The organism is Mycobacterium syngnathidarum, assembly GCF_001942625.1.
GTDB lineage: Bacteria > Actinomycetota > Actinomycetes > Mycobacteriales > Mycobacteriaceae > Mycobacterium > Mycobacterium syngnathidarum.
Genome location: NZ_MLCL01000004.1, coordinates 1 through 114,473, shown reverse-complemented (window position 1 = coordinate 114,473; position 114,473 = coordinate 1). Strand labels below are relative to the sequence as shown.

108 protein-coding genes and 4 pseudogenes (1 of these 112 running past the window's edge) are annotated in these 114,473 nt (G+C 65.0%); 60 read left to right on the top strand and 52 right to left on the bottom strand.

The window, feature by feature from the left end; translation table 11 throughout:
• The 4 genes in view from BKG60_RS02250 to BKG60_RS02235 are tightly spaced (at most 26 nt apart) and all read left to right on the top strand, a layout consistent with a single transcriptional unit that may run on beyond the window.
• Positions 1–809: the 3' portion of an NADPH:quinone oxidoreductase family protein gene (locus BKG60_RS02250; RefSeq protein WP_075909113.1), read on the top strand. 157 nt of this gene lie to the left of the window's left edge; 809 of the gene's 966 nt are visible here — the last part of the coding sequence; its start codon lies beyond the left edge, outside the window; it ends in the stop codon at positions 807–809.
• A gap of 26 nt (positions 810–835) precedes the next feature.
• Positions 836–1,558 (top strand): methyltransferase domain-containing protein, encoded by a 723-nt coding sequence (locus tag BKG60_RS02245; protein WP_075909112.1) that lies wholly within the window; start codon positions 836–838, stop codon positions 1,556–1,558.
• Positions 1,555–2,061, top strand: a complete 507-nt coding sequence (locus tag BKG60_RS02240; RefSeq protein WP_075909111.1) for a DUF456 domain-containing protein — start codon at positions 1,555–1,557, stop codon at positions 2,059–2,061. The genes BKG60_RS02245 and BKG60_RS02240 overlap by 4 nt, the downstream gene beginning before the upstream one ends.
• Positions 2,058–2,585, top strand: coding sequence for a YceI family protein (locus BKG60_RS02235; RefSeq protein WP_120764801.1), 528 nt, complete (start codon positions 2,058–2,060; stop codon positions 2,583–2,585). Before BKG60_RS02240 ends, BKG60_RS02235 begins: the two co-directional genes overlap by 4 nt.
• A gap of 416 nt (positions 2,586–3,001) precedes the next feature.
• Here BKG60_RS02235 and BKG60_RS02225 read toward each other — a convergent pair whose 3' ends face one another.
• Positions 3,002–3,799, bottom strand: coding sequence for a tyrosine-protein phosphatase (locus tag BKG60_RS02225; protein ID WP_075909108.1), 798 nt, complete (start codon positions 3,797–3,799; stop codon positions 3,002–3,004).
• The gene (locus tag BKG60_RS02220; RefSeq protein ID WP_165688695.1) at positions 3,799–5,037 is read right to left on the bottom strand and encodes an acyl-CoA dehydrogenase family protein; all 1,239 of its coding nucleotides are present in this window, start codon (positions 5,035–5,037) and stop codon (positions 3,799–3,801) included. Before BKG60_RS02220 ends, BKG60_RS02225 begins: the two co-directional genes overlap by 1 nt.
• Before the next feature lie 55 nt (positions 5,038–5,092).
• Between BKG60_RS02220 and BKG60_RS02215 the strand changes: the two genes are divergently transcribed.
• Entirely contained in the window at positions 5,093–5,578 is a 486-nt protein-coding gene (locus BKG60_RS02215) for a nuclear transport factor 2 family protein (RefSeq protein WP_075909106.1), read from the top strand.
• Here BKG60_RS02215 and BKG60_RS02210 read toward each other — a convergent pair.
• Together BKG60_RS02210 and BKG60_RS02205 are read right to left on the bottom strand one after the other, a co-directional pair.
• Positions 5,524–6,771, bottom strand: a complete 1,248-nt coding sequence (locus BKG60_RS02210; protein ID WP_239251711.1) for an MFS transporter — start codon at positions 6,769–6,771, stop codon at positions 5,524–5,526. The genes BKG60_RS02215 and BKG60_RS02210 overlap by 55 nt on opposite strands.
• 46 nt (positions 6,772–6,817) lie before the next feature.
• Entirely contained in the window at positions 6,818–7,699 is an 882-nt protein-coding gene (locus BKG60_RS02205; protein WP_075909105.1) for a LysR family transcriptional regulator, read from the bottom strand.
• A gap of 42 nt (positions 7,700–7,741) precedes the next feature.
• On the opposite strand from BKG60_RS02205, the gene BKG60_RS02200 reads away from it, so the two are divergent.
• Both BKG60_RS02200 and BKG60_RS02195 read left to right on the top strand, forming a co-directional pair.
• On the top strand, positions 7,742–8,392 hold the full coding sequence (locus tag BKG60_RS02200) for a response regulator (protein ID WP_075909140.1): 651 nt from the start codon (positions 7,742–7,744) through the stop codon (positions 8,390–8,392).
• A 1-nt stretch (position 8,393) separates the two neighbouring features.
• Positions 8,394–9,560 (top strand): sensor histidine kinase, encoded by a 1,167-nt coding sequence (locus BKG60_RS02195; RefSeq protein WP_075909104.1) that lies wholly within the window; start codon positions 8,394–8,396, stop codon positions 9,558–9,560.
• Between the two features lie 6 nt (positions 9,561–9,566).
• Here the strand turns inward: BKG60_RS02195 and BKG60_RS02190 are convergent, their stop codons facing one another.
• Positions 9,567–11,195, bottom strand: coding sequence for an LCP family protein (locus BKG60_RS02190; RefSeq protein WP_075909139.1), 1,629 nt, complete (start codon positions 11,193–11,195; stop codon positions 9,567–9,569).
• A gap of 92 nt (positions 11,196–11,287) precedes the next feature.
• On the opposite strand from BKG60_RS02190, the gene BKG60_RS02185 reads away from it, so the two are divergent.
• Positions 11,288–12,202, top strand: a complete 915-nt coding sequence (locus tag BKG60_RS02185) for an alpha/beta fold hydrolase (protein ID WP_075909103.1) — start codon at positions 11,288–11,290, stop codon at positions 12,200–12,202.
• Here BKG60_RS02185 and BKG60_RS02180 read toward each other — a convergent pair.
• Positions 12,177–13,316, bottom strand: coding sequence for an acyl-CoA dehydrogenase family protein (locus BKG60_RS02180; protein ID WP_075909102.1), 1,140 nt, complete (start codon positions 13,314–13,316; stop codon positions 12,177–12,179). The two genes, BKG60_RS02185 and BKG60_RS02180, sit on opposite strands and share 26 nt — an antisense overlap.
• 34 nt (positions 13,317–13,350) lie before the next feature.
• On the bottom strand, positions 13,351–14,511 hold the full coding sequence (locus BKG60_RS02175) for an ROK family transcriptional regulator (protein ID WP_075909101.1): 1,161 nt from the start codon (positions 14,509–14,511) through the stop codon (positions 13,351–13,353).
• Between the two features lie 121 nt (positions 14,512–14,632).
• Between BKG60_RS02175 and BKG60_RS02170 the strand changes: the two genes are divergently transcribed.
• The gene (locus BKG60_RS02170; RefSeq protein WP_075909100.1) at positions 14,633–17,476 is read left to right on the top strand and encodes an Ig-like domain-containing protein; all 2,844 of its coding nucleotides are present in this window, start codon (positions 14,633–14,635) and stop codon (positions 17,474–17,476) included.
• Positions 17,477–17,549: 73 nt separating this feature from the next.
• On the opposite strand, the gene BKG60_RS02165 is transcribed toward BKG60_RS02170, so the two are convergent.
• From BKG60_RS02165 to BKG60_RS02150, 4 genes are all read right to left on the bottom strand, one after another.
• A complete protein-coding gene (locus BKG60_RS02165) occupies positions 17,550–17,933 on the bottom strand; it encodes a RidA family protein (protein ID WP_075909099.1) in 384 nt (127 codons plus the stop codon).
• Between the two features lie 78 nt (positions 17,934–18,011).
• Positions 18,012–19,451, bottom strand: coding sequence for a Re/Si-specific NAD(P)(+) transhydrogenase subunit beta (gene pntB / locus BKG60_RS02160; RefSeq protein WP_075909138.1), 1,440 nt, complete (start codon positions 19,449–19,451; stop codon positions 18,012–18,014).
• A 36-nt stretch (positions 19,452–19,487) separates the two neighbouring features.
• Entirely contained in the window at positions 19,488–21,026 is a 1,539-nt protein-coding gene (locus BKG60_RS02155; RefSeq protein ID WP_075909098.1) for a Re/Si-specific NAD(P)(+) transhydrogenase subunit alpha, read from the bottom strand.
• Positions 21,027–21,144: 118 nt separating this feature from the next.
• Positions 21,145–22,158, bottom strand: a complete 1,014-nt coding sequence (locus BKG60_RS02150; RefSeq protein ID WP_075909137.1) for a magnesium transporter CorA family protein — start codon at positions 22,156–22,158, stop codon at positions 21,145–21,147.
• A gap of 121 nt (positions 22,159–22,279) precedes the next feature.
• Here BKG60_RS02150 and BKG60_RS02145 point away from each other — a divergent pair, with 121 nt between their 5' ends.
• Positions 22,280–22,894: a DUF3159 domain-containing protein gene (locus BKG60_RS02145; RefSeq protein WP_075909097.1), complete on the top strand. Its 615-nt coding sequence runs from the start codon at positions 22,280–22,282 to the stop codon at positions 22,892–22,894.
• 86 nt (positions 22,895–22,980) lie between these two features.
• On the opposite strand, the gene BKG60_RS02140 is transcribed toward BKG60_RS02145, so the two are convergent.
• Genes BKG60_RS02140 through BKG60_RS02130 form a run of 3 tightly spaced genes read right to left on the bottom strand, consistent with a single transcriptional unit; the run spans position 22,981 to position 25,501 of the window.
• The gene (locus BKG60_RS02140; protein WP_239251708.1) at positions 22,981–23,964 is read right to left on the bottom strand and encodes a zinc-binding alcohol dehydrogenase family protein; all 984 of its coding nucleotides are present in this window, start codon (positions 23,962–23,964) and stop codon (positions 22,981–22,983) included.
• Positions 23,961–24,638: a haloacid dehalogenase type II gene (locus BKG60_RS02135; protein ID WP_075909096.1), complete on the bottom strand. Its 678-nt coding sequence runs from the start codon at positions 24,636–24,638 to the stop codon at positions 23,961–23,963. The genes BKG60_RS02140 and BKG60_RS02135 overlap by 4 nt, the downstream gene beginning before the upstream one ends.
• Positions 24,638–25,501 (bottom strand): alpha/beta fold hydrolase, encoded by an 864-nt coding sequence (locus BKG60_RS02130; RefSeq protein WP_075909095.1) that lies wholly within the window; start codon positions 25,499–25,501, stop codon positions 24,638–24,640. The genes BKG60_RS02135 and BKG60_RS02130 overlap by 1 nt, the downstream gene beginning before the upstream one ends.
• Before the next feature lie 85 nt (positions 25,502–25,586).
• Between BKG60_RS02130 and BKG60_RS02125 the strand changes: the two genes are divergently transcribed.
• A complete protein-coding gene (locus tag BKG60_RS02125) occupies positions 25,587–26,114 on the top strand; it encodes a CGNR zinc finger domain-containing protein (RefSeq protein ID WP_239251706.1) in 528 nt (175 codons plus the stop codon).
• Here the strand turns inward: BKG60_RS02125 and BKG60_RS31315 are convergent, their stop codons facing one another.
• Positions 26,115–26,225, bottom strand: a complete 111-nt coding sequence (locus BKG60_RS31315; RefSeq protein WP_003883225.1) for a hypothetical protein — start codon at positions 26,223–26,225, stop codon at positions 26,115–26,117.
• A 126-nt stretch (positions 26,226–26,351) separates the two neighbouring features.
• On the opposite strand from BKG60_RS31315, the gene BKG60_RS02120 reads away from it, so the two are divergent.
• The gene (locus tag BKG60_RS02120) at positions 26,352–27,029 is read left to right on the top strand and encodes a TetR/AcrR family transcriptional regulator (protein ID WP_070946463.1); all 678 of its coding nucleotides are present in this window, start codon (positions 26,352–26,354) and stop codon (positions 27,027–27,029) included.
• A gap of 3 nt (positions 27,030–27,032) precedes the next feature.
• Positions 27,033–27,806, top strand: a complete 774-nt coding sequence (locus BKG60_RS02115) for an SDR family oxidoreductase (protein WP_075909094.1) — start codon at positions 27,033–27,035, stop codon at positions 27,804–27,806.
• Here BKG60_RS02115 and BKG60_RS02110 read toward each other — a convergent pair.
• Positions 27,799–28,179, bottom strand: a complete 381-nt coding sequence (locus BKG60_RS02110; RefSeq protein WP_075909093.1) for a DoxX family protein — start codon at positions 28,177–28,179, stop codon at positions 27,799–27,801. The genes BKG60_RS02115 and BKG60_RS02110 overlap by 8 nt on opposite strands.
• Positions 28,180–28,258: 79 nt before the next feature.
• On the opposite strand from BKG60_RS02110, the gene BKG60_RS02105 reads away from it, so the two are divergent.
• On the top strand, positions 28,259–29,155 hold the full coding sequence (locus BKG60_RS02105; RefSeq protein ID WP_075909092.1) for a sigma-70 family RNA polymerase sigma factor: 897 nt from the start codon (positions 28,259–28,261) through the stop codon (positions 29,153–29,155).
• Between the two features lie 9 nt (positions 29,156–29,164).
• Positions 29,165–30,883: an acyl-CoA dehydrogenase gene (locus tag BKG60_RS02100; RefSeq protein ID WP_075909091.1), complete on the top strand. Its 1,719-nt coding sequence runs from the start codon at positions 29,165–29,167 to the stop codon at positions 30,881–30,883.
• Here BKG60_RS02100 and BKG60_RS02095 read toward each other — a convergent pair.
• A complete protein-coding gene (locus BKG60_RS02095; protein ID WP_075909090.1) occupies positions 30,880–31,971 on the bottom strand; it encodes an alcohol dehydrogenase catalytic domain-containing protein in 1,092 nt (363 codons plus the stop codon). The genes BKG60_RS02100 and BKG60_RS02095 overlap by 4 nt on opposite strands.
• 26 nt (positions 31,972–31,997) lie before the next feature.
• Here BKG60_RS02095 and BKG60_RS02090 point away from each other — a divergent pair, with 26 nt between their 5' ends.
• Both BKG60_RS02090 and BKG60_RS02085 read left to right on the top strand, forming a co-directional pair.
• Entirely contained in the window at positions 31,998–32,462 is a 465-nt protein-coding gene (locus tag BKG60_RS02090; RefSeq protein WP_075909089.1) for an acyl-CoA thioesterase, read from the top strand.
• A complete protein-coding gene (locus BKG60_RS02085) occupies positions 32,431–32,871 on the top strand; it encodes an SRPBCC family protein (protein ID WP_070946469.1) in 441 nt (146 codons plus the stop codon). Before BKG60_RS02090 ends, BKG60_RS02085 begins: the two co-directional genes overlap by 32 nt.
• Here BKG60_RS02085 and BKG60_RS02080 read toward each other — a convergent pair.
• Both BKG60_RS02080 and BKG60_RS02075 read right to left on the bottom strand, forming a co-directional pair.
• Positions 32,868–33,170, bottom strand: a complete 303-nt coding sequence (locus tag BKG60_RS02080; RefSeq protein WP_075909088.1) for a hypothetical protein — start codon at positions 33,168–33,170, stop codon at positions 32,868–32,870. The genes BKG60_RS02085 and BKG60_RS02080 overlap by 4 nt on opposite strands.
• A 439-nt stretch (positions 33,171–33,609) precedes the next feature.
• A complete protein-coding gene (locus tag BKG60_RS02075; protein ID WP_075909134.1) occupies positions 33,610–34,302 on the bottom strand; it encodes a GntR family transcriptional regulator in 693 nt (230 codons plus the stop codon).
• Between the two features lie 110 nt (positions 34,303–34,412).
• Here BKG60_RS02075 and fadD5 point away from each other — a divergent pair, with 110 nt between their 5' ends.
• From fadD5 to BKG60_RS02005, 14 genes are all read left to right on the top strand, one after another.
• Positions 34,413–36,017 (top strand): fatty-acid--CoA ligase FadD5, encoded by a 1,605-nt coding sequence (gene fadD5, locus BKG60_RS02070; protein WP_075909087.1) that lies wholly within the window; start codon positions 34,413–34,415, stop codon positions 36,015–36,017.
• 304 nt (positions 36,018–36,321) lie between these two features.
• A complete protein-coding gene (locus BKG60_RS02065; protein WP_165617836.1) occupies positions 36,322–37,059 on the top strand; it encodes an MlaE family ABC transporter permease in 738 nt (245 codons plus the stop codon).
• 1 nt (position 37,060) lies between these two features.
• Positions 37,061–37,930 (top strand): MlaE family ABC transporter permease, encoded by an 870-nt coding sequence (locus BKG60_RS02060; RefSeq protein ID WP_070946473.1) that lies wholly within the window; start codon positions 37,061–37,063, stop codon positions 37,928–37,930.
• 4 nt (positions 37,931–37,934) lie between these two features.
• A complete protein-coding gene (locus tag BKG60_RS02055) occupies positions 37,935–39,155 on the top strand; it encodes an MCE family protein (protein WP_070946474.1) in 1,221 nt (406 codons plus the stop codon).
• The gene (locus BKG60_RS02050) at positions 39,152–40,183 is read left to right on the top strand and encodes an MCE family protein (protein ID WP_070946475.1); all 1,032 of its coding nucleotides are present in this window, start codon (positions 39,152–39,154) and stop codon (positions 40,181–40,183) included. The genes BKG60_RS02055 and BKG60_RS02050 overlap by 4 nt, the downstream gene beginning before the upstream one ends.
• Positions 40,180–41,745: a virulence factor Mce family protein gene (locus BKG60_RS02045; RefSeq protein ID WP_070946511.1), complete on the top strand. Its 1,566-nt coding sequence runs from the start codon at positions 40,180–40,182 to the stop codon at positions 41,743–41,745. Before BKG60_RS02050 ends, BKG60_RS02045 begins: the two co-directional genes overlap by 4 nt.
• A gap of 9 nt (positions 41,746–41,754) precedes the next feature.
• Positions 41,755–43,389: a virulence factor Mce family protein gene (locus tag BKG60_RS02040; protein ID WP_070946476.1), complete on the top strand. Its 1,635-nt coding sequence runs from the start codon at positions 41,755–41,757 to the stop codon at positions 43,387–43,389.
• The gene (locus BKG60_RS02035; protein ID WP_070946477.1) at positions 43,389–44,549 is read left to right on the top strand and encodes a virulence factor Mce family protein; all 1,161 of its coding nucleotides are present in this window, start codon (positions 43,389–43,391) and stop codon (positions 44,547–44,549) included. The genes BKG60_RS02040 and BKG60_RS02035 overlap by 1 nt, the downstream gene beginning before the upstream one ends.
• A 6-nt stretch (positions 44,550–44,555) precedes the next feature.
• Positions 44,556–46,109 carry a virulence factor Mce family protein gene (locus BKG60_RS02030; protein WP_070946512.1) on the top strand — a complete coding sequence of 518 codons (1,554 nt, stop codon included), beginning with the start codon at positions 44,556–44,558 and terminating at the stop codon, positions 46,107–46,109.
• A complete protein-coding gene (locus tag BKG60_RS02025; RefSeq protein WP_070946478.1) occupies positions 46,079–46,735 on the top strand; it encodes a hypothetical protein in 657 nt (218 codons plus the stop codon). The genes BKG60_RS02030 and BKG60_RS02025 overlap by 31 nt, the downstream gene beginning before the upstream one ends.
• On the top strand, positions 46,732–47,709 hold the full coding sequence (locus BKG60_RS02020) for an RDD family protein (RefSeq protein ID WP_070946479.1): 978 nt from the start codon (positions 46,732–46,734) through the stop codon (positions 47,707–47,709). Before BKG60_RS02025 ends, BKG60_RS02020 begins: the two co-directional genes overlap by 4 nt.
• Entirely contained in the window at positions 47,706–48,266 is a 561-nt protein-coding gene (locus tag BKG60_RS02015; RefSeq protein ID WP_070186729.1) for a mammalian cell entry protein, read from the top strand. The genes BKG60_RS02020 and BKG60_RS02015 overlap by 4 nt, the downstream gene beginning before the upstream one ends.
• The gene (locus BKG60_RS02010) at positions 48,233–49,201 is read left to right on the top strand and encodes a mammalian cell entry protein (RefSeq protein ID WP_070946480.1); all 969 of its coding nucleotides are present in this window, start codon (positions 48,233–48,235) and stop codon (positions 49,199–49,201) included. The genes BKG60_RS02015 and BKG60_RS02010 overlap by 34 nt, the downstream gene beginning before the upstream one ends.
• Before the next feature lie 16 nt (positions 49,202–49,217).
• Entirely contained in the window at positions 49,218–49,916 is a 699-nt protein-coding gene (locus BKG60_RS02005) for a YoaK family protein (RefSeq protein ID WP_070946481.1), read from the top strand.
• Here BKG60_RS02005 and BKG60_RS02000 read toward each other — a convergent pair.
• A complete protein-coding gene (locus BKG60_RS02000; RefSeq protein ID WP_070946482.1) occupies positions 49,867–50,613 on the bottom strand; it encodes a hypothetical protein in 747 nt (248 codons plus the stop codon). The genes BKG60_RS02005 and BKG60_RS02000 overlap by 50 nt on opposite strands.
• A 79-nt stretch (positions 50,614–50,692) precedes the next feature.
• Between BKG60_RS02000 and BKG60_RS01995 the strand changes: the two genes are divergently transcribed.
• The 5 genes from BKG60_RS01995 (at position 50,693) to BKG60_RS01970 (ending at position 57,837) form a co-directional block, all read left to right on the top strand.
• A complete protein-coding gene (locus tag BKG60_RS01995; RefSeq protein ID WP_070946483.1) occupies positions 50,693–51,961 on the top strand; it encodes an HNH endonuclease signature motif containing protein in 1,269 nt (422 codons plus the stop codon).
• A gap of 96 nt (positions 51,962–52,057) precedes the next feature.
• Positions 52,058–52,864 carry a fructosamine kinase family protein gene (locus tag BKG60_RS01990; RefSeq protein ID WP_070946484.1) on the top strand — a complete coding sequence of 269 codons (807 nt, stop codon included), beginning with the start codon at positions 52,058–52,060 and terminating at the stop codon, positions 52,862–52,864.
• Between the two features lie 348 nt (positions 52,865–53,212).
• A complete protein-coding gene (locus BKG60_RS01985) occupies positions 53,213–55,399 on the top strand; it encodes an alpha/beta hydrolase family protein (RefSeq protein ID WP_239251704.1) in 2,187 nt (728 codons plus the stop codon).
• A gap of 225 nt (positions 55,400–55,624) precedes the next feature.
• Entirely contained in the window at positions 55,625–56,272 is a 648-nt protein-coding gene (locus tag BKG60_RS01975) for a TetR/AcrR family transcriptional regulator (protein ID WP_070946486.1), read from the top strand.
• Between the two features lie 17 nt (positions 56,273–56,289).
• On the top strand, positions 56,290–57,837 hold the full coding sequence (locus BKG60_RS01970) for a carotenoid oxygenase family protein (protein ID WP_070186704.1): 1,548 nt from the start codon (positions 56,290–56,292) through the stop codon (positions 57,835–57,837).
• 5 nt (positions 57,838–57,842) lie between these two features.
• On the opposite strand, the gene BKG60_RS01965 is transcribed toward BKG60_RS01970, so the two are convergent.
• Positions 57,843–59,981: an acyltransferase family protein gene (locus tag BKG60_RS01965; RefSeq protein ID WP_070946487.1), complete on the bottom strand. Its 2,139-nt coding sequence runs from the start codon at positions 59,979–59,981 to the stop codon at positions 57,843–57,845.
• A gap of 86 nt (positions 59,982–60,067) precedes the next feature.
• Between BKG60_RS01965 and BKG60_RS01960 the strand changes: the two genes are divergently transcribed.
• The 3 genes from BKG60_RS01960 (at position 60,068) to BKG60_RS01950 (ending at position 61,460) form a co-directional block, all read left to right on the top strand.
• Positions 60,068–60,445 (top strand): guanyl-specific ribonuclease, encoded by a 378-nt coding sequence (locus BKG60_RS01960; protein ID WP_070186706.1) that lies wholly within the window; start codon positions 60,068–60,070, stop codon positions 60,443–60,445.
• On the top strand, positions 60,442–60,720 hold the full coding sequence (locus tag BKG60_RS01955; RefSeq protein ID WP_070186707.1) for a barstar family protein: 279 nt from the start codon (positions 60,442–60,444) through the stop codon (positions 60,718–60,720). The genes BKG60_RS01960 and BKG60_RS01955 overlap by 4 nt, the downstream gene beginning before the upstream one ends.
• 206 nt (positions 60,721–60,926) lie before the next feature.
• The gene (locus BKG60_RS01950; RefSeq protein WP_131823125.1) at positions 60,927–61,460 is read left to right on the top strand and encodes an adenylate/guanylate cyclase domain-containing protein; all 534 of its coding nucleotides are present in this window, start codon (positions 60,927–60,929) and stop codon (positions 61,458–61,460) included.
• Positions 61,461–61,465: 5 nt separating this feature from the next.
• On the opposite strand, the gene BKG60_RS01945 is transcribed toward BKG60_RS01950, so the two are convergent.
• The 7 genes from BKG60_RS01945 to BKG60_RS01915 all read right to left on the bottom strand — a co-directional run bounded on the left by BKG60_RS01945 (position 61,466) and on the right by BKG60_RS01915 (position 68,841).
• Positions 61,466–62,554, bottom strand: a complete 1,089-nt coding sequence (locus tag BKG60_RS01945; RefSeq protein WP_110765018.1) for a phosphodiester glycosidase family protein — start codon at positions 62,552–62,554, stop codon at positions 61,466–61,468.
• Positions 62,555–62,608: 54 nt separating this feature from the next.
• Complete coding sequence (locus BKG60_RS01940) at positions 62,609–63,340, bottom strand: TMEM165/GDT1 family protein (RefSeq protein WP_070186709.1); 732 nt, start codon at positions 63,338–63,340, stop codon at positions 62,609–62,611.
• A gap of 304 nt (positions 63,341–63,644) precedes the next feature.
• A complete protein-coding gene (locus BKG60_RS01935; protein ID WP_070946488.1) occupies positions 63,645–66,020 on the bottom strand; it encodes an ATP-binding cassette domain-containing protein in 2,376 nt (791 codons plus the stop codon).
• Positions 66,021–66,023: 3 nt separating this feature from the next.
• Positions 66,024–66,434, bottom strand: a complete 411-nt coding sequence (locus tag BKG60_RS01930; protein ID WP_070186732.1) for a VOC family protein — start codon at positions 66,432–66,434, stop codon at positions 66,024–66,026.
• Positions 66,435–66,439: 5 nt separating this feature from the next.
• Entirely contained in the window at positions 66,440–66,874 is a 435-nt protein-coding gene (locus tag BKG60_RS01925) for a helix-turn-helix transcriptional regulator (protein ID WP_120764799.1), read from the bottom strand.
• A 16-nt stretch (positions 66,875–66,890) separates the two neighbouring features.
• Positions 66,891–68,144: a PQQ-dependent sugar dehydrogenase gene (locus BKG60_RS01920; RefSeq protein WP_070946490.1), complete on the bottom strand. Its 1,254-nt coding sequence runs from the start codon at positions 68,142–68,144 to the stop codon at positions 66,891–66,893.
• Entirely contained in the window at positions 68,122–68,841 is a 720-nt protein-coding gene (locus tag BKG60_RS01915) for a pirin family protein (RefSeq protein ID WP_070186713.1), read from the bottom strand. The genes BKG60_RS01920 and BKG60_RS01915 overlap by 23 nt, the downstream gene beginning before the upstream one ends.
• A 72-nt stretch (positions 68,842–68,913) precedes the next feature.
• Here BKG60_RS01915 and BKG60_RS01910 point away from each other — a divergent pair, with 72 nt between their 5' ends.
• A complete protein-coding gene (locus BKG60_RS01910) occupies positions 68,914–69,690 on the top strand; it encodes an SDR family NAD(P)-dependent oxidoreductase (RefSeq protein ID WP_070186714.1) in 777 nt (258 codons plus the stop codon).
• Between the two features lie 88 nt (positions 69,691–69,778).
• Positions 69,779–70,192 (top strand): YkvA family protein, encoded by a 414-nt coding sequence (locus BKG60_RS01905; RefSeq protein WP_070186715.1) that lies wholly within the window; start codon positions 69,779–69,781, stop codon positions 70,190–70,192.
• A 58-nt stretch (positions 70,193–70,250) separates the two neighbouring features.
• Here BKG60_RS01905 and BKG60_RS01900 read toward each other — a convergent pair whose 3' ends face one another.
• Together BKG60_RS01900 and BKG60_RS01895 are read right to left on the bottom strand one after the other, a co-directional pair.
• The gene (locus BKG60_RS01900) at positions 70,251–71,375 is read right to left on the bottom strand and encodes an NDMA-dependent alcohol dehydrogenase (RefSeq protein WP_070186716.1); all 1,125 of its coding nucleotides are present in this window, start codon (positions 71,373–71,375) and stop codon (positions 70,251–70,253) included.
• A gap of 87 nt (positions 71,376–71,462) precedes the next feature.
• Positions 71,463–72,449: a TerC/Alx family metal homeostasis membrane protein gene (locus BKG60_RS01895; protein ID WP_070186717.1), complete on the bottom strand. Its 987-nt coding sequence runs from the start codon at positions 72,447–72,449 to the stop codon at positions 71,463–71,465.
• A gap of 347 nt (positions 72,450–72,796) precedes the next feature.
• Between BKG60_RS01895 and BKG60_RS01890 the strand changes: the two genes are divergently transcribed.
• Positions 72,797–73,288, top strand: coding sequence for a VOC family protein (locus tag BKG60_RS01890; protein WP_070186733.1), 492 nt, complete (start codon positions 72,797–72,799; stop codon positions 73,286–73,288).
• 154 nt (positions 73,289–73,442) lie between these two features.
• Positions 73,443–74,339 carry a hypothetical protein gene (locus tag BKG60_RS01885; RefSeq protein ID WP_070186718.1) on the top strand — a complete coding sequence of 299 codons (897 nt, stop codon included), beginning with the start codon at positions 73,443–73,445 and terminating at the stop codon, positions 74,337–74,339.
• Between the two features lie 27 nt (positions 74,340–74,366).
• Here the strand turns inward: BKG60_RS01885 and BKG60_RS01880 are convergent, their stop codons facing one another.
• Positions 74,367–75,392, bottom strand: coding sequence for a sigma-70 family RNA polymerase sigma factor (locus tag BKG60_RS01880; protein WP_070186719.1), 1,026 nt, complete (start codon positions 75,390–75,392; stop codon positions 74,367–74,369).
• Between the two features lie 24 nt (positions 75,393–75,416).
• Here BKG60_RS01880 and BKG60_RS01875 point away from each other — a divergent pair, with 24 nt between their 5' ends.
• The 6 genes and pseudogenes from BKG60_RS01875 (at position 75,417) to BKG60_RS01850 (ending at position 80,546) form a co-directional block, all read left to right on the top strand.
• Complete coding sequence (locus tag BKG60_RS01875) at positions 75,417–76,256, top strand: alpha/beta hydrolase (protein WP_070186720.1); 840 nt, start codon at positions 75,417–75,419, stop codon at positions 76,254–76,256.
• Positions 76,253–77,251: an alpha/beta fold hydrolase gene (locus tag BKG60_RS01870; protein WP_070186721.1), complete on the top strand. Its 999-nt coding sequence runs from the start codon at positions 76,253–76,255 to the stop codon at positions 77,249–77,251. Before BKG60_RS01875 ends, BKG60_RS01870 begins: the two co-directional genes overlap by 4 nt.
• A gap of 9 nt (positions 77,252–77,260) precedes the next feature.
• A complete protein-coding gene (locus BKG60_RS01865) occupies positions 77,261–78,004 on the top strand; it encodes a DUF2786 domain-containing protein (RefSeq protein ID WP_070186722.1) in 744 nt (247 codons plus the stop codon).
• Positions 78,001–78,321 (top strand): annotated as a pseudogene (locus BKG60_RS01860) (TIGR04338 family metallohydrolase); the annotation flags it as partial. The gene BKG60_RS01865 and the pseudogene BKG60_RS01860, both read left to right, overlap by 4 nt.
• Before the next feature lie 831 nt (positions 78,322–79,152).
• Positions 79,153–79,473, top strand: a complete 321-nt coding sequence (locus BKG60_RS01855) for a killer suppression protein (RefSeq protein WP_075909086.1) — start codon at positions 79,153–79,155, stop codon at positions 79,471–79,473.
• A 50-nt stretch (positions 79,474–79,523) separates the two neighbouring features.
• On the top strand, positions 79,524–80,546 hold the full coding sequence (locus BKG60_RS01850) for an ImmA/IrrE family metallo-endopeptidase (RefSeq protein WP_239251701.1): 1,023 nt from the start codon (positions 79,524–79,526) through the stop codon (positions 80,544–80,546).
• Here BKG60_RS01850 and BKG60_RS01845 read toward each other — a convergent pair.
• The 12 genes and pseudogenes from BKG60_RS01845 to BKG60_RS01780 all read right to left on the bottom strand — a co-directional run bounded on the left by BKG60_RS01845 (position 80,527) and on the right by BKG60_RS01780 (position 91,638).
• On the bottom strand, positions 80,527–81,465 hold the full coding sequence (locus BKG60_RS01845; protein WP_075909084.1) for an alpha-glutamyl/putrescinyl thymine pyrophosphorylase clade 3 protein: 939 nt from the start codon (positions 81,463–81,465) through the stop codon (positions 80,527–80,529). The genes BKG60_RS01850 and BKG60_RS01845 overlap by 20 nt on opposite strands.
• Positions 81,446–82,234 carry a hypothetical protein gene (locus BKG60_RS01840; protein WP_075909083.1) on the bottom strand — a complete coding sequence of 263 codons (789 nt, stop codon included), beginning with the start codon at positions 82,232–82,234 and terminating at the stop codon, positions 81,446–81,448. The genes BKG60_RS01845 and BKG60_RS01840 overlap by 20 nt, the downstream gene beginning before the upstream one ends.
• Before the next feature lie 14 nt (positions 82,235–82,248).
• Positions 82,249–83,199 (bottom strand): thymidylate synthase, encoded by a 951-nt coding sequence (locus BKG60_RS01835; protein ID WP_075909082.1) that lies wholly within the window; start codon positions 83,197–83,199, stop codon positions 82,249–82,251.
• Positions 83,200–83,273: 74 nt separating this feature from the next.
• Positions 83,274–83,633, bottom strand: a complete 360-nt coding sequence (locus BKG60_RS01830) for a DUF4031 domain-containing protein (RefSeq protein ID WP_075909081.1) — start codon at positions 83,631–83,633, stop codon at positions 83,274–83,276.
• On the bottom strand, positions 83,633–83,956 hold the full coding sequence (locus BKG60_RS01825; protein WP_075909080.1) for a hypothetical protein: 324 nt from the start codon (positions 83,954–83,956) through the stop codon (positions 83,633–83,635). The genes BKG60_RS01830 and BKG60_RS01825 overlap by 1 nt, the downstream gene beginning before the upstream one ends.
• Before the next feature lie 1,817 nt (positions 83,957–85,773).
• On the bottom strand, positions 85,774–86,271 hold the full coding sequence (locus tag BKG60_RS01815) for a hypothetical protein (protein ID WP_242671535.1): 498 nt from the start codon (positions 86,269–86,271) through the stop codon (positions 85,774–85,776).
• 152 nt (positions 86,272–86,423) lie between these two features.
• Positions 86,424–88,064, bottom strand: a complete 1,641-nt coding sequence (locus tag BKG60_RS01810) for an alpha/beta hydrolase (RefSeq protein ID WP_075909078.1) — start codon at positions 88,062–88,064, stop codon at positions 86,424–86,426.
• An 8-nt stretch (positions 88,065–88,072) separates the two neighbouring features.
• Positions 88,073–88,387 (bottom strand): WXG100 family type VII secretion target, encoded by a 315-nt coding sequence (locus tag BKG60_RS01805; protein WP_075909077.1) that lies wholly within the window; start codon positions 88,385–88,387, stop codon positions 88,073–88,075.
• Between the two features lie 199 nt (positions 88,388–88,586).
• A pseudogene (locus tag BKG60_RS31310) lies at positions 88,587–89,239 on the bottom strand (IS3 family transposase); the annotation flags it as partial.
• Between the two features lie 33 nt (positions 89,240–89,272).
• Positions 89,273–89,452, bottom strand: coding sequence for a hypothetical protein (locus tag BKG60_RS01790; RefSeq protein ID WP_075909075.1), 180 nt, complete (start codon positions 89,450–89,452; stop codon positions 89,273–89,275).
• A gap of 162 nt (positions 89,453–89,614) precedes the next feature.
• Positions 89,615–90,937 (bottom strand): amidase, encoded by a 1,323-nt coding sequence (locus tag BKG60_RS01785; RefSeq protein ID WP_239251697.1) that lies wholly within the window; start codon positions 90,935–90,937, stop codon positions 89,615–89,617.
• Positions 90,938–91,281: 344 nt separating this feature from the next.
• Positions 91,282–91,638: a hypothetical protein gene (locus BKG60_RS01780; protein ID WP_075909073.1), complete on the bottom strand. Its 357-nt coding sequence runs from the start codon at positions 91,636–91,638 to the stop codon at positions 91,282–91,284.
• 358 nt (positions 91,639–91,996) lie between these two features.
• Here BKG60_RS01780 and BKG60_RS01775 point away from each other — a divergent pair, with 358 nt between their 5' ends.
• Positions 91,997–93,619 carry a hypothetical protein gene (locus tag BKG60_RS01775; RefSeq protein WP_131827496.1) on the top strand — a complete coding sequence of 541 codons (1,623 nt, stop codon included), beginning with the start codon at positions 91,997–91,999 and terminating at the stop codon, positions 93,617–93,619.
• Positions 93,620–93,782: 163 nt separating this feature from the next.
• On the opposite strand, the pseudogene BKG60_RS01770 reads toward BKG60_RS01775, so the two are convergent.
• Positions 93,783–94,236: pseudogene (locus BKG60_RS01770) on the bottom strand (macro domain-containing protein); the annotation flags it as partial.
• Complete coding sequence (locus BKG60_RS32800; protein WP_075909071.1) at positions 94,127–94,684, bottom strand: DarT ssDNA thymidine ADP-ribosyltransferase family protein; 558 nt, start codon at positions 94,682–94,684, stop codon at positions 94,127–94,129. The pseudogene BKG60_RS01770 and the gene BKG60_RS32800, both read right to left, overlap by 110 nt.
• 208 nt (positions 94,685–94,892) lie before the next feature.
• Between BKG60_RS32800 and BKG60_RS01760 the strand changes: the two genes are divergently transcribed.
• The 4 genes and pseudogenes from BKG60_RS01760 to BKG60_RS32260 form a co-directional block, all read left to right on the top strand.
• A complete protein-coding gene (locus BKG60_RS01760) occupies positions 94,893–95,411 on the top strand; it encodes a GNAT family N-acetyltransferase (protein WP_131827495.1) in 519 nt (172 codons plus the stop codon).
• Positions 95,408–95,776, top strand: coding sequence for a hypothetical protein (locus BKG60_RS01755; RefSeq protein WP_131827494.1), 369 nt, complete (start codon positions 95,408–95,410; stop codon positions 95,774–95,776). Before BKG60_RS01760 ends, BKG60_RS01755 begins: the two co-directional genes overlap by 4 nt.
• 9 nt (positions 95,777–95,785) lie before the next feature.
• Positions 95,786–96,910 (top strand): hypothetical protein, encoded by a 1,125-nt coding sequence (locus tag BKG60_RS31305; RefSeq protein ID WP_075909068.1) that lies wholly within the window; start codon positions 95,786–95,788, stop codon positions 96,908–96,910.
• 48 nt (positions 96,911–96,958) lie between these two features.
• Positions 96,959–97,081 (top strand): annotated as a pseudogene (locus BKG60_RS32260) (winged helix-turn-helix transcriptional regulator); the annotation flags it as partial.
• Between the two features lie 37 nt (positions 97,082–97,118).
• On the opposite strand, the gene BKG60_RS01740 reads toward BKG60_RS32260, so the two are convergent.
• Genes BKG60_RS01740 through BKG60_RS01720 form a run of 5 tightly spaced genes read right to left on the bottom strand, consistent with a single transcriptional unit; the run spans position 97,119 to position 103,602 of the window.
• Positions 97,119–97,607, bottom strand: a complete 489-nt coding sequence (locus tag BKG60_RS01740; protein WP_075909067.1) for a TIGR04338 family metallohydrolase — start codon at positions 97,605–97,607, stop codon at positions 97,119–97,121.
• Positions 97,604–98,110: a hypothetical protein gene (locus BKG60_RS01735; protein ID WP_075909066.1), complete on the bottom strand. Its 507-nt coding sequence runs from the start codon at positions 98,108–98,110 to the stop codon at positions 97,604–97,606. Before BKG60_RS01735 ends, BKG60_RS01740 begins: the two co-directional genes overlap by 4 nt.
• Positions 98,107–100,266: a hypothetical protein gene (locus tag BKG60_RS01730; protein WP_131827493.1), complete on the bottom strand. Its 2,160-nt coding sequence runs from the start codon at positions 100,264–100,266 to the stop codon at positions 98,107–98,109. The genes BKG60_RS01735 and BKG60_RS01730 overlap by 4 nt, the downstream gene beginning before the upstream one ends.
• On the bottom strand, positions 100,263–102,053 hold the full coding sequence (locus BKG60_RS01725) for a site-specific integrase (RefSeq protein WP_120764797.1): 1,791 nt from the start codon (positions 102,051–102,053) through the stop codon (positions 100,263–100,265). The genes BKG60_RS01730 and BKG60_RS01725 overlap by 4 nt, the downstream gene beginning before the upstream one ends.
• Positions 102,004–103,602 (bottom strand): hypothetical protein, encoded by a 1,599-nt coding sequence (locus tag BKG60_RS01720; protein WP_075909063.1) that lies wholly within the window; start codon positions 103,600–103,602, stop codon positions 102,004–102,006. The genes BKG60_RS01725 and BKG60_RS01720 overlap by 50 nt, the downstream gene beginning before the upstream one ends.
• Before the next feature lie 10 nt (positions 103,603–103,612).
• Here BKG60_RS01720 and BKG60_RS31295 point away from each other — a divergent pair, with 10 nt between their 5' ends.
• The 4 genes from BKG60_RS31295 to BKG60_RS01705 are packed head-to-tail and all read left to right on the top strand — an operon-like array spanning position 103,613 to position 108,924.
• Entirely contained in the window at positions 103,613–103,780 is a 168-nt protein-coding gene (locus tag BKG60_RS31295; RefSeq protein ID WP_374243084.1) for a hypothetical protein, read from the top strand.
• Positions 103,781–103,829: 49 nt separating this feature from the next.
• Complete coding sequence (locus BKG60_RS01715) at positions 103,830–107,012, top strand: ATP-binding protein (protein WP_075909062.1); 3,183 nt, start codon at positions 103,830–103,832, stop codon at positions 107,010–107,012.
• Positions 107,013–107,015: 3 nt separating this feature from the next.
• A complete protein-coding gene (locus BKG60_RS01710) occupies positions 107,016–108,251 on the top strand; it encodes a glycosyltransferase (protein ID WP_070186725.1) in 1,236 nt (411 codons plus the stop codon).
• A 16-nt stretch (positions 108,252–108,267) separates the two neighbouring features.
• Complete coding sequence (locus BKG60_RS01705; protein ID WP_075909061.1) at positions 108,268–108,924, top strand: O-methyltransferase; 657 nt, start codon at positions 108,268–108,270, stop codon at positions 108,922–108,924.
• 9 nt (positions 108,925–108,933) lie between these two features.
• Here the strand turns inward: BKG60_RS01705 and yczR are convergent, their stop codons facing one another.
• A complete protein-coding gene (gene yczR, locus BKG60_RS01700; protein ID WP_075909133.1) occupies positions 108,934–110,382 on the bottom strand; it encodes a MocR-like transcription factor YczR in 1,449 nt (482 codons plus the stop codon).
• 60 nt (positions 110,383–110,442) lie between these two features.
• Between yczR and BKG60_RS01695 the strand changes: the two genes are divergently transcribed.
• Both BKG60_RS01695 and BKG60_RS01690 read left to right on the top strand, forming a co-directional pair.
• Positions 110,443–111,306, top strand: coding sequence for an MBL fold metallo-hydrolase (locus BKG60_RS01695; RefSeq protein ID WP_165688692.1), 864 nt, complete (start codon positions 110,443–110,445; stop codon positions 111,304–111,306).
• A gap of 22 nt (positions 111,307–111,328) precedes the next feature.
• Positions 111,329–111,637 carry a YdhR family protein gene (locus tag BKG60_RS01690; RefSeq protein WP_075909060.1) on the top strand — a complete coding sequence of 103 codons (309 nt, stop codon included), beginning with the start codon at positions 111,329–111,331 and terminating at the stop codon, positions 111,635–111,637.
• Between the two features lie 50 nt (positions 111,638–111,687).
• On the opposite strand, the gene BKG60_RS01685 is transcribed toward BKG60_RS01690, so the two are convergent.
• The coding region (locus BKG60_RS01685) for an MMPL/RND family transporter (RefSeq protein WP_075909059.1) at positions 111,688–114,473 on the bottom strand (2,786 nt) is incomplete at its 5' end.

The following is a 114,473-nucleotide window of genomic DNA, read 5'->3' as shown; positions in this document are numbered from 1 at the left end:
GGCTGGAACCGCCGTTCACACCTGGCATGGAGGTGGCCGGGACGGTGCGCTCGGCGCCCGAGGGTTCGGGGTTCACCCCCGGCCAGCGGGTGTCGGCGATGACCATGCTGGGCGGGTACGCCGAGCAGGTGGCTGCCCTGCCCGCCAACGTCATCCCCACCGCCGACGGTCTCGACGACGGCGAGGCGGCATCGCTGCTGGGCAACTACTACACGATGCAGTTCGCGCTGGCCCGCCGTGGCGGGCTGGTCGCCGGCGAGACCGTCCTGGTGCTCGGCTCGGCGGGCGGCATCGGCGCCGCGTCGATCCAATTGGCCAAAGCCATGGGCGCCAAGGTGATTGCGATGGTCCACCGGTCCGGGGCCGAGGAGTTCGTGTCGTCGCTGGGCGCTGACGTGGTGTTGCCGCTGGCCGATGGCTGGCGCGAGGCCGTGATGGAGGCCACCGGCGGTGAGGGTGTCGATCTGGTGGTCGATCCGATCGGCGGCCCGGCCTTCGACGACGCTATCCGGGTGCTGGCCCCCGAGGGTCGGCTGCTGGTCATCGGATTCGCCGCCGGCGGCGGGATCCCGACGGTCAAGGTGAACCGGTTGCTGCTCCGTAACGTCAGCGTGGTCGGTGTCGGATGGGGCGAGTTCGTGCGCCGGAAACCTGCCGCCCAGGCGCAGGTCGGAGCTGAACTGAACAAGCTGGTGGCCGCCGGGCTGCGTCCACCGCCCCCGGTGCGGTTCCCGTTGTCCGAAGGCGCGGCCGCCCTCGATGCGCTGGCCGGCGGCCAGGTGCGCGGAAAGCTGGTCCTGGAGCCCTGAGCGGCGCTGGTGCGTAGCGTAGAGGCGTGGACACCGCATCGACTCAGGCGCTGCGTAAGGCCCTGGAACTACTCATCGATCCCCCGGCCGATCCGGACACCAGCAAGGGGTACCTGGATCTGCTGGGGGACGGCAGCGACGCTCCGAAGAACGCGGGATTCATCCAGAAGGTGTGGGCGTCCCCGGCCGGGTCGATGCTCTACGACAACGCCCAGGCCCTGGGCCGCAAGCTGATGACGGCCTGGCAGGAGCCCACCGAATGGCTGGACATCCCGCCCGGCGGCATCGCGCTCGACGTCGGCAGCGGTCCGGGCAACGTGACGGCAGCGCTGGCGCGCGCGGCCGGGCTGGACGGGTTTGCGTTCGGGGTCGACATCTCAGAGCCCATGCTGGCCCGCGCGGTCGAGGCCGAGGCGGGTCGCCAGGTCGGGTTTCTGCGCGCCGACGCCCAGCGGCTCCCGTTCCGGGACGACGTCTTCGATGCGGTGACCTCGATCGCGGTGCTGCAGTTGATCCCCGACGCCGAGGCCGCGCTGGCGGAGATGGTGCGGGTGCTGCGCCCGGGCCGGCGGATCGCGATCATGGTCCCGACGGTGACCAACCGGGGGCCGGCACGGCTCTTGCCCAAGGGCGGGGCCCGCTTCTTCGCCGAAGATGAACTCGCCGACCGGTTCGAGGGCCTGGGCCTGGAGCGGGTGCGCTCCAAGAGCATCGGCACCATGCAGTGGGTGCGCGGGCAGAAACCGTGAGCGCCCTCGGGATAGTTCTCGTCGCATTGGTGATCGCCGTCGGGCTTCTCGGCATCGTGCTGCCCATCCTGCCCGGCGGCGGGTTTCTCGTGTTCGCCGCGATCGCGGTGTGGGCGATCTGGGAGGCCAGGGCCATCCCGGCGCACGCCACCGTTGCGTGGGTGACGCTCGGGGTCGCCGGCGTGTTTTTCGTGACGGCCGAGGTGATCAAGTACGCCTGGCCGGTACGGCGGATGCGGGCCGCAGAGGTGGGGATCTGGAGCCTGGCGGCCGGCGCGGTGCTCGGCCTGATCGGATTCTTCGTCATCCCGGTGATCGGGCTCGTGATCGGATTCGTGGCCGGCGTGTACCTGGCCGAGTTGGCCGCACGCCGTGACTATCGGCGGGCCTGGACGTCAACGGTGCACGCGCTCAAGGGGGTTGCCCTGTCGGTCGGGGTCGAACTGACCGGAGCGCTGTTGGCAACCATCAGCTGGGTGGTGGGTCTGGTGATCGCCTCGTGACGCAGTGGACCCTGGGCCCGGATTCGGGCGAGCTGGTGCTGCACACCGGCGTGACGGGCAGTGCGTCGCGGATGGGGCATCGGCTCACCATCGCAGTGCGCTCGTGGCACGCGGTCGTGGATGCCGACGGCGAGGTGCCGTCGGCGGTGGAAGTGACGGTCGACCTCGATTCGCTGGAGGTGCTGCGGGGCGAGGGCGGTATGACGCCGTCGACGGGCGCCGAGAAGGCGCTGATCCGGACCAATGCGTTGAAGACGTTGCGGGCGAAGAAGTTTCCGCAGGCTCGGTTCCGGTCCACGTCGATCGAGCGTTCTGGTTCCGCGGTGCGACTCCTCGGCGTTCTCGAACTCGCCGGCCACTCCGGTGAGCAGACCGTCGAGGTCGAGGTTTCCGACGAGTCCGTGCTCGGGACGGCTTCCGTGCGGCACAGCGATTTCGGCCTCAAGCCGTACTCGATGCTGATGGGTGCGATGAAGGTGGCTGACGAGGTTGCGGTCAGTCTGGCTGTGGCCCGGCCGGCCTGACGGTGGCGAGTCACAGCTGTCACGGTTTTGGAAGCGATAGGCGTTGTGCCCGCCTATGAGCGACTTTCAGCGACAATCGCCACATCGGCCACACGCTGATCATCAACCCCTTTGTCGCTGCGCATCTTTGAAACACCTGCACCAGTGGGCGCACAGAGCCCATGCGTCCCGTGCCCGCCTCCTAGCGACTCTGTCGCTGATAGGTGGGCAATCCGAAATCCGTTGCGTACGAGGCTGATGAGGCCCAGGTGGCGCATGGATACATCCACCTTGTGGCAGATGTGGTCAGCGATGCCGATGGGGCGATTGTCGCTGAAAAGTCGCTCGCAGCCGGGCAACTCGACACCGTGGCGCAGCGCCGTGACGGATGTGACTGTTGTTGACCGCCCCAGCGAGCCGACCAGTCCGGCCCGCAGCTAGCCGACCAGGTTGGTCCGCAGTACGCCCAGCTCATCGGCTGACACCCCGGCGGCGTCGAGGAAGCCGGCCACCGAGCCGTACGCCTCGTCGAGTTTCTTCCACGCGGCGGCCAAGTAGTCCTCACGCACACCGAGAACCTCGTCGGTCAACCGCGCCTCGGCGTAGGTGATCATCTCGGGGGCTTCCTGCGACCGTGCCCGCACCGATTCCATGATCCGATTCCGCAGCGCGGGGATGGCACCGTTGCTGGCCAGGAAGTCGGCGATGATGCGGTCCCGATCGACACCCACTGCCTCCAACACGGTGGCAACGGTGAAACCGGTGCGGTCCTTTCCGGCGAAGCAGTGCGCGATCACCGGACGATCCTGCCGGAGAAGGGAAATGACCTCACGGACCGCGCTGTGCGCGCCCGGCAGCGTCGGGAACTCCTCGTACACCTCGGTCATGTACCGGCGGGCCGCAGCGGCGACGTCCCCACCCTCGCCGGATTCGGACATCACCCGCTGGAAGGTGCTCTCGTGCGGTGCGTCGTTCGACGGGTCGTCGGGATGGAACGGCAGCAGATGCACTGCCACTCCGTCGGGCACCTGCCCGGTGCCTTGGCGTTGCACCTCCTGGTGGGATCTCAGATCGGCGACGTCGGTGATGCCGAGCCGACGGAACACAGCCCGCCCGGCATCCGAGAGCTGGCTGAGCTGACTGGAGCGGTATAGCAGCCCCGGCCGGATCGCGGTGATCTCGGCGACGTCGCGAAAGTTCCACGCCCCCGACAGTTCCCCCAGCTCGGTGGTCACTACGCCGTCACCGCCGTATTCGATTGGCGGCACGCCGCCGAAGCGAGTGGGGATTTCTCCCGGCCGAGTTCGGCACGGGCGATGGTGCGCATGTGGACCTCGTCGGGCCCGTCGAACAGCCGCATGGCGCGGTGCCAGCTGTAGAGCCGGGCCAGCGGGAAGTCGTCGCTGACCCCGGCCGCGCCGTGCACCTGGATGGCGCGGTCGATGACGTCGCAGGCGATCTGCGGGGCCACCGACTTGATCTGGGAGACCAGCACGTGGGCGGCCTTGTTGCCTTCCTGGTCGATGGTCCAGGCTGCCTTCTCGCACAACAGCCGGGCCTGGTCGATTTCGTTGCGGGACTTGGCGATCGACTCGCGCACCACGCCCTGCTCGGCCAACGGCTTGCCGAACGCGACGCGCTTCTGCACCCGGTCGACCATCAGCGTCAGGGCCCGCTCGGCCGCGCCGAGGGCGCGCATGCAGTGGTGGATGCGGCCCGGGCCGAGCCGAGCCTGGGCGATCGCGAAACCGCTGCCCTCTTCGTGCAGCAGGTTCTCGGCCGGCACCCGTACGTTGTCGAACACGATCTCGCAGTGCCCGTGCTGGTCCTGCCAGCCGAACACCGGCAAAGAACGGCGGACGGTGACCCCAGCCGTATCAATGGGCACCAGGATCATCGACTGCTGGGCGTGGCTGGCCGCGTCGGGGTTGGTGCGGCCCATCACGATCAGGATCTTGCAGCGCGGATCGGCCGCCCCGGTGATCCACCACTTGCGGCCGTTGATCACGTAGTCGGCCCCGTCGCGCAGCATCGTGGTCTCGATGTTGCGGGCATCCGAGGACGCCACGGCGGGCTCGGTCATCGCGAACGCGCTGCGGATCTCGCCGGCCAGCAGCGGTTCGAGCCACTGCTTGCGCTGGATCTCGTTGGCGAACAGGTGCAGGGTCTCCATGTTCCCGGTGTCCGGCGCCGCACAGTTGAGCACCTCCGGGGCGATCTCCATGCTCCAGCCCGACAGTTCGGCCAATGGCGCGTATTCCAGGTTGGTCAGGCCGGACTCCGAGGGCAGAAACAGGTTCCACAGGCCCAGCTCACGCGCCTTGACCTTGAGTTCCTCGACCACCGGCGGCACGGTGTGGTCCTTGGGACCCTTCTCCTCGCGATAGGCGTGGTACGAGGCCTCTGCGGGGAGAACATGCTCCACCATGAAGTCGGTCAACCGGGAGTGGTAATCAGCCGCTTTGGCCGACAGCGCGAAGTCCATGCCAGCCACGATAGCCACATGGTTAGACAGGTAGAAAGGTGGCATGTCTGGAACGTCACCCGCCATCCCGCCCGAAAGTCGCCCGCCGTTCCCGCCCTTCACTCTGGAAACAGCTCTCCAGAAGGTTCAGGCCGCCGAGGACGCCTGGAACACCCGCGACCCGCAGCGGGTCAGCCTGGCGTACACGCCGGACTCGCAGTGGCGTAACCGCGATCTGCACATCGTCGGGCGCGAACAGATCGTGGAGTTTCTGACCGCGAAATGGGAACGCGAGCTGGATTACGCATTACGGAAGGGGCTCTGGTCTTTCAGCGAGGACCGGATAGCTGTGCGATTCCAGTACGAATGGCACGACGCGCAGGGCCAGTGGTACCGAAGCTACGGCAACGAGTTGTGGCAATTCACGCCCGAGGGACTGATGGCCCGGCGCGAGGCCAGCATCAACGACGTCACCATCGAGGAATCGCAGCGGCGCTACTTCGGTCCGCGCCCGGAATCGGAGTACGGCCGCGACATCGAGCTCTGGTAGGCAGGACTGAGCGTGGTGGCCAGCACCCCGGCCAGCACCGCCAGTCCCATCACGGTGCCGGCCACCGCCGGCCATCCGGCGTGGTCGAATGCCAGCCCACCGACCCAGCCGATCACGCTGGAACCCGCGTAGTAGAAGAGGTTGTAGAGCGAGGACGCCTGCGCCTTACCTGCACCGGAGGCGGCGCCGACCCACCCGGAGGCGATCGCATGCGCGCCGAAGAACCCGGCGGTGGCGATCACCAGCCCGATGAGTATCACGATGACGTTGCCGGCCAGCGTGATCGCAACGCCGGCAATCATGGTCGCGATCGAGCCAAGCAGCACGGACTTGCGTCCGAACCGGGTGGCTTCGGCTCCGGCCCGGGCCGAGGCCCAGGTGCCCGACAGGTAGGCCAGGAACACCAGGCTGACCACTGTCTGCGGCAGCTGAAACGGTGCGGCCATCAGCCGGAAGCCCAGGAAGTTGTACATCGCCACGAACCCGCCCATCAGCAGGAAGCCCTGGCTGTAGAGCACCAGTTGGCGGGGTGACCGCAGATTTTCGGCCAGGCGCCGGGCCAGGTCATGGGTCCGGGCCGGGGTGAAGCCGCGCGCGGGCGGGACGAGCTTGACGAATGCGAACGCCGACAGACCGCACAGCACCGCGACCACCAGCACGCCGACGCGCCATCCGGCGAATTCAGCGATCGGACCGGTGACCAGACGGCCGGCCAGCCCACCGATCGTGGTGCCCGCGACGTAGGTGCCTGCCGCGCGGGCGGCATGTCCGGCCTCGATCTCCTCGGTGAGGTAGGCGATGGCCACGGCGGGCACTCCGCCCAGCATCAGCCCTTCGAGAAACCGCCCCGACAGCAGCAGCGGGGCGGTCGGGGCCATCGGTACGACAAGCCCGAGAACCGTTGCCGCGGTGATCGATATCGTCATCGCCTGGACCCGGCCGATCCGGTCGGCCAAGGCCGACCACGGGATGACGCCCAATGCCAGACCCACCGTGGCCGCCGAAATCGTCAGTGCCGCATGGGCGGCGCCGGTGCCCATGCCGCGGGCGATCAGCGGGAGTACGGCCTGGGGCGAGTACAGCTGCGCGAAGGTGGCGACCCCGGCGCAGAACAACGCGGCCAGCAGGCGCCGGTACTCGCTCGAACCACGTGAATGCCCCGGCCAGTCAACAGAGGTCAGGGAGGCGGACACGCAGACGACGCTAGGACGTCAGCAAAGATGTGTCCAATGCATCGGTTTAGTCAATGTCATGCGCTTTGTGCATGGTGAATTCGGTCAGCCGCGCCGCTGCCGGTGGCAACTGGCGGTCCACGCTCCAGGTCAGGCCGATCTGACGTTTGGCCGAACTCTCCGACAGCGGGATGTACGCGGCACCTGACTCGGCTCGCTCGGGCCGTGGCACCGGCACGACGGCAACCCCGAAGCCCGCTGCCACCAGCCCTTCCATCGTCGGGATCTCCATGGCCTCGAAGACCACCGGCGGTGCGATCCCGGCCTCGCTCCACAGCTCGTCGGTGAGTTGACGCAATCCGAAATCCGGCGCCAGGGCGACGAAGGGCTCGGCACCGGCGTCGGCCAGCCGGATCCGGGACCGCCGGGCGAATCGATGCTCGCGCGGCACCGCCAGACACAATCGCTCCACGTACAGGCCGCGCCAGCGAAAACCCTCCGGGCGTGGTGAGGTGATCGCGAGGTCGGCCTCACCGTTCGCAAGGCGCTCCACGATCTGATGGGCAGCGCCCTGGAACAGCTCGAAGCGCACCAACGGCGCTTCGGCACGGAACCGCCGCAACAGATCCGGCACGAACCAGCCGGCTTGCGAATGCAGGAACGCCAACCGCACCATCCCGGTATCGGGGTCACGCATCTCGGCTATTCGCTCAGTGGCCGAACGAATTTCGGCGATGCCGCGACGGGCGTGCTCCAGCAGGATGTGGCCGTAGGTGTTCAGACGCAGACGTCGGTGCACCCGATCGAACAGCGGTACCCCCACCTGCTCCTCCAACCGGGCCAGCGCACGCGACAGGGTGGGCTGGCTGATGCCGAGTTCGGCTGCGGCGTCGGTGACATGCTCGGTTTCGGCAAGCACCACGAACCACTGCAGCTCGTCCAGATGCATACCGCCGACTCTAAACGCGCTGATCACCGGCCGGGCTGTGCCATGCTGTGTCGCATGGCCGGCAAGGTTCGGGTCGTGGTGGGCGATGACCACCCGATGTTCCGCGAAGGCGTGGTGCGCGCCTTGACCTCCAGCGGCGAGATCGACGTCGTGGCCGAGGCCGACAACGGCGCCGATGCACTGGAATTGATCCGGACCCACCAGCCGCAGGTCGCACTGTTGGACTACCGGATGCCTCGGTTGGACGGGGCTCAGGTGGCCGCCGCGGTGAGTCGCGATGACCTACCCACCCGGGTGCTGCTGGTCTCCGCGCACGACGAGTCGGCGATCGTCTACACCGCTCTGCAGCAGGGAGCGGCCGGGTTCCTGTCGAAGGAGTCCACCCGCAGTGAGCTGGTGAACGCCGTGCTGTCGTGCGCCAAGGGCCGCGACGTGCTCGACCCGAACCTGGCCGCCGGGCTGGCCGGTGAGATCCGTCGTCGCAACGAGCCCGACGTCCCGTTGCTCAGCCCACGCGAACGCGAAGTGCTCGATCTGATCGCCAAAGGCCGTTCCATTCCGGCGATGGCCAAGGAGCTGTTCCTGGCCCCGTCCACGGTGAAGACCCACGTGCAGCGTCTCTACGAGAAGTTGGGTGTGAGCGATCGGGGCGCGGCCGTCGCCGAGGCGATGCGCCGTCGGCTGCTGGACTGACATGGCCGGCGGGCGCATCGTCGAATTCTTCACCACCCAGCCCGTGCGGGTCTCGGCGCTGTTGCGGCTACCGCTGATCGGACTGATCGTGGTGCTGGTCTCGGTGTGGGATGTCGACCACTGGCTGCCCGCCCTGTACGCAGTGATCCTGAGCGGCTACGCCGCGGTGGCGGTGCTATGGCTCGTGGTGGTGTTTCGCGGACCCATGCCGCCGTGGGCCGAATGGGCTTCCACCGCGGTCGACGTGCTGGTCCTGGTCGCCTTGTGCGCCGTGTCCGGCGGGGCCACCGCAGCGTTGCTTCCGGTGTTCTTCCTGCTGCCCATATCCGTTGCGTTCCAGGATCGTCCGTGGCTGACGGCACTGCTGGGCGCCAGCCTCACGGTCGGCTACCTGGCGGTGTGGATCCTGTACTCCAAGCGTGATGACAACGTCGGCCTCCCCGACCTCGTCTACATGCACGTGGGGTTCCTGGCCTGGCTGGCCGTCGCATCGGCCGCGTTGTCGTTCGTGCTGGCGCGGCGTTCGGCTCGGGTGCGGATGCTGATGGAGGTCCGGCGCCAGCTGGTGTCAGAGTCCACCCGGGCCGACGATCTGCGTAATGCCGAACTGGCCGAACACCTCCACGACGGCCCGCTGCAAACCTTGCTGGCCGCACGCCTGGAGCTCGACGAGCTCCGCGAACGCCTCCCGGATCCGGCACTCGACCGGGTGCGTGCCGCCCTTCAGGAGACCGCGGCCGGGTTGCGCTCCACGGTGACCGCCCTGCATCCACAGGTGCTGTCCCAGCTGGGGCTGACCCCGGCGGTGCGGGAACTGTTGCGCCAGTACGAAACCCGTCCCGATATGACGGTGCGCGCGGATCTGGCCGATGTCGGGCATCCCGACGGTCAGGCTCTGCTGTACCGCGCGGCCCGTGAGCTGCTGGCCAACATCAACAAGCATGCCGGCGCGAGCACGATTTCGGTCGGCCTCCACCGGTCGGGTGACCGTGTCGTGCTGACCGTTGCCGACGACGGCAGGGGATTCGACCCGTCGACGGTGGCCCGATCGGTGGCCGCGGGACACATCGGGCTGGCCTCCCTGCAGGTCCGCGTCGACGCGATGGGCGGCTCGATGGCGATTTCATCGGAGCCCGGGTTCGGCACCCAGGTCCTGGTCACGTTGTAGCCGCGGCTATTTCACACAGGGGATGCCGGAGACCTTCATCTGGCTGAGATCGGTGGGCGCCGGGGTGTAGGTTCCGGTCGCGGTGGCGGCCACCGTGGTCACCGGGGTGCTGGGTGTGGTCTGTTCGGTCGTCTCGCTGCTGGAATCCCATGTGGAGTCCGACCCGGACGCAGACTCGGCCCCGGACTCCGACGACGTCGCATCGCTGGACAGGTACTCGTCGCCGGGGAAATCGGTTCCCACGGTCAGCTGCACCGTGCCCTCCACCACCTCGGACGACGCATTCGCGATCACGCCGAGTTCGTCGGCCAGTGATTGCGCAGCGGCCTCGGCGCCGGTCCCGTAGTCGATCGTGGTGGTGGCCGCCAGCGATTCGCCGTCGCCGATCTGCCCCTCGGTGAATCCGTGTGCGCCGAAGGTGATTTCGAGCTGCGCGGCCAGACCGCTGTACGTGGAGGCGTTGACCACGTCGAGCACGGCACCGTGACCGTTGAGTCTGCGGGCCTTGCTGGTCGGACTCGACGAGGAGGTGGTGTCGTCCTGAGAGACGAGGTCGTTCACGATCTTGCGGATCGTCGGCACATCCACGATGTTGATGTCCTCGCCCCAGGAGTTCTGGCTGAACTCCTTGATCGGCAGGGTGTAGAGCGTGGGCGGTTTGTCCGTCAGCGCGGAGGCCCGCCGGGCGAAACTGGCCAGGTCGAATCCGGCGTCCAGCGCGACATTCTGTTTGACCACGTTCAGGAGACTGCGCAGTCCCGTCGGGCTGTTCAGCTTTCCGCTGTGGCCCAGTGCCGATACCAGGGCGGCGATGAACGCCTGCTGACGGCGGGTGCGGTCCAGGTCGGTGAAGTTCTCGTCGTTGATGTCCCGACGCTGACGCACGAAGGCCATCGCTTGGGCGGCGTCGATCTCTTGGACGCCCTGGCGAAAGTCGGCCCCCGAATACGGATCTGCGGTGTCCGCGTTCAGACACACGGTGATCGGTGCCACCGTCTTGGCGATTTCGAAGAATGCGCCCAGGGTGACCTCGACGAAATGGTCGATCGGGATGCCCAGCAGGTTTCGGACGGTGGCGATCTGTGCCTTGCGGCCCGCCTCACGGGCCTGCTGCTCATTCGCCGATGGATCCTCGGAGTCGGCTTCCAGCGATTCCATCTCGCGCTGATAGGCCCAACCGTAGGCCTGCTTCACCTTGCCCTTGCACGGCGAGACGTCACACCCGGCGAGGTCCACGTAGTCGTCACGAGGGATGGAGAACGCGGTGGCCGGGCTACCGTCGCCGGGCAGGTGCACCACGATCAGCACGTTGGCGTTGTAGCCGCCGACGGTCTCGTCACCGGCATGCAGTGCTTGGTAGACGTCCTCGGGCAGCGGGTTGCCATGCTGATCGAGCCGGCTGTCCAGCCCCATGATCAAGATGTTCTCGGTGTCGCCAGACGAGACCGGGCCACCGTCGAGTGCGTTGGACGTCGTGATGCCGTCCAGGGCGCCGCGGTAGGTCACCCATCCCGCACCGGTGCCTGCCAGCACCGATGCCGCAACGAGGCCGACTGCGGCACGGCGGGCGGCCCGCACGCCCCGGCGCGGCAGACGGTGCCGCGGGGCGTCAGCGGTGTGGGCAGGTGTGTTCATCGCACCTGCCATTATGGGGCTGTTAGCTGAGACTCCGCCCACCGGGGAAAATGGCTGGTCAACAGCGGCGTCTCGGCACTAGCGTGCGCAGGATGAAATTGCGCATCGCCGTTGGCGTGCTGGTGGTGGCCGTGGTGGCGTTGCTGGTGAACGAACTGGCGGCCAACAAGGACCACCGCCAGGCCGAGCCGTTCGCGGGTGGGCACGTGCTGGAACTGGACGGCCCGGACCTGAACGTGCGTGAGTACGGGCCACCGGCCGACCGCGCTGTGGTGTTGCTGCACGGGTACTCGGCCTCGGTCGAATGGTGGGATCGGGTGGCCGGACAGCTGGCCCGCGATCACCGCGTCATCGCAATCGATCTGGTCGGCCACGGTGGCTCAGAGGCCCCGGCTGACGGCGCCTCCTATCGCTCGGACGCGCAGGCCGCGGCCGTGCGCAACGCGCTCGTGGCACTCGGTGTGCGTCACGCGGTCCTGATCGGGCATTCGATGGGCGGCGCGGTCTCGGCCGAGCTGGCCCGGCAGTACCCGGACCTGGTGGAGCGCGTGGTGGTGTCCGACACTCCGGGGGCCGACGATCTGGTCGCCATGCCGTTGCTCGGGCAGATGGTGTGCTGGCCGGTGATCGGGCCGGCGTTGGATCTCTTCCGCGGTATCGACGCGATCAGCGAGGGGTCGCTGCAGACCGGGTTCGCCGCGGACTACCCGGTCCCCGACTACGCGCACCGCTCGTTGGAGCGGCTCACCTACACCGGCCTGTGCGACTCGACCGAAGGGCCGCATCCGACCGTGGAAACGCTTGCCGTACTGCACAAGCCGGTGTTGGTGGTCTGGGGGGACGAGGACGTGCTGACCCCGACGGCGCCGAATGTCGAGCGCTACACCGCGGCGGGGTTACCGCCCGTGGTGATCAAAGGCTCGGGGCACACCCCGATGGTCGAGCAGCCCGATCAGTTCCTGGCCGCGGTGACCGACTTCATCAAGACCCCAGCCCCCGTGAGATGACCAGGCGCTGAATCTGATTGGTGCCCTCGAAGATCTGGGTGATCTTGGCTTCGCGCATGAAACGCTCCACCCGGAAGTCGCGGGTGTAACCGACACCGCCGAACACCTGTACCGCATCGGTGGTGACCTTCATGGCAGCGTCGGTGGCGATCAGCTTGGCGACGCTGGCCTGGGTGGAGTAGGGCAGTCCGAGGTCGCGACGGCGGGCGGCGTCCAGATAGGTGGCGCGCGCGCTGACCACGGCGGCGGCCATGTCGGCCAGCAGGAAGCCAAGCCCCTGATGGTCGACGATCTTGCGGCCGAACGTGGTTCGCTCGTTGGCGTAGCGGACAGCCTCGTCCAGGGCGGCTTGGGCGATGCCGACGGCGACGGCGGCGATACCGAGGCGGCCGGAGTCCAACGCGGAGAACGCGATCGAAAGGCCTTGCCCCTCTTGCCCGATCAGCCGGTCGGCGTCCAGGCGCGCATTGTCATAGAACGCCGAGGTGGTGGGCACCGCGTGCAGTCCCATCTTCTCCTCGGGTTTGCCGAAGCTCAGCCCGTCGAGACCGGCGGGGACCAGAAAGCAGGAGATGCCCTTGGAGCCTTCTCCGGTGCGGGCGAACAGGATGTAGAAGTCGGCCTTCCCGCCATGGGTGATCCAGGCTTTGGAACCGTTGAGGACGTAGTCGTCGCCGTCGCGGGTCGCCTTGCAGTTCAGTGCCGCGGCGTCGGAGCCGGCCTGAGGTTCGGACAGGCTGTAGGCGCCGATCTGCTCACCGGAGAGCATGGCGGGTAGCCAGCGTTGTTTCTGCTCCTCGGTGCCGTAGGCCAGCAGCGGGTGCGACGAGAGACTGTGCACGCTGACTGCGACCCCGACCGCGGCCCACCGTGCCGCGATCTCCTCCAGGACCTGCAGGTAGACCTCATACGGCTGGCCGCCGCCACCCCACTCTTCGGGCTGGGGCAGGCTCAGCAGCCCGGCCGCGCCGAGCTGGGCGAAGACGCCGTCAGGGTAGGTCTCGGCCTTCTCGTGTTCATCGACGATGGGGTCGAGCACCTTGTCGGCGATGTCACGGGTGAGCTCGATGAGCTCGCGCGCCTCATCGGAGGGGAGCAGGCGATCCACAGGCATACTTGCACATCCTAGTTTTCCCGGTCGCGGAGTGTCATGGGCTGGGGGTGTGCAGCAGCCCGGCGATGTCGGGGTCGAGTTGCTGCAGGGCGACGATGACCGCAACCCGGTAGTCACGACCGATCTGTGAGCGCACGGTGGTCGTGCGTCCGCGTCGCTCTGGTGGGCGGATCTCTTCGATGCGCGCTTCCAGGGCGGCGATGAGTTGTTCGAACTCGGTGATGAGCCCGGACAGGATGAGGATCTCCGGATCGAGCACCGCTTCGATGAGGATCGCCGTGCGGGCCATCTGGTCGATGACTTCGCTGATGATCTTCTGGGAGTGTGGGTTTCGGGCCGTCTCTTGCGCTACTGCGTCGAGGTCGATCTCCTTGAGTGCCAATCCCTCGGTCTGTGGCGCGGCCGATTGCATGGCGTGCAGTGACATGCCGGCGTTGACGCAGCCGATGCGTCCGCACGCGCATTTCGCGTGGCTGCCGGGCACCGGCATGTGCCCGATCGCGCCGGCAACGCCCGTCGCCCCTGAGTACGGACGTCCGCCGATGATCAGGCCGACGTTGACGTGCCCACCGCAGTTGAGCACCACTGCCGAACGCACCTCCCTGGCCTTGCCGGCGATCGTCTCGGCAAGAGTCATGGCTTGGGTGGTGTCCTGGACGGCGGTCGGGATCCCCAGCGCTTCGGAGATCGGCTTGCCGAGTTCCACCTCGGACCAGTTGAGCGCCTTTGATTCGACGACGAAACCCCTTGTGCTGTCCACAAATCCAGGGATACAGATGCCGACAGCGGCTACCGAACCGTCCTCGGCGCCTTCGATCATCTGCTTGCCGATCCGGGTGATCGAGCGGATCACCGAAGCCGGGGCGCGACCGGCCGTAGGGGTCTCGTCTTCTCGTGAGATGTTGCCGGTGGCGTCGGCCAGTGCGATGCGTGCGCGACGTTCGTCGATCCAGATCCCGAGTACCCGTCGTGCCTGCGGGTTGCAGCCCAGTAGTTTGCGCGGGCGACCGCGGTAACCCGGACCTTCGACGCGGGCATCGAGTTCGATCAGGGTTCCGTCTTGGATCAACTCGCCGACTATGGCGGTGATCGAAGGCCGGCTCAGCCCGAGCCGGTCGGCCAAGTCCGCCCGGGCCAGTGGGCCCTCGGTCCGAAGCAGGTGCACGACGCGCTGGCGATGCAGCAGGTGCAACACCTGCTTTTCCTGCCGCGCCGATTCTGACCGTTTCAGCAGAACCTCCTTGACGGGCTCAACGATATGCTGCTATTAAGTTCGTCACAGAAATTAAATAGGCCTAGGGCATCGGAGCCGCGCCATGACTGTTGTCAATCCGCTCATCAATCCGCAGTTCTCTTCCTCCCCGCCGCCGGTCGCACCGGTGACCCCGACCGGCTCTCGACGCGCCCTTCACGCTACCGGCCGGGTCGGTGCCTACAGCGGCATCGTGGTGACCGGGTGGCTGGTGGCCGCGTTGGCGTCGGGCTACGGGGTGGCCGCGGCGGATACCACCGGGTCGTCCTCGTCGGAGTCGTCGACGTCGAGTTCGGCTGGTGCGTCGTCCGGTGAGTCCTCGACCGGGCCGTCGGTTGGCGGCGCGTCGAACGAGGGCTCTGCGTCGAGCACGGGGGGATCGTCGGTCGGCTCCGGAAGGGATGCGGTCAAGAAGGCGGTCAAGAAGCCGGTTCGGGCGAAGCGGTCGGGTAGGACGTCGTCTACCCGGGAGTTGGCGCCGGGTGTGACGATCAGCAGTAGTGGTGGGGCGCAGCAGGAGCCGGGTAAGCCGGAGGGGCTGACCGGGGCGATCGATGCGCACCTGGATGCGTTGTCGTCGATTCCGGACAAGGTGCGCGAGACCGTGCTCACGCGCGATGACGGTCGGGCGAGGCCGCAGCTGTCACTGCCGACACTCTCACTCCCGGAGATCTCGCTGCCCGACGCTGCGTCGCCCCGCGCATCGCAGGTTGTGGCGGATTCGGAAGCGAAAACCGAGGCCCCGGTCGGGCCGGTCAAGCTCGGTGACACCCTCAAGCGGTCGTTGGCGAAAGCCGAGGAGGTCAGCGACCGGGTGGAGCAGGTCACCGGGACGATCGCCGACAAGGTGACCGAGCAGCTCTCCGCGAAGATCGCCGAATTGGATGTGGTGTCCACCGCCGGCCAGGCCAAGGCGTTCGTCACTTCTGCTACCAGCGATGTGCGCACGACGGCCAGTGCGGTGGCCACTCCCGTGGTACAGGCGCAGAATCCTGCTGAGGGTGTCCTCGGCGTGTTGAACGGGATCGTCACCAAGGTGCTCAACCCGTTCCTGGCGCCGCCGCCGGATTCACCGGAGCCGTTCACGCCGTTCATGTGGGCCGCATTGGCCTGGGTTCGGCGTAACGCCTTCAACCAGGCGCCGGTGGTCAGCAGCCCCACCACCACAGTGCAGGCCGGTCAGACCGTGACCGGCAACATCGGTGTGACCGACGCCGAGGGTGACGAATTGACCTATACCATCACCGAGCAGCCGAAGTACGGGACGGTCACCATCGACCAAGAGACAGGCGAATTCACCTACACGCCCGACGATATCAATTACGAAGCGGCACAAACCGATACGTTCACGGTTTCGGTTACCGACGGCGACAAGATCAACCTCCTGGCGCTGTTCAAGCCGCGGACCGCGCAGAAGGACGTCGATGTCACGGTGCTCAACCCCACCGTCGAGCGGGTGATCCTGGACCTGCCGGACGGCATCACCAACCCGAACACTCCGCGCTTCGCCGAAGACGGACAGTCCCTCTACTTCGCGGCCACCCCGGCCGAGGGTGGTCGCGAGGAGATCTACCAGGTCGGTGTCGACGGCACGGACGTACAGTGCATCACTTGCGGCGTGTCCACGGAAATTACCGGGGGCCTGGGGAGAGTCGTTCCGTTTCAAGACGGTTCGGGACGGCTGATGATCCAAGTCAGGACCAGCCCGAACTCCTACGTCGTCTACGAAGAAACCGCTGACGGCAAAGAGCTCGTTCCGGTCATCACACCGCCGGCCGGGGCGCGGGTACTCGACCCGCAGCGCGAGATGCGCATCTCGCCCGACGGGACGCATGTGCTGTTCAGTCAGATCCAGATGACCCCGCAAGGGCTCATCACAGCCGTGCCCATCGTCGGAAAACTGGAGCGCACGGAGGCCGGCTATGAAATCGCCGATGCCCGTGTGGTTTATCCGGTCGGTGAGGGCAAGCAATGGACCCCTGACGGCAAAGGCGTGATCATTCTCGGTGGACGATACGAGGCCGGCAATGTCGACGACATCGTGGTGGACCTCGAGACGGGCGAGGTGACCCGCCTGACCGGCAACCTCGACTACGACGAGGACATCGACATGTCGCCCAACGAGCAGTGGATCGCGGTCGGCAGCACTCGTGGGTATGACGCGTTGACGCCGATGTCTCGGATCGTGCGGCCGGCGTTCCTGCCGGCGGACATCCAAGGCGCGGTGTACGAGGCGTACCGAGGCACCGGGGACTCGACAAATATCACGAACCAGGAATGGGTCATCGCCATCGAGGACGACCTCAAGGGCGAGTACGGGATTCCGGTGTTCGTCGACGGCGACGGATACACCGCCCGAAGCATGGCGAGCTGGAATGACACCGGCGATGCGGTGGCATTCTGGGAAGCCAGCGAGAACGATGAAACAGACACCCGACTGGTGATCGCCAAACTGAACTACACCACCAGTGTCGGCTTGGCGGACGAGGATCGAACCACCCCCGATCCGACGTGGGCACCCGAACTCAAGACCTACGTCCCGAGCGCGGCCCCGCTGCCTCCCACCGGTACCTATGCCGGCGCCGGCGGTGGCACCGCAGTGGTCAGTGAGACAACCGACCCGACGACCGGTCACATCGTCCGCACCGTCACCTACACCGACTATGTCAACGAGCAGGGGATGATCCTCAACGGCACGGAATCAACAGATACGACTGCCAGCCAGTCGAACATCCGCTACGTGGCCGACATCGCCGTGACGGGTGAGCACACCGGCTATCTCCAGGCTGACGCCACCATCAACAAGCTGCAGCGGACGATGACCGGGTACATCACGTCGGACGTCGACGGCGACGTGCTGAGTGTCAACGATCAGGACCGGATCGACGAGGACCGGGCCAACATGTAATCCGGGAACAACTCGGTAAGCCGACCGCTCCGACCCGCTCACCTGAGGGTGAGTGCGTCGGAGCGGTTGGCGTTCAACGCATCCGGGCGATGATCTGGATCTCCACCAGTGCGCCCGGCATGGCCAGCTCGGTGACCCCGACGGCGGTCCAGGCCGGATAGGGCGCAGCCACGAACTCGTCCTTGACGTCACTGAAAGTCTGCACATGCTGCTGCAGGCCAACGTGATAGCTGGTGATGTCGACGACATCGGCGAAGGCCAGTCCGGTCTCGGAAAGCAACCCGCGCAGGTTCTCGAAGGCCTGCGTGAACTGTTCCCGTGGCTCTTCGACCACGCTCAGGTCGGGACGCATCCCGATCATCCCCGAACAGCGCAAGTGATCGCCGTCGATTACCGCGGGTGCGAAGTGATGAGCGTCGTACAGCGGCTGCATCCACTGTGGGACAACTATCTTCATGAGAACCTCCTTGTGATCAGACGCGAGAGCCCCCTATTCCGAAGAAAAGGGGGCTTCACGTCTGCGTGGCAGAACGGGTTACACGTGCTCCGCCACGGGCAGCGCGGCGAGGATGTCGTTGACGCGGTCGCGGGCGTCACCGAAGAGCATCTGGGTGTTCTCGCGGAAGAACAGCGGGTTCTGCACACCGGCGTAGCCCGAGGCCATCGAACGCTTGAACACGATGACGTGGTCGGCGTTCCACACTGTCAGCACCGGCATGCCGGCGATCGGGCTGCCCGGATCTTCGGCGGCGGCGGGGTTGACGGTGTCGTTGGCGCCGATCACGAGGACGACGGAGGTGCCGTCGAAGTCGTCGTTGATCTCGTCCATCTCGAGCACGATGTCGTAGGGCACCTTGGCCTCGGCCAGCAGCACGTTCATGTGGCCGGGCAGGCGGCCGGCGACGGGGTGGATGCCGAAGCGGACGTTGACGCCGCGCTCACGCAGTTTGCGGGTCAGATCGGCCACGCCGTACTGGGCCTGGGCCACGGCCATGCCGTAACCGGGGGTGATGATCACCGAGTCGGCGTGGGCGAGCAGCTCGGCCGCGCCCTCGGCGTTGATCTCGCGGTGCTCGCCGTAGTCCTTGTCCTCGGTCGGTCCGGCTTCGATACCGAAGCCGCCGGCGATCACGGAGATGAACGACCGGTTCATGGCCTTGCACATGATGTAGGACAGGTAGGCACCGGAGGAGCCGACGAGGGCGCCGGTGATGATCAGCAGGTCGTTGCCGAGCAGGAAGCCGGATGCGGCCGCGGCCCAACCCGAGTAGCTGTTGAGCATCGACACCACGACGGGCATGTCGCCGCCGCCGATCGAGGCCACCAGGTGCCAGCCGAGCAGCAGCGCGAGCACGGTGACGACGATGAGCAGCCACAGGTGCGGCTCGATGACGAACCACACGGTCAGTGCGGCGAAGACGACCAGCGCGCCGACGTTGAGGAAGTTCTTGCCGGGCAGCATGAGCGGCGCGGACTTCATGCGGGCCGAGAGCTTCAGGTTGGCCACGACCGAGCCGGTGAAGGTGACGGCACCGATGAACACACCGATGAACACCTCGGCCGAGTGGATGCCGAGCATCTTCTCGCCGACGAGCTTGACGGCTTCCTCTCCGCCGAGGTTGTTCTCGACGTGCAGGTAACCGTTCCAGCCGACCAGCACGGCCGCCAGACCCACGAAGGAGTGCAGCAGTGCGATCAGCTCGGGCATGCCGGTCATCTCGACGACCTTGGCGCGCCACAGGCCGATCGCGGCGCCGACGATCATCGCACCGATCAGCAGGGCCAGGCCCATCGGCTCGATCTTTCGCTCGACGGCCAGGGCGATGGTGGCGATGAGGGCGACCGCCATGCCGGTGATGCCGAAAGTATTTCCGGCCCGCGAGGTTTCGTGTTTGGACAGTCCGGCCAGAGCCAGGATGAACAGCAGGGCCGCGACAACGTAGGCGGCCGTGGCAACGTTTTCTAGGGTGAACATGGAATCCATTCCAAAGTCTTTGTGGGCACGCAGGTTCTAGCTGCGGGAGAACATCGCGAGCATGCGACGCGTCACCGCGAAGCCGCCGAATACGTTGATGCTGGCCAGCAGGATGGCGCAGGTAGCGATCGCGGTCACCAGCGCGTTGCCGTGGCCGATCTGCAGCAGGGCGCCCACCACGATGATTCCGGAAATCGCGTTGGTCACCGACATCAGCGGGGTGTGCAGCGCGTGGTGCACATTGCCGATCACGTAGTAGCCGATCACGATCGCCAGCGCGAACACCGTCAGGTGGACCTGCAGCGCTGCCGGCGAGATCGCGATCAGGGCGAAGATCGCGGCCGCCGCGGCGAACGTGATGCCCAGCCGGCGTCCGGTTGACATCGGCTGTTTCTCTTCCTTGGCTGCCGGCGCGGCCGCCGCAGCGGGCTGGGCGGCCGGGGCGGCCGACACCTGAACCGGCGGCGGGGGCCAGGTGGTCTCGCCGTCGCGCACGACGGTCATCGAGCGCTGCACGACGTCGTCCCAATCGAGAACGACCTTGCCGTCCTTCTCCGGGGTGAGCAGCTTGAGCAGGTTCACCAGGTTGGTGCCGTACAGCTGGGAGGCCTGCGCGGGCAGGCGGCCGGCGAGGTCGGTGTAGCCGATGATCGTGACGCCGTTGTCGGTGACGATCGCCTGGTCCTTGACGGTGCCCTCGACGTTGCCGCCGTTGGCCGCGGCCATGTCGACGATGACGCTGCCGGACTTCATGGAGGCGACCATCTCGGCGGTGATGATGCGCGGCGCGGGCCGACCCGGGATCAGCGCGGTCGTGACGATGATGTCGACGTCCTTGCACTGCTCGGCGTACAGCTGCGCCTCGCGGGCCTTGTAGTCGTCGTCCATCTCTTTGGCATAGCCGGTCTTGGAAGCTTCAGCCGCCTCAGCCGTCTGGTCGGCGACGGACAGGTACTCGCCACCGAGGGAGGCGACCTGATCGGCCACCTCGGGGCGGGGGTCGGTGGCCCGCACGATCGCACCCAGGCTGCCGGCAGCGCCGATGGCGGCCAGGCCGGCCACACCGGCACCGACCACGAGCACCTTGGCCGGGGGCACCTTGCCCGCTGCGGTGACCTGACCGGTGAAGAACCGGCCGAAGCTGTGGGCGGCCTCGACCACGGCGCGGTAGCCGGCGATGTTGGCCATCGAGGACAGCACGTCGAGGGACTGGGCGCGCGAGATGCGCGGCACCGCGTCCATAGCGAGCACCGTGATGGGCCGGGTGGACAGCTTCTCGACGAGTTCGGGCTTGAGCGCGGGTGAGATCAAGCTCACTAGCGTCGCTCCGTCGCGCAGCTTGCCGATCTCGGCATCATCGGGCGCATTGACCTTGAGTACGACGTCGGCGTCCCACGGCGTGCCGATCTCGGCACCGGCCTCTACGTAGGCGGAGTCGGAGAAGCTCGAGGCAGCACCGGCGCCGCTTTCTACGACTACCGCGTACCCGAGCTTGATGATCTGCCCGACTGTTTGCGGTGTGGCGGCGACGCGTGTTTCCCCAGGTAGGGACTCACGCGGGATCCCGATGAGCATCGACTCCGCTCCGTTTCTTTCTGGTAGGCCTCTTAGTTCAGCCTGGAAGAGTGTCGCATTTGTGTTCAGATAACGCCCATGCCCCTTTTGGGGGATGTGATCAACGGCCCAGCTCGGGTTACAGCCAGTCCCGGCGTTTGAACATCACATACAACAGGATCACGAGCACAACAATCAAAATGCTGCTGGCGATGAAGCCCACGACGGTGTTGATCCCGGGGTACATGACGTTCTGGCCGTAGAAGCCCGTGATCGCGGTCGGCACCGCGATGATCGCGGCCCAGCCGCTGAGTTTCTTCATCACCGTGTTGAGCCGCGCGTCCTGCAGGGACAGGTTGGTCTCGAACACCGTGGTGATCATGTCGCGCAGGGATTCGGTCCACTCCGAGGCACGCAGCACATGGTCGTACAGGTCGGCGTACAGCGGGTCGAGGGCAGACGAGGTGGACGAGTCGAGCCTGCGGTGCTGGATGGTACTGACGACCTCACGCATCGGCAGTACCACCCGGCGCAGCTCGACCAGGTCCTTGCGCAGCTGAAAGGTGCGCCGCTGCAGTCCGCGCCGCGGGGCGCTGTCGGCGAACAACTCGTCCTCGAGGGATTCGATGGCGTCGTCGAGTGCCTCGACGGCCTCGAAGTGCCCGTCCACCACGACGTCGAGCAGACCGTGCACCAGCGCGCCGACGCCGTACCGCTGGCCACCCAGGTCATCGAAGCGTCGGGATACCTCGTCGATGTCGAACTCGGTGGCCGCACCGTTGACGCTGGGCAACCGCACGGTGATCAGGCCCCGCGGCAGGACGAAGGCCGAGATGCGGTGTTTCACCAGCAGCGAGGTGTCGGGCGGTGCGTCCTCGCCGGGCACACAGGTGTCGACCGCGTACACGGTAAAGAACGTATGTGTTTGGTACACCGAGGTTTTGGTGCGTTCCTTGGGTGCGACGGCATCTTCGACGGCCCACATGTTGAGCCCGAGTTCTCCGGCCAACTCGCGAAGCGCCTCGTGGTCGGGATCGTAGATGTCGGCCCACACCAAGGTGTTCTCGTCGGTCAGACAGTCCGAAATGCTCGCGAACGTGAAGCCGTCAGCCGGCTTGCCCGAGCGCCACACCCGTCCCTGCACTTGTCTCACGAAGATCCATCCAAGCACCGCGGGATCGTTGTGGTGGTCATTCCCTCCGGCCGGGCTGGTCTGCTGAGCTGGGTACTCTCGGTAGGGTCCTGCCGGATCTTGAACGCGAGGCCCACATCCCATGAAGGATTCCCCACTCGATGGATTGATGGCGCGCGTCGGCGGTGTGAGCGGGATGGTCTATTCGGCATTGCCGGTGACCGTGTACGCGACCGTCTCGGCCCTGTCGGGGCGGGTGCCCGCAATCATCGCCGCGTTGGTCACCGCCGCGGCCGTGCTCGCCTGGCAGCTACTGCGCCGCGAATCGGTCCGGCCCGCGCTGTGGGGGTTCGTCGGGGTGGCGGCCTGTGCGTTGCTGGCCCTCGCAACCGGTCAAGCCAAGGACTTCTTTCTCCCGGGTATCTGGATGTCCCTGGCCTCGGCCGTCGCGATGACCGTCTCGATCCTCGTCAGACGTCCTCTTGTCGGCGTCATCTGGGCTTGGGCCACCGGTCGTGACGGCGCCTGGCGCCAGGTGCCTGGGGTGCGGCTGGTCTTCAACGTCGTCACCGCGGTCTTGGCGACCGTGTCCTGGTCGCGGTTCCTGGTGCAGAACTATCTCTACGACACGGGTCAGGACGGACTGCTCGCGGTGGCGCGGCTGGCGATGGGCTGGCCATTGTTCGTCGTCACCACCACGCTGGTCCTGCTCAGTGCCCGCTACGCGATCCGGGCGCTGCCAAGCTCGGCGGCCTGAACCCCGGCCATGCAACGAAAGTGACGCCGTGGTCGTAAACCGGCACGGGCAACCACCATGGCGTCACTTTCGGCGGAGCTGAGTGTTCAGACGACCACCACCATCTTTCCGCCCGCGGTGCCTGACTCCATGACCTCATGCGCTTCGCGGATCTGATCGAAAGTGAACACCCGCGACGGCGCGGCCTCCAACGTGCCGTCGGCGACCTGGCGGGCGATGTCGCCCAACGGCACATCTGACAGCGGGAACCCGGGTGAGCCGAACACGAAGCTGCCGAAGAACGTCAGATTGACACCGCTGGCCATCTGCAGCAGCGGGTTGAAGTCGGGGATCGGGTCGAGGCCGCCCAACCAGCCTGCCAGGCAGGCGGTTCCGCCGCGCCGCAGCATGTCGAGCGAGTCGAGGATCGTGCTGTTGCCGACGAGGTCGAGCACCGCGTCGACGTTTCCGGACTCGGCGAGGTCCGTGCTGAGACCGGCTCTTTCCTTTTCGGCGCGGGCGACGCCGAGTCCCTCGAGTAGCGCGAAACGCTCGCGATTGCGCGTGGTGGCGATGACGTGTGCGCCCGCATTGACGGCGAGCTTGACAGCCGCCTGGCCGAACGACGATGTGGCGCCGCGGATCACCAGGGTTTGGCCGGGTTGCAGGTCGAGGTTGCGGAACAGGCAGGTCCACGCCGTCGCATAGGTTTCGGGTAGAGCGGCCAGCTGGTCCCACGGCAAGTCGGCGTCGATGAGCGCGACGTTCGCGGCACGTACCCGGGTGTACTCGGCGTAGCTGCCGTTTATGGTCCTGCCCAACCCACCCATGAGCGCGGCGACCTTGGCGCCGACCGGGAACTCGCCGCCCGGGCACGAGTCGACGATGCCGACGCACTCGATGCCGCTGACCTCGGCCGCCTCGGCCCATTCCCCGCGCCGCATGTGCATCTCGGCATGATTGATACCGAAGGCCTTGATCTGGATGACGACCTCTCCGGCGCTGGGTTCGGGCTTGGGGATGTCCGTGTAGACCAGGTGATTCAGCCCACCGAACCCGTCAAGAACGATCGCGCGCATCTGTGTGGTCATGAGAGTTTCTCCAGTATGTCGTTGAGCTGTAACAGATCTGATGCGACGACAGTGGGCGCGGGCACGTCGGGTGCTCGCAACACAGCGTTGCCGGGGCGGGTGATGAGTGCTCCGCTGAATCCGGCGGCCTGGGCGCCCAGCGTGTCCCACATGTGGGCGGCCACCATCATGCAGTCGGACGGCGCCACACCCAGCTGGTCGGCCACGCCGGTGTACAGCGACGGAGCCGGCTTGAAGGCGCGCTGGGTGCCGACTGTGAACTGGTGCTCGAAATAGCCCGCCAGCCCCGCGTGATCCAAGGGCGTGAGGTTGTCGCTGTGTGGTGAATTTGTCAGGGTCACAAGGCGATAGCCGTTGTCACGGAGACGCTGCAGTCCATCGGCGGCATCGGTGTGGGCCGGCATGGTGCGCATGCCGTCGGCGAGTGTGACGAGATCGTCCTCGGTGAGATCCACCCGGCGGGTATCGGCCGTCATCCGCAGCACAGCCTGGCCGAGTGTGAAGAAATCGGTGTATCGCCCCGACACCGTGATGGCCATGGAGTACATCACGAGTTGGTTGAACCATTCGCGCAGGACCTGCGAGTCGCCGAACATCCGCTCGAAATGTGGTTGCAGGGACTCGATGTCGATGAGGGTCTCGTTGACGTCGAACACCAGCACGCCGGGTCTCATCAGCTGACCCGTCGCTGGAGGAAGCTGTCGATCAGGTTCGCGACCTCGTCGCCGTGAGTCTCCAACAGGAAGTGTCCGCCGTCGAGCAGGTGGATCTCGGCGTCGACGGCGTCCTTGCCAAAGGCGCGTGCCCCGTCGGGCCCGAAGATCGGATCTCCGGCACCCCACACGGCCAGCACGGGGACCCCGCTGGTGCGCAGGTATTCGTGCAGCGTGGGATACAGCGGGGCGTTGGTGGCGTAGTCGCGGAACAGCTTGAGCTGCACCAGATCATTGCCCGGCCGGGCGACCATCGCCGCGTCGTGCACCCAGGTGTCGGGGTTGACCAGGCTCTCGTCGGAAACTCCGGTCAGGTACTGCCACTTGATGCCGTCGATGCTCAACGCGGTCCGCACGCCCGCCTCGGTCTCGGGGGTCTGCTCGCGCTGGTAGGCCCACACTCCGTTCCAGAAGCTCTCGACGAAACCTTCGTCATAGCCGTTGCCGTTCTGCGTGACGATCGCGGTGATGGCCTCGGGATGCCGCAGGGCCAGCCGCCAGCCGATCGGGGCGCCGTAGTCCTGAACGTAGATCGCGTAGCGCGACACCGCGAGGTGGTTCAGCAGGCCGTCGGTGAGGTCGGCCAGGGCGTCGAAGGTGTAGTCGAATTCGTCGGCGGCCGGTGCGTCGGAGTGGCCGTACCCCAGGTGGTCGGGCGCGATGACGTGGTAGTGCTCGGCCAGTCGGGGGATCAGGTCGCGGAACATGAATGAGCTCGTCGGAAACCCGTGTAGCAGCACGATCGCCGGTGCGTCAGGTGCGCCGGCCTCGCGGTAGAACAGTCGCTGCCCTTCGACGGTGGCGAAGCGGTGGTGAACGATCATGGCTAACTCCTTAAACTGATTTAAGCGGTTAGTGACATCTAACGCCCGGGCGCATAACCTGTCAATAGGTATTTGGAGGTTAGATATGGCGCTGATGGAGGTGGGCCGGCACGACGAGGTCTTGCTGCTCGATCTGCTCAACACCACGCCTGTGGTCGACGGAAGACAGCGCGACGTGCTGGCGGATCCGCGGCAGGCGCGGGCATGGCTGTTGAAGCACGAGGTGGCCGAAGCCGAACTGGCCGAACTGGTCGGCGCCCGGAATGTGCTTCAGGCCGTGGTGCGCGGAACCGAGACGGCGACAGTGCTCGAGCCGTTTCTCGAGGAGGCGGTACTGCGGGCACACGCCACGCAGCACGGTTTGAACTGGGAACTCGATGCCGATGGCGCGCGGCGCGGAGCCCTGCGGGCCATCTTGGCGTGGGATGCGTTGCGGGCCACAAGCCCTGGGCGACTACGCGCGTGTGCGAACGCGGACTGCCGGCTGTTCTTGATGGATCGCAGCAAGCCGAACACCGCACGTTGGTGTTCGATGGCTACCTGCGGAAACCGCATGAAGGCGCGCCGGCATCACCAGCGCGCAAGGACTGCGAAGACTGACGAACAGTCCTGATCACACCGGGGGATAAGCGGGCGGCGGGTAGACGCCGCGCAGACCCCAGGCCAGCCACGGAAAGAAGAAGTCGCTCTCGTCGCTGAGGTCGTAGTCAGGATTCGGATCCATGCCCGGAGTCTAGACGCAGTAGGCAAGGCCGGAACAGGGCCGCGAACGGAATTGCCTACACTGTTCAACCATCTAGTTGATTGATTTCCTGGGCAAGGTCCGGGCGATGCTGATAGTGAGTGTGCTATGTCATCCGATGCAGAGGGCGGCCGGGGGCGCGGAGGCGCGGCCGCCAACGGGACGTCCCGCCGCGATGAGCTGCTGACTGTCGCGGCCAAACTGTTCGCCGCCCGCGGCTATCACGGCACCCGCATGGACGACGTCGCCGAGGCTGTCGGGCTCAACAAGGCCACCGTCTATCACTACTACTCGAGCAAGTCGCTGATCCTCTACGACATCTACAAGAGCACCGCGGACTTCACCGTCGAGGCCCTGCATGACGACCCCACGGCCTCGGCCCGCGAAACCATCTACAACTTCACCCGGCGGCTGCTCGTCGGCATCGCCAACGACCTGGAGCGCGCGGCCGTGTACTTCCAGGAAGGCCCCTACATCGCGGAGTGGTTCACCGAAGAGCAGGTGGCCTACATCCGGCACGCCGAGACCCAGGTCTACGAGCACGTCCGCGACGTGATCGACCGAGGCATCGCCAGCGGTGAGTTCTACGACTGCGATTCGCATGTCCTGGCCCTCGGCTACATCGGGATGACGCTGGGCTCCTACCGCTGGTTGCGACCGCACGGCAGGCGGACCGCCCAGGAGATCGCCGTCGAGTTCAGCACCGCGCTGCTGCGCGGCCTGATCCGCGACGAAGTGGTCCGCAACGAATCCCCGCTCGGTGTCGAGATCGACCAGAAGGCCTAAACCATGACTGATCTGTTCCGATTGGACGGCAAGGTCGCCGTCGTCACCGGCGGCGGCCGCGGCATCGGCCTGATGATGGCCCGGGGCCTGCTGCAGGCCGGGGCCTCGGTGTATCTCTCCAGCCGCAAGGAGGCCGAGCTCAACGCGGCGGTGGAAGCGCTGAGCTCATTGGGCCGGGTGTCGGCGGTGCCTGCCGATCTCGGGACCGCCGAAGGTGTCGCCGCCCTCACCGCGGCCGTCACGGGACGTGAGGATGCGATCCACGCTCTGTTCAACAACGCGGGTGCGGCGTGGGGTGCGCCGTACGACGACTTCCCCGAATCCGGATTCGACAAGGTCTATGACGTCAACGTCAAAGGCGTGTTCCTGCTGACCCGCGCGCTCACCCCGCTGCTGAATGCCGCTGCCACCGAGGATGATCCGGCCCGCGTGATCAACACCGGCAGCATCGACGGCATCGTCGCGCCCGAGAAGGGTCGCGACAACTTCTCCTATAGCGCCAGCAAGGCCGCCGTGCACATGCTGACCAAACACCTTGCCGGCGAGCTCGCCCCGAAGATCCTCGTCAATGCCATCGCCCCGGGATTGTTCGAATCGCGGATGACCAAGGAGCTGCTGCGGGCCGGCGTGGATGAAGTAGGTGGCCATCTGCCCCTCGGTCGCATCGGCCGGCCCGACGACGTCGCCGGCATCTCGGTGTTCCTGGCCAGCCGGGCCAGCGCCTACATCACCGGCGCGGTCATCCCGGTCGACGGCGGTGTGAGCACCATCAGGTGACGGGCAGGGTGAACCAGCCCCAGGCCAGGAAGATGAACACGCCGAGGTAGACGATGTCGCCGGCCATGTAGAGCCACTCGCTGCGACGGAATCTGGTCGTGGCCGCACCGGCCATGAACAGTGCCAGGCCGCACGCGGCCACCGGGGTCAGCACCGGCGCGATCCCCGAGGCCACGGGGAGAATCAGACCGATGGCACCGACCAGTTTGATGGCCCCGATCGCCTTGAGGTGGCCGTCGCCGAAGTCGTCGACCCAATACTGGGTCTTGCCCATCGACCGGTACTTCTGCCGCGACGCCAGCAGCAGGCTGGTCCCGCCGGCGGCGTAGGCCGCCGCCGCGACGATCGTGATGATCCAGAGGGTGGTGTTCATTCCTCGCTCCGTTCGTGGTTACGTCGGTCTGTGCCGACTCGTCACCTCTATGACGGATCCGCGCGATGAGAGGTAACAGATGACGCCCGAGGCATCACTGGCAGCGACATTCGAGCAACAACGCCCGCGGCTGCTCGCGGTAGCCCACCGCGTCCTGGGCTCCCGGGCCGACGCCGAGGATGCCGTTCAGGAGGCGTGGCTAAGGCTGTCCCGTCAGGACGCGGAGTCGGTGGAGAACGCCGCCGGCTGGCTGACGACGGTGGTGGGACGCATCTGCATCGACATGCTCCGTGCGCGCAGCAGTCGCGCCGAGGTGGCTCCCGCCGTCGACCTTCCCGAACTCGTCGTCACCGAGGACTTGGACACCCGGGAGGACTCCCCGGAGGACGCGGCGGTGCTCGCGGACTCGGTCGGCCTGGCGATGCTCGTGGTGCTGGGATCGCTGCGCCCTGATGAACGCCTCGCGTTCGTCCTGCACGACATGTTCGCCGTGCCGTTCGCCGAGATCGGCCAGATCCTCGACAGGTCGGGCGACGCCGTCAAGATGATGGCCAGCCGTGCGCGCCGGAAGGTGCAGGACGTGCCGCCGCCCACCGGGGACCGGCGCCGCAAGCAGGAGCAGCGTGAGGTCGTCGACGCCTTCCTGGCCGCTGCCCGCGACGGCGACTTCGATGCACTGCTGCGTGTGCTCGATCCCGACATCACCTGGCAGCGCTACACGGCCACCGGTGTGACCGTCGGCACCGGGACGGACGGCATCGTCAGAGCGGTCCGGCGCGGCCACGGAACCCGCGTCGTGGCCCGGCGCGTGTCCGTCAACGGAGAACCGGGAATCTTGGCGTGGGGGCCCACCGGCCGCCCGCTCGGCCTGATGGCGTGCACCGTCGACAACGGCCGACTGGTCGGGATCGTGTCGATCGTCGATCCGCGACGGCTGGCCCGGATGTCGCTGCCCGAGCCACCTGCCGCGGATTAACCTGGCCGCATGAAGTCGACGATCCTCTCCCGCCGAGACCTGGATTTTCTGCTCTACGAGTGGCTGGACGTCGAAAAGCTCACCACGCTGGACCGGTTCACCGAGCACTCCCGCGAAACCTTCGACGGGGTACTGGATCTGTGCGAGCAACTCGCGACCCGCTACTTCGCGCCGCACAACAAACTGAGCGACGCCGAGGAGCCGACCTTTGACGGGCAGGCCGTCACGCTGATCCCCGAGGTGAAGCAGGCATGGGACGCGTTTGCCGCGGCCGATCTGATCGCGATGGGGATGGACGCCGAACTCGGCGGTGCACAATTGCCGGCCACCGTGGCCCAAGCCGCGTTCGCGTGGATCTCCGCGGCGAACGTGTCCACCTCGGGTTACCTGATGCTGACCATCGCCAATGCCAACCTGCTGGCCCGTTTCGGCTCGGCCGAGCAGATCGAGACGTTCGTCAAACCCATGCTCGCGGGCCGGTTTTCGGGCACGATGGCGCTGTCGGAGGCCCAGGCCGGATCGTCGCTGGCCGACATCACCACGCGTGCCGAACCGCAGTCTGACGGCAGCTATCGGTTGTTCGGTTCGAAGATGTGGATTTCGGGCGCCGAGCACGAGATGACCGAGAACATCGTCAACCTCGTGTTGGCCAAGGTTCCCGGAGCGCCGGCCGGCACCAAGGGCATTTCGTTGTTCATCGTCCCGAAGTTCCTGGCCGACGGAACCCGCAACGGCGTGGCCATCTCCGGGCTCAATCACAAGATGGGCCAACGCGGCATCACCAACACCGTGCTGAATTTCGACGGCGCGGTCGGCTACCTCGTCGGAGAGCCACACCGCGGCATCGTCTACATGTTCCACATGATGAACGAGGCCCGCCTGGGCGTCGGGATGGGTGCTGTCGCCCTCGGCTACACCGGCTACCTCAAGTCGCTGGAGTATGCGCGCGAGCGCCCGCAGGGCCGGCCGCTGGGTGTCAAGGACCCGTCGACCCCGCAGGTGCCGATCGTCGAGCATGCCGACGTCAAGCGAATGCTGTTGGCGCAGAAGGCGTATGTCGAAGGTGGGCTGGCGCTTGCGCTCTACTGCGCCAAGTTGGTCGACACCGGGTCCGCCGAGGACACCGCCGTGCTCGACATCCTCACCCCGGTGGCCAAGAGCTGGCCGTCGCAATGGTGCGTCGAAGCCAACAGCCTGGCGATCCAGGTGCACGGCGGCTATGGCTACACCCGCGAGTACGACGTCGAGCAGCATTACCGCGACAACCGGCTCAACCCGATCCATGAGGGCACGCACGGTATCCAGAGCCTGGACCTGCTGGGCCGCAAGGTGACCCAGAACGGTGGGGCCGGCCTGGCCGCGTTGGGGGAGCGGGTGGCGGCGACGGTCTCCGCGGCTTCGGGTGCGGCTCCTGAATTGGCCGCGCAGCTGGATGCCGCCTGGCAGCGGCTGGTCGCGGTTACCGGTGCGATGTTCGCTTCCGGCGACGTCGAGGCCGCGATGGCCAACAGCGCGGTGTACCTCGAGGCATTCGGGCACATTGTCGTGGCCTGGATCTGGCTCGAGCAAGTCTTGGCCGCATCGGGGCTCGAGGGCGAGTTCTATGACGGCAAGCGCCAGGCCGCACGGTACTTCTTCCGTTACGAGCTGCCCAAGACCGCACCGCAATTGGATCTGCTCGAGAGCCTGGACCGCACGACGCTCGAGATGCGTGATGGCTGGTTCTAGTCGAACTCGATGATCTGGCGTACCGCGCGCCCGTCAGCCAGTTCGTCCATGCCGGTGTTGATCTGGTCCAGCGCGATGGTGGAGGACACCAGCTGTTCGACGGGTAACCGGCCGGCCCGCCAGAGCTCGACGAACTGCGGGATATCGCGTGCCGGCACGGCCGAACCGAGGTAGCTGCCGATCAGCGACCTTCCCTCGGCCACGAATCCCAACGGCGACACCGAGATTCGGGCGTCGGGGCGGGGCAGGCCCACCGTGATCGTGCGTCCGCCGGGCCCCGTGAGCGCGATGGAGGTTTCGAGTGCGGCGGGGTGGCCGGCGGCTTCGACGACGACGTCGGCCTTGAGGCCATCGGCTTGCTCCGGGGTGTATGTATCGTGCACACCGAGCTCGCGTGCCTTGGCGAGTTTGTCCGGGAGTTGGTCGATGCCGATGACGCGCACGTCGTCGTGGGCCAATGCGGTCAGGGCCGCGGCCATCCCGACACCGCCGAGACCGACGACGGCGACCGTCTGGCCGGGCCGCGGCGTCCCGACATTGAGCACGGCACCGCCGCCGGTGAGCACTGCGCAGCCCAACAAGGACGCCACGACGGCTGGAACGTCGTCGGGCACCGGAACCACCGAGCGGCGGTCGACGACGGCGTGCGTGGCGAAACCGGATACCCCGAGGTGATGGAACACCGGCCGGCCGTCGCGGGTGAGCCGGATGTCGCCGTTCATCAATGTGCCGGCACCGTTGGCCGCCGATCCGGGACCGCACGGCGTCAGGCCGTCGGTGGCACACGCGGGGCACTGCCCGCAGCGCGGCAGGAACGTCATCACCACCCGCTGGCCCGCCGGCAGATCACTGGCCCCGGCTTCGACGATTCCCGCGGCCTCATGGCCCAGCAGCATCGGCACGGGGCGTACCCGGTTGCCGTCGACCACCGACAGATCGGAGTGACACAGCCCGGCGGCCTCGATGCGCACCAGCAGTTCGCCCGGGCCCGGTTCGGCGAGATCGAGGTCGCACACCCGGATGGGTTGCGATGCGGCGTACGGGCGGGACTGACCGATGTGCTCGAGGACGGCTCCGCGGATCTTCATGGTGACCAGCCTGTCAGACTTCGGGAATGACCGACGGAGCTGAAGTGACCCGCGCAGACTTTCCGCTGCACTGGCCGGTCCTGACCCGATGGACCGACAACGACATGTTCGGCCACCTCAACAATGCGGTGTACTACGAGCTGTTCGACACCGCGATCAACGCCTGGATCAACACCAACTGTGACGTCGATCCGATCTCGGCGCCGTGGCTCGGTGTGGTCGCCGAGTCCGGCTGCCGATACTTTGCGGAGTTGAAGTTCCCCGATCCGTTGGTGGTCGGCTTGTCGGTCGCTCGATTGGGCAACAGCAGTGTCACCTACCGGCTCGGATTGTTCGGGCCCGATGGCCCGGTGGCGGCGGTCGGTCATTGGGTGCACGTGTACGTGGACCGGACCACCCGCCGGCCGGTACCGATTCCCGACGTGATCCGCGACCTGCTGCAGTCGATATGCTCGCCGGATGCCACTCGTGAGCAAGACCGTCGAGGTTGATGCCCCTGCCGAGAAGATCATGGCGATCGTCGGTGATTTCGAGGCCTACCCGCAGTGGAACCCCGAGATCAAGGGCTGCTGGATTCTGGCCCGCTACGACGACGGCCGGCCCAGCCAGTTGCGCCTGGACGTCGAGATCCAGGGTCAGTCGGGCACCTTCATCAACGCGGTCTACTACCCCGCGGAGAACCAGATCTTCACCGTGTTGCAGCAGGGCGACCACTTCACCAAGCAGGAGCAGAGGTTCTCGGTCGTGCCGCTCGGGCCGGACAACACGCTGCTCCAAGTCGATCTCGAGGTCGAGGTCAAGCTGCCGGTCCCGGCCATGATGGTCAAGAAGCTCATCGGCGACACCCTGGACCACCTGGCCAACGCCCTCGTCAACCGGGTGCAGCAGCTGTCCGCCTAGGCCGCGCGGTCGGCGGCTGCCGCCCGCAGTTCCAGTACACGATTGCGGATGCGGTACTCGGTGGCCCGTGGCATCTCGGCCGGTCGGTATCGGCCATGCCTGACCCGATAGACCCGGCCGTGGTTCATCTCCCACCGCAAGGCGTCGGAGATCGCCTTGGACGGGCGCCCGCGGGTCGTGAATCCCTGGTCCTCGAGCGCGTCGACCAGATCGGCCACCGATTGCGGGCCGTTCTGCAGCAGCTGCATCGTCAGCACGTAGCGGAGGTTGGTGCCGCGCAGGAGGAGTTTGTCCGCCATGGCGTCACAGTGCCAAGAGGGTCTGACATTCACACTGGTCACAGGATTCGTCGGGATATCCGATGTGCCCGCCTACTAGCGACAATCCAGCGACAATCGCCACTGGGGCACCATGGGTCACGCCAACCCCATTGTCGCTGAACGTTTTTGCCCGTCCAGTACCAGTGGACTCGTCAGCCTCACGCGTCTCGTGCCCGACTGTTAGCGACTCTGTCGCTGATAGGTGGGCAACCCGAACTCTGTTACAAATGAGGCCTAATCAGCCCCAAGTGGCGGGAGGGTAGATCGCATCTGTGGCAGACGATGCTGGCGATGTCTATGAGGCGATAGTCGCTGGATTGTCGCTGATAGCCGGGCAGGTCGGACATCCATTTCGCGCCGCGACACGCCAGTAGGAGAGTGCCGACACGCGGAAGCCCCGATCCCGGGCCAAACTGCGTCAGTCCCATATCCCGATGTCGTTCAGGCGGGCGATGAGCCGCTGGGCGGCGTCGGTGAACTGATTTGCGTTGAGCTCCACGGCGGCCGCGGTGTCCCGCCGGCGCAGCGCGTCGATCAGCAACCGGTGATTCTCCACGGCCTCGGTGCCCCACTTCGGATCGGTCGAGTAGATCAGGGCAGGCAGGTACCGCGCGACGTGCAGCAGGAACCAGGCCAGCTTGATCCGGCCGCTGGCGTGGTTGAACGCCCGGTGGAAGGCGAACTCGGCTGACGAGATCGCCACCGGGTCGTGGCCCTCGACGGCTACCGCGAGTTCGGCGTTGAGTTGCTCCAGCTCATCGATTTGAGCCGAGGTGATGCGGGTGGTGGCGGTCGCGGCCAGCTTCCGCGCGATGGTGGCCTGCAGCCAGAAGATGTCCTCGACGTCGGCGCGAGTCAGAGGCACCACGACGTGTCCGCGGTTGGGCTCCAACTGCACCATGCCTTCGCCCCGCAGCGTGCGCAGTGCCTCCCGCACCGGGGTGATGCTGACTCCGAGTGCCGCCGCGGTCTCGTCGAGCCGGATGAACGTCCCCGGACGCAGCACCCCGGTCATGATCTCGGCCCGCAACTGGGCGGCAACCTCGTCGGAGAGTTGCTCGCGCCGTCCGCCGCGACGACGTTGCACGGCCGTCCTGGCAGGTGCATTCACGCGAATCCGGTCGCCTTTCTGGTGGGCTTGTCGCCGGGGCCCCGAGGCCATAGTGTGACCGGGGCAACCCCATGTTTGATCAAATATAAAATTCGTGCAACCCGATACCCATGGAGTACAGATCGTTGACTGCCGAGCCGTTCCCCACTGAGCAGCCGTACCTGGCCCGCCGTCAGAACTGGCCCAACCTGCTGACGCGGCACGCCATGATGCAGCCCGAGAAAACCGCTTTCCGGTTCTTGGCACACACAATCACGTGGCGCGAGCTGGACCACCGCGTGACCAAACTGGCCGGCGCGCTCAGCCGGCGCGGCATCGGATCCGGCGATCGCGTGCTGATCCTGATGCTCAACCGGCCGGAGTTCATCGAGGCGATGCTCGCGGCCAACAAGCTCGGTGCCATCGCGGTGCCGGTCAACTTCCGGATGACCCCGCCGGAGATCGCCTTCCTGGTGAGCGACTGCGAGGCCCGCGTCGTCGTCACCGAGCCCGTGCTGGCCGGTGTGGCCACCGCGGTGCGCGATCTCGACGCCACGTTGTCGACGGTCATCGTGGCCGAGGCGGCGACCGAAGATGGCGTCCTGGGTTACGAGGACCTGATCGCCGAGGACGGTCCGCCCGTCGAACCGGCAGACATCCCCGGCGATGCCCCCGCGCTGATCATGTACACCTCCGGCACCACCGGCCGGCCCAAGGGCGCGGTGCTGACCCACAACAACCTCGTCGGTCAGAGCATGACGAATCTGTTCACCACCGGCGTCGACATCAACAACGACGTCGGATTCATCGGTGTCCCTCTGTTCCACATCGCCGGCGTCGCCGGAAACGTGAACACGGGTCTGACGCTCGGTTTGCCCACGGTGATCTACCCGCTGGGGGCCTTCGACCCGGGCGCCCTGCTCGATGTCCTGGCGGAGGAAAAGGTCACCGCGATCTTCCTGGTTCCCGCGCAGTGGCAGGCGGTTTGTGCTGAGCAGAAAGCGAATCCGCGCGATCTTTGCCTGCGGGCGCTGTCGTGGGGCGCCGCTCCGGCCTCGGACACCTTGCTCCGGGCCATGGCCGAGACCTTCCCGGGCAGCCAGATCACCGCCGCATTCGGCCAGACCGAGATGTCCCCGGTCACCTGCATGTTGTTGGCGGACGACGCAATTCGCAAACTCGGTTCGGTCGGTCAGGTCATCCCGACCGTCTCGGCCCGCATCGTGGACGAGAACATGAACGACGTTCCGGTCGGCGAGGTCGGTGAGATCGTCTACCGCGCCCCAACTTTGATGGCCGGCTACTGGAACAACCCCAAGGCCACCGCGGAGGCGTTCGCCGGCGGCTGGTTCCACTCCGGAGATCTCGTGCGCCAGGACGAGGAGGGCTACATCTGGGTGGTCGACCGCAAGAAGGACATGATCATCTCCGGCGGCGAGAACATTTACTGCGCCGAGGTGGAGAACGTCCTCGCCGGGCATCCCTCCATCACCGAAGTCGCCGTGATCGGCCGCCACGACGAGAAGTGGGGCGAGGTCCCGGTTGCCGTGGTCGCTCTGAGCAGAGGCGAGGGCTTGAATCTCGGGGACCTCGACGGCTTCCTCACCGAACGCCTGGCGCGCTACAAGCATCCGAAGGCGCTCGAAATCGTCGATGCCCTGCCCCGCAACCCCTCGGGCAAGGTGCTCAAGACCGAACTCAGGGAGCGCTTCGGCTCTCCGATCAACGCCCAGTAGGGTTGACGGCTGCGAAAGTAACTCGGAGTCAACGGTTTCTGCAGGTCACTTTCTAAGTTTGCTGTCCTTGCACGCCCTTGTTAACGGTTGATGGCACAATCCACCCGATGCGGTGCACGCCCCGGTTTCTATCGGGTACAGTCCGGTGGTCTCAATTACTACTCACGAGTAGGGAGAGACGGATCACACAAGCTGACAGGCGACGAGGAGGGGGCGTGCGACACGTCCAGGGGGCGCACCGGTGACGGCGCCTGCCGACGGGCTCGTCGGCTACGTACGTGGTCAATTGGAGAAGCCGCTGGCTATGGTCGGTGGCTTCTTCAAGATGACTGTGCTCACCGGAAAGGCGTTTCTCACACGGCCTTTCCAGTGGAAAGAGTTCGTGCTGCAGAGCTGGTTCCTGATCCGGGTGGCTTTCTTGCCCACGCTCGCGGTGTCGATCCCGCTGACCGTGCTCATCATCTTCACGCTCAACATCCTGTTGGCGGAGTTCGGCGCGGCTGACGTCTCAGGTGCCGGTGCCGCACTTGGTGCCGTCACCCAGCTCGGCCCGCTGGTCACGGTGCTCGTCGTGGCCGGCGCCGGGTCGACGGCGATTTGCGCAGACCTCGGCGCCCGGACCGTGCGAGAAGAGATCGACGCGCTCGAGGTGCTGGGCATCGACCCGATCGAGCGGCTGGTCGTTCCCCGCGTGGTCGCCTCCACGTTCGTGGCCTTCATGCTCAACGGCGCGGTGATCACCATCGGTCTGGTCGGCGGCTTCTTCTTCGGTGTCTACATCCAGAACGTCTCGGCCGGCGCCTACGTATCCACGCTGACCCTGCTGACCGGGTTTCCCGAGGTGATGATCTCGGTCGTCAAGGCCACGCTGTTCGGCCTGATCGCCGGACTCGTCGGCTGCTACCGCGGCCTGACGGTGGCCGGTGGCTCCAAGGGCGTCGGCACCGCGGTGAACGAGACCCTGGTGCTGTGCGTGGTGGCATTGTTCGCAGTCAACGTCGTGCTCACCACCATCGGTGTGCGGTTCGGAACAGGGCATTGACATGAGTACCGCTACAGTTCTTCGGTCCCGGTTCCCCCGGGCGTTCTCGCGCACCTCGGACATCGCAGGCACACCGGCCCGGTTCCTCGACAGCATGGGCCACGTCGCGTGGTTCGTCGTCCAGGCCATCGGCTCGATCCCGCACGCGTTCCGGCATTACCGCCGTGAAGCGCTGCGGCTGGTCGCCGAGATCGGGATGGGTACCGGCGCCATGGCCGTCATCGGCGGCACCGTGGCGATCATCGGTTTCGTCACGCTGTCGGCCGGCTCGCTGATCGCCATCCAGGGCTTCGCGTCCCTGGGCAATATCGGCGTCGAGGCCTTCACCGGCTTCTTCGCCGCCCTGGCAAACATCCGCGTGGTTGCCCCGGTCGTCACCGGGCAGGCGCTGGCCGCCACGGTCGGTGCCGGCGCCACCGCCGAACTCGGCGCCATGCGCATCAGCGAAGAGGTCGATGCGCTGGAAGTCATGGGCATCCGCTCGATTTCGTACCTGGTGTCCACCCGGATCATCGCCGGGTCGATCGTCATCATCCCGCTCTACGCGATGGCGATCCTGCTCTCCTTCCTGTCTGCGCAGTTCGTCACGACGATCTTTTACTCGCAGTCAGTCGGTACGTATGAGCACTACTTCCATACGTTCCTGCGTGTCGACGACGTGATGTGGTCTTTCCTGGAGGTCATCATCATGTCGATCGTGGTCATGTTGAACCACTGCTACTTCGGCTATTACGCCAGTGGCGGTGCTGTCGGTGTGGGTGAGGCAGTAGGGAGGTCGATGCGAACCTCGTTGATCGCAATCGTGTTGGTGGTCCTGTTGGCTTCGTTGGCGCTCTACGGCACCGACCCCAACTTCAACCTCACGGTGTAGCGGCATGACGGCGCCCCATGCTCCCATGAACAAGCCCAAGATCCCGCCGTACAAGCTGGCCGGACTGGTGCTCGCGCTCGTCACCGCAGTGGTGGTCGGGCTGACCTGGATGCAGTTCCGTGGGTCCTTCGAGGACAAGACGCAGCTGACGGTGTTGTCCGGGCGGGCTGGTCTGTCGATGGATCCGGGTTCGAAGGTCACTTTCAACGGTGTGCCGATCGGCCGGCTGGCGTCCATCGACGTGGTCAATGTCGATGACGACCTCGAGGCCAAGCTGACCCTGGACGTCAAGCCTCAGTACCTGAAGCTGATCCCGGAGAACGTGACCGCCGAGCTGCGGGCCACCACGGTGTTCGGCAACAAGTACATCTCGTTCCTGTCGCCGCCCAACCCGTCGTCGCAGCGGTTGACGCCGGGCACGCCGATCCGCGCCCAAGGGGTGACCACGGAGTTCAACACCTTGTTCGAGACGATCACCGCGATCTCTGAGCAGATCGATCCGATCAAGTTGAACCAGACGTTGACGGCCACCGCGCAGGCCCTCGACGGGTTGGGTGACAAGTTCGGTCAGTCGATCGTGCACGGCAACGAGATCCTGGGGGATCTGAACCAGCGGATGCCCCAGATCCGGCGTGACACTGCGGGTCTGGCCGATTTGGGTGAGGTGTATGCCGATGCCGCCCCGGATCTGTTCGACGGGCTGACCAACGCGGTGACCACCGCGCGCACGCTCAACGAGCAGCGCGGCAACCTCGATCAGGCCTTGGTGGCGGCCGTCGGCTTCGGCAACACCGGCGGTGACATCTTCGAGCGTGGTGGGCCGTACCTGGTGCGCGGCGCTCAAGACCTCCTGCCGACCTCGGCTCTGCTCGACAAGTACAGCCCGGCGCTGTACTGCACGATCCGCAATTACCACGATGCCGGCCCGAAGCTCGCGGGTGCTCTTGGCGGTAACGGCTATTCACTGCAGACGCACTCATTGGTGATCGGCGTGGGCAACCCGTACGTCTATCCCGACAACCTGCCGCGGGTCAACGCCAAGGGCGGCCCCGAGGGCCGGCCCGGCTGCTGGCAGCCGGTCACCAAGGACCTGTGGCCCATGCCGTACCTGGTGATGGATACCGGTGCATCGATCGCCCCGTACAACCACCTCGAGCTGGGTCAACCGCTCGTGGCTGAGTATGTGTGGGGCCGCCAAGTGGGGGAGAACACGATCAACCCATGAGCATCAAGGGCACGATTCTCAAGCTCGGCATCTTCTCACTGGTGCTGCTCACCTTCACTGCGATCATCTTCGTGGTCTTCGGTCAGATCCGGTTCAACCGGACCTCTGAGTACTCGGCGATCTTCAACAACGTCAGCGGCCTGCGCACCGGGCAGTTCGTCCGTGCCTCCGGTGTCGAAGTCGGCAAGGTCTCGGGCGTCAAACTGATCAACGGCGGCCAGCAGGCCGAGGTCACGTTCAACGTCGAGAAGTCGCTGCCGTTGTTCGACAAGACCACGGCCTCGATCCGCTACCAGGACCTGATCGGCAACCGCTACCTCGAGCTCAAGCGGGGTGAGAGCAACACCAGGATCGCGCCGGGCAGCACCATTCCGCTGGAACGCACCGAACCCGCTCTCGACCTCGACGCCCTCGTCGGCGGTTTCCGGCCGCTGTTCCAGTCGCTGAGTCCGGAGAAGGTCAACACCATCTCCAAGTCGATCATCACGATCTTCCAGGGCCAGGGCGGCACCATCAACGACATCCTGGATCAGACGGCGCAGCTCACCCAGAGCATCGCCGATCGGGATCAGGCCATCGGTGACGTGATCAAGAACCTCAACATCGTCCTGGACACCACCGTCGCGCATCAGCAGCAGTTCGACGACACCCTCAAGAACTTCGAGACGGTGATCACGAGCCTGCGGAACCGCGCCGATCCGATCGGCTCCTCGGTGGCCGACATCAGCAACGCGGCCGGCTCGCTGGCCGACCTGCTGTCCGACAACCGTCCGCTGCTCAAGGACACCGTCGGCCGTCTCGAGGTCATCCAGCAGCCGCTGATCGACCAGAAGCAGCAGCTCAACGACATCCTGGTTCAGTTCCCCCAGGCGTTGAAGATCATCGGCCGTGCCGGTGGCATCTACGGTGACTTCTTCAACTTCTATGCCTGCGACCTCTCGCTGAAGCTCAACGGGTTGCAGCCGGGCGGTCCCGTCCGAACCGTCAGACTCAGTTCACAGCCGTCGGGTAGGTGCACGCCGAGATGAGGACACTGCAAGGTTCCGACCGATTCCGCAAAGGCCTGATGGGCGTTGCGGTGGTGGCGCTGGTGATCGGCGTCGGTTCGACGCTGACGAGTGTGCCTATGCTGTTCGCGGTCCCCACGTACTACGGGCAGTTCTCCGATACCGGAGGCTTGAGCCTGGGTGACAAGGTGCGCATCGCCGGTATGGATGTCGGCACGGTCAAGAGCATGGACATCAACGGCGATAAGGTCGAGATCGGCTACACCCTGGGTGGCAAGACGATCGGCACCGAGAGCCGCGCGGCGATCCGTACCGACACCATCCTGGGCCGGAAGAACATCGAGATCCAGCCGCGCGGTAGCCAGACACTGCCCCCGCGCGGGATGCTGCCGCTGGGCCAGACGACGACGCCGTACCAGATCTACGACGCGTTCCTCGATGTCACGCGCAATGCGTCGGGGTGGGACACCAAGTCCGTCAAGGAATCGCTGAACGTGTTGTCGGAGACGATCGATCAGACCTCGCCGCACCTGAGTGCGGCGCTGGACGGCGTGGCCAAGTTCTCCGAGACCATCGGCAAGCGCGACGAGGACGTCAAGAAGCTGCTGGCCAACGCCAACAAGATCGCCACGGTGCTCGGTGACCGCAGTACGCAGGTCAATCAGCTGCTGGTGAACGCACAGACCCTGCTGGCCGCAGTCAACGAGCGCGGCCAGGCCGTGAGCATGCTGCTGGAGCGGGTGTCCTCGGTGTCGCATCAGGTCGAGGGTCTGATCAACGACAACCCCAACCTGAACCATGTGCTCGAGCAGTTGCGCACGGTCAGCGACCTGCTCGTCGAACGCAAGCAGGACCTGGCCGACGTCCTCACGGTCGCAGGCAAGTTCATCACCTCACTGGCCGAGGCGCTGGCCTCGGGTCCGTACTTCAAGGTGATGCTGGTCAACCTGATCCCGCCGCAGATCCTGCAGCCGTTCGTCGATGCCGCATTCAAGAAGCGCGGTATCGACCCCGAGGAGTTCTGGCGCAACGCCGGGCTGCCGTCGGCCCGCTTCCCCGATCCCAACGGCAAGCGTTTCGAAAATGGCGCGCCACCGCCGGCCCCGACGCCGCTGGAAGGCACCCCGGAGCATCCGGGGCCTGCCGTGCCACCCGGATCGCCGTGCTCGTACACGCCGACGGCGGCTGGGATCCCGTCCCCGGGCAACCCGATGCCGTGCGCGGCGGCCACCCAGGGTCCGTTCGGTGGCCCGCACTACGGCCCGCCGGATCTGGCCACGTCGGCACCGAACCCTGACGGCATCGCGCATTCACCGGGTGTGCCCAGCGCGGCCATCCCCGGCCAGATGCCGCCGGATCAGCCCGGTGCCCCAGTCGAACTGGCGCCCGGTCCGCCGGGAGCCCGCACCGTTCCGATCGCCCCGTTGCCGGTGGCGCCCGGACCGCTGCCGGGTTACGCACCGCACCCGGGACCGGTGAACGCTCCTCCGGCACCGCCGGGACCGGGGCCGGAAGCCGGCCCGGCGGGTACACCGCCGCTGCCGGGTAATCCGCCGTTCCTTCCGCCCGGGTCGCAGGGATAGGCCGCACATATGTCAACTGTTTTCAATGTTCGAAACATCAAGTTGCCCAAGGCTTCCCGGGCAGCTGTCATCGTCGCTGCGCTGGCGGTGGCAGCCGCCCTGGTGCTGGGTTACTTCGGTATGAACCTGTACAAGAAGATGACCAACACCTCGGTCACCGCGTATTTCCCCGCGGTGCTCGCGCTGTATCCCGGTGACAAGGTCCTCATCATGGGCGTCAAGGTCGGTGCGATCGACAGCATCGAGACCGACGGCGACAAGATGAAGGTCGTCTTCCACGTCAACAACAAGTACAAGGTGCCCGAGAACGTCACGGCGTCTGTGCTGAACCCCAGCCTGGTGGCCTCGCGCGTGATCCAGCTGTCCCCGCCCTACACGGGCGGGCCGCAGTTGAAGGACAACGCGGTGATCCCGATCGAGAACACCCAGATCCCGGTCGAGTACGACGATTTGCGCAACCAGATCACCCGTCTTCTCGACGAGTTGGGTCCGACCGCCGCACAGCCCAAAGGCCCGTTCGGTGACATCATCGACTCCTTTGCCGATGGTTTCCAGGGCAAGGGCGACCAGCTCAACCGCACCCTCAACGGGCTGTCGGAGGCGCTGACCACGCTCAACCAGGGGCGCGGCGACTTCTTCCAGGTGGTCAAGAGCCTGGCGTTGTTCGTCAATGCCCTGCACAAGAGCGACCAGCAGTTCGTCGCGCTCAACAACGACCTGGCGCAGTTCACCAACTCGTTCACCAACACCGACCAGGAGCTGGCGACGGCCCTGCAGGATCTCAACCGGGTGCTCAAGACCACCCGTGAGTTCCTGGACGAGAACGGCGGGGTGCTCGCTCACGACGTGAACAACCTGTCGGAGGCGACGACGGCGATCCTGCAACCGGAACCGCGCGCGGGTCTGGAGAAGGGGCTGCACTCCTACCCGAACCTGGCCGCCAACGTGCTCAACATCGTCTCGCCCAATCAGGGTGGCATCGTGAGCCTGCCGGTTCTGCCGGGCCTGACCAACTTCTCCAACCCGCTGCAGTTCATCTGCAGTTCGATTCAGGCGGGTAGTCGGTTGGGCTACCAGGATTCGGCCGAGTTGTGCGCGCAGTACCTGGCGCCGATCCTCGACGCGATCAAGTTCAACTTCCTGCCGTTCGGCCAGAACCTGGCCAACACCGCGATGACGCTGCCCAAGCAGATCTCCTACTCGGAGTCCCGCCTGCAGCCACCCGGCGGGTACAAGGACACCACGGTGCCCGGTATCTGGTCGCGGGACACCTTGTTCTCGCACGGCAACCACGAGCCGGGTTGGACCGTGGCGCCGGGCATGCAGGGTGTGCAGGTGCAGCCGGCCACTCAGCAGATGCTGACCCCGGAGTCGTTGTCCGAGTTGATGGGTGGCCCGGACATCGTGGCGCCGCCGGCCCCGCCGGCGTTCGGGGCTCCTCCGGGAGGCAACCTGCCCGGTCCGCCGAACTCGTACGACGAGAGCAACCCGCTGCCGCCGCCGTGGTACCCGCAGCCCGGACCGCCGCCGGCGCCTGCGCCGGGTGTGATCCCGGGTGACCCGATGTCGGGTCCCGCACCGGCCGCTCCGGCTCCGGCTCCTGCCGGACCGGCGTTGCCTGCCGAGGTCGGAGGACAGGGCTGATGAGCCGTTGGAAGACACGTAACTGGGGCCGCGTCGGACGACGTGTCGCGGTGTTGTCGGCGTCCGCGCTGATCCTCACCTCGTGTGGACAGTGGCGCGGTGTGGCCAACGTGCCGCTGCCGGGTGGGCCCGGCACCGAGTCCGGCCGCACCACGCTGTATGTGCAGATGCCGGAGACGTTGGCGCTCAACGCCAACAGCCGGGTGCGGGTGCGCGACGTGTTCGTCGGCAGGGTCCGCAAGATCGAGCTGATCAACTGGACCCCGACGCTGACCGTCGATATTGAGCCCGGCGTCGTGCTGCCCAAGAACACCCTGGCCAAGATCGGTCAGACCAGCTTGCTGGGTTCGCAGCATGTCGAGCTCAACCCGCCGGCCGATCCGTCGGAGGAGAAGCTGCACAGCGGGGACACCATCCCGTTGTCGCAGTCCTCGGCGTATCCGACGATCGAGCGGACGCTGGCCGGCATCTCGGGCATCCTGACCGGCGGTGGTATCCCCAACATCGAGACCATCCAGACCGAGGTGTTCAACATCCTCAATGGTCGCGCCGATCAGATCCGCGACTTTTTGGGCCGTCTCGACACCTTCACCGATGAGCTCAATCAGCAGCGCAACGACATCACCCGGGCGATTGACTCGACCAACCGGCTGTTGAACATCGTTGCGGCCCGCAACGACACCTTGGACCGGGTTCTCACCGAGTTCCCGCCGCTGATCCAGCATTTCGCCGATACGCGCGATTTGTTCGCCGATGCGGTGACTTCGCTGGGCCGGTTGTCCAAGGCTGCCGACGACACGTTGTCCAACAGCAACGCGAATCTGCACACCAACCTGCAGAACTTGCAGCGGCCGCTCAAGCAGCTGGCCCGCTCGGCCCCGTACCTGGTGGAGGCGCTCAAGCTGATCCTCACGGTGCCGTTCAACATCGAGAACATCCCGAAGGCCGTGCGCGGCGACTACATCAACGTGTCGCTGACGATCGACCTGACGTTGAGCTCGGTGGACAACGCGTTCCTGTCCGGCACCGGTCTCTCGGGCATGCTCCGGGCCCTGGAGCAGGCGTGGGGCCGCGATCCGGCGACGATGATCCCGGACGTCCGGTTCACGCCGAACCCGCACGATGCACCTGGTGGCCCGCTTGTGGAAAGGGGGGAGTGAGACATGTTGCTGACCCGCTTCATCAAGATGCAGCTCGTTCTGTTCTCGGTGCTGACGTTGATCGCCCTCGTCGTGCTGGCGCTGTTCTACCTGCGGCTGCCGACGTGGGCCGGGATCGGGATGTACAACCTGAACGCCAAGCTCCCGAATTCGGGCGGTCTGTACGCCACGGCCAACGTCACCTATCGCGGTACGACGATCGGCAAGGTCACCTCCGTCGAACCCACCGAACAGGGCGCCAGGGTCGAGATGGACATCTACGACCGGTACCGGATCCCGTTGGACGCCAGCGCGAACGTGCACTCGGTTTCTGCGGTCGGTGAGCAGTTCATCGATCTGGTCTCCGACGGCGGCAGCGGAGGTAAGTACTTCCGCGACGGCGACACGATCGAGAAGGGCACGGTGCCCGCCGAGGTGGGGCCCTCCCTGGACGCGGCCCAGCGTGGCCTGGCGGCGTTGCCCAAGGAGAAGATCTCGGTCCTGCTCGACGAGACGGCCCAGGCCGTCGGTGGCCTCGGCCCGTCACTGCAGCGCCTGGTCGACTCCACCCAGGCGATCGCCAGTGACTTCAAGGACAACCTGGGTCCGGTCAACGACATCGTCGAGAACTCCGGGCCGATCATCGACAGCCAGGTGAATTCCGGTGACGCGATCTCGCGGTGGGCCAAGAACCTGAACACGCTGGCGGCTCAGAGCGCCCAGAACGACGCGGCGTTGCGCGGTGGCCTCCAGCAGGCGGCACCGACGGCAGATCAGCTGAACTCGGTGTTCAGTGGCGTTCAGGAGTCCTTGCCGCAGACACTGGCGAACCTGGAAATCGTCATCGACATGCTCAAGCGCTACAACAAGAACGTCGAGCAGGTGTTGGTGGCGTTGCCCCAGGGTGGCGCCGTGGCACAGACCGCGACGATCTTCGCGCCCAAGGGCCTGCTGCACTTCGGCCTCGGCATCAACATGCCGCCGCCGTGCCTGACGGGGTTCCTGCCAGCCTCGCAGTGGCGGTCGCCTGCGGATACCTCGATGGCGCCGCTGCCGGAGGGCTTGTACTGCAAGATCCCCAAGGACGCGTCGAACGCGGTGCGCGGTGCGCGTAACTACCCGTGTGCCGATGTGCCCGGCAAGCGGGCCGCCTCGCCGGCCGAATGCCGCAGCGATGAGCCTTACCAGCCATTGGGTACCAACCCGTGGTACGGCGACCCGAACCAGATCCGCAATTGCCCGGCCCCGGCTGCGCGCTGCGATCAGCCCGTCGATCCGGGCCGGGTCATTCCCGCGCCGTCGGTGAATAATGGGATGAACCCGTTGCCGGCAAGTCAGCTTCCACCACCGGAATCGACGGCGATGCGCAGCGACCCGCTGACCGCGCCTCGGGGTGGCAATGTGAGTTGTAGTGGACAGCAGCCGAACCCCTGCATCTACACTCCGGCAGCAGGTTCGACCGCTACCTATAGCCCGTCCAGCGGCGAGGTGGTCGGTCCCGGCGGTGTGAAGTACTCCGTCACCAACTCGAATAAACCAGGAGATGACGGATGGAAGGAGATGCTGGCGCCAGCCAGCTGAACCTCGCCGACCAGCAGGACCCCCATACCCCTGACCCTCAAGCGGAGACCGTCTCCGAGATCTCTGACCGGGACGCCTCCGGCACGGAGACCGCGGAGGCTTCTCAGGAGTCCGTGTCACGGCCTTCGCGGCTGGGGCGTGGCTGGATGGCGGCGATCCTCGCCGGCCTGCTGGTCCTTGCGGCCGCCGTCGGTGTCGGCGGCTACCTGGCATTGCGAGCGCATCAGGACAGCGAACGCATCGCCGGCGACGAGGCCGAGGCCTTGGCCGCGGCCAAGGACTGTGTGACCGCGACTCAGGCGCCCGACACCCAGGCGATGATCGCGGCCCAGACCAAGATCATCGAATGCTCGACCGGCGACTTCGGTGCGCAGGCCGGCCTCTACAGCGGCATGCTGCTGGATGCTTACCAGGCCGCCAACGTGCAGGTGAAGGTCTCGGATCTGCGAGCCGCGGTGGAAAAGCACAACGATGACGGGTCGATGGACCTGCTGGTTGCGGTGCGCGTGTTGGTGACCAACAGCGAGAAGTCCGATGAGGAGCAGGGTTATCGGCTGCGGGTGAAGATGGCCCGCGCCGAGGACGGCAACTACAAGGTCGCGCGGCTCGACCAGGTCACGTCGTGACCGCTGTGCTGGACAACGCCGACCGGGCCTCTACCGCGGGGACCGGGTCGGACCAGGCGCGGCTGGCGTCGTGGCCGGCCCGAGCCGGGGCATTCGCCATCGACGTGCTGGCTCCCGCCGGATTGATCGTGACGGCGACATTGGTCGCGCAGGGCACCTCCCTGGGTAAATGGCTGTGGTGGGCGGTGTACGCGGGCGGGCTGGTCCTGCTGGTCGCCGTTTCATGTGTGAATCGCATTCTGTTGCCGACGTTGACGGGCTGGAGTCCGGGCCGGTCGGTGTTCGGCATCCGGGTGGTGTCGCCGGCCGGTGACGCGGGGCTGGGGCGGCTACTGCTGCGTGATCTGGCCCATCTGCTGGACACCGCGGCACTGTTCCTGGGGTGGCTGTGGCCGCTGTGGGATTCACGCAGGCGGACCTTTGCGGACCTGTTGACCAGTACCGAGGTGCGTTGCGTCGATCGGCCTGAGTCCGATGTCCGTCGTCGCGCCGGTGCGCTGTTGCTGACGCTCGCGCTGCTCAGCGGAATCGCGGCCGGGCTGGGGTACCTGCTGGTGTATCGGCAGGATCGGGCAGTTGACCAGGCCCGCGCGCAGATCACCGAGCAGGGGCCCCGGATCGTCGAGCAACTGCTGAGTTACGGGGTGGATTCCGTCGACGCTGATTTCGCCAAGGCGCAATCGCTGACCACTGACAACTACCGGCCGCAGCTGGTGGCCCAGCAGGACGCGGTCCGCAAGGCCGGACCGACCACCAACGACTACTCGGCCGTGAGCAGCGCGGTACTGCCGGGCTTGACCGCTGACGCAGCCACGATGCTGGTGGCGCTGCAGGGGCAGCGCGGCACCAATCCGCAGGAGCTCAAGTTCATCACCGCCACGGTGCGGGTGGACTTCCGGAAGTCGGATGACCATTGGCTCGTCGACAACCTCACCGTGCTCAAACGGCCGGTGCTGAACGGGGGCGGACAGTGAGCCCGCGTCGGCGGATCGAGCCTGACGAGCGGGACTACTTCGCCGTCGAGCCCAAGGAGCCCAAGGAACCGATCCGGTGGGGCCTGCCGATCGTCGGGATGATCTCCGCCCTGATCATTGCCGTGGCCCTCGTGGGCAGCACGCTGATCCTGATCCGGCACGAATCGGATCGTCGCGCCGAAATCAAGACCGCCGGAGCGCTCGACTACGTGCGTGAGTTCATGACGGCCTACACGACGTTGGATCCGTTCCACGCCAACGACTATGCCGACCGCATTGCCTCGCAGGCCACGGGCGATTTCCGAAAGATGTTCCAGGAGAAGCAGAACGAGATCGTAGTTCAGGTGGCACGGGCTGAACCGACCGAAGGAGCGGTACTCGATGCCGGCATCCAGCGGTGGAACGACAACGGTAGTGCCGACGTTCTGGTCGCCACAAAGGTCAGCACCCGAACCCCAGACGGTAAGTCTGTGGTCGAAAGCGGCAGCCGTTGGATTGCGACGACGATCTGGGAAGGACAGCAGTGGAAGATCAGCCAGCTGATTCAGGTGATCTGACCACCGGCGAGCCTGAGAAGCCCCGCCGCAGACTGCGTTTCGGGCGGCGTCGCCGTGCCGAGGCGGCTGACGTAGCGGTTGAGGCGTCCACGTCAGATGATGTCGAGACGCCGGCCGATGCGGGATCCGACGAAGCCGACGGATCCGAGGCCACGCCGGAGCGTCGGACCCCGACGGGCAAAGCGGGTCGCAAGGCGGTCGTTGAGCCCGAACCGGCCGTTGAGTCCGAGGCTTCGGCCGATGTCGAGTCGGAAGTGACGGCGGAACCGGAGCCCGAAACCGAGGCCGACGCTGACGTGACGGATGCCGAGTCCGAACCGGTCGTCGAGGCCGAGACTGAGCCGGCCGAGGACGCGCCGGATGAGGACACGTCGGCTGAAGACACGTCGGCCGAGGACGTGGTGCTCGTTCCGCACCGCGAGGCCGGTAAGCGGCTGACGTATTTCGCCGCCGGTGCGGCGGCGGTGTTCGTCGCGGCGGCCGCATTCGGGGGCGCAATGCTGCAGCCGTACCTGGCCGACCGGGCGTTGGTGGCGACCAAACTGCAAGTGGCCCGGACTTCGGCCGACGCGATCACCACACTGTGGACCTACAACCCGGACAACATCGAAACCCTGCCGGATCGCGCCGAGAAGTATTTGTCCGGAGACTTCGCGGACCAATACCGGAAGTTGATCGATTCGCTTGTCCCGACCAACAAGCAAGCGCAGGTCACCAACAACACCGAGGTGATGGGCACTGCGGTGGAGACCATCAGTCGTGATGAGGCCACCGCCATCGTCTACACCAACACGGTGTCGACGAGTCCGGTGACCAAGAACGTTCCCTCACTGCGCTATATGTCATATCGGTTGGTATTGCATCGCACCGACGGGGATTGGCGGATCACTCAGATGCCGGCATTGACCCAATTGGACTTGTCGCCGCAGCTGTAGAGGCGAGGATGTAGCTATGGCTATCGCCTCGCCGGTGACGCAGCGGTCGACAGTTGTGGCGTTGCTGCTGTTGACGTGCGCCACCGGGATCGTCGATGCCGTCAGTGTGTTGGTGCTCGGCCATGTGTTCGTCGCCAACATGACCGGAAACGTGATCTTCCTGGGCTTCTGGTTTGTGCCGCACTCGGGTGTTGACGTGACCGGTGCCCTGGTGGCGTTCATCGGGTTCGTGCTGGGCACCGTGGTGGGCGGCCGGCTCCGCCGGCATCTCGGCAGACATGTCCGGAATTGGCTGGCCACTGCGTTGGGGGTGGAAGTTGTTCTGCTGACGGTGCTTTCGATCTCGTGTGGAACGGGTGTGCTGGCCTATGACGCCAACCGGAAACTGATTCTCATCGTTCTGGCGTTGACCTTCGGGATCCAGAACGCGACGGCGCGTCAGTTCGGCATTCAGGAGTTGAGCACCACGGTGCTGACCCAGACCATCGTCGGTCTCGGTTTCGACAGCCGGTTGGCCGGCGGTACCGGGGACCGCGAGAAGTTGCGCTACGGAGTGGTGGCCACGATGTGTGGCGGCGCGATACTCGGGGCGACGGTGTCGCAGTTCACCGTTGCGCCGGTGATTGCCCTGGCGGCCGTGGTGGTGGCGGCCAGTGCGCTCATCTTCAAGTTCGGGCCGGGCTCGGAGCCGGCGTCTGCCGAGAGTGCTCGCTGATCCAGGCCGCGCCCTCGTCGGCCGCGTGAACCAGGGCGCTGAATTCGCCGAAGTAGTCGGCCACCGCGCCGACACCGGGAAGCATGCCGAGGTAGCGGTAAAGCTTTTGTGGGCGTGGCCTTTTCGTCAATTCGTCACCCACGGCACGCAGGGTGCCGGCGAACTCCCAGAGCTTTGCGGGTAGGGACGGCGACGCGGCGGCGATGTCGTCAGCCGACGCTGCGGACAGTTGACGGTCACACAGGACAGCGCCGAGCAGCTGCACCTGATCGTCGTAATCGACACCGTCCTCGCGGGCCACGGCGCACAACACGAGGGCCTGATTGGTGAAGCCCAGGACATCCTGAACACCGAGCCTGTCGGCGATGACCCCGAAGGCGCCGGGGAAGGCGACGAAAATGGTGGTAACCGCCCCTGCGCGGTGCACCCACCACTTCACGTGGCCGTGTTGATCCATCTCGGCCCAGGCCTTGGTGCCCGGCAGCTCGGCGAAGTTGAGCAAAGCCGCGGCGACGTCGAGGGACTTGCCGACGGGACCCTTGCCCGGGTCCTCTCGATGGGTGCGTCGCCTCAGCCCGAGCGGATCGAATCGAGTGAACACATCGATAACCGGGTTGATCACGGCCACCGCATGATCGAGGGCACCCGCGACGTCAGCGTCCGACAGGCGAGTAAAAGGCAACAGGCTTATCCCCACCCCAGCTATCTTGCCGGATGGCCGCGGTTGTCGTCGTTCCGGTCCGAAAAATGTCGGACCTCTCTGCTTTGATGAGGTTATGCCTTCAGCCGCAGCTTCTTTCGATGCTGAGGTGAGCCCTGCGCAGCGGTTGGAGGTGTTGTTCGACGAGTTGTCGGAGCTGTGCGGCCAGCGCAACGCCATCGACGGGCGCATCGTGGACATCGTCGCCGAACTGGATCGTGGTGACTTGTGCGGAATGACCGGCGCCCGTTCGGTTGCGGCGTTGGTGGCCTGGAAGACCGGTGTCACCCCGCGTAACGCCGAGACCGTGGTGGCGGTGGCACGGCGGGTTGACGAATTCCCCCGCTGCACCCAAGACCTGCGAGAAGGCCGGCTCTCGCTGGATCAGGTGGGGGTGATCGCCGAACGCGCCGCCGACGGTTCCGACGCGCATTATGCCGAGTTGGCCGCAGTCGCCACCGTGACCCAACTGCGCACCGCGATCAAGCTCGAGCCGCGCCCGGAACCTGATCCGAAACCCGAACCGCAGCGGGAGATCACCAAGATCCCCGGCCCCACCGACGAATACACCACCTGGCGGATCCGGCTACCGCGGTTGGAGGCAGCCAAGTTCGAGGCTGCGCTCCAATCCCATCACGATGCGCTGGTGGCCGACTGGAAACGTGACCACGACATCGACTCAAATACCGGTGAGCCGACCTCGGCTCAGGCACCGCCGTTTCCCAACAGTGTGGATGCGTTCATCAGCCTGATCCAGGCCGGCTGGGATACCGATGTAGCCGCCCGCCCACACGGTCAGCACACCACCGTCGCGGTCCATCTGAACCTCACCGACCGCATCGCCGCCCTGCATCTGGGTCCGGTGCTGACCGATGACGAACGTCAATACTTGTTGTGTGACGCCACGTGTGAGGTGTGGTTCGAACGCCGGGGCCAACCCATCGGTGTCGGCCGCGCGACCCGCACTGTCAGTCGACGGTTGCGTCGGGCGTTGGAGCATCGTGATCGCTGCTGTGTGGTGCCCGGCTGCGGCGCCACCCGCGGCCTGCACGCCCACCACATCGTGCATTGGGAAGACGGCGGCCGCACCGACCTGGACAACCTGGTGCTGGTCTGCCCCTATCACCACCGGGCACACCACCAGGGCGGCATCACCATCACCGGGCCCGCGCGCCGACTCGTCGTCACCGACCCCACCGGAAAACGGTTGGACGCCGGATCGCTGGCCCGCCCACCGACCACACCCTCACCCCAGGTGCCACCGTGCCCGGGACCCACCGGTGAACGCGCCGACTGGTGGTGGTACCCACCCTTCCAACCCGAACCCCCACCACAAGCCGCATAGGTCAGGGCAATACGTCGTGGGTCAGGCATAGCCGTCCACCCATGTGCCGGTGTCATCCGCGCGGATGATCAGAGTGACGCCGGTAGCCTGGCTGATATGCCCAATGCCGCGGACCGGGCCGATGTCTTTGTCAAACGTCATGCGTCGGCGCCGGCAGGGTTCTTCGCTGCGGAGGCGGCCGGACTGAACTGGCTGGCGGTGCGGGGTGGCGTTCCCTGTGTTCCGGTAATCGATTACGACGCAACCTCATTGACTCTGCAGCGGCTGTACTCGGTGGCGCCCACCACGCGGGCGGCACGTGACTTCGGTGCGCAGCTGGCGCGCACCCACGACGCGGGTGCGCCAGCCCATGGGTCGGGGCCGGACGGTTACGACGGGGGAGGATTCTTCGGGCCGATGTCACAGCCGTTGCCAATGTCATTGGCCGGCAATGATTCTTGGGGCGCTTTCTACGCCGACGCCCGGTTGGTCCCGATGACGGAGCTCGCCGCGCCCATGCTGAGCGTCGAGACCCGGGACGCCATCGCGGCGGTTGCCGACCTTTGCCGCACAGGCGTGTTCGACGATGATGACCGGCCGGCCAGGCTGCACGGTGACCTCTGGAGCGGCAACGTGATGTGGACCGCCGACGGCGCGGTGCTCATCGACCCGGCCGCACACGGTGGCCATCGCGAGACGGATCTGGCGATGCTGGCGCTTTTCGGCTTCCCGTTCCTCGATGAGGTGTTGGCGTCGTATCAGTCTGTCCGGCCGTTGCGAGACGGATGGCGCGATCGGGTCGACCTGCATCAGCTCTATCCGCTGCTGGCTCACGTCGTACTGTTCGCCGGCGGCTACGTGGACCAGGTCGACGCCGCGGCCCGGCGAGCCCTCCTGTCCTACAGCAAACGACGGATCGAGTAGATCGAACGGCTGACAGGCTACGGTCGGAACCGACCGGCGCAGGTTGGGGCCATTTCGTCGGCGATCGGAATCAGTTGACAGTCCGCCGGATGCCCGGCAACGGCAAGATCCGCACGCGTGGCGCGTAGCAACATCACACCCAGCAATCGGCAACAGGAGTCACAATAGCCTGTCGCACGCGTCAATATACCTCTGACCAGTGCAGCAGGGATCGATTCCCTCGCAACTAGTTTGCGACAGATTGCATAGGCGAATATCGAATTCTTTTCAGCAATGCCGTGACGGAGGTCACATTAGTGCTACGTTGCCTGAGATCAACCTGAGAAAGTTGCCGAAAGGACTGGTCGGATGGCAGTCAAACACCGTAGGCAGCGGCGGCGCGTCAAGAGGGTGGCGACCCTCGGTGCGGCAACCGCAACAGTCACTGCGCTTACGGTGGGTGTTGCTCCGCCAACGGCTCAGGCCGCCGCGGTCCAGCGGGACGTACGGCTGCAATCCGGTGTCCAGATCTTCCCGCCGCCCGACCAGATCCCTGACCTCACGGGCGGCCTCGGAACCCAGGTGTACAACCAGTTCCAAACCGTCAGCGCGCAGCTTCAAACGGCGTTCGTCAACACCTTCAACTTGGCTGCTCTCCTGCAGGCAGCGGGTATCGATCCGACGGCTGCCATCGAGGGCCCGCTCAACGACGCGCTGGGAGGGGCGCTTGGCGGCGCCCTCTCAGGATTGCCGGTAGGCGACCTGGCCGAACTTCTCGGAATCGACCTCGAGGATCCGCTCTCGTCGGCTGGGGTCAACCTGATCACGTCCGGCGGTCTCTTCACCCTGCTGAAATTGCTCGGTGTCGACCTCGGGTGGACACCGTCGTTCCCCAACTCGGTCGCCGACGAGATCAACAACACCCCGTACCTCGACATCAGCCTCGAGGCGATCTTCGACGCGCTTGGCCTTCCCACATCTGGCGCAGAGTTCAAACTGTTGGAAGCCACTTTCAAGGCAATCACCGGCATTGATCTGCCGCCCCTCACCGCCGACGTGGTAGATCTCCGCGTGCCCGTCGTTGCGGGCTGGGGTTTCGGGGCCTTCGCGGCCGGAGCGGCGTATCAGCAGGTGGTCGATGATCTGCCGAATCAGCCTGGTGGAGCGGCGTATACGGGCACGGATCCGCTGCTCGGGAGCTTCACGATCCTGCCGATGATCCTGATCGACAACCCGGGTCGGGCCAACGGCGGCATCCTGGCCCGCGCGTATCCGTTGTTCGGGCTGTTGGGGATCGACACGGTGACACCGGATACGCAGGTGCAAAGCAGTACCGACGGACAAGGTCTGCTCAACGATATACAGCTGTTCGGACTCACCCTCGGCGGCGCCAACCTGATCCCGATCAAGATCGACGCAACGGCGGAGTATCTGCCGCTGTCGGACTTCGCCGCCTGGCCCAACCCGTTCACGATGGCGAACAATGTTGCGGCAGGACTGTTCCCGACTTATATCCTGCGCAACCAGTCGCTGGATTCGCTCACCACGGTGCTCGTCGATCAGGTCGTCCAGCAGCTCGGCGACGACATCACCGACTATTTGGCGAACCCAGGCGATGACCCCACCAAGGGGCCCAAGCTCAACATCTACGTGACGATCCCGGCGCAGAGCCTGCCGCTGCTGGAGCCGACGTATCTGGCGTATGACGTCGTCAACTTGCTGACCGGGGCGAATCTCAACAACCCGATCGGCACGGCGCTGAGCCCGGTGCTCACCAGCCTGGTCAACCTCGGCTACACGGATGTGTATTACAACCCGGAAACCGGTGTGTATGACCGCACACTCGACGAGGCAGATATCCCAACGGCTTTCGGAACTCTTCCCGCGGATGTCGATTGGGGACAGGTTCCGGGCCATCTGGTGAACAACCTGCTGACCGGCATTCAGAAGGCGATCGACGACGGCCTGGTGAGCCAGACCCCGGTTTCCAATCCGATCAAGACCCTGCTTGGCTTGCTGGGCGTGGGCAATCCCTTGGACAGCCTCTCCCCGGATGTGCTCGACACACTCAGCGACACCGGCACGCAGAGCCTTGCGACGACGAGCTTCGAGCCGAAGCCCCTCACGCAGAGCAATGTCGGTACGGACACCGTGGATCTGAAAACCGCGGTGGACGAGCCTGTCGTGGGCAACGCCCAGGAGAACCTCGATGACGGCGTCAAGAAGCTTGCCGCGGCAGGCGAGGATGCACGGCAGGAAGTCGAGAAGACGGTCAAGGACGCCGGCGACCGGGCTAAGGCCCAGGCGCAGAAGGCACGTGAGCGGACGGCCACGGCGGTCAAGGACACCCAGGATCGGCTGAACAAGCTCGCCGAGAATGGCCGTAAGCAGATCAGGTCGGCGGCCGAGGGCGTTCAGAAAGGTGCTGAGAAGGCAGCCAACGACGTGAAAGCCAACGCCGGGAAGGCAGGCGATTCACTGAAGGCCGCCACGAAGTCCGAGAAGAAGCCTGACAAGAAGGCCGAGAAGAAGGCCGAGAAGAAAGACGCTGCCTGACGCCTGATCCGCCTGATGCACCGACTCCACGGTGTACAGGTGGGGATCGTAGCTGGTCGCGAGATCAGCGCACCGGCCCATGTGTTCGCGCGCCTTCGCATCGGTGAGCATGGCGTGGAAGTCCTCGGCGCTGCGCCACTGCAAGTCTCAGAAGGAACTCACCTCGTTGCTGCTGCAGTGCGCGCAGAACCTTGAGGCGGGCGCAGCGGAAACTACGATTGACCGGTGACTTCGGAAAGGCGTGGGCGCGGTCGGCCCGCCGGGCCTGGCGTCGACGTCGCGCAACGCCGCTCAGATCTGCTCGATGCTGCCGAACGCGCGATCCGCGTCCACGGACCCGATGTGGGGATCGCGGAGGTGGCCAAAGAGGCAGGCTTCGTGCGTTCGGCCGTCTATGCGGTGTTCCCGAACCGGGCGGCCATCCTGTCTGCACTCGGTGAGCGTCAGGCGCACCGCCTGCTCAGCGAGATCACCCGGCGCGCAGCGGGTTCGACCGATCTGCGGCAGCGTATGTCGCTGTTCTTCGACGTGATCTGCGGCTGGATGCAGGACGATCCGAACCTGTACCGCGCCTTGAGTGTGCATGCCGCCGGCGGCCATGAGATGGCCGGGATCTTCGATGAACTCGCCGCCGCGGTCGAGGCGATGCTGACGGTCTCGATGGCTGCCGGCGGTGCCGACACGGCGGCCGCCGCGCCGTGGGCGCGGGCCATCGTCGGGTCGGCCATGGTCAGCGCGCAATGGTGGTTGCGGGAGTCGTCGATGCCCCGGGAGGAGCTCGTCGAGCACCTGACGAAACTGTGTTGGGACGGTGGCTCGGCGCTGCCGTTCAGTCCTTTCGATGTTTCGGCTATTGACAGTGGCGGCCCATAAAAGACACCATGTCTTTTATGGCTGCTCACGCCTCACCCCAGGTTGACGGTCCCTCTCGATACTGGGAGGACGTCCCCGACGAATGCGACTTGAAGCTGACGGAGATCACCGGCACGATCCCGCAGGGATTGACCGGCACGCTCTATCGAAACGGATCCGGCCGCTGGAACGTCGGCGCGTCACAGGTGGACAGCCTGTTCGACGCCGACGGCATGGTGGTCGCGTTCGCCATCGACGGCGACGGCGTGCGGTTCAAAAATCGCTTCGTCCGTACCAACCACTACCTGACCACTACCGCGGCCGGCCGGATGGTGAAGCGTGGATTTGCCTATCAGCGTCCAGGCGGCATGCGGGCCAACGCATTTCGGCTGCCCGCCAACACCGCCAACACCAACGTGATGATCGGCGACGATCAACTACTCGCGCTCTGGGAGGGCGGGCGTCCGCACGGCATGGACCTCGACACGCTCAACACCATCGGCATGTGCAGCCTTGACGGGGTGCTGAAAGGGCCGATCGGGGCCTACTCGGCGCACTACACCTATGACGCGATGACGGACACGCGGGTCAACTTCGGGTTCGAACCATACTTCCCGCGTCTGGACTTGCGACACATCCGCAGCGCCCCGAACCGGGCCGAAAAGATCAGGCGGCTGCGAGAACTCGCAGGCGAGGCGATTCCCCGGGTGCGCCTGCGCTTGTACGAGACGGACAGCAGCGGCGTCACCCGATATCTACGGGCCGTGCCGCTGCCGGGCATGGGACTGCTCCACGACATGGCGCTCACCTCGCGTTACGCCGTCTTCATGATGTCGCCGCTGCGGATCAATCCTTGGGCCCTGCTCGGTCGCCAATCCTATTGGGATGCCATCAAGTTCAAGCAGAATGAGCCCTCCTATTTCATCCTCGCCCCGCGCGACGGCGGAAGGGTTCGGATCATCGAGACCGACCCGTTCTACATGTGGCACTACGCCAACGCTTACGAGGACGGGGCCGACGTGGTGGTCGAGCTACCGAGGTTCGCGCCCGAAACCTTCGGTGGGATGCAGGCCTGGGGAGCGGACAGCCGCAGCGACATGGCGCGGCTGTACCAAGCTGTTCCGGCGGACGACGTGCCGGACACCGTGCGGCTCACCCGCTTCCGCATCACACCCGACGACCGGGTCCTGGCCGAACCGCTGGCCCAATTGGGTTGCGAATTCCCGCAGATCGACCAACGCCGCTCCACTCAACCGCATTCGGTGACCTATGTGACGGTGCCCAGCGATGGGCAGGGCGGCGGCGAGGGGATCGGCCGTTTCAACCACAGTGACGGCACGGTGCAAACCTATTGCCCGCCCGGCCACAAACTGGTCGAGCCGATCTTCGTTCCGCGTCCGGGAAGCTCTGCGGAGGACGACGGGTGGGTGCTGACCGTGGGATACGACGAGGCACAACACCGCAGCCGGCTGATGGTGTTCGACGCACCGCACATCGACGCCGGACCGGTCGCCGAAGCATGGCTCCCGTTCCACCTGCCGATGAGCTACCACGGGGCGTTCACCGAGCGGGTGGCCAGGTTCTAGGCCAACTAGTTGGGGGCCAACGCGCTTTCGGTCAGGTGCGCGATCACCGGCGACAACAGTTGCGCATACTCGGCGGTGATGTGGTTGTCGTCGCGGAAGACCATGGTGTTGCCGACGATCACCGGACAGCGGGTGTCGGTGCAGAAATACTGGTCCAGCCGTGCGTACTGTCCGCCACCGGCCTGCACCGCCGCAGCCTCCGCGGCAATACCGTTGTCGTTCACGGCGATCGAGCGGTTGGGCGCGCAGGCCGAAGCGTCGTCCATGTGTGCCGACAGGCAGGTCGGAACCGTCGTGTGGGGATCGGGCACTGGCCCGAGCACCAGTACCCGCGCGCCGGTTCCGCGCAGCTGCGACACCAGTCGCGTCAACCCGTCCAGCCAGGCCGGGTCGTAGCTGACGAAGCCGAAATCGGCTCCGTAGCGACGCACCATGTCCAGCACGATCAGGGCCGGGCGGTCGTTGGAGATCCGGTTCAGCACGTCGGCCCGCCACTGCTTGCATTCGGTGAACTCGCGTTCGAGGTAGGGGCTCATGATCGGCAGCTTCATCGGCGGGCAGGTGACTTTGGCGTAGGTCTTTAGCTGCCAATGCTGCTGCTGCGCCGCGGTTTCCAGGGCTGGCTGCCACATGCCGGCATGGGAATCGCCGAGCAGCGCGACCTCGGTGGCCGATGTGGTGTCGCCGGTTGTGCAGTCCGGTATGGCGACGTCCTTCCAGGACAGGACACAGCCGTTGACGAACACCGCGGGTTTGGGGATATCGCCAAGCGGCGGTGACAAATTCGACGGCACCACGCGCAGACCTTCCGACGCGGTGACGGCCGCCTGGACCTGCTGCTCTGGCGTCGGTGCCGTCGCCGCAGCAGCGGGAGGTGGCCCGACGACGGCGACCGGGACCGCGGCCGGCCCGGATCCCGTCGGCACCGGGCGCATCGCCAACAACGCCAGACCCGCGCAGACCGCCACCCCGGTCGCCGTCGCACCGACGGCCAGGCTGCGCCACGATGAGCCCCGCAGCGCGGTGGCGAACCGGGCCGGGTTCTCGATCAGATGGAGGGTCAGGATCGCCAGGCCCAGCGACATCACCATCATCGCCAGCCGGCCCGCCAATCCCAGTCCGTGGCCGAACATCGCGGGCGCCAACAGCAGAACCGGCCAGTGCCACAGGTACCACGAGTACGACAACCGGCCGATGCCGCGCATCACCGGCTTGGAGAGCAGGCGTCCGACACCCAGATCGGGTATCGCACAACCGGCCCCGATCACCAGAGCGGTGCCCATCACCGGAAGCAGTGCCGCGGAGCCGGGATAGGGCGTGGCGGTGCCGAGCTGCGTGCAGGTGGCCAGGATCAGTGCCAGACCACCCCAGCCGACCAACGCCGCGCAGACCGGTGGCAGGCTGCGCCAGTGCGTCGCGGTCAACGCGACCAGCCCGCCGGCGGCCAACTCCCAGGCACGGGTCGGCAGGGAGAAGAACGCCCAGGGCGGCATCGATTGGGTCCACGACAGCGATACGGCCAGCGAGGCGCCGCCCACCGCCGCCAGCACGCACGCGTACGGGACGGCCGAACGGGTGCTGCGGCCGCCGCGGGTCAGCAGCCACATGATGCCCAGGATCAGTGCCGGCCATAGCAGATAGAACTGCTCCTCCACCCCGAGAGACCAATAGTGCTGCAGCGGTGACGCCGCCGTCTCGGCCGCCAGATAGTCGGTACCCTCCGCCGCGAAGCGGTAGTTCCCGACGTACAGGGCGCTGGCGATGGCGTCGGCCAACACCGACCGGGCCTGCAGCGGTGGGAGCAGGAGGGTGGCTGCCGTCGATGTGACGACCAGCACCAGTGCGGCGGCCGGAAGCAACCGTCGGGCCCGTCCGGCATAGAACTGCGCCAACCGAACTGTCCCGGTACCCGAGGCCTCGCGCCACAACAGCCCGGTGATCAGGAATCCCGACACGACGAAGAACACGTCGACGCCGATGAAGCCGCCACCGAAACCGGGCACCCCGGCGTGGAACAGCACCACGGCGAGCACCGCGACCGCCCTCAGGCCCTCGATGTCAGGGCGAAACTGCTTGTTCGACAGGGGTTTTCGCCCGCTCGCGGCGCTGCCGCGGCGGGCTGTGGGCTCCGCGAGGTTCGTCACTCTGTTCACTCGAGTAACGATGGTCGCATGACTGGTGCCGTTGACCCTGGATTTGCGGGGCCTTTGGTGAGCCTGTTGCTAGCCTCATGCCGATGGGACGATCACGCATTGCGGCGCTGGCAGTGCTGTGCGGGCTGCTTTCGAGTTGCTGCGCTCCGACTGAAACCGACGGCACGTGCGATCTGAACGGCCTTCCGCCCGAGGCGGACAAGACGGTTGAGCTGATCCAATCCGGTGGGCCATTTCCCTATCCGCGCAACGACGGCGTCGTCTTCGGAAACTACGAAGGCCGGCTGCCCGAACACGAGCGCGGCTACTACCACGAGTACACCGTCCCGACACCCGGTAACAAACACCGCGGCAAGCGGCGCATCGTCACCGGCGGAGCACCGCAGCACGATCCGCCCGAGTACTACTACACCGGCGATCACTACGAATCGTTCTGCCTGATCGGAGGCATGTGAAAACGTATCGGATCGACGGGGACAAGGTGTCCTCCAAGGCGGACTTCTTCACCGAGATCGGCCGCGCCGTCAACGGCGACGACGGCTACTTCGGTTCGAATCTGGATGCCCTGGCCGATTGCCTGCGCGGCGGATTCGGCACTCCGGACAACCGCAAGTTCCGGTTCGTCATGACGTCGTACCGGAACATCAAAGAGGCGCTCGGACAAGATACTTGGGCCACGGTGTTGTCGATCTTCGCCACCGAGGGCGTCGACCTGTGGCTGGAGAATTGACCGTCGGCGCGTTCAGCAAACCTGGACTGTGACGGCTTACGCGCGTCCGACGGGGGCGAAAGCGCGTCGGCCGGGAACTGGCAACGAGGTTCTGCGGCAACGGCGTTGACCGTCGACGCGCGGCCCGCAAAAAGTGGTTACGCTGGCGTTCTGCGCGCCGTCAGGTGCGGGAGACTTGGCGAACAAGAGGCGGGAGCGACGCGCGCGTGACCGAATTACCGGCGACTGAGACGACATGGCTGATGGCCCGCACCGAGGATTCGGCACGCCTGTGGCAAACCGACTCGCGGGGAATGGCCGCCGCATTGCCGTACTTTCGTGCCACGGTGTCCCACTTCGTCGCACTCAGCGGCGGCACTTTATCGGCGAGCCAAGGCTCCGGCGACGGCTTTACAGCTGCCTTCGGCCGCGCGACTGACGCGGTGTCCTGCGCGCTGTATCTGCAACTGACGCCGTTGGATCCGTTCGAGCTGTGTATCGGTGTGCACCGCGGTGCGGCCGGCACCGAGCGGCTGCGCAACATCGCCCATGGTGGGCAGACCTTGATATCGGGCACGACGGCGTCAGCGGTCGCCGCTGATCTTCCGTCCGGCACCACACTGAAATACCTTGGCGATCAACGCATGGGTGATGCTGAGCCTCCCGAGCGCCTGATGCAGCTGTGTTATCCGGGGCTACGCAGATACCTGCGGCCCCTACACATGCCGAATGCTGTTCTCGCCGAGATTCTGGTGAACTGACCGGCTCAGTTGAAGGCGAGCCAGCTGGGCAGCGCACGCTCACGGGAGTCGCACAGCACCTGACGGGTATCGCAGTTGCCGCGCGGTGATCCGGCGCCGCTCCACATGCCGCCGGTGTCGCGACGCAACACGATCGCCGACGAGCCGCCGCCGTCGAGCAGCACCGCGTTGTCGGCGCCCAGGCCGCGGAACAAGTCCTGGATGTTGTCCGGGGTGTAGCTGCCACCCTGGAAGACGTAGAGCTGATCAGCGGCCCGGTTGTAGCCGACGGCGGTGCGCGCCGCGCTGGGGCCGTTGTCGTTGAGCTGACCGGTATCGCCGGGGGCGAGCAGGCCGATGCCGGCCACCGCGACGAACCGGGCGTTCTGGTCGAGCAGTCGCTGGATCACCGGGGTGGCCGAGTCGTAATCATCGGGCCCCTTGGGCATCACGACGTACGGCGCGCCGCCCATCGGAAGGATCATCGTCGCCAACGCCGACCAGTGCTCGTTCCCGCCGGACAGGCCCTGCTTGCCGGCGTAGGCCAGGGTGCCGGTGACGGCGGTGTTGGCCCGGCCCTGCCCGCGGGTGTTGTCGACGTAGGCACCCAGCGGTGACGAGCACTTGGTGTCGCGCCACGAACCGGCCTTCTGCGCGCGCACATCGAAGAAATTGGCATTGACCGCGATGGTCGGCTGCCCGAGCACCTGCCACGCGGAGAGTGGCGCATAGGTCTCCGACGCCTGCCACAGCCCTTCGCCGGTACGGGCGCCCGGGGTGCGCTCACAGCGGGATTGATACCCCTGATGGCTGTCGACCAGCAGGCGGGGATTGAGCCGGCTCGAGGCGTTCCTTATCGCCATCAGGTGGCCGCCGTTGTTGAGCGTGTAGGCACGTCCGTCCGCGGCCAGGAACGGGGCGGCGAACTGGCCGCCGAAGTTGTAGACGAGGTAGGCGCCCTTGGTGTTGGCGATCGCCCCTAGCAGCAGCGCCCGGGGATCCTCGGCCCGCGCGGCGGGGGAGCCGGTGGTGGCCAGCGCCGCGCAGACGGCAACGGCGGACGCAGCAGCGACCGCACGTTGCAGGAGTTTTGCCAGGCCTGGCACGAAGTACACAATAACCACACAGGAAACTCTGTCAACATGCGTAACAGCCTGGTCACGGTTGGATCAAGACGCGATCGCACCTGGCTGATCGGTGTTAGCTGGCTCGCCGACCTCAGGCTTACGCATCACCGCCGGCCGCAAACGTGCGGGTAGCGCCTGCAGGCCCGCCGCGCACAGCGCGGTAACGGCAATCGCCCCTGCGGTGGTGGTCCATGCCGGGGCCGCCGGGAACGCGGCCTCCAGCAGCATCGCCAGACCGAAGATGACGAACAGCGCCGCGGCGCCCAGCTGGATCACCCGCTCGGGCAGGTGCTTGCCCGCGATGGCCCCGACGGCGATGGCCAGGGCGTCGGCAGCCACCATGCCGATGGTCGAACCGATCCAGACCCCGACCCAGTCGTTGTCGGCGGCCAGCGTGATGGTGGCGAGCATGGTCTTGTCGCCGAGCTCGGCGAGCAGGAACGCCGAGGTGACCGTGAAGAATGCCGGGGCGGTGGAGCGTTGGGCCTTGGTTGCCTCATCGTCGGACAACTTGTCGCCCCGCAGGGTCCACAACCCGAAGAACACGAACGCCACCCCGGCGAGGATGCCCAGCAGGTGCGTCGGCAGTGCCGCTCCCAGATAGTGGCCGACGGCGACGGAGATCAGGTGAACCGCGGTGGTGGCCGCGGTGATGCCGACCAGCACCACCCACCAGCGATAGCGCAGCGCAAAGGTCATGGCCATCAACTGGGACTTGTCGCCGAGCTCGGCGACGAAGATGACAGCGAAGCTCAAGAGCAGAGCAGCGAGCACTCAACAACTCCTCGGTCGTTGGCTGCCGTTGGGGGCTGAAACAGATTGCCTCCGGCCGGCAAACCAATGGTCTACGGCCGAAGGTCTCGCCCACCGGTCAGTGACCGGTTCGGATAACCGGGCCGTCAACACGACGCTGTGCGGCCAGTATGTCGAATATCCGATTGGGGGCTACTCCCCTTCGCTGTTGTCCACCATACGCACCCCGCGCGCGACGATGCAAACCGTCCCGCGCGAAAGTGCTTATTCGACAATAAGTTTGGGAATCGACACCGGAAAGTTCGGGTGCCCTGACAAGCTGGGTTCAGGTACCCACATATTCGGCGAGGTGCTGGCCGGTCAGCGTGGAGCGCTCGGCGACCAGGTCTGCCGGAGTGCCCTCGAAGACGACGCGGCCGCCGTCGTGCCCCGCGCCCGGCCCCAGGTCGATGATCCAGTCGGCATGCGCCATGACCGCCTGATGGTGCTCGATCACGATCACCGACTTCCCCGAATCGACCAACCGGTCCAGCAGGCCGAGCAGCTGCTCGACATCGGCCAGGTGCAGGCCGGTGGTGGGCTCGTCGAGCACCAGCGCATCGGCCTTCTCGGCCCCGGTGTCTCCGAGTGCGGCGGCGAGCTTGAGGCGTTGGCGCTCACCGCCGGACAACGTGGTCAGCGGCTGCCCCAGCGTGAGGTAGCCCAGGCCCACATCGGCCATTCGGGAAAGAATCTTCTGTGCGGCAGGCACTTTGGCATCACCTTCACCGAAATAGCGTTCGGCTTCGGTTACCGGCATGGCCAGCACCTCGGCGATGTTTCGGCCACCGAGCGTGTATTGCAGCACCGAGGCGCCGAACCGCTTGCCCTCGCACTCCTCACACGTGGTCTCGACGGTCGCCATCACGCCGAGGTCGGTGTAGATCACCCCGGCGCCGTTGCAGGCCGGGCAGGCACCCTCCGAATTCGAGCTGAACAGTGCGGGTTTGACGCCGTTGGCCTTCGCGAAGGCCTTACGGATCGGATCGAGCAGACCGGTGTAGGTTGCCGGGTTGCTGCGGCGCGACCCGCGGATCGGGCTTTGATCGACCACCACCACGCCGTCCCGCCCCGCCACCGAGCCACCGATCAACGAGCTCTTGCCCGAGCCCGCGACACCGGTGATCACCACCAGTGCGCCCATCGGGATGTCGACGTCGACGTCGCACAGGTTGTGCGTATTGGCGCCGCGGATCTCCATGGCGCCGTCGGCTTTTCGTACCTCGCTCTTCAGGGCTGCGCGATACCCCAGGTGGCGTCCGGTGACCGTGTCGCTGGCGCGCAGGCCGGCCACGTCGCCCTCGAAAACCACTTCGCCGCCGGCTGATCCCGCACCCGGGCCCAGATCGACGACATGATCGGCGATCGAGATCGTCTCGGGCTTGTGTTCGACCACCAGCACGGTGTTGCCCTTGTCCCGCAGCGCCAGCAGCAGGTTGTTCATCCGGGCGATGTCGTGCGGGTGCAGGCCGATCGTCGGCTCGTCGAACACGTAGGTGACATCGGTCAGAGACGAGCCCAGGTGGCGGATCATCTTGACGCGCTGGGCCTCTCCACCGGACAGGGTGCCGGCGGGACGGTCCAGGGACAGGTAACCCAAACCGATCTCGACGAACGAGTCCAGCGTGTGCTGCAGAGCCGTCAGCAGCGGGGTCACCGACTTGGCGGCGGATTTCTTCGCGATGCCACCCAGCCAGGCCGCCAGATCGGTGATCTGCATCGCGCACGCGTCGGCGATGTTGACGCCCTCGATCTTCGACGACCGCGCGGTCTCCGACAGCCGGGTGCCGTCACAGTCCGGGCACGTGGTGAACGTGACGGCTCGCTCCACGAACGCCCGGATATGCGGTTGCATTGCCTCGACGTCCTTGGACAGGAACGACTTCTGGATCTGTGGGATCAGCCCGAGGTAGGTCAGGTTGACCCCATCCACCTTGAGCTTGGTCGCCTCCTTGTACAGCAGCGCGTCGAGTTCCTTCTTGGTGAACTTGCTGATCGGCTTGTCCGGATCGAAGAAGCCGCAGCCCCGGAAGATGCGGCCGTACCAGCCGTCCATGCTGAAGCCCGGGATGGTCAACGCACCCTCGTTCAGCGACTTGGTGTCGTCGTACAGCGCGGTCAGATCGATGTCGTTGACCGCGCCGCGGCCCTCACAGCGCGGACACATCCCGCCGACGATGTTGAACTCACGACGTTCCTTGACCGACCGCCCGCCCTTCTCCAGCGTCACCGCCCCAGCGCCGCTGATCGAGGCCACGTTGAACGAAAAGGCTTGCGGCGAACCGATATGGGGCTTTCCGATCCGGCTGAACAAGATGCGCAGCATCGCTCCGGTGTCGGTGGCGGTGCCGACCGTGGAACGCGGGTCGGCCCCCATCCGTTGCTGATCGACGATGATCGCGGTGGTCAGCCCGTCGAGCACGTCGACTTCGGGCCGGGCCAGGTTCGGCATGAAGCCCTGCACGAAGGCGCTGTAGGTCTCGTTGATCAACCGCTGGGATTCGGCGGCGATCGTGTCGAACACCAATGAGCTCTTGCCCGACCCCGAGACACCCGTGAACACCGTCAATCGGCGTTTGGGCAACTCGATGTCGACGTCTTTGAGATTGTTCTCCCGGGCGCCGGTGACCCGGATCAGATCGTGGCTGTCAGCGGGGTGCATCGGCTAGCGCGACTCCTGGATACGGACCATGTTGCCGGCAGGATCGCGAAGCGCGCAGTCACGCACACCGTATGGCTGCTCGGTGGGCTCCTGGACCACCTCGACATCGCCGGCCTGAACTCTCTCGAATGTACTGTCGAGGTCTTTGGTGGCGAGCAGCAGCGTCCCGAAGGTGCCTTTGGCCATCATCTCGGCGATCGTGCGGCGCTCTTCATCGGTGAGGCCCGGGGTCGCCGACGGTGGGTAGAGGACGACGGAAGTGTCGGGCTGGTTCGGTGGACCGACCGTGATCCACCGCATCTTGTCCTTACCGACGTCGAGGCGGACCTCGAAGCCGAGGACGTCGCGATAGAACGCAAGCGATTCTTCCGGATCGTCGAGGGGCAGCATGCTGGAGTGAATGGTGAGTTCCATGGTTTTCACGCTAAGTGCAGGCGGGTGGCGGGCGCTTCTCGATTCCTGATCGGTTTGGTGACCTGTTTTTCCATGCACGATGGCAGCCCGCCGGTCACCGCGGACGTCTGCTCGCGGTAGCGGCTGGGCGGGATGCCGACGAGCTCGGTGAACCGGGTGCTGAACGTGCCGAGCGAGGAGCAGCCGACGGCGAAGCAGACTTCGGTGACAGACATGTCGCCACGCCGCAGCAGGGCCATCGCCCGCTCGATGCGACGGGTCATCAGATACGAATACGGCGACTCGCCATAGGCGATCTTGAACTGCCGGGACAGGTGCCCGGCGGACATGTTCACCCCGCGGGCGAGCGCTTCGACGTTCAACGGCTGCGCGTACTCACGGTCGATGCGGTCCCGGACGCGTCGCAGCAGCTTGAGATCGCCCAGCTGTTGGTCGGTCACATCGGCGATGGTACGGCTACGGCGCCAGCCGATACACCGCGCCGGCGTAGTCGTCGGTGATGTACACCGCGCCGTCCGGGCCGGTTACCGCTGCCACCGGGCGGCCCCAGCGGCTGCCGTCGTCGGCCTGGAAACCGCCCGCCAGGGTCTGCTGCGGGCCCAATGTGCCGTCTTCCCAACCGAAGAACGACACCTCCGGCGCCTGCGGCGACCGCCGGTTCCACGACCCGTGCACCCCGACCAAGGCGCCGGGGCCGTAGCCGGGGAGCTCGGCAAAACTCATCCCCAGCGGGGCCGAATGTGCGCCCAGCGTCTGCTCGACGGGCGCCAGCGCCGCACAGTCCATCTGGGCGCCGTCGGCGTTGGTCTGCATGTCCCGGATGAACCCGGCCGGTGGCGGGCCGTCGGGATTGCAATACGGCCAACCCAATTCGCGTCCCGGAGTCAGTTTCGCCACCGATTCCGGCGGATGGTCGTCCACATAGGCCTGCCGCACCCGGCCCTGCGGATCGGCCACGTTGTCCCGGTTGTTCACCGCGGTCCACAGCGAGCCATCCGGGGCGAGTGCCAGACCTGTGCCGTTGCGCACCCCCGTGGCGAACGGGGCCGCCGGGCCGCCGCCGGGCGGCACCCGCATGATGGTGGCCCGCGGCGGGGTGGCGTCGCGGTCCTCGGCTGAGATGTTGCCCGTCGAGCCGATCGAAAAGTACACCGCGCCATCAGATCCCACGACCACACTCTTGAGCGCATGGGCATAAGCGCCATGCAGGTCGGGGCTCTTGGCGTCGGGTAGGCCGCCGGCGACTGTACGGCGGTTGAGTGCCTGCCCGTCGACGTAGTCGTAGGCGTCGATCTGGTTGCTCTCGGCCACGTACAGCGTCGGGCCCGCGAAGAACAGGCCGTGCGGCTGCTCCAGGCCGTCCAGCAGTGTGCGCTGGTCGGGGCGCACGGTCAGTACCTGCCCGGTGGCCGGCACCGATATCAACAGCGCACCATCCGGGGCGAACGCCGCCATCCTGGCCTTGGGCACCCGCGCGATCACCTCGATGGTCCAGCCGGCGGGAATCAGGGCGTGACGAGGCTCGTCGAGCGGCGCCTGGGCGAATCGATCGGGCACCTGTAGGAGCACCGATGCCAGGCCTGCAGCTGGCCGTTGCGAACTGGACGGCGATGGCGTCGGCGGCGGCCCCGCTTCGGGCGGCGTCCCGCACGCGGCCAGCGAGGCCGCGGTGGCGAGTGCGATCGCGCTACGCGCCGCCCAGACCCGCATTCATCTCCCAGACCAGGATTTCGGCTTCGGTGTCGGCCGTGACCCGTCCGCCCGACTCGGTGAGCCGGGCGGCGTCACCCTCGGCGAGCGGCCCGCAGCCCTCCAAGGTGACCGACCCCCGCGCGACGAAAAGGTGGACGTAGCGGGCCGAGGGCAACTCGACCGAACCGCCGGACCGCAGGCGGGCGCCGTACAGCGTGGCGTTGCGATTGTGCAGCGTGACCGCAGCGTCGCGGGCACCGGAGGCGATCGGCATCAACGTGTCGGCCAGCTCGATCTCCTGCTGCTGATAGCTCGGTGTCACCCCGGCGGTATCGGGCAGCACCCACATCTGCACGAAATGCACGGGCTCGCTGTCGGATCCGTTCTTCTCGGAATGCTCTACACCTGTGCCCGCCGACATCCGTTGCGCCAGCCCGGGATAGATCACCCCGGAGTTGCCCATCGAATCCGCGTGCGCCAGCTGACCGGACAGCACCCAGGTGACGATCTCCATGTCCCGGTGCGGGTGGGTGTCAAAACCGGCAGCCGGCGCGACGATGTCGTCGTTGTTCACCAACAACAGCCCGTGGTGGGTGTTCGCCGGGTCGTAGTAATCGGCGAAGGAGAACGAGTGCCGCGATTGCAGCCAATCGGTGGTGCTCGCACCACGGTCGTCCGCGCGTCGGATATCGACCCTGGACGTCCCGGAAGCCATGGCGCCAGCCTACCGAGGGCCATAGCTGACCAACCGGTGGATCGGTTAAGCGCGGGGCTTAGTGTGTGGGGCGTGGAACTCAACGGAGCAAGCGCCATCGTCACCGGTGGCGCATCAGGTATCGGCGCGGCGACTGCCCGCCAGTTGGCCGCCAAGGGAGCCCGCGTTGTCGTGGCTGACCTGCAGGCGGATAAGGGCGAGGCCCTCGCCAAGGAGATCGGCGGCGCCTTCGTCAGCGTCGACGTCACCAACACCGAGCAGATCGAGGCTGCGGTCAACAAGGCCGGCGAGCTCGGCCCGCTGCGCGCACTGGTGAACTCGGCCGGCATCGGCTGGGCCCAGCGCACCATCGGCAAGGACGGCGAGTTCGCGTCGGCGCACAATCTGGATGCCTACAAGAAGGTGCTGGCGATCAACCTGGTCGGCACGTTCGACTGCATCCGGCTGGCCGCCACCGCGATGAGCCGCAACGAGTTCACCGACACCGGCGAGCGTGGCGCCATCGTCAACATGACCAGCGTCGCGGCTTTCGACGGCCAGATCGGCCAGGCGGCCTACTCGTCGTCCAAGGGTGGTGTCGTCGGCCTGACCCTGCCGGTGGCGCGCGATCTGTCCGCAGCGGGCATTCGCGTCAACACCGTGGCCCCCGGGCTGATCGACACCCCGATCTACGGTGAGGGCGAAGCCTCCGAGGCGTTCAAGGCCAAGCTGGGCGAGTCGGTGCTGTTCCCGCACCGCCTGGGCAAGCCCGACGAGCTGGCCTCGATGGTCGTCGAGCTGCTGACCAACTCGTACATGAACGCCGAGGTCGTCCGCGTCGACGGCGGCATCCGGATGCCACCCAAGTAACCCCTCGCGTCACTCGCGAGCACACATCGAACTGCCCCTTTTCCATGCGAAAAGGGGCAGTTCTGTGTCTGTTCGGCAGAATTCTTCTGTGGCCGACAACTGGTGGATCAGTGCGCTGATCGGCCTCGGGGCAGCACTGTTGCTGAGCTGGCTGATTCTCGTCGTCGCGCTGCTGGTCATGCGGCCCCGCGGAAACCTGCTCACCGAAGCGCTGCGGATACTTCCCGACCTGCTGCGGCTGATCCCGCGGCTGGCCGCGGACAAGTCGCTGCCCCGTGGCGTGCGCGTTCGGCTGGCCCTGCTGGTCGTCTATCTGGCGCTGCCCATCGATGTGATCCCCGATTTCATACCGGTGCTCGGCTATGCCGACGACGCCATCATCGTCACCCTGGTGCTGCGCAGCGTGGTGCGGCATGCCGGTTTGGCGGCCGTGCGGGCGCACTGGCCCGGGACCGACGACGGGTTCGACGTTTTGGTGCGGTTGACGGGCCTCACCCGCTGAACAACGCAAAACCCCCTTTCGACGCTGAAAGGGGGTTTTGGGTCTGGTGCGGCGGTGCTTACCAGTCCGACTCGTCGAACTTGATGACACCGCGAATGTTGTTGCCGTCCAACATGTCCTGGTAACCCTGGTTGATGTCTTCGAGCTTGTAGGTCCGGGTGACCATGTCGTCGATGTTGAGCAGCCCCGACTTGTAGAGCGCCACCAGTCGCGGCGTCTCCACATGTGAGCTGCCGCCGCCGAAGATGTTGCCCTTCAACGTCTTCTGCAGCATGGTGAACAAGAACAGGTTGAGCTTGACGTCGGCGTCCATCATCGAGCCCATGCCGGTCACCACGCAGGTACCGGTCTTGGCGGTGAGGATCATCGCCTCTTCGATATACTCGCCCTTCATCTCACCCACGGCGATGATGACCTTGTCCGCCATCAGGCCCCACGTCGTTTCCATCACCGGCGCGATGGCCTCGGCCATTGACGGGTAGACGTGCGTGGCGCCGAACTTGATGGCCTGCTCGCGCTTCCACTCGTTGGGGTCGATGGCGATGACGTGCTTGGCGCCGGAGATCACCGCACCCTGCAGTGCGCTCATGCCGATACCGCCGACGCCGACGACGATGACCGTCTCACCGGGCTTGACGTCGGCGACGTTGGTGGCCGAACCGAAGCCCGTCGGCACCGCACAGCCCATGATGGCCGCGGTCTCGAACGGGATGTCCTTGTCGATCTTGACGACGGAGTCCTTGTGCACGGTCATGTACGGCGCGAAGGTGCCGAGCAGGTTCATCGGCGACACCTCGTGGCCGCCGGCGTGGATGCGGTTGGTGCCGTCGGCGATGGCCTTGCCGCCGAGCAGGACCGCGCCGCGATCGCACAGCGAGCGGAAGCCCTTCAGACAGGGCGGGCACTCACCACAGGCGGGGATGAACGCGAGGATGACGTGGTCGCCCTCCTCGATGCCGGTGACGTTCTTGCCGACCTTCGTGACGACGCCGGCGCCCTCATGGCCGCCGAGCGCCGGCAGCGCCATCGGGGTGGCACCGGTGGTCAGGTGGTAGTCCGAGTGGCACATGCCCGCGGCATGCATCCGGATCTGTACTTCGTCGGCGACGGGGTCGCCGAGGTCGATCTCGTCGACCTTGAATGGCGAGTTGAGTTCCCACAGCAGGGCGCCTTTGGTCTTCATGGGAGGCGATAATAGAACACGTTCTAGAACTCGTCAGTAACCAGTCTCTGACCTGGGCGGTTCCCAGGCTATTATTCGTCGCCGGACTCATCGGTGGGCGTGGGCCGGCTTGCGGCTGCGGTTGCGGTTGCGGCGGACGCTCGCGCCCACTGTCACGGCCAGGACGAACAGGATGACCGCAAGCGAGAGCAGGGTCGGAATTTGCGGCACTGCCGGCCACACCCCATGAGCCCAGTGCAGTCCGAGCTTCACCCCGATGAAGCCGAGCACAGCCGCCAATCCGTAGTCGAGGTAGGCCAGCCGGTCCAATGCCCCGTGCAGCAGGAAGTACAGCGCCCGGAGCCCGAGGAGCGCAAACGCGTTCGTGACGAACACCAGGTACGGGTCACCGGTGATCCCGTACACCGCCGGGACGGAGTCCACTGCGAACACCACGTCGGTTGTCAGCACTGCCACCACCACGACCGCGAACGGCGTGATCGCCCGGCGACCGCCGATCCGGCCGAACACCCGTGGACCCTCGTACCGTTCGGTGACCGGCACGATCCGTCGTAGCGCGCGGACGCTACGTAGCCGCGCGATGTCGATCTCGCGGCTTTGCCCGCCGCGCGCGGCGCACAACAGCTTCACCGCGGCGAACACCAGGATCATCCCGAAGAGCAGGAACACCTCGTCGAACGCCGCTATAGCCGCAGCGCCAAGGACGATGAACACCGTTCGCAGCAACAGAGCGCCGGCGATCCCGTAAAGCAGGACTCGCTGCTGAAGCTCGGCAGGCACAGCGAACGCGCCGAGCAGCACTATGAACACGAACAGGTTGTCGACGCTGAGCGACTTCTCAACGAGGTACCCGGTCAGGTAGTCGAGACCGCTGCCGCCACCATGGGCGCCCCACACGTAGAGGGTGAACGCGAACGGGAGCGCAACATAGAACGTCGACCACCCGACCGCCTCGCGGACGGTGACCGCGTGTGGCCGTCGGGTCAGGGCGAAGTCCACCGCAAGCAGGGCGATGACCGCCCCTACCGTGACGAGCCATAGGGCCGGAGAGCCAATCGAATCGATGCTGCGCACCGATCATCCGTGCGAGTGGTGCCGGTGGTGGAGCCAGCCGTGATGGTGCTTCCACCGCACGACGTCCCTACCGATGAAAAAGACCAAAGCACCGCCCCATGCGATGACCCCGACAACAGCGATCAGTTCGAGAATGTCGATGTTCACGACGCACCTCCGCCGAGTTCGTCCGACGAAGGTCTTCCCCGGCGTTTGCCCTGCGGGCCGGGCGTTCGCAGCCGAGATGACGACCCGCAATGTCAGGGGTACTCCCCTTCCGTGTTCTCCAGGTTAACCGCCCTGCGCGGTCCCGAAAACCCATGCCGATACGTGCGATGAATTGGGCACCGAAAGCCGGTCATCACACCATGACCGAAATCAAAGCCAGCATCGTCCCCAACCTCTGGTTCGACCGGGAGGCCGAACAAGCTGCCCAGCACTACATCGCCGCGTTCGGCGGCAACGGCCGCGTCCTCAACACCATCTCCTCACATCCCGATTCACCGTCTCCGCAAGATGTGCCCGTGGTGGTCGAGTTCGAGCTGGCCGGACAGCGCCTGGTCGGCATCAACGGTGGCCCGCAGTTCACCTTCAACGAAGCCATCTCCCTGGAAGTGCGCGTCAGCGGCCAAGAGCAGCTCGACCAGGTCTGGGCTGCGCTGGTCGAGGGCGGCGAGGAATTGCCGTGTGGCTGGCTCAAAGACAAATACGGTTTGGCCTGGCAGATCACCCCGACCGAGTACTACGACCTGCTGGGCAAGGGCGACCCCGAGGCTGACTCCCGGTTGATGTCGGCGGTGCTCAAGACGGTCGGCAAGTTCAACATTGCCGAGCTGCAGGCGGCCTACAAGGGTTCCTAGCCTGCGACTGGCCACTTATGCGACGCCAGTGGCCGGACAACGTGCCATAACTGGCCACTCGGTGCTGTCCACAGCGTGGGATCCATTCACAGTCGGCCGAACCTGCTGCCTCACGTATGGGTTTCGCGTCGTGGGCTGCCGACACCGTGGCCCCATGGGCAGACCTTTCCTGGGAACCGAGGCCTTGGCGTCGGGTTCGGTGACCAGACGAACCCTGGCAAGCCGGTACGACGCGGTGTATCGCAACGTCTACCTCGCCAAAGACGCTGAGCTGACGGCACAAACCCGCGCTTTGGCGGCCTGGCTGTGGTCCGGGCGAAACGCCACGATGGCCGGTCTCTCGGCAGCTGCGCTCTACGGCACCCAGTGGATTGCCGCGGCGGAGCCGGCCGAACTGTATCGCCGCAACGGCAAGCCAGTCGACGGCATCCTGATTCACCGGGACAAGCTCCTTGATGGTGAGACGCGCAGTCGCGGCGGCGTGCTCGTGACCACTCCTGCGCGTACCGCGTTCGACCTGGGCCGCCGCGTCGGCCGGAATGCCGCGGTGATCCGGGCGGACGCGCTTGCACAAGCGACCGGCGTGCGCCCTGCCGACGTTGAATCGCTTATCGACCGGCACCCCGGCGTCCGTGGGCTAAAGCAGCTGCGCGACGTAGTACGACTGATGGACGGTGGTGCCGAATCACCTCCAGAAACCGAGACTCGGCTCATTTTGGTCGACGCTGGACTTCCCAAGCCCACTACCCAGATCGTGGTGCGCGGCGACTTCGGCCGCAGAAAGTACGCACGAATCGACATGGGCTACGAGGAGTTCAAGGTAGGGGTCGAGTACGAAGGTGCGCAGCACTGGACGGATCCTCAGGTCCGGGCCAACGACATCGACCGCTACGCCGAACTGGCGGCACAAGGCTGGTTGATCGTTCGGGTCGGCGCGGACCTGCTGTACCGCCGCCCGCACGTGATCGTCGCTCGAGCGTGTGCGGCGCTGCGGGTTCGCGGTGCTCAGTGGCCAGTTATCGCACAGAATCTGAGTGACTGCGTGGCTTAAGTGGCCACTCGATGGCTATGGAGACACCTAGAGGGCCACCGGCAGCCCGAACTTCTCGAACAGCTCCAACTCCATGAACGCCACCACATGTGAGATGCCGCCGGGGCGCACCTCGAGGACGTGTAGCTGGAACGCCTCGTGCACGCCTGTCTCGCGGTTGAGCATGTACATCGCCGCGGCGGGCTGGCCGTTGGCGCTCGTCGCGATGAACCGCATGTCCCCGGGCTCCTCGGCCGGGCACTTGTACCGGGCCAGGTCGCCGACGGCCTGTGGCCCGCGGTACCAGCTGTCGAACGGCGGCATCTCCCAGATCGCCTCGGCGGTGAACAGCTCGACCAGTTTGTCGATGTCGTAGGCCTCGAACGCCGCCATGTAGTTGCGCAGCAGGTTCTGCGCGTGCGGGGAGTCCGGCGCGGCGATCTCGTCGTCCTGGCTGGGGCCCACCGCGTCGAGCTGGGCGCGGGCTCGTTGCAGCAGGCTGTTGACGGCGGCCGTGGACGCCCCGATCGCCTCGCCCACCTCCGCGGCCTTCCACTGCAACACCTCACGCATCACCAGCACCGCGCGCTGACGAGCCGACAGATGCTGCAGCGCCGCCACGAATGCCAGCCGCACCGAATCGCGGGTCCCGACGATCGTGCTCGGATCGGCCGGGTCCGCGGCAGAATCCGGCAGGGGCTGCAGCCAGGGGATCTCGTGGTGTTCGGCGATCTCGTCGGTGGGCGACGAACTCGGATTGCCCAGGCCCGACGGCAGCGGGCGGCGCTGCCGGCCTTCCAGCGCCGTCAGGCACGTATTCGTGGCGATGCGATACAGCCAGGTGCGCACCGAGGACTTGCCCTGAAAGCCCTCGTAGGACTTCCAGGCGCGCAGGTAGGTCTCCTGCACCAGATCCTCGGCGTCATGCAGCGAGCCGGTCATCCGGTAGCAGTGGGCCAGTAGTTCACGGCGATAGCGCTGAGCCTCGGCCAAGAATGCATCGGCCGGGCTGTCGTCATCGAGGCGGTGGGCGAGGACCGTCACATTCGCGAGCTTACGCAGCACCTCCGACAACTTCGATCGAATACGCTCGCCAAGGTGACCAGCACGCGCAGTGAACAGACTTTCGACGGCGTCGGCGGGGTCCGCATCGTCTACGACGTATGGACGCCCGACGTCGCGCCGAGGGGCGTCGTCGTCCTCTCCCACGGTCTCGGTGAGCACGCCGGGCGGTATCACCACGTCGCGCAGCGGTTCGGGCAGGCGGGGCTGGTGGTCTATGCCCTCGACCACCGCGGTCACGGCCGCTCCGGAGGCAAGCGGGTGTACCTGCGGGACATGTCGGAGTACGTCGGCGACTTCCACACCCTGGTCGGTATCGCCGCCACCGAGTACCCGAGCCTGCCGCGTCTGGTGCTGGGACACAGCATGGGTGGCGGCATCGTGTTCAGCTACGGCGTCGAGTACCCCGACGAATACACCGCGATGGTGCTGTCCGGCCCCGCGGTGGCCGCACAGGCCGCGGTGTCGTCGGCCCTGGCGGTCGTGGCCAAGGCGCTGGGCAAGATCGCCCCCGGGCTGCCGGTGGAGAATCTCGACGTCGACGCGGTATCCCGCGATCCGGAGGTGGTGGCCGCGTACAAGGCCGACCCGTTGGTGTGGCACGGCAAGGTCCCCGCGGGCATCGCCCGGGCGCTGATCATCGTGGGCGAGACCATGCCGCAGCGCGCCTCGGCGCTGACCGCGCCACTGCTGGTGGTGCACGGTGAGAAGGATCGCCTGGTGTCCGCCGAGGGCAGCCGCCATCTCGTGGAATGTGTGGGGTCGCCAGACGTGCACCTCAAGGTGTACCCGGGCCTGTTCCATGAGGTGTTCAACGAGCCGGAGAAGGAGCTTGTCCTCGACGACGTGACGACCTGGATCGAGACGCATCTGTGAGAAAGCTTGTGGCGGTGGCGCTTTCGGTGTTGCTGGTGGCCGGCTGCGGGTCGGAACCGTCGAAGGAGTCCGCGGGCGGCGATCAGCCGTCGTGGACCGACACCGATGTCACGTTCGACGCCGACGGGCTCACGATCCACGGGAGCTATCGGCACCGGGACGTGGCCGGCCCGGCCGCACTGCTGATCTCGGAGAGCGGACCCACCGACCGCAACGGCGACAACAAGGTCGTCGGACCGATCGGCAACATGCGTCAGCTCGCAGAAACGTTGTCGGACAAGGGCGTTGCCAGCCTGCGCTACGACAAGATCGGTACCGGCGCGACCAAACTCGGACCCTACGAGAAGAAACCCGCCGAGGTGGTCAGCGGCGTTTACACCAGCGGGGCGGCCGCCGCGCTGCGGTTCCTGGCCGGCCGGCCGGACACCGATGCCGCCAAGCTGTCGATCTACGCGGTGGGCGAGGGCGCCATCCACGCCATGACCCTGGCCGGTGCCGGCGATCCGAAAGTGCATTCGCTGGCGCTGTTGCAACCGCTGTCGGGTCGCTACCTGGACATCATCACCAACCGCGTGCGCGCCGGAGCCGCCCCCGAGGTGCTCACCGCCTGGCTCGGTGCCGTGGACGAGATCCGTACCAAGGGCACCGTGCCCGCCGACCTCCCCGAGGGCCTGAGCGCGATCGTCAACAAGGACAACCTCAACGCCATCGTCGAAGCCGACAAGATCGATCCCGTGCGGCTCGCTGCCGCGTTGCCCGACGGTATGCCGGTGCTGCTCACCTGCTCGGACTCCGACTCCCAGGCCAGCTGCGAGATCGAGCGTCCGCTGATCGACGCGCTGCGGCACACCGCGCTCACGGTCGTCGAGCTCAAAGGTGTCAACCATGTCCTGCGCGACGATCCGACGGACAGCATCGCCAACTACGGCAAGCCCGGATCGCTGTCGCCGCAGGTGGTGGCTGCGATCGACAAGTTTGTCGGTGCCGATGGCTAGGTTTGTCGCGTGAGCGACGACAAGATGCTGGCACGGATCGCAGCACTGTTGCGTCAGGCTGAGGGCACCGACAACACCCACGAGGCCGAAGCGTTCATGGCGGCGGCGCAGCGGCTGGCCACGGCGACGTCCATCGACCTGGCACTGGCCCGGTCCCACTCGGCCGAACGCACGAAGGCGCAGATGCCGGTGCAGCGCACCGTCACCATCGGGGAGGCAGGCACCAAGGGCCTGCGCACCTATGTACAGCTGTTCGTGGTGATCGGCATGGCCAACGATGTGAAGTGCGATGTCGCGTCCAATTCGACGTTCGTCTACGCCTACGGGTTCGCCGAGGACATCGACGCCACCCACGCGCTCTACACCAGCCTGGTGTTACAGATGGTGAAGGCCTCCGAGAGCTACATCGCCTCCGGCGCGCACCGTCCAACACCGACCATCACGGCACGGCTCAACTTCCAGTTGGCGTTCGGAGCCCGCATCGGGCAACGGCTGTCAGAAGCCAAGGAAGAGGCCCAGCAGGAGGCCGACCGCGATGATCGTCCTGGTACGGCAATCGCATTGCGGGACAAAGATATCGAGCTGCGCAGCTTCTACCGGCAGGCGTCGCAGGCGCGCGGCACCTGGCGGGCCACCAGTGCGTCGGCCGGATACTCCTCGGCGGCCCGCCGAGCCGGTGACCGCGCAGGCAAGCGAGCGCGCCTGGGGCCGCAGCAGGAAATCTCGGGCGCGCGCGGCGCACTGGAGCAGTGAGTACCCGCGACAGCCAGCGGGCCAAGGTGTACGCCGCGGAGCAGTTTGTGCGCACGATGTTCGACCGTGCAGCCCAACACAGTTCGCGCGCCATCGACTTCTTCGGCACCTCACTCACATTGCCTCCGGAGGCGAAATTCGGGTCGGTGGACTCGGTACAGCGCTACGTCGACGACGTCCTGGCCCGGGTCGGGGCTGAGCCGGTTGCCGTGCGACCCCGTCGGGGAGCCACGGCGGCGCACTACGAGCAGGTCGACGGCAAGGCCGTCATCGCCGTCCCCGAACGCGACGCCTGGGCGCTGCGAGAGTTGGTGGTATTCTTTGGACACTTCACAGCTGTTTACAGGATACCGGTCTGATCAAGATCGTGTCGCCCAGCAGTCGGCGGGATTCTTGTGATTGCTCGTTGTGTACAGCGTCAAGGTCGCCAATATTGTTGCCTGGCAATGAGGATGGCTAGTGACTGCGAAGGGCACTAGATATTGCTCGCTTAAACGCTCTCGCCGACTGTCGAGGTGGTCCGTCCCTTGGGCGAGGTAACCGCGAGGCCGACGCATGACGGGCCTCAAACCGTGCAGCGGCGAAGCAAGCGGGGACCTTGACGATCTTGCTTGACGTATGCGCATCGCAGTGTGATCCCCAGATTCACTCGGCGAATCGCGAAGCGCTGTCCCTTTTACAGCGCGCTTCGAGGCTGGTCGCGAGTTAGTCGGGTCGGCCTCAAAATTTGAGCCGGTGGTCATATCCGCAGTGGCGATGCTGCAATGAATCCGTTTGTATCACCGCCGCAATTTGCGGGCGGCTTCCTTTTCGCTCAATAGTCGGGCGGACGCGGGTCCTGGGATAGCGAGGTGTGCCGCGGCGGCATACACGATGCGAGCGAGATGGCATTCGAATTGCGGTGGATGCGGATTAGAAGCGGGCCATCGCTGCATACGCTGAACAGATATGCCGGATGGCATATCTGTTACTCTTCACCGTTTGTCTGACTTTCACGAGGGCTGAGAGAAGAAACGTATGCCGCGGCGCTGGGGGGCCCGAATTCTTACTGTCATGGCCATCGACACCGCCGGTCGAGTTCGGTCGGCCGTGATTGCAGCAGCTTTGTGCGTGGCGCCGTCGCAGGACGTGGCTGGTTCGGTGCCGTCGTGATCATCGTCTCGTTCGCGACGCCGGAACTGCGGGTGCTATGCGAGGACCCGGAAGTGGCGAAGGCCAAACTCGGTGACGACGTCGCACGACTACTGCACGCTCGCCTGGCCGACCTACGTTCTGCCGATGGACTTTTCGATTTGCCGACGGGCAATCCGCGTGTAGATGGCGGTATTTATCTCCTCAATTTGGGCACGTCTGCCACAATGCGGTGGGAGCCGTACGGCAAGTCGGCCCAACCCGCCGAAAACGGCGTCCTAGACTGGAAGTGCGTAAATCGAGTCAAACTCGTGCAGATAGACAGGGGAGTCCGATGAACGCGACTGGGCTGTCGCCGCGATGGGCGTCTCCGCCTGGGGAGACGATCGTGCAGGCCGCCGCCGACCGTGGCATTAGTGATAGCGAACTCGCGACCAGACTCGGTCTGGCTACCCAACAGCTGGCCGAGTTGCTTGTCGGGTCGCTGCCGATCACTCTGGGCCTTGCCGAGACTCTGTCGGCGACAGTGGGGGCGAGCAGGGAGTTCTGGATCACGCGTGACGCCCAGTACCACGATGATCTTCGACGGGTCGAGGCCGACCAGTGGGCTCAACGATTTCCGATCTCACAGATGGTGGAGTTCGGGTGGATATCTCAGCCCGCTGACTGGCACGAGCAGATTGACGCGTGTCTGCAGTACTTTCAGGTGGACGAACCAGCAGGCTGGGAGTCCCGTTACGGGCAGGCGGTGCACACCGCGCACTATCGTAGGTCATCGACTTATGACGTTGATGCCGCAGCTACTTCGGCTTGGTTTCGAGCCTGCGAAGCTCAAGCCGAGGATCAGTCCACGTCCGGCGTGTTCGACGCGGATCGGTTCACTAGTACGGTCGCTGATCTCGTTGGGTTGACAAGGATTAAGGATCCCGCGCGGTTCATTCCGCAACTTACCGCGCGGTGCGCCGACGCAGGTGTGGTCGTGGTGGTGGTCCGGCCTCCGAAGGGTTGTCCCGTCAGCGGGGTCGCACGCACCTACCGTGGCCGCCCTCTGATCCAGCTGTCTGCGCGGCATCTTTCTGATGACCACTTCTGGTTCAGTTTTTTTCACGAAGCCGGTCACATCGTCCTGCATCCGGGTGAGGGAATGCATATCGACAGTTTCGACGACGGATTGAACGACGACGTCGAAGACGAGGCCAACGCATTCGCCGAACGCCAGTTGTTTCCCGCGGGAGTCGACGTTCAGGGCCGACCTACGGCACGGTCGATCGCGCGGATTGCTCAGGCCAACGGGGTTTCCACCGGTGTCGTTGTTGGGCAACTGCAGCACCGCGGCACTATCAGGCAAAACCAGTTCAACACGCTCAAACGGCGGTATGCGTGGGATGGTCCTAACCTCGGAATGAAATGAACCGGCCAGGACTCTTCTGCCAGTTGCACAGCCCGTCTTCGAGGATGTCAAAGGTGACTCCCAGATGGTCACCGAGATCGCACAAGTAGCCCTCTAACTCGGCTGCCGACGTCTTCACTCCCGCCGAACCCGAAACAAGCAGTCGAGCGGCGTTAAGCGGCCCGGTGGAGTTCTGCAAGCAGAGCTTGTCCGGGCACAGGTCGACGATCCCCAGCTTGCCCAGCATCGTGAGGTAGTCAAAACGCGCGGTGCGGCCGAAACGGGCAACTTCAGCCATCGACGTGTAGGCAGCGGCGAATGATTCCTGCGCAGATCCCGAGGCGCAGAGATCGTCGAAATGGGCGCGATGGGAAGGGCCAACCCACTCGACGTAGGATTCGATGGTCTCACCGGTGCCTGCCGGTGTGTTGCCAGCGAGGCTCTCGTACTTGCGGTGATTGCCGAACGGCCCTCCCGTGCTGCGTAGTGCGGCACGGTTGCTGTCGAGCCAGGCCCGCACGGCGGCAGGCTCCGCCGAGACCGTCTCCCATGTCCATGGCTGACCTGCGTCGAGGCGGCGATAGAAATTGGCTGACAACGCCCACCTGTTGTGGCGATGAAAACCGAAGTGGGTGGCCAGAAAAACTAGCCAGCATGCTTCGTCGAAGTCTCCGTCGCGGACGCAGCGCACGGCGGCGTAGTGCGGGTTGAACGCCGACACCGGTTCTCCGAGCACCTTGGGGTGGGGATCGGAGGCGCCTACGCGCAAGGCGAAGCGCCGCCGCCGGTCGCTGTCGACGAGCTGGGCGATGAATGTGTCCTTGGCCGCGGGTGAGGCGATGCCTGGCAGGGGCCGCACGGTTGCGGCGTAGTCGTCGAGGGCTTCTCGAAGGCGCTGGGCCAACGCCTGGTCGAGCGGGCTAACGGCTGGACGCGGCAACGCTGTCTCCCAACCGAACTCCGATGCGGTCGATGACCTCAGAGGTCACACCGAAACTGCTCTGCAGATTGTGGTTGTAGCCATACACCGAGACCTCTCGCCCCAGATCGATACCGCCCAAAGTGCTTATGGTTCCGGTGAACAGATAACCGTTGACACCGCCGTTCTTTCGCGGCAACGTCCAGCTGTCGATCGGCTCGGCGATGAGCGCCACGCTGGCGAACGACTCGAATTCCGTCACCACTGAACGCCCGTTGAGGATCAGCGTCGTCACGGAACTATCGCGAATAATCTGCGCGAGAACGGACTTTCCGTTGTTGATCAGATTCTGACGCGTGCGCGTATCGACAGCGGCCCACTTGTTCCGGGTAGCGAGGGCGACCAGGTCCAAGTGGCAGGCGCTGCCGTCGTAGTAGGAGAACTGCCCTGCACGCAGCGTGCGGTCGAGCACATCAAACCAGCGGCGGTAGGGGTTGGTTTTGAAGTAGCGCGTGCAGGAGCGGCGGATCTCACTCAAGTGCTGTCCGGTGGCTTGTGACCATCGTGGCAGTCCCAGCGAGGCCAGGGTGCTCAATCTGCGCCGGGGGCCGCACAGTTCGCGTCCTGCCGCGTCGACGAACTCTCGGTTGCTGGGATTGATGCCGACGGTCGCAACCTTGGCTTGGTCCACGTCGCCGAAGAACGGGACAGGGCTTGCCCAGTCTAGGACGCAGTCGGAGGGCGTGAGCGTAGAGGCTTGGTCGATCAGACGAACCAGCGGCGAATACATGGGTGGCAGTGGCCTTAATCTCGTCGGATGAACTCGCTGAAAAAGGATGCAGCAATGGACTCTTTGACAGCGGCGACCTCGTCGGGTGTATCCCGGCCGCGAGCCGACTCGAGAGCCAACATGCGAGCGAGATCAGCCCAGTACGGGTCGGACGGGAGAGCCACGTCGGCGAACGGCGCACCGCTGCGGATCTGCTGCTCGGCGGCGAGGAACTCCGGGACGTGCTGGGTGAGACTCTGCGCCGGCATGGCCGGCATGGGGGTGTCGGTGCTTTGCCACCCCTCGGCGAGGAAACAGTCGATCTTCTCGTCGTCGTAGTCGTAGATGTGCAGACTGCCGACACTATGGATGTAGCGTCCGATCCCGACACCGAGTTCACCGGCCATCAATTCCTGCAGCATGGTGAACGCGAACACGTCCAGCGGTAACCCGATGTAGGCGTCGTTCGATCTCATCGTGACCATCAGGTGCAATCGAGCGTCCCGTACAAAGAACTGCAGGGTGTTCGTGCACGGCACGTCCTTGTACCGCCCCGGGCCCGTCAGGTCGTTTGCATCGAAGAGCTGAATAACCGCGCGACGAGACGAATCCGATCTGGCGAGCAAATTCAGCACTGTACGGAACTGGCCATTCTCCCCCGTGCCGAACATTCGCGGACCATAGGCGCCATGGATGGTGCCGTCGTCTTCCAGCTCTTCGCGATGCTTGGGCACCCAGTGCAGGATCATTTCCGGGTCGGTCGTGCCGCTCAGGTACCAAGCCAACTGGGCGATTCCGGTTCGTGAAAGGCGTCGGGTTTCGGTCCGGCTCAGCCGGCAGCGGGGCTCGGTTAACTCCAAAGAGACCCCGATCAGCTCGCGGGTTGGTGCGCGCGTCGGCGAAACAGGTTGTCCCTGTTCGCGGATCGCGGTGTAGGTCTGTCGGAGCAGGTCGTCGACAGTCCTCTCCGTGAAAGCCAATGCCATTGCGTCACTATCCCAGCCGGCCGTTGGCGCCGACGGGCGGCTTGCGGCGTGTCGCATCTGCGCCACTACGACGGTCATCGCATGCTTGCCGTCCCGAGCCGTGTGTCGGGCCGTTGAGATGAAAGTTCCAGTGGCAACGCGAGTTGGACCGAAGGGGGCTGAAGCGCACGTTTGCGGCGCAACAACGCCACCGCCTCGGTGCTCCTGTAGCCGATGGCGACCGCGCCAAGTTCCATCGCCCGATCTCGCGTGAAATCGGTGACGTCGTAGTGGGATTTCCACGTACCGGGGAACTGCGCGGTGCGGCGTGACAGACCCAACCTGGCGGCGAATTCGTGCAGTTCTTCTTCAGTGTCTGCGGTCAGATGTGACCATCGCGCGTCGAGCCGACCGATCGTGGCCAGCATGCGCATGTCGTCGACGTAGACAGTCATCAGCGCACACCGTTCTCGCCATTGCGGCTTGGGTCTGATGGTTCCTCGTCAATGAGTGCCAAGGCGGCCTGGAGATGGCCGAACGACTTCGTCACTGCTTTCTTATGGGCAATCAACTCAGCGCGAGCACGTCCGAGATGGTCGAGGCTCTTGCTGTCGCGGCCAAGGCCTGCTTGCAGTTCCGCATGTGCTTGCAGGAGAAGCGAGGCAGCCTTCTTGATCGCCGCGTGTCCAGCGGCGTCCCGCTGATCGTCGGTGGTCGCGACGTCGATCATCAACGCATCGGAGTAAACGAACCACCGCAGCCGACGGTTCTTTGCCACTGCGCCTCCGGCTAGTTCGCCGCGCACGATCCTCGCCCGCACTGTCCGCACGTCTATCCCAAGCAGGCGTGCGGCGGCGGGAGCGGATGTTGTGGGCCGACCTGCCTGCGGGGTGTTGAGTGTGGCTTCTCGCTTCAGAGCACTCACTCCTATGAGCGAAATTAATACAAATAGTCGTGATTTGATGGGTCGTGGAATGCTAATTATAGCACTTATTAAGTGCATAATTGCGGTGTTCTTTGGCCCTCTTCCGACGGCAATCGGTGCTGCCAACACCGGAAGGTTCTAAGGGCGAGGTCGGTGCCCGCATGTGAGGGCGCCACTGGTCACTTCTTGCGGGGGACACAGTGGCGGAAATGTGTAGCGGGGATGGGCCCGCTGACTCTGGTAGCTACCGATGTTGACCTGCGCCCTGGCGCTGCGCGATGGCAGGGTGCAGTGAGCAGGTCGCATGCGGCAGGGTCGGCACGCTCCACCGGAGGAGGTCGTCCAGGCCACATTCGGTGGTTCTTGACCGGTTTAATCGATCGTCGCGGCTCCGGTCGCGTTCCCCGTGAGGCTCGTCCGATGGTGCATGTTCAGTTATTTATGTAAGTCCGGCGTGTCGTTCGGCCGCGGAGATAGATATGTAGAGCTGGGTTGGGGTGGTCGGGGCCCGCGATGCCAGGAGATTCCGCTTGTCGGTTTCTGCTGTACGGCCGGTTCGAATCTGGCCGTCCTCAATATGCACCCAGCCGGACACATCAAGCCAATGAAGGTGCTGGCGGAGGTCTGTCCCGTTGCGAAATGCCCTGCGGCCGTTGGGAAGTCTGACACGGTCAGCGAGTTCCTCGATGGTGGGGCTGCGATGGTTGTTGGCCTGGAACGTACTGATGGACTGGGCCATTGCTCGACCGATATCGGTCGAGCGACACTTGTGCGTGCGATTAGAGCGCGATGCGAAGAACATAGGGCCGGCGCATAGCGACCTGGGTCTAGGTGTGAAGACCACCCATCCACGACGTGCGGCGCGGTGCATGAGCCGCTCCCGCTCTCGACGTTGGTCTTGAATGTGCAGCGCATTCAGCAGTTCCCTGATGTCCGGTATGGCGAATACTTCGCCCCATAACGGGGCTGGATGGCCGGCGCACCATTCGGCATGAGCAGCCGCTGCGACCATGCGGCCGAACCGATCTACTTGTGCCGGTCGAGGTTTCTTCGTGGCGGCAGCGATATGGGGTTCGGGCGTGATCATGGGAACGTGGCCTCCCGGGTGCAGAAGGTGCCTCTGGCCGCGCAATTCGGATTCAGCCGCGTCCGACACCGCCAATTTAGCGCCCGGGACTAAGTTGTAGGCGCGCATCCCGCGTTTCGGACCAACGCAATACCGATTCGCCAGGCAGCCTGCCGGCCCATAGTTGTCCCTAGTTGCGAAGATCCCTTATCGACCTTGAGTGCCTGGAATGGCGGTGTAGGTGCCAACCTTTGTCCGGCGGCGAGAGACCACCGGTGGGGGTCGTGCATGGTTCCGCTGACTGCGCTACCCGAGGTCGCCGACACATTCCGGGACTCCCTGGACGACTGCGGGCGATTCAACCACCCCGATGTTGCTCCCGACCACTGGCTATCCAGCGGGTTTCGTATCACCGCCGCTCCAGCCACCGTGCCAGCGACGCGGTTGATTCCCCCTGTGTCACTGCGCCGGTTCCGCGGAGCAGCCGCCACCAGGCCCGCTCACAGTTCAGGTAGTCTTCCGCAACGGCTGGCAGGCGAGGCCTGGGCAGATCCTCCGCGTACTCGTTCATATCTGGATTGGACAAACACGCGTGATTGACGGGTCAGTGCGCTGTCAGGACTGCGGGGAAGCTGATATCGTCGCGCGCCAGTGTCCCGGGGAAGCATGGTGATGAGCCCGCGAGCGTGGGGGGATAGCCGTCCCGGGCTGCGATCACTATCTGCATGCGGTATCCGTCTGGGCCGTAGCCGAATTGGTTGGGCTTACGAAAGCCGTCTCGTTCCATGACGTACCACCCCCAACCTCGCCAGATGTCGCCGATCCGTCGGATGAAGGTGGCGGGGTCCTCCCCAGATGCAACCTTGAGGTCCCCGGATGTGTGATAGCGGGTGGGGGCGTTCTTCGGGTCGGCAGGCTCATCTTCACACCAGCTGTTGTGGCCGGCGCTGCCGTATCTGGTGGCGTCGAGGGTCGTTCCGTCTGGTAACTCGCGCAATGTACGCACCAGGTAGCCCTTCAAGGTGTCTTGGGCTTGCTGCTGATCTTGAGGTACAACATCTTTCGGATTCCACCCAGGCGGTGGTGGGGGTGCAGATGTCATGGGTGGACCTCCAATATCGGTAACACCACTGGGAATTGCTGGGGCATCGTGTCCATCGGTGCCGCAACTGGCAACCAGAATAGCCAGCGCGAGCATGGCTGCGGACCAGGCAAGTCGAAACGATCGTGTGCCGCGTTCGGCACGTTCACAACTCATGGCACCACCTTCGGCGGGGGCATTCCCGCAATGATGGCGCCCATGTTAGCGAGAGCGGGGTTTCCCTCGTCCCAGTAGCTGCTATGTGCGGCGATAGAGGGGATGCGCAGGATGGGTGGCCCGGTGGTGGGGCCAGGGGCAGCTTCCAGTGTTGTAGCGCCGAAGTCGTCGGTCGTCGGATTGGGGCCCAGGGTCCATCCGGTAGCCAGGTTGATGGGATCGAACCGAGCGCGGGTGGCGTACACGTTGGCGTCGGGGTCAAGGCTGAGGTCGCTGGCATGGTCGACGAGCATCCCGGGGCTGCCGACCGCGATCACGTTGTCGACAGCCAAGTGATGGCCGTCGGAGCCGGCGGCGCCCACCAGCGTCGAGCCGTAGCTGTGTCCAATGACGGTGTCGATTGCTGGTGGGCCGATGTGGGATGCGTGCATGCCGTCGACAAACGTGTCGAGCGCGCCGGCCCCGCCTCGGGCCGGGTCGCTTGATCCGGCCTCAAACACGTTCATTGGTCGGTCATAACCCATCCATGTGGTTACCGACACGTCTTTGGCGGTCAGGGCTGGGTCCGCGTCGAGTGCTGCGCGGAACATGTCCATCGACTTGCCGTCGCTACCGCTAATCGCCGCGAGGTCTTGGCCTGTACCCGGTACGAACACCGCATTGCGTTGTGCCGTGTCAGGGTTTCCGATCGAGATAGCTGCATGGCCTTGGTCGTCGATGTATCCGAGCAGGCGCGGGACGCCATCGTTCGAATCGATCTTTGACTCGACCGCGTTGTAGCCGTCGAGACTGCGGTGCGCGGCATTCCATTGGTCCTTCCACGCCCGATAGTCCGGCGGATTCGGATTCGGGGTTTTCGGCTTTCCTCCGGCTGCCCAGTCTGGGTGTTCACGGGCAAGGCGGTCGATTTCGGCCTGTTTGACCGCGGTGAGTTCCGCCAGGTGCCGCTCGTTGAAGCGATTTTTGTCGACGAACGGCATCCCTGGGTGGTTACCGACGAAGTGGTCGCGCTGATAGAGCCATTCCTTCTCTTCGTCGGTCAGCTTGTTCCACAGGTCGGTGAATTGATTTGGGTCTTCGGGCAGTGGCTTAGATAGCGCGTCGTGTATTTCAGGCCGGCTGTCGCCTGGCATCGGATCTTCTGCGCCGGTCGCGGTTTTGATCGCGCTCGCTAGGTCGGCGTCCACCGCTTCACCCGCCGCGAGCGCAGCGGCGATCCGTTCTTGCAAGTCGGTGACTTTGGCTGCGACCTGTTTGGCGTATTCCTCGGTCATGTAGCTGGTGTCGGGCGAAATCACCTGGTTGGTGGACGGGTTGATTTCTACAGGGGGCGTAGCTGCTGCATCGTTGAGGATGCCTTTGATCGTGTTGGCTACCGATTCGGCTTCCTCGGCGGCGTGGTCCATCACAGCCGCGCCTTTACCGAGGTTCTCGGCTGTCGCGTCGTGCTGGCCGGCGACCGCCTCCATCGCTGCCTTGGCCGCGTCTGCACCCTCACCCTGCCAGGACGAAAACTTCGTCAGGGATCGGTAAAAGTTGGCTGAGTTGGAATGGTTGGTGGCGGCCTCACGGGTAGCGCCGGTGAGGTCCTGGATCTCGCGAGGCCACTCCAGCAACTCTTGCAAGGTCAGTGACACAACTGGCCCTACAGCCGTGACGCGGCGTCAGTGATGTTCCCAGAGCCGTCGTTGTCCGTAGTGGTGTAACGGGCCGCAGCCTGGCGATGGCTTTCAGCGTTGGTGGCGAAGTGTTTCCCGAACCGAGTCGCGTCGTCCTCCCAGGCGGCAAGCATGCCAGGTAACGCAGTGGCTGCAAGGCCGGAACTCAACGCGACACCGCCAGCTCGTGCATGCGCTGACTGGTGCGCTGTCTGGAATTCGCCGGCATGTCCTTCGATTCGGCTGGCCAACATGTGCAGCTCAGCTGGATCGACTTTCAACGGCTCGTGCGCACTCGGCATCGTTCCCCCTCAAAACAACGCAGTGTCGACGGCAAACTATACCCGCGGCCATCCAGCTCCCGTTGCGGCAAAAAGCGACACAGACACGTAGGCGAGAGCAAGGCACAGCGCCCTCTTCGCTTGTTTGCCGCCACATACGCCGTTACTGCCGGACACCAAGACGCGCCGGTCGCGCAAATACCGGCGTCTCCACCGCCCCACTCAACACGCGCTGCACGAGGTCGTCATGCACTTGTGGCCCGGACCGACGGTTCAGTCCACGTTTCTTGGCGAAGATCGACCAGATCCGTTCCTGGGAAAACAGCCGAGCGACGCGGTTCTCGCCGGCGGTGATCCCGCGTCCAGGGAGCTCGTCGGCGATGAACCGGTACCCGAAGGCCGGGTCGTCGGCGTGGATGTCGCGGGCGGCGTTGATCAGGTGTGCATCGTCCCAATAACGCTGCGACACAGGTCCTTTGCGCCATTTGTAGAACACCTGGGTAGTGAATCCCAGGACCCGGCAGGTCACCGTGACGGGAACTCCGTCTGTGGCAAGGTCGAGGACCAGCGGGTACATCATTTTGGGTTGGCGTCCCGGGACAGATAGTCGACTGCGCGGCGCATCACCTCGGCCTCCTGCTCGAGGAGTTTGATCCGCTTGTGTGCTCCGCGCAGCTGCGCGGCCACATCATCAGAGGCTGCCGCAGACGCGGGCCGGTCGACACGGTCTTGGCGGTCGGCGATCTTGAGCCAGCGATGCAGGCAGGCCTCCGAGATGCCGAAGTCTTTCGCGATCTGGCGCAGCGGCGCTTCACCCTTGCGGGCCACGGCGATGACGTCGGCGCGGAACTCGGCAGGAAACGGTTTCGGCACGAGATCCTTCCAGCAAGGACGAATCCTCACAGATCAGGAGTCAACCAAACCGGGGGCAGTCCCAAGCGCCTCTTTGTCGACTCGCTCAGCGCCGAAGTAGAAGTTGGTGAAATCAGACACAACATTCGTGTCCAGCATGACGCGCTTAATACGCGGAACATCCACCTGCCCTGGATGATTGCCCAGAACGGCGTAGTTGCCCACCAGAATCACAGCTCCCCCTTGTGAACTCGGAAATTCCCCGCTCATCGTGGCACGGAGTGCCCGTTGCTGGCTAACACATTTAGGCGGGAGACAAACCTCTCGTTGGCGCCGTCACGGCAGCAGCCCAACTGCTCGTGCAGAATCTCAAGGACAGCGTTGCCCCCCGGGGGCTCAGTCGGTGGGGTGGCGCTGGTGCCAGTCGGTGGCGTGTTGATAGGCGTTGCCTGCACGCACCAGGATTGCTTCGTCCAGGTGGCGGGCGACGAGCTGGAACGTGAGCGGTAGACCGTCGTGGGTGAATCCGCCTGGCAACGTGATGGTGGGGTTACCCGACATGTTGAACGGTTCGGTGAAGCGCCACATTAAGGCGGTGCCTTGCGGAGTGGACCACAGCTGGTTGATCCGCTCGATGGTGAGGTTGTCGGGCGGTTGTGACGGGGTCAGCAGTACGTCGATGTCGGTGAACAATGCAGCGAGACCTCCAGTGAAAGCGAGGCGTGCCCGCTGGGCTTCCATGACATCCATGCCGGTCGCGGCGCGGCCGACGTCCAACAGCCCGGCCAGCGGTCCGTACTCGTCGCGCCGGGACGGATACGTCGCTTCATGCGCGATGGCTGCTTCGGCGGCGCATGAGGCTAACCCGCTGGTGATCACAAGTTTTGGGTTCGGTACGTGGACTTCTTTGACGTCGGCACCGAGGGTTTCGAACACTGTACGCGCGGCCCGGACCATCTCGATGGTTTGTGGATCGGCTCCGGTTTCGTTGTAGGCCGGGTCGATCCCTACACGCAGATTCTCCAGCCGTGCATCGAGATTGGCCAAATAGTCGGGCACGGGTGCGATCAAGCTCGTGGGATCGTTGGGATCGTGGCCGGCGATCACGGCCAGGATCGCGCCGGCGTCGGCGGCGCTGCGGGTGATCGGGCCGACGTGGTCGAGGCTTTCGGCCAAGGGGAAGACGCCGTAGCGGCTGACTCGTCCCCAGGTGGGTTTGAGTCCGGTCACGCCGTTGGCTGCGGCAGGGTAGCGGATTGATCCGGTGGTGTCGGTGCCCAGGGAGCCGAAGCACAGGCCCGCGGCGGTGGCCACCGCGGAGCCGCTCGATGACGATCCGGCCCAGTGCGCCGGGTTCCAGGGGTTGACCGGTGGTGTCACGGTGGGGTGATAGTCGCCGGACGCGCCTTCGGTCAGCGCCAGCTTGCCCACCAGAATTGCTCCGGCATCTCGAAGGCGCCGAACTACGGTGGCGTCGTAGTCGGGGCGGTACTGGGCATAGATCGACATTCCCGCGGTCGTTGGAATCCCCTTGGTGCGGCACAGGTCTTTGACCGCGATCGGGATGCCGTGCAACGGGCCCCGGTAATTCCTGCTGGCGATCTCGCGTTCGGCTTGTTTAGCCTGCTCGACGGCAAGTTGTTCGGTCACGGTGGTATAGGCGTGCAGGGTCGGTTGTAGGTGGTTGATCCTGTCCAATAGAGCGCGGTTCAGCTCCACCGGGGAAACCTGGCCAGATTTGAGCGCCGTCGCGGTGTCGAGCAGTGAAACGTAATGCGGTTCAACCGGCCGTACAGGCACTGCGGCAGGGGCCTCGGTGTCGGCGGCTGGCGTTGCGCACGCCGCGCCTGCTGCGGCGGAGGCCGATATAACCAGGGCGGCGGTGAAAAACCGGCGCCGATCAATTCCTAAGTCCAGCAGTGAATCCCCCACACTGACCAGTCAAACCCGGCCATGTCCCTAGCTAACGGAACAACACGCGTTCTTGCAGACCGATTGTCTCGGCATCTCGGAACATGAGATCTGATGTTGGCCGGGCTTGGACTGCGGTCTGCGGGTCGCAGTCAGGACTTCGAGGGCGACCGGTTCGGTGAAATGTCCGCTGGGTCGAGCGAGAGCAAGGTCCTGCGGATCGCGTCCTCGAAGGCAGCCTGTCGGTCACCGAGCCGGTATCCGTAGACCTGTCGATTCACCTGATGGACGGCTGAATTGGCCAACAGTTGCTTGTGGGTTTGGGAGGTGCCGGCCGCCGGTGGCGGGCTGTCTTGGTAATGGGGCGGCAGAAATCGGCGCTGGATGTCTGGGATGGCTTGCTGCCATGGTGTGCTCGGCAGGGCGAGGTTGCTGTCGTTGGCGATGACCAAGCCGCCCTCGTCGTCGACCATCTCGTCGAGGGTAGTGAGAACCTGTTCGTGGTCCATCCAGTGAAACGAGCGGCCTATGGTGATCGGTTCATGTCGAACAGTTTGTGCCCGTATAGGAAAAGTTCGATACGGTCCCATATATCTCTATACCTGGCGCCAACCGGGCCGACTATTGATCCCGAACCCGTCCATTGCTGCCCGGGGGTGCCCCGGCGAGAAATTCGGCGATCACCGGGCTGGCCAGCGGCCGCCGTGCGCCAGATCGCGGGGAGACCCAGCACACGCTTCCAGAGGAACGCGTGTAAGGGGGGTGCGGCGTCTGTATTCGCGAACTGCGACGCTGTGTCGGTCAGGCCGTTGAACGTGAAAACCGGGTTCCTGCGAACAGGGGACCCGGTTTTCAAAACCCGCTCATATGTCGGGGGTTGCCTCAAGGCCGGCGCCAACGATTCTACAAGATAGCTTTCTTACCCCAGGTGGTCTGTCGCCCCGGTCGCGTCTGGGCCGCAGCAAACGGTTCCGTCGCGATACGGTTGGATTCGTGTTTGTCCAAGAAGACCAGTGGCGCTCGTTGTCTCGTTGGTATGACTCGTATCTGACTGCTGACAGGGTCACGCGGTACTTGACGGAGAGTGGCGAATCGTTGGCCGCTGATTTCTTCGGTACCAACTCTGATGCTGTCGCGAAACGCTGGAGCCTGGAAGAGGTCTACAGGTTTCTAGCGGGCCGCGGCGGCGACGAGCGGATCCCTCGGTTGTTCCCGCTGACGGCCCAACGCGGCCCAGCACGCCTACTGCACACCAGTCATATCGAGATTCCTGAGATCGCGGCTGATCTCGTAGTGCACACCTGGGATCCGCGCGATGACCGCGGCGTGGTGGCGATTGGCTATCCCGTGCGGGATTCACCAGGGGCGCAGATCAAAGACACTGCGGACCTATTGCTAGGCATGACCGGAGCGAGTGCAGTCGCCGTGCTGACCGGTCACGCCGCGCCGATTCGGGTTGGCAATGACGTAAGCCAACCAGGGCTGTGGGTTGCCGATGGACGGCTCACGCATGCAGTGGATTCCGTGGGAATTTCCACCGAGCGATTCGGATGGTGTGACCTCAACAACCTGCTGCAAACCTCGTTGCCGTACTGGCCGTGTGGGCTTCGAGACCGAGACGCGATGCTTGCCTGGCGGCCAGGCGATGGCCCCCGTGAGGTCACCTTCGGTTTCCACGACTGCTATCCACGAACCCTGGCCAAGGCCATACCCGACTCGTCACCGATTGTTCAAGACATCGTCGATCGCGTCGTGCATCGCGCGGAGTCGTTTCTTATCGAGATATCCGACGCCGACAGGGACCGCTACGGTGTAGGCGGACTCAACTTCGCCGCGGTGCCGGCGTACCCGGGTGGCGATAGCTACGTCAGCGACGGTGAAGCAACGTTGCTCTTGCATCAACGGGCGCCCGATCCACAGTTGGTGACCAGCCTGCTGGTCGAAGCCATCCCGGCCGTCGCGGTAGCCCATGGCACCAAGGTTGTCGACCCGGCAGGGCCTTTGGCCGAAGCCTGGCTTGCCCGTCTCAAGCCAGCGCCCACTCCTCCTGAGCTGGGCTTCTGGCTGCTTTACCGCCCGCTTAAGGGCTGGGAAGGGCCTGGGGAATTTCTGGTCCACCCTGGCTTGCCCGACTGCTGGATCGCCCGCCGCGACGGCACGGTGGCGCACACCGTCGGCACCAGGGTGCCGGCCACCGGCACCCTGGTCCACGCATACGTGACAGACACCGGCGGCTTCTTCCGAGACTCCAGCGGAGCGATATGGCCAGTCCCTGCCCCGATATCGCCGGGCGATGATCCGCAAGTAGCACTGGCGCGCACGTTGACGATCTTGTCGGCCGACGCCGGAGCCGACGTCAACGACAGCGCCCACGTCGTCAACCCATCCATCCTCGACCGCGTGTGCGCAGGATTTCCTGTCGACTACACAGCGGCCACAGATGATCCCGGCCAGAGTGCATCCGACGCGATGCGGGGGACCGCTCGATAGCGCTGCCTGTTGGCGTCAGTTTCGCCGAGCAACGGCTCCCGCTTGGTCGACAACACGATCTTCTCGTCCATGGCCGCATATACGTTGTCGTCGGCGTCGAGGTGACGGACCTTTGGCGTGAACAGCGTCAGTCCTCACAAGGAGGTAGTCCCCTCGTCGAGCCGGCCGCCGGCCAGGTCATGCGAATTTTGGTCGCCGCGGCGTTCCGGCGGCCGACGGGCCGGCGCGTACAGGACCGCGTTGACATCAGGGATCTGGGAGAAGGCCTTGACGAGGCGGGGTTCGACGTCGGACCAGTCGAGGCCGCCGTTGCCCGCGCCTAGGGGCGGGACGGCGATCGACGTGATGTTCAGGTCGCGGATGACACGGATGAGGTCGATCAGTCCGTCGTCGATGTAGGACAGTTGTGACGGTGATCGCCAGTGTTTTTTGGTCGGGAAATTGATGATGTATTTCGGTCCTTCGAGCTGGCCAGTCTCGTAGACGAACATCTTCCCGATCGCGACTTCACCGCGCTTGCATACCTTCTGGTATGCGGCGAACATGTCTGGGTAGCGGCGCTTGTACTGCAGCGCGATGCCCTTGCCCATCACACCGACACAGTTGACGGTGTTGATCAGCGCTTCTGTGTCGGCCTGGAGCAGATCGCCTTTGCCGTAACTGATCATTGTTGCTGTCACCTCTTGCTCGGTTAGTAGTACATCTGCCGGTTGGACGACATGGTCGCGTGAGCCACCGACAAGGGCGAGCAGTGCTTGCGCTGTGGTCATCGTTGCTTCGGTTGAGGTGCGCACATGGCTGATGAAGTTCAATCGGCAGCGGCGCGTGGATCAGGATCTCCGCCGTCGGACGTCCTTTATGGTTTGCATCATCGGCCGCGTTGTACCAATCCCGTTGGCACAGCAGATCGAAGTCGACGAAGCTGGCCGGCTCAGCGATGTCGTTGCCGGAGTGGGTGAACGTGGCGACTGCGTTGCCGTCGCTGGTGTACCACGTCAGACGCGCGTCCGACTCGGCATGGGCGGTCGGGCCTCGCGAGTACGCCGCAGAACAACGGCGCAACACGCTGAATCCTGAGGAAATCAGACCTAGACGTCAGTGAATTGCAGCCCAACCCAGTTTCACGACATGAGCGCAATCGGACCGGTGCTGCCAGTCGCCATCCCTCCGGCGAACACGCTGTACAAAGCAGTTTCCCGCCGACTGTCACCTGGATGACTACCATGGCGAAAGAAGTCGATGGCCGTCACCGGCCGCACTAGCAAGGGAGGCAATGGTGGTGCTTGTTTTCCCACCTGCGAAGCTTCCGGCCCTCTCAGGGCGGCCAAAGCCGCGTGATCTCATCCTCAGCGATCTACCGCGAGTGCAATCGCTCCTCGCAGTGCTGCCGGAGCTATATCCGCAGGGCGACACCTGGTTGGAGCGCCGTCTAGATGACGTGTTGGCTGGCCGTGCTCGATGCACACTCGTCGAGGTCGACAATGTGGTTGCGGGAGTGGCGATCGAAACACCGAAGGCCTTCGATCGGCTCAAGCTCAGTACCTTCCTCATCGCCGACGAGTACCGAAACGGTGGTGTCGGCGGATCTCTTATTCGGTTCCTTTACGGCCGCTGGGTGCGTGATGCGGTGGGCCAGGTGCATGTCACGGTCGCGGAACGCCATCACGATCAGGTGCGACGCGCCTTCGCGCCTGTTGGCTTCCTGACGGTGGCGTATGAGGCAGATCGGTATGGCCCAGGCCGTAATGAGTACGTCATGACCTGTCTGCCGACGGAGGACAGCCTGCGTTGACCGCTGTTATGGCGATCCGCAGCGAGCATGCGGCTCGGATCTATCGAGGGGACAAGCATTTTGAGTTTCGGCGTCAACGGCCTCGGTTCAGTCCCGGACTGAAGATATTCATCTATGAGCCGATCCCAGTGCGGGCTGTGACCGGGCTTTTTCACGTCGCCGACCTCATCGAGATCGACAACAATCTGAATGCGCTGGAAGAAGACGACTGCGCGCGGGTAGCTGTCGAGTCGTATCTGCGCGGCGCACGCCGGCCCACCGCGATCAGGGTTGTCGGGCCCAGGCGCCTAGATCAGCCGGTGTCGCTGGAGTCTCTTGGAGTGAAAGCCGCGCCCCAATCCTACGTTTTCATCGGTTCCCGATAGGGCGGCGCTGTGGGTTACTTCGCTGTGTTGAAACCAGCAGATGCCGACGAAGCTGCTTGCTTCAGCATCACTCGATGCCATATCAATCTCTGGGTACTTCGGTCATTCGTTCCCGGTCGACGGCTGTTGTATTTCGATCTGGGCCTGCAGATCTCGGCGACTGGCACCCAGCCAGTCAAAGCTGTTGAGCTGCTGTTGCCCTTCCAGGTCGAGGACGGTTTCAATGGCGACCAGTTCCGGCGGTGCATGGACCTCTACGACACGTTGTTCCACCCGGAGACCGCAGAGTTGGTCTTCGGTGAACCGGTCACCATTTCTGGGACAGCGCCGAACCAGATACTGGCCCTCGCTTCGGGAGACGAGTTCCATCCCCGCCACATTGACACGGCGAAGGTGGCGGCCATTTCAGATGAGCTGCCCCGATCGTCCTGCTACCTGGTGCCATTGACATCTCCGCTCGCAGGCGGCTCGATGGCCTACGTCCGGTTCCGGTTCCGTGTGTTTGCGAACAGGCCATTGCTCACCCCGAGAAGTGTTTTTGGTGGGGTGATCCTGGACTTCCGGATAGCTGACGTGCGTGAAAGCCGAAACCGCACAAAAGAAGCGTCCCTTCGCCCCAGAATGGTGCCCATCAACGCGGTCAACTTTTTCGCGATGCTGCCCGACCAGTACCAGTTGCGCACGGCGAGCTCCCAACCCCGCAATATGCGGATCCTGGAGACTCGGGCGTGGAGCACGTATCTCAAGCGCGTCGCGTACATGCATCCGTCAAACACCCAGCTGGTGTACTACTGGCGCAGCGATGCCGGTGCAGTAGTCTCCTCAGACAATCCGTTTCGGGTCTTCGCCACATACGATCGCCATCTCAACAAGGCGAAAATTGCGTTCTGGTCTGTGGTCAGCTTGCTGCTCGTTGCCGGCTTGGTGCAGTCCGGCTGGATTCCGGGTATCACCGCTGACACCATCCGTTCGGCACTCAAGCCGCTATTGACGTTCTTTGGCCTGCTGACGATGGCCGGCGTCATTACCGCAGCGCGAGTGCTTTTCGGCATCGCCATGAACCGTTTCGCCAAGCTCCGTTTGGCCGGTCGGTGGGTGGAACGGTTGTTGCTCGGGCGACGTCTAGGCCCCTGAGCGGATTGGGCCTACACAGCAGCGAGGACTGCGGCCTGCTCCCGCGTTGACGGTCCGGCACGGCATTTCGCACTCGTCCGTCGAATTGCCGGAGTCAGCCAGAAGATGCTGACTCAGACGTTGCGAAACCTGGAGCGTAACGGTTTGCTCACCCGAACCGTGACAACGACTCCGTCAGGGTGGTGCCGTCGAAGAGGCTGTACTCGGTCTACCGGCCGCCAATTCCCGAAGAGTGGTACCCAGCTCGAAGAAGCAGTGCCGCGGGTTCCCCCAATACATTGCTGACTAGGAAGAGCATCGCTTCTCGGAATTCCATTCCATGCCATCGGGTTCCGCTCGGCGTAGCTGGAAGCCCTTCGCTCACTGACAGATGGTGAGCCAACTCGTGCAATACGGTGCTCTCGCGACTAAAAGCTCTGTTCTGCATCGGAATTGCTACCGTCGCGGTCGAAGGCTCGTAGTGAGCCTTGTTTTGCCCGCGGCGTTCTCTGACGCGGACCGGGCCAGCGTTGGGGTACGCCTCATGGATGGCATCGAAGGCCAGCACCGCGTCTACGTACCTTTGCACCGACGGTATGTCGGCGAATCGCTTCTGCAGGGGAATGTATATCTGAGAACCGTGGAAGTTCACTAGGCCGCCCCTGTCGAGCACTGCGGACCATTGGTTTTCGGCCCCGTATACCGCTGATGCGCTCACTTTCGGCGCCTGACGCCCAGGGGAGAGACGTTGGGGCCTCGCTCCGGTACGGAGTTTTCCATGGCTGTATCGGAGATGATGGCGTCGAGTCGCGCGCTGGCTGTGGTGTAGAGCATCTGTAGGGCGGCAACCGTTCGTGCGAGATCGCGGGCTGCACCCTCCCAATGAGTGGCACGCGTCTGAAGGTCGCGGTTCCGTGCTTTCAGTTCGTCGACCTGCTCTTCGAGGGCTACCTCGTTCGGGGGTCGAAGGTCTCGGGTCTCCTGCTGCCGTTCCGCGACGCAATCGAGGAACAGGTCTTTGAGGTCGATATGCCTGTGTGTGAGGGCCGACCGGGTCACGCCCGCCTCCCTACGAAGGGTGTCAATCACGAGACGGTCGTCGGGCGCTACAACGCGGGGTTTCCCTGTGATGAGGAGTCGGCGCATAGCGGCGACGATTTTCTTCCGCTCGGCATCGTTTTCGGCCGCGACCAAGGGGATCATCTCGCGATGGAGCGTCATCTCCGGCGACCAGCCTTCCTATTGCGTGCCGGGGGAATCCCCGAATCGGTGATCTGTTCCTCGTAGGCGTTGATGAGATGGTCAGCCCGAATTACTTCTTCGGTACTGGCGCCTTGCTTCGAAGCTTCCAGTTCCCGCTGGCGCTGCTGTAGCCCTCGGACCGAATCCATGGTCAGTGCCTTGTTTGGGCAGGCGATCTTGCAGCCCGCAACATCGGGTTCCTCCCCCTCCTTGGTGCAGGCCGACCACGGTAGATGGAAGATGCAGTAGGCATACGTGCCCCCAGCCAGCGGTACCTCGTAAACGGATTGTCCGACCGACTTTGTGATCCGCGTCCATTCCTTGCTGAGCACTGGGGTCATCAGGTTGGCGGGATCGACCAGTTCCAATTCCGCTGCTGCCAGGTCCGCCACCTCGAGAGCGCGTTGTGCCGCGGGGCCACCGATGACTCCTTGGCGCGACTCGACAACCAAATGTGCAAGCGCCTGTCCCGTGCGCTTGGAGGTTCGGCGTCCCAGCTTTGATTGGGTGGCGAGTCCGCCATAGCCTTCGGTGACTCGGGTGTCGTAGGGGCCGCGGATGCGGTGTCCTGCTTGATGAGCGCCGGCAAGAACGCCGCCGATCTCTTGCTGGGTGAGGACTTCGGAGGTGCGGCGAAGCACCGTCAGAGTCATGAAGTCTTCGGCGTCATCAGGGAAGAAGTACTCTTCGGGAAGTGCTAGTTCTGTTGCAAGGCAGCGCATTCGCGTTGCGAACTTCCGTAGGTTTTCGGCTGCCCATTCTGTTGTGGGTGATCGAGCCGCACCGTCTGTGGTGGATGTCCGGGCCGGTACGAAGAGACGTCCGTGCCGGCCGTTGAGCCGCTCAAGGACGCTGACGGCAGTTGCGCCGAGCTCTGTGATTGCCCATGTGCGTACGATGCCGTCTGCTCGTTGAGTTCCGTCTACCCCGTGCTGGCCCTTGAATGTCCTCCCGTGCAACAGATGTCGCACCTGACCGTCGGGGGCTTCGATGCGTTCAGTTACGGGCTTGCTTATCCCGTCATCTTGGCGTGTTTCCAACTCGAGGCTGAGCAACTCATCCGATCTCATTGATGAGTTCAGACCAACCAGAAACATGCAGGCGCTTTGTAGATCGCTCTGATGGGCGGTCAGGCGGTAGTAGTCCAGGCCTGTGGGCTGCCAGCACTTGCCGTGAATTCTTCCGTTGACTGGGGTCGGAACAGGGCATGAACGGGACTCACTGACCGCGATCTCAGGGCAACGTTTTAGCAGTCTGCGTAGCCCGCTGCGTTGAAAGCGGATAGGCCAATTCAGCATGAAGCTCATGTAGCCCACCGCGATTCCTGTACCACTGCTGTCGGTGCAAGGGAGAGAGTCCCCATGGTGCTTCCTCCACGCAACTGCGATCTCTTTGGCCTGCTGTGCATCCATAGGGGTGTCTTGCACCGTGGCAGGCACGTAGGCACTTATTGCGTCGCGTGCCGACAGGATGTCGTCGGCGAACTGCTCGGCGAACGCCACACTCCACAGAAGCATCGGTGTGAGGACGTTGTCCGGCATAGGTGGCGTTGCGTTGTCGGACGGGCCGCTGCGGTTGATGAATACTTTGTCGTCAACCCATGACGGTGCCGTAAGTCTCTCGCTTGCGGGGAGATTCGCTGTGAGGTCGTGCAGAAGTCGAATGCTCCCGTAGTACATCGTTGCGGTGCGTGGATCACGCTTTCCTTCAAAGCTGCCGACGTACGCGTCCATGGTCTCGCTGACAATCCCGCCAAGCGATTGGACCTCGGGCGTCTCTTTTGTGACGTAGGTCAGAAGTGCTCGGATGTGGTACATGAAGTGCATGATGGCGCCGGCGGTGACCCATCTTTTGGTATTTGTGCCGCCCCGTTGAACTGCGCGCTCGGGCTTCCCCTCGTTAATGAGGAGCCACACGGCCTTCTTGAGGGGGTGCCTGAACTGGCGAGGGATCGACTCGAAGTGGCAGATGGGAGCCTGGCGCTGCCGCGGCGGCGTCATTGCCGCCAGGTTCCACACGTTCTCGTTGAAGGTTGGGATTGGTGCGTCCTCGCGGAGGATGCGCTTGGCATTTGTGATAACCGGAGCGCCGTCGTTCCAGGATGCAGGTGAGCGAACAGCGAAAGGTTGCGTCATGACTCGCCGCCGTTACTAATGACCGTTGTCCAGACTTGTGACCTCAACTCAGGACTGATTCTCGCGCGCTCCGCAGCGATGGTCTCTGGGTCTACGTCGGTCAGAATCGCCCTGAGTTGCTGCCATGGAATGAGGTACTGCCTGCGCCAGCGCTCTCGGTCGTCATCGTCTCGTCGCTTAGTGTCCAGCAGATCAAACAACGTGATGAGCGGGGGAAGATTGCTCGTGACTATGTACGCGTTCTTGCAGCCCAAGCAGGAGAGCCACGATTTAGAGCAGTAGGTGCCGGTCTCAGGGTTGTGAAGGATGTCCTGACAGCGTGTGCCCTTGGCGGTCGGTGTGGTGTCGAGCCCCTCTGCCGCAGCTTCTTCTTCGGTTAAGAGGCGCACCGCGAGGTCGCGCACCGCATCGAGGGCTTTCTGCTGCGCGGCACGGTGAATATCCTCAAGCTCCTGAATTTTCTTGGGGTCCTTGAGGATATAGGCATCAATCCAGGTGAGATATCGATTGTCTACAGGGCGCTGCGCCACCCGCGTTAGGTAAGTCCGGTGAAGTCGTCTCAGGTCTAGGTGCAGCCCGGTCGGCATCCAGTCGACAGACTTGGGAACGTGAGTGACACTGTTGACAAGGACGCCGTTTTTCCTCATGAACAGGATGAGGCTTTCGCTGGATGGCTCCTTCGCAGACTGGTGTGCACGCGCGTAATTGTCCAGTAGCGCTTCCGGATTGATATGAGCAGAATGCCGCGCCGCCGCAGTGCAGTCCATCACCAGTTGCAGGAGCACGCCCAGGGGAGACGTGGCGACGACATTCTCCGCCATCAACGACTTGCCGCCGCTTCGGCGGCGCTTGTCCCGCTCGGATGTGAAGATCGTGAGGCTCTCTGAGCCAGCTGACGCGGCGGCGCTGGGTGTCCGTCGGCGTGCGGTTGTCGATGAGTTCTCTCCCGTCGCGGCAACGATTGCGCCATAAGCTGCTAGCCCTTCGTTCGTCGTGAGGAAGAGCAAAGACCGTGCTTCTTCCATCCGAACGTTTGAGTACCGATCGAGGAGGCCGAGCGCGCGACCATCGCCCCTATGTAAACGCTTGTGAGGTGCGCGAAGAAGGGCCTGGAGTGCATCCCAACGTGGGTGTTGTTCTGGCGGAACAGAGTCCCTTCGCCGTTGTGCCAGAGCCCAATTGGGCTTGATCCGGCGCCATGCAACGCGTAGGGACCGAGTTGCGTTGGATCGAATTTGCTGAAGCTCGCTCACGGTGTAGTGATCGAGGAGGGCCGCCTCCTTGGTTTCCATATACCGCTGGGAGAGTGCCTGCCCAACTTCGTAGGACAGTCCGTCATGCTGCACGAGTAAGGTACGCACCGCAGTTAGTCGAGCGTTCCTGGTTTTGGACGCCTTGTCCTGGTAGGTGTCACGGATCCATGCGACGAAGTCGAACCAATCATCGGCAGTCAGTGAGTCGAGGTCGTCAATTCCGTGTTCGGATGCCCACCTGAGGAACACACGACTGCGCGAGGAGCTGGCGCGTGCACTTTCGATGGCACGCCATGAGCCGGCTGGCCCGTTGGCGCTGGCTATGCAGGAAACCCATTGCTTGCGAAGCCTTTCGGAGCCAGCTTCGGCTCCGAAGTCCAGAGGCATGTGTTTGGTGCCGTTCTCGTCCCAGATCGTGACGCTCAGTCCGTCTGCGCTCACTCGGTTCTTGCGTTGTCGGTCAGGTAACGACGCGAAGCGCCCCTTAGTCATCAAGACCTGCCCGATGGTCCAAGCTTGGTAGGACGCTTTCATGGCGGGAATGGAGTGCCTCGTAGACGGACTTGAACGTCGCTTCGCGGAAGATGTTGATGCCGCGCAGTTCCTTCACTGCGAGTAGGTACGCGTCCATCGTCGTTTGTAGGTCGCGATGGCCAAGTTGCCATTGAACAGCGGTGTAGGCGTCTTCGTACCTGCTTGGGCTGTACGAGGCAGGCGGTGATCCCAGTTCCTCATCAATGACCTTGTGCCATGCGATGAGCCAATTCAAGGCGAACGAGTACCGCAGGGTCTTCGCCGTGGGGTAGGGGACGATGCCCATGAAACCCGCTGCCTTACAGGCACGTTCCCATTTCGTCGTTGCGCGTTGAATTACCTTGATCATGTTGCGCTGATCGGCAGGCAGTCCGCTCTCGGTGAGCCACAGCATGGCCGGTTCCCACCCGTCCTCTGTTTGCGCTAGCAGCCACCGTCGAACAGATCCGAGCAGTTCGTCATGACTCACCCAGTTGTTGCGGCCGTCGATCTGGATCTCGAGTTTCCCTCGTTTGACCCGATGGTCCGTGATCCTGTGCCACCTCACGTCGCTGTAGCTTCCGTGCCGTCTGCCTAACGCTACGGCTCTACGTCGGTCCTGCTGGATGTATCGCGTTAGTAGCCCGTGGACCAGCCAAGGCATGACAATCGTGCGGGATCGTCCCGTCTTCGTGATGGAATTGGGTAAGCGCATCTCGGCGAATGCGCTGGTGCTCTTCTGTGGTAACTCCAAGGTCAGAAGGAGGCTCGTTTCGCCTTCGCGTGTGCCGCAGAAATACAGCGTCTCAACGAATGTTGCGTTGCGTTGCGTGTTGCGGCCTCGAAATGATGGGTCTTCCCCCGCGCCGATGAGCTTGTTGTCATGGCTGGTGGATACCGCGTACCCCCTGAACGCCACTCTGGACCAGAGGCGAAAAGTCTCGGGCTCGATCCAATCGACGCGGCGGATGCGAGCGTTTTTACTCCTCCATCCGCCTGCCTTGACTCTGGCCGTGTTCGAATCCTTGAATTTGAGACTCGGTCCGAACTCTTCGATCGGGTTCTCGACCGTGTATTGCTTCCTTACCGCCCACTGAAAGAACAGGGAGAGCGCCGCGACTTCCTTGTTCCATGTCGCCCCGCTGATGGACTTCTCATTCCGGACGGGATCGGTGCGCCACTCCTTCCACTCGCCGAGGTCGTTTGCGTCCATCTCGTGCAGGGCCTTTGGGATGGAACGGCTTGCGAGCCATCGGATGATTGGGGGGTACACGGTCGCGTAGGTGGTGCGCGTACCTTGCTTAAGCCGTGGCCAACGGGAGGTCCGTAGGAACTCGGTGAATACGCGTTCTGTCCGGTATTCCTCGGGGTCGGCGTGTAGTCGCGCAGTGTCGATGATGACTGGGGTGCCGGGTTTGATTCCTGCTTTGGCTTCCAGATCTTCGAGCGAGTCGAACCATGCCAGTTCTGGGAGAAACTTTGGTGGGCCGGACGACCCGCCGCCGGAGAGCACCGTCAGCCATCTGCCACCCATAACGCTCCGTTCATCGGAGGTAAACTGCTCGAACATAACACCTCGTATGTCCACAGAAACCGGTCTCCACGAACTCGCCCACCACCTGACCCATGCGGACCCGGCCCACGGACCGGACTTCGTCGTCACCCACATCGACCTGTGCACGGCGATCATGGGGCCGGAGGTCGGCCTGGTCTTGCGGATGGTGTACGCGAAAGAGGGTGTGGTGTGAGCGCGAGTACGCGATCATTGCCATATTGACGGTCTAGAAGGATTGGCGAATGGCCGGCCCCGTCGGTGAGACGGCCGGGCGATGCCGGTCGTGTGGCAGTCACCTGCGGACACGGTCGCGTTTCTGCGACATGTGCGGAGCCGCTGTCGCCTCGCAGGCGACACCCAGCGAACACAAGCAGGTCACCGTCCTGTTCGCCGATGTCGTCGGCTCGATGAAACTCGCTGCGGCCGTTGACACCGAGCGGCTCCGCGAAATCATGAACGAGTTGTTCAATCGCGCTGCGGCGGTGGTGCAGCGCTACGGCGGAACCGTGGACAAGTTCACCGGCGACGGGTTGATGGCCCTGTTCGGGGCGCCCGCCGCACTGGAGGATCACGCGCTGCGGGCATGCATCGCGGCGCTGGAGATCCAGTCGGGCGCCAAAGCCCTGGCAGCCGAGGTGTTGCGCCGCGATGGCGTTGCGCTGCGGCTGCGTGTCGGCCTGAACTCCGGCGAGGTCGTTGCCGGCGACATCGGCTCGGGCGGATATACCGCCGTCGGCCACCCTGTCGGTCTCGCGCAGCGCATGGAGTCGGCGGCCCCGGCCGGAGGGGTGATGTGCTCGCTGTCCACCGCGCGATTGGTGGAGGACACCGCGCGGCTCGGCACTCTCGAACAGCTGACCGTCAAAGGCTTCGACCAGCCGGTGCCCGCGTGCCAGCTGTTCGCCGTGGAAACCGGCAACGAAACCGGCAATGCGGTACTCGGCCGCAACGATGGTGTCCTGCTGGGTCGTGAAGCGGAGCTGAATCGGTTACAGGAGGTCTTCGACTCAGGACGTGGCCGGATCGTCGATGTGATCGGTGAGCCCGGCTTGGGCAAGAGCCGGCTGGTCAGCGTGTTCGTTTCGGGCGCGCAACGTCAGGGAGCCCGGGTGGTGGTGACACGTGGCGAGGCGCACGCCTCGGTGGTGGCCTTCCGCATGCTCTCACTGTTGCTGCGTTCGATGTTCCAGGTGGACGGGTTGAGTCCGGCCGCTGCGCGGAAGCGGACCATCGCGCAGTTCGCCGGCCGCCTGCCGGCGCAGTCGCCGAACGCGCGAATGCTGTTCGAGGCCATGGGAATCGGTGATGACGCCGGGCCCGGTACCCGCGTGGCCAACGAGGACCGGCGGCGCAGGCTGGTGAAGCTCATGTCCACCGCCGTCCGGGTATGCGACGTCCCGATCGTCTTCGTGCTCGAGGACGTGCACTGGATCGACGTGCCCAGCGACGACGTGCTGGCCGATTTCGCGGCGGAGATCAGCGATGTCGGCGCGGCGACCGTCGTCGCCACCTATCGGCCCGAATACCACGGGGCGCTCTCCCGAGTTCCCGGCGAGACCATCACGTTGCAGCCGTTGCCGGATTCGACGTCTGCTCGCCTGATCGAGCATCTGCTGGGGGACGACGACCCGTCACTGGCCGGGCTAGCGGCCCGGATCGCCGCTGTGGCAGCGGGAAACCCGTACTTCATCGAGGAGATCATCCGAGATCTCGCCGGTCGCGGCGTGTTGGCGGGCAGCCGCGGTCGTTACCGGCCGGCAGGCGACCTCGGCCGTATCTGGGTGCCGCCTACCATCCAGGCCGTCCTCGCGGCACGTATCGATCGATTGTCGGTGCAGGCCAAGCGAGTGCTGAATGCCGCTGCGGTGATTGGCGCCCAGTTCGACACGGATACGCTGCGCGCCCTGCAGCCGGATCTCGAGGCGGACAGACTGTCTGAGCTGGTCTCCGCCGACCTGATAGATCAGACGGAATTCGTTCCACAGCAACGGTATTGCTTCCACCACCCATTGGTCCGTACCGTGGCCTACGAATCCCAGCTCAGCCGGGACCGGGCAGCTGCCCACGGTTGTCTCGCGATTGCCATCGAGCGCCACAACCCACAGGCCGCCGATGAGAACGCCGCGTTGATCGCCGCACACCTCGAGGCCGCCGGTGATCTGGTGGCGGCCTACCGCTGGCACATGCGTGCGGGGCAATGGATTCGACTGCGGGACATCCCGGCCGCACGCGAGCAGTGGGAACATGCCCAACGCATCGCCGACCGGCTCTCCGACGGTGAGGCAGGCGCGGCCGACATGAGGGTGGCGCCACGCACCCTGCTGGTTTCGACCTCGCTGTACGTCGGCAACAACGTCGATACGGCTCAGCGCTACCGGGAGTTTCGGGATCTCGCCATGCGGACCGAGGATTCGCGGTCGCTCGCCATCGGAATGGCAGGACAGCTTTGGGCGGTGACGGTCAACGACGAGAACATCGAGGAGGCCGCGGTGCTGGCGTCCGAGCTGTATCGGATGACCGAGACCGCGAACTGGGACGGTGAGGCCACCGGAATCGTCGTGAATGCGGTGGCGTTCACAATGCTTGCCAGTTGTGAATTCGATTCGGCCTTGAGGGCTCTCGACCTGCTGGCAGTCGACCACACGCCAGCGGTCGAACTTGCTCCCGCCCAGGCCCTGCGGGGCGTGCTCGAGCTGTGCCTGGGTAACGCGGAAGCGGGCCGCCGACATCTGCGCGAAGGCATCGAGCTGGCTCGTGCGGACGCGCCGATGACGTACACCCACACGGTGTTGTACGCGGGAGCTGTTGTGGCGCTGGGCTTGTGTGACCCGGAGGAGTTCATCGACGACCTCCGTGATGCCGTACGGGCCGCCAATATGCTGGGCGAAAGCAGCGGTGTCGTATGTAGCGAATGGGCCTACGGTACTGCGGCGTTGCGTGCCCGGCGAGGTTCCGACGCCGACGCGATCGTGGGGCTTCGGCGGGCGCTCTCCTATGTCGACCAGCACAGCTCGATGACGTTCATCAAGCCGACCATCATCGCGGACCTGGCAATCGACGCGGTGCGCAAGGGCGACCGGGCGAAGGCACTCACCGATCTGCGGGCCGGCTTCGCGCGATACGCCGAACGGGGGTCCAGGGTCTTCCTCGGATACCTCGGGGAGGCGCTCGTCGAGATCCTTGTCGGCCCCGGCTCCGGGGCCGACAAGGATGAGCTGGCCGAAGCGCGGCGATTGGTGGGTCGATGGCAGCAGTTGCGGCCCGGGATTCCGGCGTTGGACATGTGGTGGTTGCGCTCGCGCGCCTTGCTGGCACAGGCCGAAGGGGATGCGACGGGCCACGCGGAGTTGTCCGCACAGTATCTGAAACTGTGCGAAAGGCTTGATGCGCGAGGCAGACTCGCAGATGCCCGGAGAATGGCGTAAACGATGGCGACGATTCTGGCTTACACCTCGCCGGCGCTCGGTCATCTACTGCCGATGAGTGCGTTGCTCGCCGAACTGTCGAGCCGAGGCCACCTCGTGAACGTGCGGACATTGTCGGCCGGAGTGCAGATCGCGCAACGGCTCGGCTTCGTCGCTCAACCGATAGACCCGCGGATCGAAGCGATCGAGATCGAGGATTGGAAGGCCGGTAATCCGCGAGATGCGCTGAAGCTCGGCGTCTCCGCCTTGGGTCGGCGCGCCGAGTACGAGATCGCAGATCTGGCCGCCGCGATACGCGACGTTCGCCCGGACGCGCTGCTCGTCGACGTGAATTGTTGGGGCGCCCAATCGGCGGCGGAAGGCGGTGACATCCCGTGGGCGTCTTTCGCGCCGTATACGCCGCCGTTGCGGGCCGACGGCGTACCCCCGTTCGGGTTGGGTCTGCGGCCCTGGGCCGGGCTGTCGGGCCGGATACGTGACGCGGCGGTGCGGGCCGCGGTTGTCGGTCCGCTCGAGAAGATCATGCTGCCACCGATCAACCGGGTACGCACGGAACTTCAGTTGCCACAGACCGATTCGATGGACAGGTTCCTCCGACGAGCCCCGCTGATCCTGCTCGCAAGCGGCAAGCCGTTCCAGTACCCCGCCACCGAATGGGGCGATGCCGTCCAGATGATCGGACCGTGCGTACTCGACCCAGGCGCCGGCGGTACGCCGGACTGGCTGGACGAGATCGACCGGCCGGTGGTCTTGGTGACGACGTCCTCGGAGAAACAGGCCGACGCCGAGCTGGTGGCAGTCGCCATGCAGGCCCTGGCCGACGAGCCGGTACACATGGTGGCAACGATGCCCGCCGGTCTGCCGCCAGGCACCAAATCCGCTGCGAACGCGTCTGTGTGCCAATTTCTTCCGCACGACGTCGTGCTGGACCGCGCGGTGTGTGTGGTGACCCACGGCGGGATGGGGGCAACCCAGAAAGCTCTCGCCCGTGGCATCCCGGTCTGCGTCGTTCCTTACGGGCGTGATCAGCTTGAGGTAGCCCGCAGGGTGGCGGTGGCGCGCTGTGGAACTCGGCTTCCGGCGCGGAGACTGACGCCGAACCGGTTGCGTGACAAGGTGCGTGAGGCGATGCGGATGACCGAGGGGGCCTGCCGGGTCGCTGCCGGATTCGCCGAGACGGGTGGGGTCTCGTACGGTGCCGATCTTGTCGAGGAACGAGTGCTCGGTCTGAAGTCGTGAGGCTACCCTGGCGCACATGACCGAACCCCGCGACGTCGATGCCATGTTCAACGAGGTGCTGCGTACCGAGGACCAGGCGCTGATCGCGGCGCGTCGATCCGCGCAGGACGCCGACATGCCCGCCATCGAGGTCTCAGCCCAACACGGCAAGCTGCTGTCGTTGCTGGCCACGATCTCCGGGGCGCGTCGTGTGCTCGAGATCGGCACGCTGGCCGGTTACAGCACCATCAACCTGGCCCGCGGCGTCGGACCGCAGGGACGCGTCGTCACGCTCGAATACGAGTCGCGTCATGCCGAGGTGGCGCAGGCCAACCTGGTGCGGGCCGGTGTCGCCGACCGGGTCGAGGTGATCGTGGGCACCGCGCTCGATACGTTGCCGCGGCTGGCTGAACGCGGTGACGTGTTCGATCTGGCATTCATCGATGCCGACAAGGAGAACAACGTCCGTTACGTCGAGTGGGCGATCAGGCTCGGCCGGCCGGGCGCGATCATCGTGGTGGACAACGTCACCCGGTTCGGTCGGGTCCTCGCTCCGGCGGCCGATGATGCCCAGGCGCGGGGAGTGCGCGACATGCTGGAGATGATGGGCAGCCATCCGCGGTTGGATACCGCCGCCATTCAGACGGTCGGCACCAAAGGCTGGGACGGCTTCGCTGTCGCGCTCGTACGGTGAGGCGCTGGGTCAGGTGATCAGTGCACGGGCAATGTCGATTCGACCGGGTGCACCGTTTGCGTGCGGCCACAACTCGGCCATCAGGCGCACAGCGGCGACCAACTCACGGTGTGGCTTGCAGAACGGGATCCGCAGCCAGGCATCCGACCCGCCTTCGACGGTGAAGACCGGGCCGGGCGCGACTCGGACTCCGTGTCGTTCGAGTTCGATCGCCAGGCGGGTGGCGCTCCCGGAGGGCAGCCGGACCCACAGGCATACTCCGCCGCCCGGCAGCCGGAACCGCCACTCGGGTAGATCGCGGCGCAGCGCCGCTGCGAGGTGGTCGCGCCGTTGCCGCAACTCGTCGCACCGCCGCTCGATGATTCCCTCGTCGGTCAGGAGTTCGGTCACCACCAATTGGTCGAGCAGTGAGGTGCCAAGGTCCGCACGCATGCGGGCGGCGATGATCCGATCGACCAACGGCTTTGGGGCCCGGATCCAGCCGATTCGGAGACCGCCCCAGAACGCCTTGGAGGCGCTGCCGATGGTGATCGTCGACGGTTCGAACGATGCGAACGGTGCGGGCGGTGCTTCGTCGGTGAAGTTCAGCGGCTGCATCGTTTCGTCGACGACCGCCGTGGTTCGCGTCTGCCGCAACGATTCCGCATAGCGGACCCGCTCCGCCTCGTTCATGAGAAAGCCCGTCGGATTCTGGAAATCTGGGATGAGGTAGGCCAGCCGCGGAGCCGTCTGGCGCAAGGCTGCTGCCACTCCGTCGAGGTCCCAGCCCGTATGGCCCGATGGATCGGCCAGTGGCGAGCTCACCAGGCGAGCCCCACCGAGTCGCAGTGCATCAACGGCATTGGAGTAGACCGGCGATTCCACCATCACCCGGTCGCCGGGGCGGGTCAGGGCCCGGGCGACGATACCGATGCCGGCAAGTGCGCCCGAGGTGACCACGATCTGGGCGGAGTCGGTCGGCAGCCCGCGGCGCGTGAAGGACTCGGCGATGCGACCCTGCAGATCCGGGAGGCCCGATGGCAGATAGCCGTCACCGGACAGGTAGGACGGCAGTGCGGCGAGCGCACGTTCGTAGGCGGCCATGGTCCCGGGCGCCGCGCTGCCGGCGGCGATACTCAGATCGACCACATCGCCGGACGACGCGGACATACCGAGCGGGTGCCGTGCTCGGTCCTGCACCTTGCGCCGCTCGACGGGCACGGCGGCGAAGGTGCCCGAACCCTGTCTGGCCACGGCGAATCCGGCTTCCACCAGATCGGCGTAGGCCCGGGTGACGGTGGTTCGCGACACTCCCAGCGCGGCGGTTACCGTGCGCTCGCTGGGCAGTCTGGTCCCGATCGGGATGCGGCCGTCGCCGATCAGTTCTTGCAGTGTCTCGCGCAACCCGCGGTAGGCGGGTGCGCGGTCGAAATCACCTACCAAACGGGCCAGCCGTTGCGGACTGATCGCTGTCGACATGATGCCATTGTTGCCCAATTGGATATGTCTGCCAAGTCCAATTGGGGCCATTCTGGCTACATGTCAACGACCCATACCACCGATCAGCAACCGGTGAATCAACCCCGCCTGGGTAATCCGTTTCCCGCCACACCCGATATCGATGTCCTGCCCACCTACTGGCCGGTGCCAGGTTTGGGAGACCTCCCGATGAACGCGTTCGTGCTGCGCAGTGCCGAACCCGTCGTGGTGGACACCGGTGTGGCGTTGCTCGCCGACGAGTTCATCGATGCCCTGGCCGACCGCCTGGATCTGCGCCGCCTACGTTGGATCTGGTTGACCCACGAAGACCGTGACCATACCGGTGCACTGCGCCGAATCCTCGAATTAGCCCCCAATGCAACTGTTTTGGGCACCTTCATGACATTCGGCCGCGCCGCCCCCGACGGCGTACTGCCGTTCAACCGGTTCCGCATCGTCAATCCGGGAGACGAGGTCATGGTCGGTGACCGGAGGTTGCGGGCGATTCGACCACCGCTGTACGACAGCCCCGGAACGCTCGGTTTCATCGACCTGTCCACCGGTGCCTACGTGAGCTCGGATTGCTTCGGTGCGCCGTTGCCGCCCGAGTTGGTGACGGGAGCCGACACCGACCACATCGACCCGGAGCTGCTGCGCTCAGCACAGGTGGCCTGGGCCAACGCCGACAGTCCATGGGTCGCGCAAGCCGACCGGGCGGAATTGCGCGCACAGGTCACAGCAGTGCGACGACTCGATCCCTCGGTACTGCTGTCGTCGCACCTTCCGCCGGTGCGGAGCGGCATCGACCACAGCCTCGACTCCATTCTGGCCGCGCGGGAAGTCGACCCGGCCCCCGCCGCGGCCCACGACCAGATCGCAGCACTATTGGCGGATTTCGCCTCCGAGCCCGCCGTTATGGCCTGACCGCCAAACGTGAGGAGTCGCCATGTACGTCCGGATCGTCACCTTCGGCCTCAGCGGTCTCCCGCACGAGGAGTACGTCCGCCACACCGGCCAGATCGCCGCCGCGTTCAGCGGGTGGCCTGGATTGCACGCCAAGATCTGGTTGGCCGATCCGGCCACCAACAGCTACGGCGGTGTGTACATCTTCGATACCAAGGACGCGGCTGACGCCAGCCGCTGCACCGACCTGTTCGCGCGGCTGCTCGCCGATTCGCACTTCGACGGGGTATCCGTCACCGAATTCGACGTGCTCGATGTTCCTACCGCCATCACCGCGGCGATGCTGAGATAGACGGTACGGGGGCAGCCCGAGGCCTTCGGCCTCGAGTCGCCCCATACCGTTTAAGCCAGCGAGTCCTGCGGCTCGCGCTGGATCGGCTTGGGCCACGGCTCCGGCTTGGGCCGCTGACGCACGATCTGCGGCCACCAGAACCACTTGCCCATCAGTGCGGCGATGGAGGGGGTCATGAAGGAGCGGATGACCAGGGTGTCGAACAGCAGGCCCAGGCCGATCGTGGTGCCCACCTGACCGATCACGGCCAGTTCGCTGACCGCCATCGACATCATGGTGAACGCGAACACCAGGCCGGCCGAGGTGACCACCGATCCGGTGCCGCCCATCGCGCGGATGATGCCGGTGTTGAGGCCCGCGTGGATCTCTTCTTTGAATCGGGAGACCAGTAGCAGGTTGTAGTCGGCGCCGACGGCCAACAAGATGATCACCGACATGGCCAGCACCATCCAGTGCAGTTCCAGGCCGATCAGGTGCTGCCAGATGAGCACGGACAGACCGAAGGATGCGCCCAGGGACAGCACCACCGTTCCGACGATGACCGCGGCGGCCACCACGCTGCGCGTGAGAATCAACATGATGATGAAGATCAGGCACAGCGAGGCGATTCCGGCGATCAGCAGGTCGTAGTTGGCGCCTTCCTGCATGTCCTTGAACATCGCCGCGGTACCGCCGAGGTAGATCTTGGACCCCTCCAGCGGGGTGCCCTTGATCGCCTCCTTGGCGGCCAGCTTGATCGGATCGACGTGCGCGACCCCTTCGGGGCTCATCGGGTCGCCCTCGTGGCTGATGATGAACCGCACGGCGTGCCCGTCGGGGGACAGGAACATTTTCATGCCGCGCTTGAAGTCGGGATTGTCGAAGGTTTCCGGCGGCAGATAGAACGAATCGTCGTTCTTGGCCTCGTCGAAGGCCTGACCCATGGCGGTGGAGTTGTCCTGCATCGCCGCCATCTGATCCTGCAGCCCGCCCTGGGTGGCCTGCATGGTCAGCATCATCGTCTTCATCGTCTTCATGGTCGCGATCATCGGCTGCATGTTCGCGATCATCACCGGGAGCAGCGCGTTCATCTTGTCCATGTCCGGCACGATCTGCTCGAAATCGGCTGTCATGGTGTCGATTCCGTCGAGCGTGTCGAACACTGACCGGATCGACCAGCACATCGGGATGTCGTAGCAGTGCGGTTCCCAGTACAGGTAGTTGCGGATCGGCCGGAAGAAATCGTCGAAATCCGAGATGTGGTCGCGGAGTTCCTTGATGTCGTCGAGCATGCCGTGCATCTTGCCGACCATGCTGTTCATCACCTCGCGCATCTGCTCCATGAGCGCGATCATCTGGTCCATCGTGTCGATGGTGATCTGCATTTCGTCGGCCTGCTTGAGCATGTCAGCCATACGGTCCTGCATGTACTTCTGATTCAGGGTCTGGGTCGTGCCCTGCATGCTGATCTGGAACGGGATCGAGGTGTGCTCGATCGGCGTTCCCTGCGGGCGGGTGATGGCCTGCACCCGGGAGACACCCGGCACACCGATGACGCGTTTGGCGATCCGCTCGATCACCAGGAAGTCCGCCGAGTTGCGCAGGTCGTGATCGCTCTCGATCAACAGCAATTCGGGGTTCATCCGGGCCGGGGAGAAATGCCGGTCGGCGGCGGCGTAGCCGGTGTTGGCCGGCAGGTCCGGCGGCAGGTACTCGCGGTCGTTGTAGTTGGTCCTGTACCCGGGCAGGGTCAGCAGGCCGACCAGCGAGACGGCGATGGTGGCGACCAGGATGGGTCCGGGCCAGCGCACCACCGCGGCACCGATCTTGCGCCACCCACGGGTGCGCATGGCGCGCTTGGGTTCCAGAGTCTTGCCGAACTTGGTGGCCACCGTGATGATCGCCGAGCCCAGGGTGAGCGCGACCAGCACCACCATGACCATGCCGATGGCCAGCGGGATGCCCAGTGACTGGAAGTAGGGCAGCCGCGTGAAGTGCAGGCAGAACGTGGCGCCGGCGATCGTCAGGCCCGAGCCCAGGATGACGTGGGCGGTGCCGTGAAACATCGTGTAGTAGGCCGACTCTCGGTCTTCACCGACACTTCTGGCCTCTTGATATCGGCCGATCAGGAAGATCGCATAGTCGGTGGAGGCCGCGATTGCCAGCATCACCAACAGGTTGGTGGCGAATGTCGAGAGCCCGATGACGTTGTAGTAGCCCAGGAAGGCCACCAGGCCGCGGGCTGCCGACAGGGACAACACCACCATGAACAGGGTGAGGAGCACCGTGACGATGGAGCGGTAGACCGACAGCAGCATGACGATGATGACTACGAACGTCAGGGCGGTGATCATCTCAAGGCTGCGGTTACCGGCGATCTCCTGATCGGCCGCCATGGCGGCCGGCCCGGTGACGTAGGCCTTGACCCCGTCCGGGGCCTTGACGCTCTGGACGATCTTCTCGGTGGCCTCGACCGATTCGTTGGCCAGGGCCTCACCCTGGTTACCGGCGGTGTAGACCTGTACGTAGGCCGACAAGCCATCGGAGCTTTGGGCGCCCGAGGCGGTCAGTGGGTCGCCCCAGAAATCCTGGATGTGCTCGATGTGCTTGTCGTCGGCCTCGAGCTTGTCGATGATCTCGTCGTAGTACTTGTGTGCGTCATCGCCCAGCGGCTTGTCGCCCTCGAGCACGACCATGACCGAGCTGTTGGACTTGAACTCCTGGAACACCTCGCCGACGCGCTTCATCGCGATCATCGACGGCGCCTCGTCCGGCGTCATCGACACCGACCGCATCTTGCCCACCTCTTCGAGCTGGGGCACAACCGTGTTCAAGACGGCGATGAGGGCGATCCAGC

Coding starts and splice junctions, on each gene's coding strand:
- BKG60_RS02215 (WP_075909106.1), top strand. CDS start 5,093: ATGTCTGGAACGTCACCCGCCATCCCGCCCGAAAGTCGCCCGCCGTTC.
- BKG60_RS02205 (WP_075909105.1), bottom strand. CDS start 7,699: ATGCATCTGGACGAGCTGCAGTGGTTCGTGGTGCTTGCCGAAACCGAG.
- BKG60_RS02200 (WP_075909140.1), top strand. CDS start 7,742: ATGCTGTGTCGCATGGCCGGCAAGGTTCGGGTCGTGGTGGGCGATGAC.
- BKG60_RS02195 (WP_075909104.1), top strand. CDS start 8,394: ATGGCCGGCGGGCGCATCGTCGAATTCTTCACCACCCAGCCCGTGCGG.
- BKG60_RS02190 (WP_075909139.1), bottom strand. CDS start 11,195: ATGAACACACCTGCCCACACCGCTGACGCCCCGCGGCACCGTCTGCCG.
- BKG60_RS02185 (WP_075909103.1), top strand. CDS start 11,288: ATGAAATTGCGCATCGCCGTTGGCGTGCTGGTGGTGGCCGTGGTGGCG.
- BKG60_RS02180 (WP_075909102.1), bottom strand. CDS start 13,316: ATGCCTGTGGATCGCCTGCTCCCCTCCGATGAGGCGCGCGAGCTCATC.
- BKG60_RS02170 (WP_075909100.1), top strand. CDS start 14,633: ATGACTGTTGTCAATCCGCTCATCAATCCGCAGTTCTCTTCCTCCCCG.
- BKG60_RS02165 (WP_075909099.1), bottom strand. CDS start 17,933: ATGAAGATAGTTGTCCCACAGTGGATGCAGCCGCTGTACGACGCTCAT.
- pntB (WP_075909138.1), bottom strand. CDS start 19,451: ATGTTCACCCTAGAAAACGTTGCCACGGCCGCCTACGTTGTCGCGGCC.
- BKG60_RS02155 (WP_075909098.1), bottom strand. CDS start 21,026: ATGCTCATCGGGATCCCGCGTGAGTCCCTACCTGGGGAAACACGCGTC.
- BKG60_RS02145 (WP_075909097.1), top strand. CDS start 22,280: ATGAAGGATTCCCCACTCGATGGATTGATGGCGCGCGTCGGCGGTGTG.
- BKG60_RS02140 (WP_239251708.1), bottom strand. CDS start 23,964: ATGACCACACAGATGCGCGCGATCGTTCTTGACGGGTTCGGTGGGCTG.
- BKG60_RS02135 (WP_075909096.1), bottom strand. CDS start 24,638: ATGAGACCCGGCGTGCTGGTGTTCGACGTCAACGAGACCCTCATCGAC.
- BKG60_RS02130 (WP_075909095.1), bottom strand. CDS start 25,501: ATGATCGTTCACCACCGCTTCGCCACCGTCGAAGGGCAGCGACTGTTC.
- BKG60_RS02125 (WP_239251706.1), top strand. CDS start 25,587: ATGGCGCTGATGGAGGTGGGCCGGCACGACGAGGTCTTGCTGCTCGAT.
- BKG60_RS31315 (WP_003883225.1), bottom strand. CDS start 26,225: ATGGATCCGAATCCTGACTACGACCTCAGCGACGAGAGCGACTTCTTC.
- BKG60_RS02120 (WP_070946463.1), top strand. CDS start 26,352: ATGTCATCCGATGCAGAGGGCGGCCGGGGGCGCGGAGGCGCGGCCGCC.
- BKG60_RS02115 (WP_075909094.1), top strand. CDS start 27,033: ATGACTGATCTGTTCCGATTGGACGGCAAGGTCGCCGTCGTCACCGGC.
- BKG60_RS02110 (WP_075909093.1), bottom strand. CDS start 28,179: ATGAACACCACCCTCTGGATCATCACGATCGTCGCGGCGGCGGCCTAC.
- BKG60_RS02105 (WP_075909092.1), top strand. CDS start 28,259: ATGACGCCCGAGGCATCACTGGCAGCGACATTCGAGCAACAACGCCCG.
- BKG60_RS02100 (WP_075909091.1), top strand. CDS start 29,165: ATGAAGTCGACGATCCTCTCCCGCCGAGACCTGGATTTTCTGCTCTAC.
- BKG60_RS02095 (WP_075909090.1), bottom strand. CDS start 31,971: ATGAAGATCCGCGGAGCCGTCCTCGAGCACATCGGTCAGTCCCGCCCG.
- BKG60_RS02090 (WP_075909089.1), top strand. CDS start 31,998: ATGACCGACGGAGCTGAAGTGACCCGCGCAGACTTTCCGCTGCACTGG.
- BKG60_RS02085 (WP_070946469.1), top strand. CDS start 32,431: ATGCCACTCGTGAGCAAGACCGTCGAGGTTGATGCCCCTGCCGAGAAG.
- BKG60_RS02080 (WP_075909088.1), bottom strand. CDS start 33,170: ATGGCGGACAAACTCCTCCTGCGCGGCACCAACCTCCGCTACGTGCTG.
- fadD5 (WP_075909087.1), top strand. CDS start 34,413: ATGGAGTACAGATCGTTGACTGCCGAGCCGTTCCCCACTGAGCAGCCG.
- BKG60_RS02065 (WP_165617836.1), top strand. CDS start 36,322: ATGGTCGGTGGCTTCTTCAAGATGACTGTGCTCACCGGAAAGGCGTTT.
- BKG60_RS02060 (WP_070946473.1), top strand. CDS start 37,061: ATGAGTACCGCTACAGTTCTTCGGTCCCGGTTCCCCCGGGCGTTCTCG.
- BKG60_RS02055 (WP_070946474.1), top strand. CDS start 37,935: ATGACGGCGCCCCATGCTCCCATGAACAAGCCCAAGATCCCGCCGTAC.
- BKG60_RS02050 (WP_070946475.1), top strand. CDS start 39,152: ATGAGCATCAAGGGCACGATTCTCAAGCTCGGCATCTTCTCACTGGTG.
- BKG60_RS02045 (WP_070946511.1), top strand. CDS start 40,180: ATGAGGACACTGCAAGGTTCCGACCGATTCCGCAAAGGCCTGATGGGC.
- BKG60_RS02040 (WP_070946476.1), top strand. CDS start 41,755: ATGTCAACTGTTTTCAATGTTCGAAACATCAAGTTGCCCAAGGCTTCC.
- BKG60_RS02035 (WP_070946477.1), top strand. CDS start 43,389: ATGAGCCGTTGGAAGACACGTAACTGGGGCCGCGTCGGACGACGTGTC.
- BKG60_RS02025 (WP_070946478.1), top strand. CDS start 46,079: ATGGAAGGAGATGCTGGCGCCAGCCAGCTGAACCTCGCCGACCAGCAG.
- BKG60_RS02005 (WP_070946481.1), top strand. CDS start 49,218: ATGGCTATCGCCTCGCCGGTGACGCAGCGGTCGACAGTTGTGGCGTTG.
- BKG60_RS01995 (WP_070946483.1), top strand. CDS start 50,693: ATGCCTTCAGCCGCAGCTTCTTTCGATGCTGAGGTGAGCCCTGCGCAG.
- BKG60_RS01990 (WP_070946484.1), top strand. CDS start 52,058: ATGCCCAATGCCGCGGACCGGGCCGATGTCTTTGTCAAACGTCATGCG.
- BKG60_RS01985 (WP_239251704.1), top strand. CDS start 53,213: ATGGCAGTCAAACACCGTAGGCAGCGGCGGCGCGTCAAGAGGGTGGCG.
- BKG60_RS01970 (WP_070186704.1), top strand. CDS start 56,290: ATGGCTGCTCACGCCTCACCCCAGGTTGACGGTCCCTCTCGATACTGG.
- BKG60_RS01960 (WP_070186706.1), top strand. CDS start 60,068: ATGCCGATGGGACGATCACGCATTGCGGCGCTGGCAGTGCTGTGCGGG.
- BKG60_RS01935 (WP_070946488.1), bottom strand. CDS start 66,020: ATGCACCCCGCTGACAGCCACGATCTGATCCGGGTCACCGGCGCCCGG.
- BKG60_RS01930 (WP_070186732.1), bottom strand. CDS start 66,434: ATGGAACTCACCATTCACTCCAGCATGCTGCCCCTCGACGATCCGGAA.
- BKG60_RS01920 (WP_070946490.1), bottom strand. CDS start 68,144: ATGCGGGTCTGGGCGGCGCGTAGCGCGATCGCACTCGCCACCGCGGCC.
- BKG60_RS01915 (WP_070186713.1), bottom strand. CDS start 68,841: ATGGCTTCCGGGACGTCCAGGGTCGATATCCGACGCGCGGACGACCGT.
- BKG60_RS01900 (WP_070186716.1), bottom strand. CDS start 71,375: ATGAAGACCAAAGGCGCCCTGCTGTGGGAACTCAACTCGCCATTCAAG.
- BKG60_RS01890 (WP_070186733.1), top strand. CDS start 72,797: ATGACCGAAATCAAAGCCAGCATCGTCCCCAACCTCTGGTTCGACCGG.
- BKG60_RS01885 (WP_070186718.1), top strand. CDS start 73,443: ATGGGCAGACCTTTCCTGGGAACCGAGGCCTTGGCGTCGGGTTCGGTG.
- BKG60_RS01840 (WP_075909083.1), bottom strand. CDS start 82,234: ATGTATTCGCCGCTGGTTCGTCTGATCGACCAAGCCTCTACGCTCACG.
- BKG60_RS01835 (WP_075909082.1), bottom strand. CDS start 83,199: ATGGCATTGGCTTTCACGGAGAGGACTGTCGACGACCTGCTCCGACAG.
- BKG60_RS01830 (WP_075909081.1), bottom strand. CDS start 83,633: ATGACTGTCTACGTCGACGACATGCGCATGCTGGCCACGATCGGTCGG.
- BKG60_RS01815 (WP_242671535.1), bottom strand. CDS start 86,271: ATGACATCTGCACCCCCACCACCGCCTGGGTGGAATCCGAAAGATGTT.
- BKG60_RS01805 (WP_075909077.1), bottom strand. CDS start 88,387: ATGCCGAGTGCGCACGAGCCGTTGAAAGTCGATCCAGCTGAGCTGCAC.
- BKG60_RS01780 (WP_075909073.1), bottom strand. CDS start 91,638: ATGGACCACGAACAGGTTCTCACTACCCTCGACGAGATGGTCGACGAC.
- BKG60_RS01775 (WP_131827496.1), top strand. CDS start 91,997: ATGTCGGGGGTTGCCTCAAGGCCGGCGCCAACGATTCTACAAGATAGC.
- BKG60_RS01760 (WP_131827495.1), top strand. CDS start 94,893: ATGGTGGTGCTTGTTTTCCCACCTGCGAAGCTTCCGGCCCTCTCAGGG.
- BKG60_RS01735 (WP_075909066.1), bottom strand. CDS start 98,110: ATGACGCTCCATCGCGAGATGATCCCCTTGGTCGCGGCCGAAAACGAT.
- BKG60_RS01730 (WP_131827493.1), bottom strand. CDS start 100,266: ATGACGCAACCTTTCGCTGTTCGCTCACCTGCATCCTGGAACGACGGC.
- BKG60_RS01725 (WP_120764797.1), bottom strand. CDS start 102,053: ATGAAAGCGTCCTACCAAGCTTGGACCATCGGGCAGGTCTTGATGACT.
- BKG60_RS01720 (WP_075909063.1), bottom strand. CDS start 103,602: ATGTTCGAGCAGTTTACCTCCGATGAACGGAGCGTTATGGGTGGCAGA.
- BKG60_RS31295 (WP_374243084.1), top strand. CDS start 103,613: ATGTCCACAGAAACCGGTCTCCACGAACTCGCCCACCACCTGACCCAT.
- BKG60_RS01715 (WP_075909062.1), top strand. CDS start 103,830: ATGGCCGGCCCCGTCGGTGAGACGGCCGGGCGATGCCGGTCGTGTGGC.
- BKG60_RS01710 (WP_070186725.1), top strand. CDS start 107,016: ATGGCGACGATTCTGGCTTACACCTCGCCGGCGCTCGGTCATCTACTG.
- BKG60_RS01705 (WP_075909061.1), top strand. CDS start 108,268: ATGACCGAACCCCGCGACGTCGATGCCATGTTCAACGAGGTGCTGCGT.
- yczR (WP_075909133.1), bottom strand. CDS start 110,382: ATGTCGACAGCGATCAGTCCGCAACGGCTGGCCCGTTTGGTAGGTGAT.
- BKG60_RS01695 (WP_165688692.1), top strand. CDS start 110,443: ATGTCAACGACCCATACCACCGATCAGCAACCGGTGAATCAACCCCGC.
- BKG60_RS01690 (WP_075909060.1), top strand. CDS start 111,329: ATGTACGTCCGGATCGTCACCTTCGGCCTCAGCGGTCTCCCGCACGAG.